113 protein-coding genes and 1 other RNA gene (1 of these 114 running past the window's edge) are annotated in these 115343 nt (G+C 37.5%); 56 read left to right on the top strand and 58 right to left on the bottom strand.

Going from position 1 to position 115343, the window contains the following annotated elements; genetic code table 11:
* Positions 1 to 1477, top strand: partial view of an ATP-dependent Clp protease ATP-binding subunit gene (locus tag DKG77_RS14990; RefSeq protein WP_109664717.1) — the 3' portion only. 1079 nt of this gene lie to the left of the window's left edge; only the last 1477 of its 2556 coding nucleotides appear in the window; its start codon lies beyond the left edge, outside the window; it ends in the stop codon at positions 1475 to 1477.
* Between the two features lie 156 nt (positions 1478 to 1633).
* A complete protein-coding gene (locus DKG77_RS14985; RefSeq protein ID WP_109664714.1) occupies positions 1634 to 2035 on the top strand; it encodes an STAS/SEC14 domain-containing protein in 402 nt (133 codons plus the stop codon).
* 14 nt (positions 2036 to 2049) lie between these two features.
* On the opposite strand, the gene DKG77_RS14980 is transcribed toward DKG77_RS14985, so the two are convergent.
* The gene (locus DKG77_RS14980) at positions 2050 to 3585 is read right to left on the bottom strand and encodes an NAD(P)H-hydrate dehydratase (protein WP_109664712.1); all 1536 of its coding nucleotides are present in this window, start codon (positions 3583 to 3585) and stop codon (positions 2050 to 2052) included.
* 250 nt (positions 3586 to 3835) lie between these two features.
* On the opposite strand from DKG77_RS14980, the gene thrA reads away from it, so the two are divergent.
* The 9 genes from thrA (at position 3836) to DKG77_RS14935 (ending at position 13134) form a co-directional block, all read left to right on the top strand.
* On the top strand, positions 3836 to 6280 hold the full coding sequence (gene thrA / locus DKG77_RS14975; RefSeq protein WP_109664709.1) for a bifunctional aspartate kinase/homoserine dehydrogenase I: 2445 nt from the start codon (positions 3836 to 3838) through the stop codon (positions 6278 to 6280).
* Position 6281: 1 nt separating this feature from the next.
* The gene (locus tag DKG77_RS14970) at positions 6282 to 7205 is read left to right on the top strand and encodes a homoserine kinase (protein WP_109664707.1); all 924 of its coding nucleotides are present in this window, start codon (positions 6282 to 6284) and stop codon (positions 7203 to 7205) included.
* Positions 7206 to 7209: 4 nt separating this feature from the next.
* Complete coding sequence (thrC, locus tag DKG77_RS14965; protein WP_109664704.1) at positions 7210 to 8505, top strand: threonine synthase; 1296 nt, start codon at positions 7210 to 7212, stop codon at positions 8503 to 8505.
* 101 nt (positions 8506 to 8606) lie between these two features.
* Positions 8607 to 9692 carry a glycine cleavage system aminomethyltransferase GcvT gene (gene gcvT, locus DKG77_RS14960; protein ID WP_109664702.1) on the top strand — a complete coding sequence of 362 codons (1086 nt, stop codon included), beginning with the start codon at positions 8607 to 8609 and terminating at the stop codon, positions 9690 to 9692.
* The gene (locus tag DKG77_RS14955) at positions 9693 to 10607 is read left to right on the top strand and encodes a glutaminase (protein WP_109664699.1); all 915 of its coding nucleotides are present in this window, start codon (positions 9693 to 9695) and stop codon (positions 10605 to 10607) included.
* Between the two features lie 3 nt (positions 10608 to 10610).
* Positions 10611 to 11432: a sugar nucleotide-binding protein gene (locus DKG77_RS14950; protein ID WP_109664696.1), complete on the top strand. Its 822-nt coding sequence runs from the start codon at positions 10611 to 10613 to the stop codon at positions 11430 to 11432.
* Positions 11433 to 11497: 65 nt separating this feature from the next.
* Entirely contained in the window at positions 11498 to 11785 is a 288-nt protein-coding gene (locus tag DKG77_RS14945; RefSeq protein WP_109664694.1) for a 4a-hydroxytetrahydrobiopterin dehydratase, read from the top strand.
* Between the two features lie 77 nt (positions 11786 to 11862).
* A complete protein-coding gene (locus DKG77_RS14940; RefSeq protein ID WP_109664691.1) occupies positions 11863 to 12573 on the top strand; it encodes a YebC/PmpR family DNA-binding transcriptional regulator in 711 nt (236 codons plus the stop codon).
* A 66-nt stretch (positions 12574 to 12639) separates the two neighbouring features.
* On the top strand, positions 12640 to 13134 hold the full coding sequence (locus DKG77_RS14935) for a hypothetical protein (RefSeq protein ID WP_109664689.1): 495 nt from the start codon (positions 12640 to 12642) through the stop codon (positions 13132 to 13134).
* Here the strand turns inward: DKG77_RS14935 and DKG77_RS14930 are convergent.
* From DKG77_RS14930 to DKG77_RS14905, 6 genes are read right to left on the bottom strand one after another with little or no spacing between them, the layout of a single operon-like run.
* Positions 13131 to 13670 carry a 1-acyl-sn-glycerol-3-phosphate acyltransferase gene (locus DKG77_RS14930; RefSeq protein ID WP_109664686.1) on the bottom strand — a complete coding sequence of 180 codons (540 nt, stop codon included), beginning with the start codon at positions 13668 to 13670 and terminating at the stop codon, positions 13131 to 13133. The two genes, DKG77_RS14935 and DKG77_RS14930, sit on opposite strands and share 4 nt — an antisense overlap.
* A 48-nt stretch (positions 13671 to 13718) precedes the next feature.
* On the bottom strand, positions 13719 to 14846 hold the full coding sequence (locus DKG77_RS14925; protein ID WP_109664684.1) for an iron-containing alcohol dehydrogenase family protein: 1128 nt from the start codon (positions 14844 to 14846) through the stop codon (positions 13719 to 13721).
* Positions 14846 to 15550 (bottom strand): HAD family hydrolase, encoded by a 705-nt coding sequence (locus DKG77_RS14920; RefSeq protein ID WP_109664682.1) that lies wholly within the window; start codon positions 15548 to 15550, stop codon positions 14846 to 14848. Before DKG77_RS14920 ends, DKG77_RS14925 begins: the two co-directional genes overlap by 1 nt.
* Complete coding sequence (kdsB, locus tag DKG77_RS14915) at positions 15541 to 16254, bottom strand: 3-deoxy-manno-octulosonate cytidylyltransferase (RefSeq protein ID WP_207785470.1); 714 nt, start codon at positions 16252 to 16254, stop codon at positions 15541 to 15543. Before kdsB ends, DKG77_RS14920 begins: the two co-directional genes overlap by 10 nt.
* Positions 16255 to 16294: 40 nt before the next feature.
* Positions 16295 to 16864 (bottom strand): DUF4126 domain-containing protein, encoded by a 570-nt coding sequence (locus DKG77_RS14910; RefSeq protein WP_109665030.1) that lies wholly within the window; start codon positions 16862 to 16864, stop codon positions 16295 to 16297.
* Between the two features lie 24 nt (positions 16865 to 16888).
* Positions 16889 to 18328, bottom strand: coding sequence for an ATP-dependent DNA helicase (locus tag DKG77_RS14905; protein ID WP_109664677.1), 1440 nt, complete (start codon positions 18326 to 18328; stop codon positions 16889 to 16891).
* Positions 18329 to 18522: 194 nt separating this feature from the next.
* On the opposite strand from DKG77_RS14905, the gene DKG77_RS14900 reads away from it, so the two are divergent.
* Genes DKG77_RS14900 through DKG77_RS14890 form a run of 3 tightly spaced genes read left to right on the top strand, consistent with a single transcriptional unit; the run spans position 18523 to position 20532 of the window.
* On the top strand, positions 18523 to 19173 hold the full coding sequence (locus DKG77_RS14900; RefSeq protein ID WP_109665027.1) for a hypothetical protein: 651 nt from the start codon (positions 18523 to 18525) through the stop codon (positions 19171 to 19173).
* Complete coding sequence (locus tag DKG77_RS14895) at positions 19151 to 19987, top strand: DUF3822 family protein (protein ID WP_109664674.1); 837 nt, start codon at positions 19151 to 19153, stop codon at positions 19985 to 19987. Before DKG77_RS14900 ends, DKG77_RS14895 begins: the two co-directional genes overlap by 23 nt.
* Positions 19987 to 20532 carry an RsmD family RNA methyltransferase gene (locus tag DKG77_RS14890; RefSeq protein WP_109664672.1) on the top strand — a complete coding sequence of 182 codons (546 nt, stop codon included), beginning with the start codon at positions 19987 to 19989 and terminating at the stop codon, positions 20530 to 20532. Before DKG77_RS14895 ends, DKG77_RS14890 begins: the two co-directional genes overlap by 1 nt.
* A 7-nt stretch (positions 20533 to 20539) precedes the next feature.
* Here the strand turns inward: DKG77_RS14890 and DKG77_RS14885 are convergent, their stop codons facing one another.
* Entirely contained in the window at positions 20540 to 21469 is a 930-nt protein-coding gene (locus DKG77_RS14885) for an NHL repeat-containing protein (protein WP_109664669.1), read from the bottom strand.
* Positions 21470 to 21583: 114 nt separating this feature from the next.
* Positions 21584 to 21886, bottom strand: an RNA gene (rnpB, locus tag DKG77_RS14880) — RNase P RNA component class A.
* A 106-nt stretch (positions 21887 to 21992) separates the two neighbouring features.
* On the opposite strand from rnpB, the gene DKG77_RS14875 reads away from it, so the two are divergent.
* Both DKG77_RS14875 and DKG77_RS14870 read left to right on the top strand, forming a co-directional pair.
* Complete coding sequence (locus tag DKG77_RS14875; protein ID WP_109665025.1) at positions 21993 to 23723, top strand: DNA polymerase III subunit gamma/tau; 1731 nt, start codon at positions 21993 to 21995, stop codon at positions 23721 to 23723.
* 92 nt (positions 23724 to 23815) lie between these two features.
* A complete protein-coding gene (locus DKG77_RS14870; protein ID WP_109664666.1) occupies positions 23816 to 24397 on the top strand; it encodes a MiaE family protein in 582 nt (193 codons plus the stop codon).
* 2 nt (positions 24398 to 24399) lie between these two features.
* Here the strand turns inward: DKG77_RS14870 and DKG77_RS14865 are convergent, their stop codons facing one another.
* The 9 genes from DKG77_RS14865 to rpsA all read right to left on the bottom strand — a co-directional run bounded on the left by DKG77_RS14865 (position 24400) and on the right by rpsA (position 33297).
* Entirely contained in the window at positions 24400 to 25287 is an 888-nt protein-coding gene (locus tag DKG77_RS14865; RefSeq protein WP_109664664.1) for a Ppx/GppA phosphatase family protein, read from the bottom strand.
* A gap of 10 nt (positions 25288 to 25297) precedes the next feature.
* Positions 25298 to 27379, bottom strand: coding sequence for a polyphosphate kinase 1 (ppk1, locus tag DKG77_RS14860; RefSeq protein WP_109664661.1), 2082 nt, complete (start codon positions 27377 to 27379; stop codon positions 25298 to 25300).
* Complete coding sequence (locus tag DKG77_RS14855; protein WP_109664658.1) at positions 27380 to 27868, bottom strand: SixA phosphatase family protein; 489 nt, start codon at positions 27866 to 27868, stop codon at positions 27380 to 27382. It lies immediately after the preceding gene.
* Positions 27869 to 27903: 35 nt separating this feature from the next.
* Entirely contained in the window at positions 27904 to 28551 is a 648-nt protein-coding gene (gene pdxH, locus DKG77_RS14850) for a pyridoxamine 5'-phosphate oxidase (protein WP_109664656.1), read from the bottom strand.
* An 83-nt stretch (positions 28552 to 28634) separates the two neighbouring features.
* Entirely contained in the window at positions 28635 to 29540 is a 906-nt protein-coding gene (locus tag DKG77_RS14845) for a ribonuclease Z (protein WP_109664653.1), read from the bottom strand.
* Positions 29537 to 29869 carry a ribonuclease Z gene (locus DKG77_RS14840; protein WP_109664650.1) on the bottom strand — a complete coding sequence of 111 codons (333 nt, stop codon included), beginning with the start codon at positions 29867 to 29869 and terminating at the stop codon, positions 29537 to 29539. Before DKG77_RS14840 ends, DKG77_RS14845 begins: the two co-directional genes overlap by 4 nt.
* A gap of 1 nt (position 29870) precedes the next feature.
* Positions 29871 to 30797, bottom strand: a complete 927-nt coding sequence (locus tag DKG77_RS14835) for an aspartate carbamoyltransferase catalytic subunit (protein ID WP_109664647.1) — start codon at positions 30795 to 30797, stop codon at positions 29871 to 29873.
* Positions 30798 to 30803: 6 nt separating this feature from the next.
* On the bottom strand, positions 30804 to 31343 hold the full coding sequence (pyrR, locus tag DKG77_RS14830; protein WP_109664644.1) for a bifunctional pyr operon transcriptional regulator/uracil phosphoribosyltransferase PyrR: 540 nt from the start codon (positions 31341 to 31343) through the stop codon (positions 30804 to 30806).
* A gap of 118 nt (positions 31344 to 31461) precedes the next feature.
* Entirely contained in the window at positions 31462 to 33297 is a 1836-nt protein-coding gene (gene rpsA, locus DKG77_RS14825; protein ID WP_109664642.1) for a 30S ribosomal protein S1, read from the bottom strand.
* A 260-nt stretch (positions 33298 to 33557) separates the two neighbouring features.
* Here rpsA and DKG77_RS14815 point away from each other — a divergent pair, with 260 nt between their 5' ends.
* Positions 33558 to 33938, top strand: coding sequence for a LysM peptidoglycan-binding domain-containing protein (locus tag DKG77_RS14815; protein ID WP_109664637.1), 381 nt, complete (start codon positions 33558 to 33560; stop codon positions 33936 to 33938).
* A 321-nt stretch (positions 33939 to 34259) separates the two neighbouring features.
* On the opposite strand, the gene cmk is transcribed toward DKG77_RS14815, so the two are convergent.
* Both cmk and lon read right to left on the bottom strand, forming a co-directional pair.
* A complete protein-coding gene (cmk, locus tag DKG77_RS14810; RefSeq protein ID WP_109664634.1) occupies positions 34260 to 34952 on the bottom strand; it encodes a (d)CMP kinase in 693 nt (230 codons plus the stop codon).
* Between the two features lie 58 nt (positions 34953 to 35010).
* Positions 35011 to 37461 (bottom strand): endopeptidase La, encoded by a 2451-nt coding sequence (lon, locus tag DKG77_RS14805; RefSeq protein WP_109665022.1) that lies wholly within the window; start codon positions 37459 to 37461, stop codon positions 35011 to 35013.
* 217 nt (positions 37462 to 37678) lie between these two features.
* Here lon and DKG77_RS14800 point away from each other — a divergent pair, with 217 nt between their 5' ends.
* The 4 genes from DKG77_RS14800 to DKG77_RS14785 are packed head-to-tail and all read left to right on the top strand — an operon-like array spanning position 37679 to position 40632.
* Entirely contained in the window at positions 37679 to 38236 is a 558-nt protein-coding gene (locus tag DKG77_RS14800) for an RNA polymerase sigma factor (protein WP_109664632.1), read from the top strand.
* Between the two features lie 2 nt (positions 38237 to 38238).
* The gene (locus DKG77_RS14795; protein ID WP_109664629.1) at positions 38239 to 38799 is read left to right on the top strand and encodes a hypothetical protein; all 561 of its coding nucleotides are present in this window, start codon (positions 38239 to 38241) and stop codon (positions 38797 to 38799) included.
* Positions 38780 to 39871 carry a DUF4097 family beta strand repeat-containing protein gene (locus tag DKG77_RS14790; RefSeq protein ID WP_109664627.1) on the top strand — a complete coding sequence of 364 codons (1092 nt, stop codon included), beginning with the start codon at positions 38780 to 38782 and terminating at the stop codon, positions 39869 to 39871. The genes DKG77_RS14795 and DKG77_RS14790 overlap by 20 nt, the downstream gene beginning before the upstream one ends.
* A gap of 35 nt (positions 39872 to 39906) precedes the next feature.
* On the top strand, positions 39907 to 40632 hold the full coding sequence (locus tag DKG77_RS14785; RefSeq protein ID WP_109664624.1) for a head GIN domain-containing protein: 726 nt from the start codon (positions 39907 to 39909) through the stop codon (positions 40630 to 40632).
* Positions 40633 to 40711: 79 nt separating this feature from the next.
* Here DKG77_RS14785 and DKG77_RS14780 read toward each other — a convergent pair whose 3' ends face one another.
* The 5 genes from DKG77_RS14780 to glgB form a co-directional block, all read right to left on the bottom strand.
* Entirely contained in the window at positions 40712 to 41197 is a 486-nt protein-coding gene (locus DKG77_RS14780) for a nuclear transport factor 2 family protein (protein ID WP_109664622.1), read from the bottom strand.
* Positions 41198 to 41228: 31 nt separating this feature from the next.
* Positions 41229 to 42554 (bottom strand): MFS transporter, encoded by a 1326-nt coding sequence (locus DKG77_RS14775; protein ID WP_109664620.1) that lies wholly within the window; start codon positions 42552 to 42554, stop codon positions 41229 to 41231.
* A 90-nt stretch (positions 42555 to 42644) separates the two neighbouring features.
* Positions 42645 to 43454, bottom strand: coding sequence for a M48 family metallopeptidase (locus DKG77_RS14770; RefSeq protein WP_109664616.1), 810 nt, complete (start codon positions 43452 to 43454; stop codon positions 42645 to 42647).
* Between the two features lie 38 nt (positions 43455 to 43492).
* The gene (locus tag DKG77_RS14765; RefSeq protein WP_109664614.1) at positions 43493 to 45892 is read right to left on the bottom strand and encodes a glycoside hydrolase family 31 protein; all 2400 of its coding nucleotides are present in this window, start codon (positions 45890 to 45892) and stop codon (positions 43493 to 43495) included.
* A gap of 94 nt (positions 45893 to 45986) precedes the next feature.
* Positions 45987 to 47882, bottom strand: a complete 1896-nt coding sequence (glgB, locus tag DKG77_RS14760) for a 1,4-alpha-glucan branching protein GlgB (protein WP_109665019.1) — start codon at positions 47880 to 47882, stop codon at positions 45987 to 45989.
* 160 nt (positions 47883 to 48042) lie between these two features.
* On the opposite strand from glgB, the gene DKG77_RS14755 reads away from it, so the two are divergent.
* The 6 genes from DKG77_RS14755 (at position 48043) to DKG77_RS14730 (ending at position 52026) form a co-directional block, all read left to right on the top strand.
* Positions 48043 to 48621, top strand: a complete 579-nt coding sequence (locus tag DKG77_RS14755; protein WP_109665017.1) for a collagen-like triple helix repeat-containing protein — start codon at positions 48043 to 48045, stop codon at positions 48619 to 48621.
* A 113-nt stretch (positions 48622 to 48734) separates the two neighbouring features.
* Positions 48735 to 49226: a peptide-methionine (R)-S-oxide reductase MsrB gene (gene msrB, locus DKG77_RS14750; protein ID WP_109664611.1), complete on the top strand. Its 492-nt coding sequence runs from the start codon at positions 48735 to 48737 to the stop codon at positions 49224 to 49226.
* 74 nt (positions 49227 to 49300) lie between these two features.
* Positions 49301 to 49711, top strand: a complete 411-nt coding sequence (gene msrB / locus DKG77_RS14745) for a peptide-methionine (R)-S-oxide reductase MsrB (protein WP_109664610.1) — start codon at positions 49301 to 49303, stop codon at positions 49709 to 49711.
* Positions 49708 to 50244: a DUF1572 family protein gene (locus tag DKG77_RS14740; RefSeq protein WP_109664607.1), complete on the top strand. Its 537-nt coding sequence runs from the start codon at positions 49708 to 49710 to the stop codon at positions 50242 to 50244. The genes msrB (DKG77_RS14745) and DKG77_RS14740 overlap by 4 nt, the downstream gene beginning before the upstream one ends.
* Before the next feature lie 98 nt (positions 50245 to 50342).
* A complete protein-coding gene (lpdA, locus tag DKG77_RS14735) occupies positions 50343 to 51734 on the top strand; it encodes a dihydrolipoyl dehydrogenase (protein WP_109664605.1) in 1392 nt (463 codons plus the stop codon).
* A complete protein-coding gene (locus DKG77_RS14730) occupies positions 51712 to 52026 on the top strand; it encodes a DUF3817 domain-containing protein (RefSeq protein WP_313789964.1) in 315 nt (104 codons plus the stop codon). The genes lpdA and DKG77_RS14730 overlap by 23 nt, the downstream gene beginning before the upstream one ends.
* Here DKG77_RS14730 and aroQ read toward each other — a convergent pair.
* From aroQ to DKG77_RS14705, 5 genes are all read right to left on the bottom strand, one after another.
* Positions 52018 to 52434, bottom strand: a complete 417-nt coding sequence (gene aroQ / locus DKG77_RS14725) for a type II 3-dehydroquinate dehydratase (protein WP_109664600.1) — start codon at positions 52432 to 52434, stop codon at positions 52018 to 52020. The two genes, DKG77_RS14730 and aroQ, sit on opposite strands and share 9 nt — an antisense overlap.
* A 79-nt stretch (positions 52435 to 52513) precedes the next feature.
* Complete coding sequence (locus DKG77_RS14720) at positions 52514 to 53020, bottom strand: outer membrane beta-barrel protein (RefSeq protein ID WP_109664596.1); 507 nt, start codon at positions 53018 to 53020, stop codon at positions 52514 to 52516.
* Between the two features lie 215 nt (positions 53021 to 53235).
* Complete coding sequence (locus DKG77_RS14715; protein ID WP_133248465.1) at positions 53236 to 53697, bottom strand: hypothetical protein; 462 nt, start codon at positions 53695 to 53697, stop codon at positions 53236 to 53238.
* 53 nt (positions 53698 to 53750) lie between these two features.
* Entirely contained in the window at positions 53751 to 54266 is a 516-nt protein-coding gene (locus DKG77_RS14710) for a hypothetical protein (RefSeq protein ID WP_109664590.1), read from the bottom strand.
* Positions 54267 to 54437: 171 nt separating this feature from the next.
* Positions 54438 to 54935, bottom strand: coding sequence for a DUF3575 domain-containing protein (locus tag DKG77_RS14705; RefSeq protein WP_165819404.1), 498 nt, complete (start codon positions 54933 to 54935; stop codon positions 54438 to 54440).
* Positions 54936 to 55077: 142 nt separating this feature from the next.
* Here DKG77_RS14705 and xerD point away from each other — a divergent pair, with 142 nt between their 5' ends.
* Positions 55078 to 55974 (top strand): site-specific tyrosine recombinase XerD, encoded by an 897-nt coding sequence (xerD, locus tag DKG77_RS14700; RefSeq protein ID WP_109664584.1) that lies wholly within the window; start codon positions 55078 to 55080, stop codon positions 55972 to 55974.
* Positions 55975 to 55999: 25 nt separating this feature from the next.
* Positions 56000 to 57688, top strand: coding sequence for a glycoside hydrolase family 13 protein (locus DKG77_RS14695; protein WP_109664582.1), 1689 nt, complete (start codon positions 56000 to 56002; stop codon positions 57686 to 57688).
* 124 nt (positions 57689 to 57812) lie between these two features.
* Here the strand turns inward: DKG77_RS14695 and DKG77_RS14690 are convergent, their stop codons facing one another.
* The 3 genes from DKG77_RS14690 to DKG77_RS14680 all read right to left on the bottom strand — a co-directional run bounded on the left by DKG77_RS14690 (position 57813) and on the right by DKG77_RS14680 (position 60625).
* Positions 57813 to 58307, bottom strand: coding sequence for a VOC family protein (locus DKG77_RS14690; protein WP_109664579.1), 495 nt, complete (start codon positions 58305 to 58307; stop codon positions 57813 to 57815).
* A gap of 76 nt (positions 58308 to 58383) precedes the next feature.
* Entirely contained in the window at positions 58384 to 59196 is an 813-nt protein-coding gene (locus tag DKG77_RS14685; protein WP_109664576.1) for a response regulator transcription factor, read from the bottom strand.
* A 145-nt stretch (positions 59197 to 59341) separates the two neighbouring features.
* Complete coding sequence (locus DKG77_RS14680) at positions 59342 to 60625, bottom strand: NAD(P)/FAD-dependent oxidoreductase (protein ID WP_109664572.1); 1284 nt, start codon at positions 60623 to 60625, stop codon at positions 59342 to 59344.
* Positions 60626 to 60726: 101 nt separating this feature from the next.
* Here DKG77_RS14680 and DKG77_RS14675 point away from each other — a divergent pair, with 101 nt between their 5' ends.
* The 3 genes from DKG77_RS14675 (at position 60727) to DKG77_RS14665 (ending at position 63371) form a co-directional block, all read left to right on the top strand.
* The gene (locus DKG77_RS14675; protein WP_109664569.1) at positions 60727 to 62154 is read left to right on the top strand and encodes an amidohydrolase; all 1428 of its coding nucleotides are present in this window, start codon (positions 60727 to 60729) and stop codon (positions 62152 to 62154) included.
* A 74-nt stretch (positions 62155 to 62228) separates the two neighbouring features.
* Positions 62229 to 62723, top strand: a complete 495-nt coding sequence (locus DKG77_RS14670) for an RNA polymerase sigma factor (protein WP_109664567.1) — start codon at positions 62229 to 62231, stop codon at positions 62721 to 62723.
* 6 nt (positions 62724 to 62729) lie between these two features.
* A complete protein-coding gene (locus DKG77_RS14665) occupies positions 62730 to 63371 on the top strand; it encodes a hypothetical protein (RefSeq protein ID WP_417935479.1) in 642 nt (213 codons plus the stop codon).
* On the opposite strand, the gene DKG77_RS14660 is transcribed toward DKG77_RS14665, so the two are convergent.
* Positions 63368 to 64180 (bottom strand): lysophospholipid acyltransferase family protein, encoded by an 813-nt coding sequence (locus DKG77_RS14660; protein WP_109664562.1) that lies wholly within the window; start codon positions 64178 to 64180, stop codon positions 63368 to 63370. The genes DKG77_RS14665 and DKG77_RS14660 overlap by 4 nt on opposite strands.
* Before the next feature lie 37 nt (positions 64181 to 64217).
* Positions 64218 to 64859: an NUDIX hydrolase gene (locus tag DKG77_RS14655; RefSeq protein ID WP_109664559.1), complete on the bottom strand. Its 642-nt coding sequence runs from the start codon at positions 64857 to 64859 to the stop codon at positions 64218 to 64220.
* Between DKG77_RS14655 and DKG77_RS14650 the strand changes: the two genes are divergently transcribed.
* Complete coding sequence (locus DKG77_RS14650; protein ID WP_109664556.1) at positions 64858 to 65577, top strand: peptidylprolyl isomerase; 720 nt, start codon at positions 64858 to 64860, stop codon at positions 65575 to 65577. The two genes, DKG77_RS14655 and DKG77_RS14650, sit on opposite strands and share 2 nt — an antisense overlap.
* Here the strand turns inward: DKG77_RS14650 and DKG77_RS14645 are convergent, their stop codons facing one another.
* Positions 65578 to 66189 carry a trimeric intracellular cation channel family protein gene (locus DKG77_RS14645; RefSeq protein ID WP_109664553.1) on the bottom strand — a complete coding sequence of 204 codons (612 nt, stop codon included), beginning with the start codon at positions 66187 to 66189 and terminating at the stop codon, positions 65578 to 65580.
* Positions 66190 to 66191: 2 nt separating this feature from the next.
* Positions 66192 to 66917 (bottom strand): RDD family protein, encoded by a 726-nt coding sequence (locus DKG77_RS14640; protein ID WP_109664550.1) that lies wholly within the window; start codon positions 66915 to 66917, stop codon positions 66192 to 66194.
* Positions 66918 to 66952: 35 nt separating this feature from the next.
* Here DKG77_RS14640 and DKG77_RS14635 point away from each other — a divergent pair, with 35 nt between their 5' ends.
* Genes DKG77_RS14635 through DKG77_RS14610 form a run of 6 tightly spaced genes read left to right on the top strand, consistent with a single transcriptional unit; the run spans position 66953 to position 73127 of the window.
* Positions 66953 to 67927: a stage II sporulation protein M gene (locus DKG77_RS14635; protein WP_109664546.1), complete on the top strand. Its 975-nt coding sequence runs from the start codon at positions 66953 to 66955 to the stop codon at positions 67925 to 67927.
* Positions 67902 to 68843, top strand: coding sequence for a hypothetical protein (locus DKG77_RS14630; RefSeq protein WP_109664544.1), 942 nt, complete (start codon positions 67902 to 67904; stop codon positions 68841 to 68843). Before DKG77_RS14635 ends, DKG77_RS14630 begins: the two co-directional genes overlap by 26 nt.
* Positions 68840 to 69559, top strand: coding sequence for a hypothetical protein (locus DKG77_RS14625; RefSeq protein WP_133248464.1), 720 nt, complete (start codon positions 68840 to 68842; stop codon positions 69557 to 69559). Before DKG77_RS14630 ends, DKG77_RS14625 begins: the two co-directional genes overlap by 4 nt.
* Positions 69560 to 69564: 5 nt before the next feature.
* Positions 69565 to 70779 carry a DUF4350 domain-containing protein gene (locus DKG77_RS14620; protein ID WP_109664539.1) on the top strand — a complete coding sequence of 405 codons (1215 nt, stop codon included), beginning with the start codon at positions 69565 to 69567 and terminating at the stop codon, positions 70777 to 70779.
* Between the two features lies 1 nt (position 70780).
* A complete protein-coding gene (locus DKG77_RS14615) occupies positions 70781 to 71779 on the top strand; it encodes an AAA family ATPase (protein ID WP_109664537.1) in 999 nt (332 codons plus the stop codon).
* A 13-nt stretch (positions 71780 to 71792) separates the two neighbouring features.
* Positions 71793 to 73127: a DUF58 domain-containing protein gene (locus tag DKG77_RS14610; protein ID WP_243414941.1), complete on the top strand. Its 1335-nt coding sequence runs from the start codon at positions 71793 to 71795 to the stop codon at positions 73125 to 73127.
* Here the strand turns inward: DKG77_RS14610 and DKG77_RS17085 are convergent.
* From DKG77_RS17085 to mnmA, 3 genes are read right to left on the bottom strand one after another with little or no spacing between them, the layout of a single operon-like run.
* Positions 73120 to 73614 carry a YfiM family lipoprotein gene (locus DKG77_RS17085; RefSeq protein ID WP_207785469.1) on the bottom strand — a complete coding sequence of 165 codons (495 nt, stop codon included), beginning with the start codon at positions 73612 to 73614 and terminating at the stop codon, positions 73120 to 73122. The two genes, DKG77_RS14610 and DKG77_RS17085, sit on opposite strands and share 8 nt — an antisense overlap.
* Before the next feature lie 32 nt (positions 73615 to 73646).
* Positions 73647 to 74591: an NAD(P)H-dependent flavin oxidoreductase gene (locus DKG77_RS14600; protein WP_109664531.1), complete on the bottom strand. Its 945-nt coding sequence runs from the start codon at positions 74589 to 74591 to the stop codon at positions 73647 to 73649.
* Between the two features lie 2 nt (positions 74592 to 74593).
* A complete protein-coding gene (gene mnmA / locus DKG77_RS14595; RefSeq protein ID WP_109664528.1) occupies positions 74594 to 75784 on the bottom strand; it encodes a tRNA 2-thiouridine(34) synthase MnmA in 1191 nt (396 codons plus the stop codon).
* Between the two features lie 257 nt (positions 75785 to 76041).
* Between mnmA and DKG77_RS17285 the strand changes: the two genes are divergently transcribed.
* Complete coding sequence (locus tag DKG77_RS17285) at positions 76042 to 76263, top strand: fasciclin domain-containing protein (RefSeq protein ID WP_109664526.1); 222 nt, start codon at positions 76042 to 76044, stop codon at positions 76261 to 76263.
* A 349-nt stretch (positions 76264 to 76612) separates the two neighbouring features.
* On the top strand, positions 76613 to 78490 hold the full coding sequence (locus DKG77_RS14585) for a fasciclin domain-containing protein (RefSeq protein ID WP_109664524.1): 1878 nt from the start codon (positions 76613 to 76615) through the stop codon (positions 78488 to 78490).
* A gap of 277 nt (positions 78491 to 78767) precedes the next feature.
* On the opposite strand, the gene yidC is transcribed toward DKG77_RS14585, so the two are convergent.
* From yidC to DKG77_RS14570, 3 genes are all read right to left on the bottom strand, one after another.
* Positions 78768 to 80636 (bottom strand): membrane protein insertase YidC, encoded by a 1869-nt coding sequence (gene yidC / locus DKG77_RS14580; protein ID WP_109664521.1) that lies wholly within the window; start codon positions 80634 to 80636, stop codon positions 78768 to 78770.
* A 67-nt stretch (positions 80637 to 80703) separates the two neighbouring features.
* Positions 80704 to 82338 (bottom strand): CTP synthase, encoded by a 1635-nt coding sequence (locus DKG77_RS14575; RefSeq protein WP_109664518.1) that lies wholly within the window; start codon positions 82336 to 82338, stop codon positions 80704 to 80706.
* A gap of 54 nt (positions 82339 to 82392) precedes the next feature.
* A complete protein-coding gene (locus DKG77_RS14570) occupies positions 82393 to 82629 on the bottom strand; it encodes a DUF3820 family protein (protein ID WP_109664516.1) in 237 nt (78 codons plus the stop codon).
* A 44-nt stretch (positions 82630 to 82673) separates the two neighbouring features.
* Between DKG77_RS14570 and DKG77_RS14565 the strand changes: the two genes are divergently transcribed.
* Positions 82674 to 83537, top strand: a complete 864-nt coding sequence (locus DKG77_RS14565) for a hydroxypyruvate isomerase family protein (protein WP_109664513.1) — start codon at positions 82674 to 82676, stop codon at positions 83535 to 83537.
* A gap of 31 nt (positions 83538 to 83568) precedes the next feature.
* Here the strand turns inward: DKG77_RS14565 and DKG77_RS14560 are convergent, their stop codons facing one another.
* Complete coding sequence (locus DKG77_RS14560) at positions 83569 to 83943, bottom strand: winged helix-turn-helix transcriptional regulator (RefSeq protein ID WP_109664511.1); 375 nt, start codon at positions 83941 to 83943, stop codon at positions 83569 to 83571.
* An 88-nt stretch (positions 83944 to 84031) separates the two neighbouring features.
* Here DKG77_RS14560 and DKG77_RS14555 point away from each other — a divergent pair, with 88 nt between their 5' ends.
* Genes DKG77_RS14555 through DKG77_RS14545 form a run of 3 tightly spaced genes read left to right on the top strand, consistent with a single transcriptional unit; the run spans position 84032 to position 85294 of the window.
* The gene (locus tag DKG77_RS14555; protein WP_109664508.1) at positions 84032 to 84271 is read left to right on the top strand and encodes a YgjV family protein; all 240 of its coding nucleotides are present in this window, start codon (positions 84032 to 84034) and stop codon (positions 84269 to 84271) included.
* Entirely contained in the window at positions 84255 to 84779 is a 525-nt protein-coding gene (locus tag DKG77_RS14550) for a GNAT family N-acetyltransferase (RefSeq protein ID WP_109664505.1), read from the top strand. The genes DKG77_RS14555 and DKG77_RS14550 overlap by 17 nt, the downstream gene beginning before the upstream one ends.
* A 47-nt stretch (positions 84780 to 84826) precedes the next feature.
* Positions 84827 to 85294, top strand: coding sequence for a RidA family protein (locus DKG77_RS14545; RefSeq protein ID WP_207785468.1), 468 nt, complete (start codon positions 84827 to 84829; stop codon positions 85292 to 85294).
* 66 nt (positions 85295 to 85360) lie between these two features.
* On the opposite strand, the gene DKG77_RS14540 is transcribed toward DKG77_RS14545, so the two are convergent.
* From DKG77_RS14540 to guaA, 4 genes are read right to left on the bottom strand one after another with little or no spacing between them, the layout of a single operon-like run.
* Positions 85361 to 85897, bottom strand: coding sequence for a DUF922 domain-containing protein (locus tag DKG77_RS14540; protein WP_109664500.1), 537 nt, complete (start codon positions 85895 to 85897; stop codon positions 85361 to 85363).
* On the bottom strand, positions 85885 to 86289 hold the full coding sequence (locus DKG77_RS14535) for an OsmC family protein (RefSeq protein ID WP_109664497.1): 405 nt from the start codon (positions 86287 to 86289) through the stop codon (positions 85885 to 85887). Before DKG77_RS14535 ends, DKG77_RS14540 begins: the two co-directional genes overlap by 13 nt.
* Positions 86279 to 88414, bottom strand: a complete 2136-nt coding sequence (locus DKG77_RS14530; protein WP_109665014.1) for a LysM peptidoglycan-binding domain-containing protein — start codon at positions 88412 to 88414, stop codon at positions 86279 to 86281. The genes DKG77_RS14535 and DKG77_RS14530 overlap by 11 nt, the downstream gene beginning before the upstream one ends.
* Positions 88411 to 89943 (bottom strand): glutamine-hydrolyzing GMP synthase, encoded by a 1533-nt coding sequence (guaA, locus tag DKG77_RS14525; RefSeq protein WP_109664494.1) that lies wholly within the window; start codon positions 89941 to 89943, stop codon positions 88411 to 88413. Before guaA ends, DKG77_RS14530 begins: the two co-directional genes overlap by 4 nt.
* Before the next feature lie 212 nt (positions 89944 to 90155).
* Here guaA and pgmB point away from each other — a divergent pair, with 212 nt between their 5' ends.
* From pgmB to DKG77_RS14505, 4 genes are all read left to right on the top strand, one after another.
* On the top strand, positions 90156 to 90815 hold the full coding sequence (pgmB, locus tag DKG77_RS14520; RefSeq protein ID WP_109664491.1) for a beta-phosphoglucomutase: 660 nt from the start codon (positions 90156 to 90158) through the stop codon (positions 90813 to 90815).
* Positions 90816 to 90827: 12 nt separating this feature from the next.
* Positions 90828 to 92861, top strand: a complete 2034-nt coding sequence (locus DKG77_RS14515) for a glycosyl hydrolase family 95 catalytic domain-containing protein (RefSeq protein WP_109664487.1) — start codon at positions 90828 to 90830, stop codon at positions 92859 to 92861.
* A 67-nt stretch (positions 92862 to 92928) separates the two neighbouring features.
* Entirely contained in the window at positions 92929 to 94782 is a 1854-nt protein-coding gene (locus DKG77_RS14510; RefSeq protein ID WP_109664485.1) for a tetratricopeptide repeat protein, read from the top strand.
* A 227-nt stretch (positions 94783 to 95009) separates the two neighbouring features.
* Positions 95010 to 96686 (top strand): hypothetical protein, encoded by a 1677-nt coding sequence (locus tag DKG77_RS14505; protein WP_133248463.1) that lies wholly within the window; start codon positions 95010 to 95012, stop codon positions 96684 to 96686.
* Between the two features lie 265 nt (positions 96687 to 96951).
* On the opposite strand, the gene bshC is transcribed toward DKG77_RS14505, so the two are convergent.
* Entirely contained in the window at positions 96952 to 98553 is a 1602-nt protein-coding gene (gene bshC, locus DKG77_RS14500; RefSeq protein WP_109664479.1) for a bacillithiol biosynthesis cysteine-adding enzyme BshC, read from the bottom strand.
* Positions 98554 to 98712: 159 nt separating this feature from the next.
* Between bshC and DKG77_RS14495 the strand changes: the two genes are divergently transcribed.
* Both DKG77_RS14495 and DKG77_RS14490 read left to right on the top strand, forming a co-directional pair.
* Positions 98713 to 101190 carry a M14 metallopeptidase family protein gene (locus DKG77_RS14495; RefSeq protein WP_109664477.1) on the top strand — a complete coding sequence of 826 codons (2478 nt, stop codon included), beginning with the start codon at positions 98713 to 98715 and terminating at the stop codon, positions 101188 to 101190.
* A 120-nt stretch (positions 101191 to 101310) separates the two neighbouring features.
* Entirely contained in the window at positions 101311 to 102633 is a 1323-nt protein-coding gene (locus DKG77_RS14490; protein WP_109664474.1) for a carboxypeptidase-like regulatory domain-containing protein, read from the top strand.
* Positions 102634 to 102678: 45 nt separating this feature from the next.
* Here DKG77_RS14490 and rocD read toward each other — a convergent pair whose 3' ends face one another.
* The 3 genes from rocD to DKG77_RS14475 all read right to left on the bottom strand — a co-directional run bounded on the left by rocD (position 102679) and on the right by DKG77_RS14475 (position 105039).
* Positions 102679 to 103959, bottom strand: a complete 1281-nt coding sequence (rocD, locus tag DKG77_RS14485) for an ornithine--oxo-acid transaminase (RefSeq protein ID WP_109664470.1) — start codon at positions 103957 to 103959, stop codon at positions 102679 to 102681.
* 151 nt (positions 103960 to 104110) lie between these two features.
* Positions 104111 to 104497 (bottom strand): DUF6768 family protein, encoded by a 387-nt coding sequence (locus tag DKG77_RS14480; RefSeq protein ID WP_109664468.1) that lies wholly within the window; start codon positions 104495 to 104497, stop codon positions 104111 to 104113.
* Positions 104494 to 105039, bottom strand: a complete 546-nt coding sequence (locus DKG77_RS14475; protein WP_109664465.1) for an RNA polymerase sigma factor — start codon at positions 105037 to 105039, stop codon at positions 104494 to 104496. Before DKG77_RS14475 ends, DKG77_RS14480 begins: the two co-directional genes overlap by 4 nt.
* Positions 105040 to 105157: 118 nt before the next feature.
* On the opposite strand from DKG77_RS14475, the gene rlmD reads away from it, so the two are divergent.
* Genes rlmD through DKG77_RS14455 form a run of 4 tightly spaced genes read left to right on the top strand, consistent with a single transcriptional unit; the run spans position 105158 to position 108225 of the window.
* Positions 105158 to 106570: a 23S rRNA (uracil(1939)-C(5))-methyltransferase RlmD gene (rlmD, locus tag DKG77_RS14470; protein ID WP_109665011.1), complete on the top strand. Its 1413-nt coding sequence runs from the start codon at positions 105158 to 105160 to the stop codon at positions 106568 to 106570.
* 29 nt (positions 106571 to 106599) lie between these two features.
* A complete protein-coding gene (locus tag DKG77_RS14465) occupies positions 106600 to 107118 on the top strand; it encodes a DUF6452 family protein (RefSeq protein WP_109664462.1) in 519 nt (172 codons plus the stop codon).
* The gene (locus tag DKG77_RS14460; RefSeq protein WP_109664460.1) at positions 107099 to 107863 is read left to right on the top strand and encodes a DUF6048 family protein; all 765 of its coding nucleotides are present in this window, start codon (positions 107099 to 107101) and stop codon (positions 107861 to 107863) included. The genes DKG77_RS14465 and DKG77_RS14460 overlap by 20 nt, the downstream gene beginning before the upstream one ends.
* Before the next feature lie 14 nt (positions 107864 to 107877).
* Positions 107878 to 108225, top strand: coding sequence for a VOC family protein (locus DKG77_RS14455; RefSeq protein WP_109664457.1), 348 nt, complete (start codon positions 107878 to 107880; stop codon positions 108223 to 108225).
* Positions 108226 to 108233: 8 nt separating this feature from the next.
* Here DKG77_RS14455 and DKG77_RS14450 read toward each other — a convergent pair whose 3' ends face one another.
* Both DKG77_RS14450 and DKG77_RS14445 read right to left on the bottom strand, forming a co-directional pair.
* Complete coding sequence (locus DKG77_RS14450; RefSeq protein WP_109664454.1) at positions 108234 to 108464, bottom strand: hypothetical protein; 231 nt, start codon at positions 108462 to 108464, stop codon at positions 108234 to 108236.
* A complete protein-coding gene (locus DKG77_RS14445; protein WP_109664451.1) occupies positions 108461 to 109627 on the bottom strand; it encodes a THUMP domain-containing class I SAM-dependent RNA methyltransferase in 1167 nt (388 codons plus the stop codon). The genes DKG77_RS14450 and DKG77_RS14445 overlap by 4 nt, the downstream gene beginning before the upstream one ends.
* A 56-nt stretch (positions 109628 to 109683) precedes the next feature.
* On the opposite strand from DKG77_RS14445, the gene DKG77_RS14440 reads away from it, so the two are divergent.
* Entirely contained in the window at positions 109684 to 110373 is a 690-nt protein-coding gene (locus DKG77_RS14440; protein WP_109664449.1) for a ZIP family metal transporter, read from the top strand.
* 43 nt (positions 110374 to 110416) lie between these two features.
* Here the strand turns inward: DKG77_RS14440 and trhA are convergent, their stop codons facing one another.
* From trhA to DKG77_RS14420, 4 genes are all read right to left on the bottom strand, one after another.
* Complete coding sequence (gene trhA, locus DKG77_RS14435; RefSeq protein WP_109664447.1) at positions 110417 to 111055, bottom strand: PAQR family membrane homeostasis protein TrhA; 639 nt, start codon at positions 111053 to 111055, stop codon at positions 110417 to 110419.
* A gap of 6 nt (positions 111056 to 111061) precedes the next feature.
* Positions 111062 to 112399, bottom strand: a complete 1338-nt coding sequence (locus tag DKG77_RS14430) for an amidohydrolase family protein (protein WP_109664445.1) — start codon at positions 112397 to 112399, stop codon at positions 111062 to 111064.
* Between the two features lie 41 nt (positions 112400 to 112440).
* Positions 112441 to 113775 carry an amidohydrolase family protein gene (locus tag DKG77_RS14425; protein WP_109664442.1) on the bottom strand — a complete coding sequence of 445 codons (1335 nt, stop codon included), beginning with the start codon at positions 113773 to 113775 and terminating at the stop codon, positions 112441 to 112443.
* A 73-nt stretch (positions 113776 to 113848) separates the two neighbouring features.
* Complete coding sequence (locus tag DKG77_RS14420) at positions 113849 to 115162, bottom strand: hypothetical protein (protein WP_109664439.1); 1314 nt, start codon at positions 115160 to 115162, stop codon at positions 113849 to 113851.
* Positions 115163 to 115343 lie beyond the last annotated feature (181 nt).

Here is a 115343-nt window from a genome sequence, read left to right as displayed (position 1 = left end):
TCTAGAAAGAAGGTTTCAAAAAGTGATCGTTGAACCCACAACAGTGGATGAGACCATTGAAATCTTAATGAACATCAAAGGAAAGTATGAGGACCACCACAATGTATCTTATACAGATGATGCGATCAAAGCTTGTGTTACGCTGACAAATCGTTACATGACGGACAGATTCCTGCCAGACAAAGCAATTGATGCTTTGGACGAGGCTGGTTCAAGAGTGCACATCGTAAACATGGATGTTCCAAAACAGATTTTAGAACTAGAAGGTCAGTTGGAAGATGTTCGTGAACTAAAAAACAGCGTAGTTAAAAAGCAGAAGTACGAAGAAGCTGCTAAACTAAGAGATGACGAAAAACGATTAGAAAAAGAACTTGCCTCAGCCCAAGAAAGATGGGAAGAAGACAGTAAACTTAATCGGGAGACAGTATCTGAAGATAACGTGGCAGATGTAGTTTCAATGATGAGCGGTATTCCAGTGAACAGAATAGCTCAAACAGAAAGCAACAAGCTTGCTGAATTGCCTGAACTGATCAAAGGTTTTGTTATTGGACAGGATGATGCTGTGGCAAAAGTGGCCAAAGCAATTCAACGTAATAGAGCTGGACTAAAAGATCCCAATAAACCTATTGGTTCTTTTATTTTCTTAGGACAGACCGGAGTAGGAAAAACGCAATTGGCGAAGATTCTTGCAAAGGAACTTTTCGATTCTGAGGACGCCCTGATCCGAATTGACATGAGTGAATACATGGAGAAATTTGCCATTTCTAGATTAGTTGGGGCGCCTCCAGGTTATGTAGGATATGAAGAAGGTGGGCAGTTGACGGAAAAAGTGCGTCGCAAACCATACTCGGTGATTCTTTTAGACGAGGTTGAAAAAGCACACCCAGATGTTTTCAATATGTTGTTGCAGGTTTTGGATGATGGATTTCTCACAGATAGCTTAGGTAGAAAAATCGATTTTAGAAATACCATAATCATAATGACTTCCAATATTGGAGCTCGACAACTAAAAGATTTTGGACAAGGTGTTGGATTTGGCACTGCTGCCAAGAAAGCTCAAGCAGATACACATCAGAAAAGTGTTATTGAAAGTGCATTGAAGAAAGCATTTGCACCAGAATTCTTAAACAGGATTGATGATGTTGTGGTGTTCAACTCATTAGAACGCGAAGACATTCACAAGATTATTGACATTGAACTGGATAAATTGTTCGGCAGAATAAAGGATATAGGGTATGATCTTAATCTTACAAAAAAGGCAAAAGACTATATTGCCGAAAAAGGGTTTGACAAGCAGTATGGAGCCAGACCTTTAAAAAGAGCAATTCAGAAATACATAGAAGATGCCCTTGCCGAAGAAATCGTAAATTCCAAATTGGATGAAGGTGATAGCATTTTTATGGACTTGGATGAGAAAAAAGAAGAACTCACCATAAAAATTAAAAAACCGGAAAAAACGCCCAAAACGGAGCAATAAAAAGCAATCATAGTAAGGAGCCAACAATTTTGTTGGCTCTTTTTATTATGTGCCAACTTACCGTACACACGATATTTGCGCCTTTAATCTAATATTTTTCTGCTCCCATACTAATAGGTATACTTTCGTCAACGAGACACTATAATATATTGGAGAATGAAAATTGCTTCTACTAAGAAAGCTATTGTTGTACGTGAATACCAACTAGACATTGGAAGTGTTCAGGTTTTTAACAACTACATGGTTTCAACTTTTGACGAAGGTGCTACATTAACACTGGAGAGAGCTTATCAAATTATCGGGATTTCAGAAATACACTTTAGGGATAAAGGGTTTGGCTATATAAGCCTCAGAAAAAACTCCTATGCTGTGGATCCAACCATCTACAATTATTTAAGAGGGATGGAAAACTTAAAGGCTTTCGCAATTGTATCCAAGAAAGAAATTGACATGCACAATTTTAAAATTGAGAAGCTTTTTTACAAAAAGAACATGGAGTTCTTTATTGAGTACGACAACGCATTGGCATGGGTTAAAAAAAGGCTCAAAAAAAAGTAATAAAAGAATAAAGTTTAAACTTTTTCCTCATTCTCCTTATTTGGCGGTCTTAACAGCTCCATATAGGCATTACCAATATTTTCAATAATACCAGAAGCTTTTAATGCTTCGTATCCTGCGGTAGACACTCCAACATCTCCTGCCAGTCCGTGTAAGTAAACCCCAAAAATAGCTGCCTGTAAAGGAGCATATCCTTGGGCCATTAAACCTGTAATCATTCCTGTTAAAACATCTCCACTTCCTGCAGTTGCCATACCTGGATTTCCTGTTGTATTCACAAATCCTTTATCCTTGTATACGGTAATACTGTGCGCACCTTTAATTACTATGATGCAATCATTCTTCATTGAAAATGATTTGGCTTTTTCAAGCTTATCAAAATCGTCTTTCCACTTCCCTATTAAACGTTCCAGTTCTTTTGGATGTGGTGTTAAAACAGATTGCTTAGGAACATCTTTAAGCAAGTTAGGTTGCTTTGCCAAAATATTTAGGCCATCCGCATCAATTACAATAGAGGTTTCAACCTTCTTTAAAAATGAACCAAAAGCCTTAATTGTCTCATCTTTTGTACCCATTCCCATTCCTACACCAATAGCAGTAGGCACAAATGGAATATCAATCTCGCTTATGCTGTCGTCCGCATCATCGGTCAGTACCATTATTTCAGGAATTGAAGTTTGTAAAGAATGATATCCGCATTCTGGCACAAAGGCAGTCACCAAACCACTACCGGCAGACAAACATGCATTACTGGCCAATTGAACAGCCCCAATTTTTCCATAACTTCCTCCAATGATTACAGAATGTCCGTAAGTGCCTTTATGAGAAAACTTTAGTCGTGGGCGGTACATTGGCATGATTTCCGGTCTGCCTATGAGTTCATAATCCGTATCGGTTTTGACCAAAAATTCAGAATCCAATCCAATATCCAAGATTTCCCATTGGTTTTGGTACACTCCTGTTTCTGGAAGAAAAAACACCAATTTGGGAACCTGAAAACTTAATACGTAACTAGCACGAACAACATGTTCACCGTCCCAGGGACTTCTATTTGAGGGTAAACCGGAAGGTATATCCACAGAGAGAACAAACGCAGAAGAGGAATTGAGATGTTTGATGAGGTTTGCAACCCATGCATCGGGTGCCCTATTTAATCCTATCCCAAAAATTGCATCTACGATAATATCATTCGGGGTTATCTCAGGTAAAGAACAATCAGAATCCAAAAATTCAGGCCATAGTTTTCGTTCTTTAAGCCTATCCAAATTAATTAAAAAGTCTTTTGAGCGCTTTTCGCTATAGTTGACAACATAGACCGCAATATCATACCCATGTTCATGAAGATGTCTAGCCAAAGCCACACCATCACCTCCGTTGTTTCCAATTCCACAGAACAAGTGGATTTTAACCTGGGCACCTTGAAGCCTGGAATGCATCCAATCAAATAATTTGGTAGCGGCCCTTTCCATAAGAGCATCACTTGTAATTTGCTGCTTATTTATTGTGAATTTATCAGCTTCATATATCTGACTTGCGGTAAAAATTTTCATTCAACAAGAAAAATTGGTTATTACTATAGATTTCGCAAAAATTTTAGAATCATTTGAAGAAGCTCTCAAAAGTACTACTTTTGACCTCGAGTCTTGCGCTATGCAATTTAAACAAACGGATATTAAACATTCAATGATGGAAACTTTTTCATCTATCTTCACTTTCACTACCATTACCCCTTTGGGGTAATATGCTATTTGTTTCCGTACTCATTCAATCTATTTCAACATTTTACAACATAATTCAATCATGAAAGTCTTAAAATTTGGCGGTACATCGGTCGCCAATCCTGAAAATATAAATCGAGTCAAAGCCATTGTTCAAAACAATCACACTGATACGATAGCCATTGTGGTATCTGCATTTGGGGGCATTACAGATTTACTGCTCAACACATCCCATTTGGCCTCAAATCAAGATTTAGCCTATAAAAAAGGCCTTAAAGAAATTGAGGATAGACATATAGACTCAATTAGAGCGCTTATACCCGTTAAAGCTCAAAGTACCATTTTAAGCAAGGTTAAAAGTGATTTGAACGTTTTGGAAACCCTTTTAGAAGGTTCATTTTTAATTGGAGAGCTTACTCCTAAGTTATCTGATAAGATAGTAAGCTACGGAGAACTACTTTCATCATTTATTATTAGTGAGTTCTTTAAAGCTGAGGGCCTAAAAGCCGATTTTAAAGATAGCAGGCAATTAATACTTACAGATGAGAACTATGGCAATGCAACAATCGATGTTGAAAAAACCTATGCTAACTGCAATGCTTATTTTAAGAATGCCAAAAATCAAATAACCGTACTTCCCGGGTTTGTATCTTCAAGTGGTTCTGGAAATTCCACCACTCTGGGCCGAGGTGGCTCAGACTATACTGCAGCAATAATTGCTGCGGCCCAAAAAGCGGATATTCTAGAAATATGGACAGATGTTAGCGGTATGTTTACGGCCAATCCCAAATTGGTAAAACAGGCAAAGTGTGTATCACATATTAGCTATGAAGAAGCCATGGAGCTTTCCCATTTTGGAGCTAAAGTCCTTTACCCCCCCACTATTCAGCCCGTGCTAAACAAGGAAATACCCATTGTCATCAAAAATACTTTTAAACCTGAAGATGAAGGAACTTACATTGCCAAAAACAACAATGGCAATGGAAAAACCGTAAGAGGCATTAGCCATGTGAGCAATATTAGTTTGCTTTCTCTGGAAGGACCTGGCATGATTGGCGTTCCAGGAATTTCAAAACGTTTTTTTGAAACCTTGTCCTTAGAAAATATAAGCGTTGTACTCATAACCCAAGCTTCCTCTGAGCACTCTATCTGCGTAGGTATTTCAGATGATGATGTTGAAAAAGCGGTACAAGTGGTAAACACAGCTTTTGAATATGAAATCGCCAGTAATAAAATAAAACCGGTATTGGTTGAAAAAGACCTAGCTATAGTTGCTTTAGTTGGGGATAACATGAAAAGCCATCAAGGGCTCAGCGGTAAAATGTTCAGCACTCTGGGGAGGAACAATGTAAACATAAGAGCCATAGCCCAAGGAGCATCTGAACGGAACATTTCTGCAGTAATTACAAAAACAGATGTAAAAAAAGCCCTTAATTCCTTACACGAGGAATTTTTTGAGGAAAATATAAAACAACTCAATCTCTTTGTAATGGGTGTTGGGAATGTTGGTTCCAAATTCCTAAACCAGATAAAGCAACAGAAAAAATACCTAAAGGAAGAACTTAAACTCAATATAAGAGTCATTGGTATTAGTAATTCAAGAACCATGGATTTTGACGAAGATGGAATCTCATTAAAAGATTGGGAAACCACTTTGGCAAATGGACGAAAAGCTGATAAAGAAGTGTTTTTTAAAATTGTAAAAAAGCTAAATTATCGTAATAGCGTTTTTGTGGACAATACCGCAAGTGAACAGGTTTCAGAAAGCTATCCAGATTATCTAAAAAATAGTATTTCCGTGGTCACTTGTAACAAAATTGCCTGTTCCTCAGATTACGACTACTACCGCTATTTGAAGCAATTGGCAAAGCAATACAATTCGCCATTTTTGTTTGAAACCAATGTGGGTGCGGGACTTCCCATTATTGATACATTGAAACATCTCATCGCTTCGGGAGATAAGGTGAAAAAGATACAAGCAGTATTGTCAGGAAGTCTAAATTTTGTCTTTAACAATTTTAATGATTCCGTTACCTTTCATGATATTGTAAAGCAAGCACAAGAAGAGGGGTATACCGAGCCTGACCCCACCATTGACCTCAGCGGTATAGACGTAATGCGAAAGATTCTGATCTTGGCACGAGAAAGTGGAAACCAATTGGACATAGAACAAATTGAAAACGACTCCTTTCTGCCAAAGGAAAGCTTGGATACCAAATCCAATGAAGCATTTTTCGCATCATTGAAGAAAAATGAAACTACCTTTCAAAAAATGTTCAAAGAAGCTAAGGACGCTGATAGCAAACTTAAGTATGTAGCGCAGTTTGAAGATGGGAAAGCACGTGTTGGGCTACAAAAAATACCTAAAGGACACGATTTTTACAATCTGGAGGGTAGCGATAACATTGTGCTGTTTTATACAGAACGATATCCAAATCAACCCCTAATTATTAAAGGTGCGGGTGCAGGTGCAGATGTCACAGCTTCTGGTATCTTTGCCGATATCATACGAATAGGAAACTTCTAAGATGGAGGAAATAAAGGTTTTTTGTCCGGCAACTATTGCAAACGTTTCATGTGGATTTGATGTCCTGGGGCTTGCCCTAGACGCTGTAGGTGATGAAATGACAGTTCGAAAAACAGCTAAAAAAGGGATTGCCATTACCAAAATTATGGGTCAAGATTTACCTCTTGAAACCGCTAAAAATGTTTCTGGGGTGGCGGGTATGGCTCTATTGGAGAAAAGTGGTTACCAAGGTGGTTTTGAAATTGAGATTGACAAAAAAATCAAACCAGGAAGTGGAATCGGCAGCAGTGCGGCCAGTTCTGCAGGAGCAGTATGGGCCATGAATGAATTGTTGGGAAAACCATTCTCAAATTTGGAGTTGGTTAAATTTGCAATGCAAGGAGAAAAACTAGCAAGCGATGTTGCCCATGCAGACAATGTAGCTCCTGCCATTTACGGCGGGTTTACATTGGTAAGAAGTTACGATCCGTTAGATGTTATTTCCATTCCAACCCCTAGCGAACTTTTTGCTACCGTAATCCATCCACAGATTGAAATAAAAACTTCTGATTCCAGAAAAATCTTAAAAACCAACATTACTCTAGAAAAAGGAATACAACAATGGGGCAATGTTGGTGGCCTTATTGCCGGCCTTTTTAAAAATGACTACGATTTAATCGGGCGTTCTTTAGAAGACCATATAGTAGAACCTATTCGGTCAATATTGATTCCGGGCTTTGATCATGTAAAATCCAGTGCCATGGGTGTTGGTGCACTAGGTTGCGGAATTTCAGGCTCTGGCCCTTCCATTTTTGCTTTGAGCAAAGGAGAGAATGTGGCACAAAGAGTTGCGGAATCGATGAAGGAAGTCTATGGGACCATTGGAATTCCTTTTGACATTCATATTTCAAAGATCAATACAGAAGGAGTTAAAAGAATAGCATAAACACATGAAATTTTACAGTTTAAATAATTCCAAAATTCAAGCTTCCTTTAAAGAAGCGGTCATCGACGGCATTGCTCCAGATAAAGGACTATACTTTCCAGAAGAAATTCAACCGTTGCCCGCTAACTTCTTTGAAAACATAGACTCCTACTCCAATCACGAAATTGCCTTTAAAGCAATACATCAATTTGTAGACAAGAACATTCCAGATGAAGTCCTGAAAGAAATCATCAAAAAAGTGTTGGATTTTGATTTCCCATTAGTGCAAATTGAAGAAAATGTGGCTACTCTTGAACTTTTTCATGGCCCTACCATGGCATTTAAAGATGTGGGGGCAAGATTTATGGCTGAATGCTTGGGCCATTTTTCTGAAGACAAAAATAATGAGGTTATTGTACTTGTTGCAACATCCGGTGATACTGGTGGCGCCGTAGCAAATGGTTTTTTAGGTGTTAAAGGCGTTAATGTGGTCATTCTGTACCCTAGTGGAAAGGTGAGCGACATACAAGAAAAGCAGCTGACCACCTTGGGACAAAATATTGTGGCCATGGAGGTGAACGGCACTTTTGATGACTGTCAGCGTATGGTAAAAACGGCTTTTTTGGATGCTGAAATCACAAATCAAAAGAAATTGACCTCGGCAAACAGTATAAATGTAGCCAGATGGTTGCCCCAACTGTTCTATTTTCTGTTTGCATACAAACAAGCAAGGACAAAAGGCAAAGAAATTGTGTTCGCTGTTCCTTCAGGTAATTTTGGAAATATTTGTGCCGGAATAGTGGCCCAAAAATTAGGTATGCCTGTGAAACATTTTGTTGCGTCTACCAATGCCAATACCGTGGTTCCAAACTTCATGAAAAGTGGGGTTTATGAACCTATGCCTTCCATAGCAACAATTTCTAATGCCATGGATGTTGGCGATCCCAGCAATTTTATAAGAATACGGCATTTATATCAAGATGATTTCTTAACCATACAAGAGAATCTTTCGTCCTATTCCTTCTCAGATGAAGCTACAAAATCCATAATGAAAATGATTTATGCGGAATCTGGCTATATTATGGATCCCCATGGTGCGGTAGGGTATCTTGGACTTAAGGAATATCAAAAATCCAACCCAAACACATATGGTGTCTTTCTGGAAACAGCTCACCCTGTTAAGTTTTTAGATGTTGTTGAGGATACCTTGGGGCTTTCTCCTAAAATACCTCCCCAAATTCAAAAAGTTATGGGCAGGAAAAAAAAGGCAATGAAAATCAATACATATGAAGAGCTAAAATCCTATTTAATGGATAGTTAGCAAATTTCTCTTCTCAATTAACATCACTTTGTTCAAAACATTAGTCGTTAAATAGGCTCATCTTGGGTGAATTCAATAAATTTATCCCATAAATTGATGTCATGAAAACTACTGCATTAAGTGAAACGCACATTTCTTTAGGAGCTAAAATGGTTTCTTTTGCCGGATATAATATGCCTGTATCTTATGAAGGAGTAAATATTGAACATGAGACGGTTAGAAAAGCTGTTGGCGTATTCGATGTTTCGCATATGGGTGAATTTCTTATTGAAGGACCCAAAGCCTTGGATTTGATTCAAAAAGTAACTTCCAATGATGCTTCCAAACTGGTAATTGGTAAGGCTCAATATAGTTGTTTTCCAAATGAGACAGGAGGAATAGTCGATGATTTAATCGTTTATAAAGTAAAAGAAGAGAGCTATCTATTGGTCGTGAATGCTTCAAACATTGAAAAAGATTGGAACCACATTGCAAAATACAATGAAACCATCGGAGCGACCATGAAAGACTTGTCCGAGGAGTATTCTTTATTGGCCATACAAGGACCAAAAGCGGTTGATGCCATGCAGTCCCTATCATCCATCGACCTTTCTAGCATAAAGTTTTACAACTTTGTTGTTGGTGATTTTGCCGGAATAGAACATGTTATTATTTCAGCAACAGGTTATACTGGTTCTGGTGGGTTTGAGATTTATTGTAAAAATGCTGAAGTGAAACAAGTTTGGGATAAAGTTCTGGAAGCTGGAGCCGGTTTTGGGATAAAGCCAATTGGTTTAGCTGCTCGCGACACTTTGCGCTTGGAAATGGGTTATTGTCTCTACGGTAATGACATTGATGACACTACCTCTCCCTTAGAAGCCGGATTGGGATGGGTAACAAAATTTACTAAGGATTTTGTCAATAGCGAAGCATTGGCAAAAGAAAAGGAAGAAGGCGCCAAAAGAAAATTAGTGGCATTCCAAATGGAAGAAAAAGGAATTCCAAGAAGTGGATATCCCATATTGAATGAAGAAGGAGCTGAAATTGGAAAAGTAACTTCCGGTACTATGTCCCCTTCCCTTTCAAAAGGAATCGGTTTGGGGTATGTAACCAAAGAAAACTCAAAAGTAGATAGTACAATACATATTCAGATAAGAAAAAATCAAGTTCCCGCCACCATCATAAAACTTCCATTTTACAAATCGTAAATGCAAAATTTTCAGCCTATTATAAACGACATTGTCAATGAAACCAAAAGGCAAAAGGACAAGGGCAAGGTGGCTAGCTATATCCCGGAACTTTCTAATATTGACCCCAACAAGTTTGGTATCTGCATATTGGATACCAATGGAATTGAATACAGTGCAGGAGATTCCAATGAACAGTTTTCAATACAGAGTATTTCAAAGGTAATGTCTCTTTCCATGGCTTTTTCCATGATTGGTGAAGGTTTGTGGAAACGTGTTGGCGTGGAACCATCCGGGGATCCATTCAACCATCTATCATTATTGGAAATGGAAAACGGTATTCCACGGAATCCCCTGATCAATGCGGGAGCCATTGTTATAAGTGATATTCTTATTTCCAATCTAAAAAATCCAAAGTCAGATTTTTTAAAATATGTTCAGGGTATCGCCAATGATTCTTCTATATCCTATGATGAGAAAGTTGCAGCATCTGAAAAAAGAACTGGATTTAGAAACTATGCAGCCGCATATTTGATAAAGTCTTTTGGAAACTTGAAGAATGATGTAGAAACGGTATTGGATTTTTATTTTCACGCTTGTTCAATTAGAATGTCATGCAAACAATTGGTGAAAGTCTTCTATATTTTTATGAACCGTGGCAACTGCCTTCAAAATGACAACTATCTAAAATTACCACAGGTAAAACGTATCAATGCCATAATGCTTACCTGCGGCTTTTATGATGAAGCCGGTGAATTTGCTTTTGAAGTGGGCTTACCCGGTAAAAGTGGTGTAGGAGGAGGTATTGTCGCATTATTGCCCAATAAATTTTGCGTGTCCACTTGGTCACCAGGATTAAATAGAAAAGGAAATTCCAAGCTTGGTATGCTTGCTTTGGAAAAACTAACAACCGATACCGGTTTGTCAATATTTTAATATTTGGATAAGAAAAAGATACTTATACTTGGAGCAAGTGGTTTTATAGGCAATGCTATCTACAAAGAACTCTGTTCCTATTTTGATACATATGGCACCTACTGTTCCAATTCCTCTTTCTCTACAAATAAGCAGTTTTATAGGTATGACCTTGAGGAAGACGATATTTTTTATGTTTTGGATAAGGTAAATCCAGATTTAATCATTTCAGCATTACGAGGAAATTTTGGCGCTCAGATTCAGGCACATCAACATTTAATGGAATACCTTTTAAAGCATAAGGCCAAATTGTACTTCATTTCTTCCGCCAATGTTTTTGATGCCTATAGTAAATTTCCTTCTTATGAATTTGACAAAACACTTTCTGAAAGTGTTTATGGCAGACTCAAGATCAAAATTGAAAACATGATGATGCGGCTACCCAAGGAGAAAACTGCTATTTTAAGAGTGCCTATGGTCTTTGGAAACCTATCCCCCAGGGTTAGGGAGATTAAAACAAATTTGGAGAATAATGAGCCCATCGAAGTGTTTCCAAATCTCATCATAAATGTCACCAATGATGACAAACTCACCCAACAAATCCACTATTTGATCAATAGGGACAAAAGCGGTATTTTTCACCTGGGCAGTATTGATTTAATTCAACATGAAGAATTCATTAAAGAGATCATAAAACGCATGGGTAATTTTCATCCCTTATTGAAAAGGGTGTTTACCACCAACGAAGACAGATATTTGGCAGCCTTGCCCAAAGACAACAAACTTCCTAAAAACCTTAGAACTAGTTATCAGGATATTATAGACGACCATATTACAGTAGATTGATTTTTTAAACATCCCTTTTGACCTTTTGTAAGTGATTTAGCTAACTTTAGAAAAAATGAAAGTTTATGAAAAAGTTAAGCGCTGATCAAATTGAAGAATCCTTAAAAGATATTAAAGGCTGGGCCTATAATGAAGGTTCAATTTGGAAATCATTTAAATTCCAAGATTTTAAAGACACCTTTTCCATAATGACAAGGATTGCCTTTGAATGTGAAAAACAAAACCACCACCCCAATTGGGAAAACGTCTACAACAACCTTACCATCAAACTTAACACGCATGATGTGGGTGGCATTACACAAAATGATTTCGACCTTGCCAAAAGCATAGAAAAAATTGTCAATAATAAATAAGTCCCTTGTACTAAGCAACGCTTGATAAAGGGGCATTTTTTGCTAAATTTGCCCCTATCCATAACCAAAAAGAATTCATGGGAAGAGCATTTGAATTTAGAAAAGCGCGAAAAATGAAACGTTGGTCCGCTATGTCCAAAGCCTTTACACGCATAGGCAAGGATATTGTAATGGCGGTAAAAGAAGGAGGGCCAGACCCTGACTCCAACTCCAAACTGCGAGCAGTAATTCAAAATGCCAAGTCCGTCAACATGCCCAAGGACAACGTGGAGCGAGCGATTAAAAGAGCGAGCGACAAAAGCCTAGGTGACTATAAAGAAGTTTTATTTGAAGGTTATGCGCCCCACGGTATAGCCATACTTGTAGAAACCGCAACAGACAACAATACAAGAACTGTTGCAAACATTAGAAGTTATTTTAATAAATGTAACGGGAGTCTGGGAACATCCGGTTCTGTGGAGTTCATGTTTGACCATACATGCAATTTCCGTATTCCTGCTGAGGGAATAGATCCAGAGGAGCTTGAATTGGAAATGATTGATTTTGGAGCAGAAGAAGTTTTTGTTGACGAAGATGGTATTCTAATTTATGCTCCTTTTGAAAGTTTTGGGTCTATTCAGAAAGAATTGGAATCAAGAGAGATTGAGATTTTATCATCTGGGTTTGAACGCATTCCCCAAGTGACCAAGCAACTCAGTGAAGAACAGGTTTTGGAAGTAGAGAAACTACTGGAAAAAATTGAAGAGGATGACGATGTCCAAAATGTCTACCATACCATGCAAGAGTAACATCTATTTAAACCTTGATTTGTAAGTAAGGAATTGTTTGGCGACCAAATAACAAACTATTCCGCTATGCGAAACATAATCACCACGCTTGTTCTGCTATTTACGGTAGGAGTCACCTATTCTCAAGAAATGACCTCTGCCAAACTTGTTGAACTCATAGAACAAGAAGCGGATACCGTTAAAGTGAACGGTAATTCCATCCAGTTTTTAATCAAAGAGAATATGCTAATCTGTATTTATGATGAGAATGCAAATAGAATGCGTATTATTTCACCCATTATAAAACGGGAAGAAATTGGTGAAGAAGAATTACTAAATGCGTTTGTGGCCAACTTCCATTCAGCATTAGACGTAAAGTATGCTTTAAGTGATGAAATTATCTGGTCCGTTTTCACACATCCATTGGCGGAGCTCTCGGAGCATCAAGTTGTGGATGCCATAAATCAGGTATATTCAGCCGCCGTTACATTTGGGAGTTCTTACTCAAGCACAAATATTGTATTTCCTGGAAACACCAAAAAAGCGGAAAAACCTAAACCAAAGGTTTTAAAAAAAATCTAGAAACTGTATTCGGGCACTTTTCCTAAAACCCCTTTATAGAAATTATGGAATATTTTAAAATCTTCCTTCATTTCGCCAGTGGGATAAATGGCTTCGGATATCTTGACCTGCTTTTTTCCAAAATCAAAAGCAACGGCCACAATAGGAACTTGTGCCATTACTGCAATATGGTAAAAGCCTGTTTTTAGTTCTGATACTTTTTTTCTTGTGCCTTCCGGTGCCAAGGCAAATCTAAAAACCTTTCTTTCTTTAAAAATTCCTACAATGCTTTCAACCGTATTGGAACTTTTGGAACGGTCTATGGGTGCTCCTCCCGTCCATCTAAAAAACCATCCAAATGGAGGTTTAAAAAGACTTTTCTTTCCAATGTAATTGATTTCCTCATTAAGAACTTTCCGAACTATTAGGCCTAAAAAGAAATCCATCCAATGTGTATGGGGAACCACAATTACTACACATTTATCCACTTTGGGAAATGAACCTATAAGCTTCCAACCCAATACTTTAAAATATAAAAACTTAGAAAGCTTGTGCATGCATGTTGTTTAATCTTCTTAAGAAAGTTTGAGAGCCTGTAAAAACTCCTATATTTTTTGATAAAGTTCTTGAAGACGTTCTGGGGTCATGATGTTCTTCCATTCTTTTCCAAGCGCATTTTCCCAGAGTGCTTCCATGCCTAATGCAACATTTACTAAAATATCAAAATCATTCTGGGTCAAATTGGAGCAAACTCCTTTAGGAAGAAGGATCTTATGCTTTTCTAACATTTTTTTAAACAACCGGACCCCTTCTGGATAAAATTCCTCAAGGTGTTGAAAAACCAAACAGTTTCCAATTCCATGTTTAATACCAAGAAGATAAGAGAGCCCATAACTCATAGCGTGGGCAATACCAACCTGAGAGTAGGCAATACTCATGCCTCCATGCCAAGATGCCATCATCAGCTTATCCCTCGACTCCATAATTGGAACATCTTGCAAGAAAACCTCTTCACAAAGTTCAAGAGCTTTTTCCCCATAGCTCTGGCTAAATGCATTCAAATAGGTTCCATTCAATGATTCTATGCAGTGAATAAAACAGTCCATACCAGTATAGAACCATTGTTCTTTTGGTACTGTTATAGTTAAATCTGGGTCTAGGATAACTTGATCATATGTAGTAAAATCAGAATTGATCCCAAGTTTTTTCTCAGGTCCCAATAGCACTGTTGTTCTAGAAACTTCCGCCCCTGTTCCACTAATGGTTGGAATCCCTACATGGTACAAAGATGGTTTACCAACCAAGTCCCATCCTTGATAATCTTGCGCTTTGCCTTTGTTGTTTAACAGTATTGCAACGGCCTTAGCCAAATCTAAAAGCGTTCCTCCTCCTATGCCAATAATTCCTGATGGCAATTCTTCAAATGTTTCTTTAATTCTTTTGACAAGCGCATCAACTTGTGCCGTTTTGGGTTCTTCCTCTGCGGATACAAAAATTACCTCATCATTGAACATCATCGGAATACGGCCAACAAGTTCTCTCTTTTCAAAAAAATCATCAATCAAAAAAATAAATGGGGCTTCAGAATTAAGGCGCTTGGGCAATAGGATATCACCTAACTGATTAAAACTACCTTGTCCAAAAACCACTCTTGGTACCATGGGGAAATTACGGTACGAAGTGTTCTGGTTTGATGTTCTTTGCTTTTTCTTCAAATTGTTCTCTGTCTTCATCAGTTATCCAAATACTTCAAAATGTCTTTAAGGCTGTTCAACTTCAAGTGATTGTTCACCTGTTCCACTTCTGTAACCATCTCATGTGCCCAAGTTGTATGGAATGGCACATGAACCGCATTTGCCCCAATATTCAATATAGGTAATACATCCGACTTTAAAGAATTTCCTATCATCAAAAACTCCCTCACATCAATTTCCAAATGCTCCAATAAGTTTTTGTAATTACTCTCTTTTTTATCGCTAAGCACCTCCACATGATGAAAATATTTAGAGATTCCGGATTTCTCAAGTTTTCGTTCTTGGTCCAATAAATCTCCTTTGGTAAGGACAATTAACCTGTACTTGTTGACCAACTTGCTCAATACTTCTTCAACACCGTCCAGTAATTCTACAGGATGGGAAATCATCTTTTTACCCAAGCTTAAAATTTCTAAAATAGTTTCTTGTGGAATCTTGTTATTTGATAGGTCAAGGGCAGATTCTATCATTGAAAGCATAAATCCTTTCACTCCGTAACCATAAAGCCCTAAGTTATCCATCTCCATTTTAAACAGCTCTTGGTCCACTTTGTTCTTGGTTTCATAACCCTCTAACAATTCTGCAAAACGTTCTTCAGTTTCCCTAAAATAGGTTTCGTTCACCCATAACGTATCGTCGGCATCAAACCCGATAACCTTTATATCCTTGAAATCTATTTCCATGCTTTTTTAGCTCGTTCTAGGTCTTCTGGAGTATCAATTTCTATACCAGTGACATGTGTTTCAACCATTTTTATTTTTTTTCCGTATTCCAAAAACCGTATTGCCTCTATTTTTTCTTTGGCCTCTAGAGGAAGCATGGGCAATCGTTGAAAATCTAACAAAGCTCTTTTCCTGAAGGCATAAATTCCTTTGTGTTTATGGTATATTGCCTCAACATTCTCATCTCTTGGGTAAGGAATGGGGGAACGCGAAAAATAAAGTGCAAAATCTTGGTTGTCCACTATTACTTTTACCGTATTTGGGTTGGAAATTTCATCCCAGTCTGTAATTGGGGTCATTAGGGAGGCCAAGTCTATTTCGCCATCAACATCTGCTTCAAAAACCTTTATGACCTTTGTTAAGCTCTCTCCATCAATAAAGGGTTCATCTCCTTGAACATTAATTACAATATCAACATCCATATTTTCAACAGCCTCAGCAATCCTATCACTACCGCTTTCGTGCTCCGTTTTACTCATAATCACGTGACCGCCAATTGCAGAAATGGTATCAAAGATGATATCACTGTCCGTAACCACATAAACCTCATCAAACAAACCGGTTTGCACAGCTGCTTCATAGGTTCTTACAATGACCGGTTTACCGCCTAAGTCCTGCATAAGTTTTGCAGGAAATCTTGAGGCTTGGTACCTAGCCGGTATCATAGAAATTATCTTCACTCCTACTTATATTAGTTTGATATTATTATCTCTTTGGTTTTGGTCTCAACTTACGGTAAATCCTAAAAATTACAATCAATATTATAATAACTAGAATTGCTGCTATTGGTGGAACTAATATGGAAGCCGTTGATACGGCTACTGCAGTTCCAGTTTCAATTGTAGCCACAACAGGATTGGCAATTCCACCAGTAGTTGCCGTAGAGGTTAGCCTTCCAGCGGCATTTGCTCCTTTTATTGCTGTAGCTGTTCCGCCACCCGCTATAATTGCCAGAGACCATGTAACAACTGGATCTAAATTAGCAACGGTAGATACCACCACGGCAGTACCTGCAATAGCGGCTAAAGGAACTGCTACACTATCAAGTGCATTGTCCACCCAAGGAATGAAATAAGCGAATATTTCGACAAAAGTGGCCACTCCCAGGGTTATAAGTGCAGCTAAACTTCCTATCCACTGCCAGCTTTCATTAAGCTCCCACACACCTAAATATGCAGCTAAGCTGAGCGCAAAAAGTGGCAAGAAAACTCTAAACCCAACTGATGCAGCTAAGCCTATTCCTAAAAATATACTTATTATGGTATCTGGTGCCATTCCCATGGTTTTGTCTAAAATAAGTTATTCCTTGTCAAGAAAAAAATCATCTTTAAATCCTATTAAAAATAGTTTTTGCCTAGCTCTTGTAACCGCAGTATACAACCATCTTAAATAATCTTTGTCCACCCCATTGGGCAGGTATGGTTGTTCCACAAAAACTGTATTCCATTGTCCCCCTTGCGATTTATGGCACGTTATGGCGTATGAAAATTTAACCTGAAGTGCATTGAAGAATTTATTGTTCTTTACACCAAGAAATTTTTTGTACTTCGATTTTTCATGGGCATAATCTTTTAAGACTTCTTGGTATAATCTATTGCCTTCTTCATAGGAAAGTGAAGGGGTTTCGGCGTTGATCGTATTCAACAACAATACAGTTTCAAAAGGTTTCTGGTTTGGGTAATCCACCATTTTCACTTTTACCTCGGCGAATGAAAACCCATATAATTCTTTTATAGAAAACAACTCCAACACTTCAATGATATCGCCATTGGCAATGAATCCCGCTTCTGAATTGGGTCTTAACCAAAAATAGTTGTTCTTCACCACCATCATATAATCACCAACCGCCAAATCATTATCCAAAAACAAAATACGCTCCCTTATGTTTTTGTTATATAAGTTTGCACGCTTGTTGGAACGAACTATTATTGCGGTCTCTTCCCTCCCATTTTGGCTATATGAGGTATCTATTTCTTCCTGTATTTCAGTACCATCAATCAATCTTACAATATCTTTGAAAGCGTTCACTTCAAATTTGAATTCTTCAAAAAAATGAGATTGTAATTGTTCCCTAAGGTTTGTTGCATTGTACAAAATTCCAGAGTCATTGCTCTGCCTCATAACCTCATCCAATTCCAAAAACTCAACTTCCTTATTATAATTTAGAGAAAGTCTTTGTTCTTCCAATGCTGGACTTAAATCCAATTTTACAGGCGGTAACTGCGCCGTATCCCCAATAAGCAGCAATTTGCAATTATGACCTGAGTATACATAAAACATGAGGTCATCCAACAAAGATCCATTTTCAAAAAGTTTAGAATCCGCCGGAGTGTCCGGTATCATGGAAGCTTCATCAACAATAAAAAGTGTATTTCTATGCTTGTTGGGAGCCAGAACAAATCGGATAGCTCCACCAGCTTGTTTTTTTGGAAAATATATTTTCTTGTGTATAGTAAATGCCTTATTACCTGAATAAACAGACATAACCTTTGCTGCACGGCCTGTTGGTGCCATTAGAACCGAACTCATTTTCACTTTCCATAGACTACTTACTACAGTTCCAACAATTGTGGTTTTGCCTGTCCCGGCAAATCCTTTCAAGAGAAAAACTTCCTCATTTTTTCCATTTAAAACAAAATTGGCAAGCTTTTCCATTGCCAAACCTTGTTTAATAGTTGGAGTATGCGGAAATTTTTCAATTAGAATGGTTAAAAATCCTGAAGGTGTAGGGTCATTCATAAGCTTCTAAAGATAGCATGGATTTTTAAAGCAAAAAGTTTCGTGATTAAAAAAAAATTGTAGATTTGTCTGTAACCGCTAAATTAACTCAGAAAGACAATATTAGTATGTTAAACTTAATTATTATCGTTTTAGTTATATGCCTTTTGACCATAGGCCTAGTATTCTTAATTGATAAATTTTTACCTCAAAAGATAAAACCAGTTCTTGTTATCGTATTTGGTCTTTTAAGTATATTCTTAGGATATAAAATTTATCAATCCATTAATGCTCCTATTGAATTTAATAAGGTTAGAAAAGAAAGATTCACTCAAGTCATTGCTAAGCTTAAAGATATTAGAGATTCACAAGAAGCTTACAAAACTGTAAATGGAAGGTTCGCCAAAGATTTTAACAGTTTAGTTAAATTTGTGGATACGGGAAGCTATACCATTACCCAACAAAGAGATTCTTCTTTTATGAGGTTTGATAAGACTTACGGTATTGAACTTCAAAAGGATACTATTATCATTGATACTTTAGGGTTTGTTAAAGTCAAAGATTCATTATTTAAAAATGATGACCGCTTCAAATCCATGATGGATGTTCCTTATGCTCAAGGAGGTGAAAAATTTGAAATGAAAGCCGACATCATTGATAAGCAAGGCTATAAAGCACACGTTTTTGAGGCTAAAACCAAAAAAGATATTATTCTTTACGATCAACCAAAAGATTTGTTGGCAAGAGAAAACGCACATCAAAGTGTTGAAGAGGTAAATGGTACCGAGATTAAAGTTGGCTCACTTACAGATGTAAGCTCAAACGGAAATTGGCCTCCGATTTATGACAGGAAAAAAAAGAATTAAAATAGAAGATTCAAAATCCAATAATACTATTAAAAAATTGTCCATTCAGGTTGGCCTGAATGGACTTTCTTTTTGTGTTCTGGATACAATTTCCAATGAAATACTGGTTTTTGAAAAAACGGTTTTCAAAACATCCTCTACTCCATACTTGGTGCTAAAAGAGTTAAAAACTGCACTTAGTCAAAAAAACATTACCGATAGTGACTTTTCAGAAGTCATGGTCATTCATAAGAATGGATTCTTTGGTTTGGTGCCTAAAACGCTTTTTAATGAAGAAGAATTGCCCAACTACCTTAAGTTCAACGCTAAAATAATGGCTAATGACCATATCGTTTTCGATGAAATACTAAATCAAGATATGGTCAATGTATATGTTCCATTTACCAATGTGAACAATTATATTTTTGATCTTTTTGGTGAATTTGAATTTAAGCACAGTGGCACCATTCTAATAGGAACACTTTTAAGTCAAAGCAGTGCTTCTAGAGAACCTATCTGTTATGTACAGGTTTCTGAAAAAGAAATGGAGGTTGTGGTTATTTCTGAGAAAAAACTTCTTCTTTATAACCTTTTCGAATACAAAACCAAAGAGGATTTTCTCTATTACTTGCTCTTTAGTTTGGAGCAATTACAATTGAATTTAGAGCATTTACAACTTAAGCTTTTTGGGCTTATTGAAGAAGGTGATGCTATTTACGAACTGTGCTATAGATATATAAAACATGTTTCCGTTTTTGCACCAAGTAATTCCATATTACCTATGGATCAGTTGAAAGATAAGAGCATTGATTTTACAGTTTTAAGTTCTTTGTAATGCGTATTATCTCTGGAAAGTTTAAGGGCAAAAGACTTATTGCTCCTAAGAAATTACCTGTTCGCCCTACAACGGATATGGCCAAAGAAGGTCTTTTCAATATTCTTAACAATCGATTTCATTTTGATGAACTAACGGTATTAGATCTCTTTGCTGGAACTGGTAATATTAGTTTTGAGTTTGCATCCAGGGGGGCCACCAATATTATAGCTGTAGATAGTTTTCCTAGTTGTGTACAATACATATCCAAAACGGCAAAAGAAATGGGCCTTCCCATTTCTCCGGTTAAATCGGATGTTTTTAAATTCCTGGAAAGAACAAAACTACTAGGACACATCATTTTTGCTGATCCACCATATGATTTTAAGGATGATAAATTTTACAAAATTGTTGATTTGGTATTCCAAAAACATCTTTTGCTAGATGATGGTCTTTTGATTATAGAGCATTCAGACCAAACCAACCTTTCTAATAGTCCTTTTTTTAAAGAAAGTAGAAAGTATGGCGGAAGTGTATTTAGTTTTTTCGAAAATCCTTTGGATTAAAAAAAAGTCAATCAAATATGTTAATCCTTCTCAAACTAGTTGGTGTAAGTACTCTATTGTCCGAAATGGTATCAGCAACTTCATTGACATAGAGGTATTTGCCATCCAGGCTTACATCTAAATCATTTGGATAGGAAAAAGTTGCCTCGAGTCTGGCGCCATTTTTTTTCCCCCTTTTACCAGATCCGGCAAATAATTCAATCTCCCCATCCATAGAAAGTTTATAAATCTGGTGCGCCGATCGGCCAATAACATAAATACTATTTTCATGATATAATACATGACCATTGTTGTTTCCTGGAATAGTAGCAAAAAGACTCGCTTTTCCTTCTGGCGTAATCTTAATTACATTGCCATCGTAAAAATTTGATGCATAGAAATTCCCCTTAATGTCCTTGGTAAGACCATTAGGGCAGTTAAGAAGCGAATCTTGGCAAAAGATAGTGGTATCTCTTGCCTGGGTTACCTTTCTGATCAAGTGGGCATCACAGTTGTTTATATATAAATTATCCTCTTTATCCACCTCTATACCTACTGGAGATACTTGTCCAGACACAAAAAGCGTATCTATTGTTCCGTTTGGGGTTATTTTAGTGATATGACCTAATTTCACGTTTGACTGGTAAAAATTGCCTTTACTATCAAATTTACTTCCAGAAGCACCATCAAACATCGCTGCATAAATCGATATATTACCGTCCTCAGAGACTTTGTACACTCGATTTTTAGGGTTTAGAACGGGAGTACCACTCAACCAAGGTCCAAAATCCGAAAGGTAAATATACCCATCCGGACCTACAGTTAAACCACCAGTTCCGCAGTATAAGTTGTCGAGTATAGATACTACTTCAAATTCCTCAGAATCTTTTTTCGTCTCAGATGAATTGCAAGATGCAAGAGTAATTGCCACGAAAAGAAAAGTTACTTTGAGTGTCATAAGGTTTTATTAATTATGGATAGCTGACTTTTAATTAAAGATAACTAACTAAAAAATAACATCTTAATAAGGTCAACAACAATTAAAACCCAAGGTGAAGCAATGCAAATTTTAATAAAAAGCAGGCCATAAGCCGGATTCTGTCTAGCCTTATCATTTATCTAGACTTTTAGTTGCCCAAAAGTTCCAACCGCCTACCCTCCAACTTGGGCGTGCAGCCCTTAAACGTTGGTTTACATGACGTTTCACCGCATAGAGTTTACCTGATTTCACTACAGCCTAACTGTACTTGCTTTCTGTTGCACTTGTCCTTGCCTTTCGGCTGACGGGCGTTACCCGCTATGCTGCACTACGGTGTCCGGACTTTCCTCTTCAATCCCAATTTCTTAAGATTGCAGCGATAAGGTGGCCTGCTGACTGCAAAGGTAAAGCAATTGTTAATAAAAAATGGTTTACTATGCAAAGCTCAACCAGCTTTGCAGATTCCAATTTTTATATTTGTAGTAATCCAAAAAGTTTAGATTTGGAACCCTTTGTAGTATCAGCGAGAAAGTATCGTCCCCAGACCTTTAAAGATGTTGTGGGCCAGGGGGCTATTACCAGTACTTTACTTAATGCGATTGATAATGACCATTTGGCGCAAGCGCTACTGTTCTGTGGCCCCAGAGGTGTAGGTAAAACCACCTGTGCTCGTATTCTGGCAAAAAAAATAAACGAAGATGGTACTGAGCTGGAGGATGAAGATTTTGCATTCAACATTTTTGAGTTGGATGCCGCTTCCAATAATTCTGTAGATGATATACGAAGCCTTATAGATCAAGTACGAATACCTCCGCAAGTTGGTAAATACAAGGTTTATATTATTGATGAGGTACATATGCTTTCGCAGTCTGCCTTTAATGCTTTTCTAAAAACATTGGAAGAACCGCCAAGACATGCTATTTTTATTTTGGCCACCACGGAAAAGCACAAAATAATTCCTACCATTCTTTCTCGTTGTCAAATTTTCGACTTTAAACGAATTACGGTTAAAGATGCCGCCGACTATTTAAAATACATTGCTGAACAGCAAGGCATAGAAGCTGAGGAAAGTGCCTTGCATGTTATAGCACAAAAAGCGGATGGTGCTATGCGAGATGCACTCTCTATTTTTGACAGGGTAGTCAGCTTTTCTGGAAAACAATTAACTAGAAAGTCCGTAACCGAGAACCTGAATGTCCTTGATTATGACACCTATTTTACAGCGACCGATTTAATTCTTGAAAACAAAATTCCTGATTTACTGGTTTTATTTAATGAAACACTATCCCATGGTTTTGATGGTCATCATTTTATCTCAGGATTAGCTTCTCACTTTAGGGATTTAATGGTATGTCAGCATCCAGAGACCTTATCACTTTTAGAGGTTGGGGAGGATGTTAAGCTACACTATCAAGAACAGTCCAAAAAAACTCAAAAGGAGTTTTTACTAAAAGCCTTGGACATGGCCAACGATTGTGACCTAAAGTATAAAACCAGTAAAAATCAACATTTGCTTGTTGAACTTACATTAATGAAATTGGCTTCCATCACTTTTGATGGAGAAAAAAAAAAGTCTGATTTCATAATTCCAGCTTCATTTTTTGCCCTAGAACCTGAACATAATAGCGCTTCAATAACCAAAAATGTTGAAGAAGAGCAGGAAGTAGAAGCAGTTGTAGAGGACATAAAGCCACCCATTGAAAGCGTTGAAGCGTCTAAATTTGAAGTAAATACTCCAATACTGGTTAAAAAGATTCAACTAAAATCACCAGAAAATAGGGTGTCTGGATTATCTCTATCCAGCATCAAGGCAAAAAAGGCACATGAAAATGTGAAGGCGCCACCAGCTGCCCAGGAGGAGCTCCCAAAGGAACCGTTCACCAAGGAGGACATGCTAAAGCATTGGAATGATTTTGTGCATCAATTAGAGAACAAGGGACGTAAAATATTAGCAAGTAACCTTCAAACAGATATTCCCAAGCTAAAAGATGATTTTGTTATTTGGATCGAGCTTCCAAATGACACCATGAAAAAGGAAGTGGAACGGGAACAAAGCCTCATGCTAAATTATTTAAAGGAAAAAATGAATAATTTTTCCATTTCATTGCACATAACGGTGAATGAAATTGTTGCCAAAAAATTTGCTTTTACTCCAGAAGAGAAATATCAAAAGCTTAGGGAAAAAAATCCGGCCATAGACATTCTCCGTAAAGAATTTGACCTCGATTTTTAATGCACCTCTAACATCTAGAATTTCAAGGTTCTTAAAACTTTAAGATGAATACTTCTATCTTTGTAAGCAACCTTTTTACTAAAAACATGTAAATGCTAGGCCTAAAACTACCTACAGACCCAAGATGGGTAAACATAGTTGAAAAGAATATTGAAGAAATTCTAACAGACCATGCTTATTGTGAGCAAAAAGCTGCCAGTATGGCCATATCCCTTATTATTGGATTTCCAGAAAAATCTGAGCTAGTGAAAGAAATGACTTCATTGGCGAGAGAAGAAATGGGACACTTTAATATGGTTCACGACAAAATTGTAAAACGAGGATGGGTGTTAGGAAGGGAACGCAAGGATGAGTATGTTCTTGAATTAATGAAATTCTTTCCTAAAGGCGGAAGCAGAGAAACCCATTTAGTCCATAAGCTCTTATATGCCGCAATGATTGAAGCAAGAAGTTGCGAACGATTTAGACTACTTTCTGAAGAAATAAATGATAAGGAGCTTGCTGATTTTTACCGTAACCTTATGGTCAGTGAAGCAAATCACTATACCATGTTTTTAAAATTTGCCCGAAAATATGGACAGCGAGATGTGGTAGATGAAAAATGGCAACAACTTTTGGACCATGAGGCAACATTAATGCAAAAATTGGGCAAAAAGGAAACCATACACGGGTAGCTCTATTGCGATTGTTGGTAGAGTGTTTTTATCATACCATCTGCCAATCCAATTTTTGGAACATGTATTTTCTTTGCTCCGCTCCATTTTGCAGCGGACAAAAATATTTTTGCAGCAGGGATAATCACGTCTGCCCTGTCTTGGTTTAGTCCAAGTTCTGAAATCCTGTCATCATATTCCATACTATTCAAAAAATGGTACTGTGCATTCAACCAGATAAAAGATAAAGGCTGACCAATTTTTCTACCGGACATTTTATGTAGTTTATTGATATTCCCCCCAGAACCTATAATTTCAACTTTGCTTTCTTTATTAAAATGTGAACCTATCCATACTTTTATTTCATCCCAAACAGATTCTTTTACCAAATCATTTAAAATTCTTACCGTACCTATTTTGAACGATTTTGACGAAATTAGATTTCCTTGGTCAAAAATGGTAAACTCAGTACTTCCACCGCCCACATCAACATACAAATACGATCTGTCATTATTGATTAGGTCCTTTAAATCGGTAGAAGCTATGATTGATGCTTCTTTCTTTCCGTCTATAATATCAATCTTTATTCCAGAATCTTTATATATCTGTTCCACAACCTCATGACCATTATTTGCCTCTCTTAATGCCGAAGTTGCACATGCCATGTATTTTTCAACACCATATACTTGCATTAACAAATCAAAAGATTTCATGGTCTTGGTAAGGCGACCCAAGGTTTTTGTAGATATTTCGCCCACAATAAACGAATCTTCTCCTAAACGCACTGGAACCCTTATCAATGCGCTTTTTTTAAACGTGGTTGGTTTTCCTTTCTGTTCTATCACATTGTTCACCAATAGCCTAATTGCATTGGACCCAATATCAATGGCAGCAAATTTTCTTATTATCAATTTAGCAATATTAGGATTCTAGTTTCTCCAGGTAGTAATCATAAAGTTCAAACTGGGATCTTAATTCTGGACTTGTTTCCTCCTTTTCCCTATAGGCGTTGTCCTGTTTTTCCGAAAAAACTCTTGCCTTAAGGTTATCTTTCCAAGAAATATTAAATGTATCCAGTAATTCTTGCTTTATGTCCTGATCATAAATAGGACAGCCTACCTCCACCCTAAAATCAAGATTTCTGGTCATCCAATCGGCAGATGAGATATATATTTTTGGGTCACCTTGGTTACCAAAAATAAATAGTCTTGGGTGTTCCAAGAATTTATCCACTATACTGATTGCTTCAATATTCTCACTCATTCCCTCAACCCCTGGAATTAAACAACAAACTCCTCTTATAATCAATTGAACCTTTACCCCTGCCCTGCTTGCTTCGTATAACTTATCAACCATTTTATAGGAAGTTAAGCTGTTCATTTTTATTTTAATATAAGCTTCTTGACCGGTACGCGCATTCTCTATCTCATTATCGATTAATTTAATAAATGTTGACTTTGTATAGTGTGGAGATAGAACAAGGTGCTTATACTTGTTTATTTTGTAATTGGTCTCGAAGAACTCAAAGACCTTGCCCATTTCTTTTAATATTCCTTCATGAGCGGTAAAAAGAGTATAATCAGTATAAATTTTAGCGGTCGATTCATTAAAGTTCCCTGTGCTGATAAAGCCATATCTTTTGATTCCTTCCGGTTCTTCTCTTTCAATTAAGCAAATTTTACTGTGAACCTTAAGTCCGGGAACTCCAAAAATCAAATTGATTCCTTCTGCTTGTAACTGATTGGCATATTGGATATTTGCCTGCTCATCAAACCTTGCTTGTAGCTCTATCTGAACGGTAACCTGTTTTCCATTTTTTACAGCGTTTATCAAAGCAGAGGCTATTTGACTGTCATTTGCAAGCCGATATACAGTGATTTTTATGGCTCGTACCTTTGGATCTAGTGCTGCTTCCCTCAAAAACTTGGTAACATAGGTAAATGTATGATATGGGGTATAGATCAGGTAGTCCTTTTGATGTATTTGTTCCAAAAGACTTCCTGTCATGCTTAAACCTTTTACGGGAAGTGGCTCAATTTTCTTATACATTAAATCATGCCTCCCCAAACTTGGAAAACCCATGTAATCTCTTCTGTTGTGGTACCTACCCCCGGGAATAACGCTGTCCGTGTCGACAATGTTCATTTTGTCCTTAAGAAACTGTAGTGTATCCTTATCTATTCCTTTGTCATAGACGAAACGCACGGGATCACTAATTTTTCTGTGTTCTACACTTGAAGAAATCTTCTCTATGAAACTCTTTGTTAAATCATTATCAATATCCAGTTCAGCATCTCTTGTGATTTTTATCATGTGAGCGCTAATAGACTCAAACTCGAACATGGTAAAAACACTATCCAGACAATACCGTATAAGGTCATCTAAAATGATAATGTAGTTCTTGTCACCTTTCTTTGGAAGCACAATAAAGCGATCTATCCCTTTTGGTATTTCAATTAAGGCATACCTGTTATTCCCATTAATTCCTGCTGTCTCTTTATTTGCCATTACCATTTTAACAGCTAGGTAGGCCGCTGTATCCTTAAGTAGTGGGAATTCAGTTAAATCATTTAATATAATGGTCATCAACTCTTGGTTGACTTTTTTGAAAAAATAATCCCTTATAAATTCAGCTTGCGTTTCGTCTACTTCATCCTCATTGATAATAAAAATATTTTCAGCCTTAAGCTCTTCTTCAATGCTGTGGAGAATTTCAAGACTTCTTGCTTGCTGTGCTATCACAACCTTTGTAATCTCTGCCAACAGATCTTGGGCTTTCTCTCCCCCCAAAACACTTTTCCCTTTTTTACCAGCATCTACAATACGTTTTACAGTTGCATATCTCACCTTGAAAAACTCATCTAGGTTATTGCTGAAAATACCAAGGAACCGGAGTCTATCAATTAACGGGACTTTTTTATCAGCACTTTCTTGAAGCACACGTGCATTAAAGTGCAACCAACTAATTTCTCTATTTACGTATTCGTTCTTAACTTTAATCATTTACTGTTTCAACTGTTTTGGAAAGATTATTGTCTCTGTGATTCCCTTTGAAATTTTAGACCATTGATCAGTCTCAAACTTAATTTGAACAAGACCAGAAGTGGGAACGTTTTCAATATACTGATCTCCCCAAGTATTTGCAAGGTTTGTGAACGCATAATTATGTCCAAAAATCATTACTGTGCTCATTTTATTATCTAAACCTTCCACAAAGGTCTTGACACTTTGTCCTGAAAAATCGTAAAGCGACTCGTCCACTTGAAAATTACCTAAATCATATTCAAGGTTTCTCAAGAAAATCATACTGGTATGCAAGGCTCTATTTGCTGGACTTGAATACGCAAAGTCCATTTCAATGTCTTCTGTCTTAAATTTTTTGGCAACAATTTGTGCATCATTGATTCCTCTTTCTTTTAATGGCCGGTCTTTATCCGAAACTTCATAATCCCATGATGATTTCCCATGCCTTACCAAAATGACTGTTTTCATTATCTTTTTTGATTATGTTCCAAGAAAGTGAAAAATTAAGGCTGCAAACGTTCAATTTTCCAATTATAGTCTTCTTGAAGTGTATATCTAATTCTGTCATGCAAACGATTGGGACGCCCTTGCCAAAATTCTATAGAAACCGGTCTTACCAAGTAACCTCCCCAATAAGATGGTCTTTCCAACTCCTTTCCTTCATTTTGTTTCTCCATTTCTGTCAGCCTCTTTTCCATTTCTTCTCTAGATGATATTACTTCACTTTGATTTGAAACTATAGAGCCCAATTGACTGCCGACCGGCCTGGATTCAAAGTAACCATCAGATAGGTTTTCAGCTATCTTCTCCGCTTTTCCTTTGATTATTATTTGACGTTCCAAATTAGGCCAAAAAAAAGAGAGACAGGTAGAAGGGTCGTTTTGAATAGCTTTACCTTTCTCACTTTCATAGTTGGTATAGAATATAAACCCTTCATGGGTATATCTTTTCATTAAAACAACCCTGTTTTTTGGAAATCCGTCCAAACCAATGGTAGAAACTGTCATGGCGTTAGGCTCATCTATGCCATCGGTAGCTTCAACCTCATAAAACCATTTTTGAAACTGCTCTAATGGGTTCTCAAAAATAGCATCCTCCATGAGAGCGCTCTTTTCATAAGACTTTCTATAATTGCTTAAATCTTTTTGCATGATTTGTTCTAGGTATAAACAAATTTCAACAAAAGTATGCAGATTAAAAAGGTTGGTTCCCTTTTGTTTTATTTCCTTAACAATTATATTTCAAAGGATTTTCCGTCATCTGCCAGCTCAACATCAGGAAAAACTTCCAAGGCTTCCTCTTTAAAAAGGTCAATGGATTTGTATCTAGTGGAATAATGACCCAAAATTAGATTGTCCACGTTTGCTTTGAGCGCAATCTGGGCCGCTTGCTTTGCTGTTGCGTGCTTAGTTTTTTTGCAAAGGTCTACATTGGTCTCCAAAAATGTAGATTCGTGATATAGGGTATTCACGTTTTTTATTAGTGGCAGAATAGCTTCGTTGTAAGCCGTATCGCTACAAAATGCATAACTTTTTGGAGATGGCGGATCAATGGTTAAGTCCTTATTTGAAATTATTTCACCATTTTCCAGGACTCCATCAGCCCCATTTTTAATATTGTTGTATTGACTCCTATCAATTTCATGTTTAGCCACGGCATCTACATCTAGCTTGCGAGGAAGGGATTTTTCTTTAAACAAAAATCCATTGGTATAAACTCTGTGATCTAATGGAATGGTATGCACGCTTACTTTTTCATCTTCAAAAACGAGCTCGGATTCTTTAGAATCAAGTTCATGAAAAATTAAAGGGTAATTAGTCCATGAATCTCCAAGCTTAAGGAACAAGGTAATTGCTTCTTTAATTCCTTTTGGGCCATAAATGTGCATTTCTGTTTCTCTTCCCAAAAGTCTGAACGTAGAAATAAGACCCGGCAAACCAAAAAAGTGATCTCCGTGTAAGTGAGAGATGAAAATATGTTTGATTCTGGAGAACTTAATCTTGTTCTTTCTGAGCTGTACTTGTGTACCCTCACCACAATCAATCAAAAAAAGATGGTTTCGAATCTCCAATATTTGCGAAGTGGGATTTGTAAATGTCCTGGGAGTAGCTGAATAACAGCCGAGTATGGTCAACTTCATATACCCAAATCCCGTTCTATTTCTTCCATTTCGATAAGATCTTTTGCTTCTTGTATTGTTGGTACCACGTTAATTTCTTCCGGCGTATCATCATATGCTACCTTATCCGTAACCAAAACGAAAGATTTATTGGAAGCCTTGTGCATATTTGAAATCTCAAAAAACTCCAGAATGTCTCCTGCTTTCAGTTCGTTGAAAGAGAAAAGGTTTACAATAATATTATCGTGCTTTAATTTGGGATAAGCTTTGTTCAAATTTTCCAAGAAGGTAGAAAGTGATATTTTTTCCTGGAAAACAATGGTTGTTGTTCCTTCTTTGTTGAAAATCATTTTACTTAATTTTTGATGCCAATAAATATATCACCGCCATGCGGATTGCCACTCCGTTCTCCACTTGTTCCAAAATAATGGACTGGTTAGAATCCGCTACGTCGCTTGTAATCTCAACTCCTCTGTTAATTGGTCCAGGGTGCATGATTACAATCTCTTTGTCTAAGCTATTTAATAGTTTTTTGTTAATTCCAAACTGCTGTGTGTATTCTCTTGTTGTTGGAAAATAACTAATATCCATTCGTTCGTTCTGTACACGCAGCATATTTGCCACGTCGCACCATTCCAGTGCCTTTCTTAGGTTTGTCTCAACTGTTACTCCCAAAGATTCTATATGTTTTGGAATCAACGTTCTTGGCCCACATACTTTTACGTTGGCCCCCTGCAATTTTAGTGCAAAAATATTTGATAGTGCTACTCTTGAATGAAGAATGTCACCTACAATAACAACATTTTTTCCTCCTACATTTCCTAATTTTTCCCGTATTGAATAGGAATCCAACAAGGCTTGAGTTGGATGCTCATGCGCTCCATCACCAGCATTTATTATTGAGGCATTAACATGTTTTGAAAGGAAAATACCTGCTCCGGGATTTGGGTGGCGCATTACCACCATATCCACTTTCATAGAAAGGATATTATTTACCGTATCTATGAGTGTTTCTCCTTTTTTGACCGAGGACTGGGATGCAGAAAAATTGATGACATCTGCTGATAGCCTTTTTTCCGCCAACTCAAAAGAAAGCTTTGTTCGTGTGCTATTTTCAAAAAAAATGTTCGCAATAGTGGTATCTCTAAGCGTAGGAACCTTTTTAATGGATCTATTTATAACTTCTTTAAAATGGTCGGCTGTTTCAAAAATGAGTCCTATATCCTTTTTGTCCAGATATTTTATTCCCAGTAAGTGATTTACACTTAATTCGCTCATTTTAAATTATTTATTTACTAAATACACAATATCCTTTCCATCATTTTCCTCCCACATCACCTTTACTTTTTCTTCATTAATTGCATCTACCTGCCGCCCTCTATAATTGGGCTGAATGGGCAAATGTCTGCTAAACCTTCTATCTATCAAGGTCAACAATTCTATATCAGAAGGTCTTCCAAAAGATTGAATGGCAGTGAGGGCAGCTCTAATGCTCCTTCCGGTGTATAGGACATCATCGATCAAGACTACATTTTTATCATCGACTAGAAAATCTATTTTGGTGGTGTTTGCTTCTAGGGTCTTTTCTCCTCTTCTAAAATCATCTCGATAGAAGGTAATATCCAAAAAACCTAAATCTATATCCTTTACTTTGTATTCCTCTCTTAGGATTTTCTCTAATCGTTCAGCTAAAAAAATTCCTCTTGGTTGAATCCCTATTAAAACCGTGTTGCTAAAGTCTAGATGGTTTTCTAAAAGTTGACAAGCCAAACGGTGCAGTATGATGTGGATTTCTTTTGAGGTAAGAAGTACTTTTTGACTCATTTGCTATGCTACCGTCTCTGTTGTATGCAAAAGTAAACAATTCTTTAAAAAGGTCGATCGCATAAAAAAGCCCCGTCTGTTTCCAGCGGGGCTTCCAATTGGTTTTAATAAAACCTGATTATTTTTTAGAATCAGCTTCCATTTTATCTTTCAACGCCTGTAATTGAGAGTTAGCATCACCAAGTGTGGTTTTAGCTTCATCTGCAGTAGCGGCAGCTTTTCTCTTAGCTGTGCTTACGTTGCGTTCTTCTTGCTCTCTAAAGATAGCTGTATGGCTCGCTACCACTCGCTTAAAATCTTTATTGAACTCGATGATCTTAAATTCTACCTCTTCGCCTTTTCCAATCTTCTTGCCATCTTCTTTCTCCATGTGTCTTGAAGGAACAAATCCTACAATATCCTCATTGAAATTAACGGTAGCTCCTTTATCAACAACTTCTGAAATAGCTGCTTTGTGAATAGTACCCTCAGCAAATTCTGCTGCGTACTTGTCCCAAGGGTTTTCTGTTGTTTGTTTGTGACCAAGACTCAACTTACGTCCTTCAACATCCAATTCCAATACTTCAACTTCCAAAGTATCACCAACAGCTACAAACTCAGATGGGTGCTTAATTTTCTTGGTCCAAGAAAGGTCAGAGATATAAATTAATCCATCTATTCCTTCTTCCATTTCTACAAACACACCAAAGTTGGTAAAGTTTCTTACAATTCCTTTGTGTCTTGATCCTACAGGATATTTAGAAGTAATATCTGTCCATGGGTCTGGAGTTAATTGCTTAATGCCCAATGACATTTTGCGATCTTCTCTATCCAAGGTCAATACTACTGCCTCTACCTCATCACCAACGCTTACAAAATCTTGTGCGGAACGTAAGTGAGTGGACCATGACATTTCAGAAACGTGGATTAATCCTTCCACACCTTCGGCAACTTCTATAAAGGCACCGTAGTCAGCAATGACCACAACCTTACCTTTTACTTTGTCACCAATTTTTATTTCATCACCCAAAGCATCCCATGGATGTTTCTCTAATTGTTTAAGACCTAGTTGGATTCTTGATTTGTTGTCATCAAAATCAAGGATTACCACATTTAATTTCTGATCTAGCTCAACAACCTCGTTTGGATGGTTGATTCTACTCCAAGAAAGGTCTGTAATGTGAATTAGTCCGTCAACACCACCAAGGTCAATAAAGACACCGTATGAAGTAACATTCTTAACAACACCTTCCAAAACTTGACCTTTTTCAAGCTGACCGATGATTTCTTTCTTCTGTTCTTCAATATCCGCCTCGATCAATGCTTTATGGGATACAACTACGTTTTTGAATTCATGGTTTATCTTAACCACTTTGAATTCCATAGTCTTGCCAACATACTGATCGTAATCACGAATAGGCTTAACATCAATTTGAGATCCTGGCAAGAACGCCTCGATTCCAAATACATCCACGATCATACCTCCTTTGGTTCTGCACTTTACAAAACCTTGAACAATTTCTTCTTTGTCATGGGCAGCGTTAACTCTGTCCCAAGCCATAATTGTTCTTGCTTTTCTGTGGGACAATACCAGTTGACCAGTTTTGTCTTCACGAATATCTATAAGAACCTCAACTTTATCTCCAACCTTAAGGTCAGGATTGTAACGGAATTCATTCAACGAAATAACACCTTCAGACTTTGCATTGATATCAATGATAGCCTCACGATCGGTCATGTGAACCACTTTTCCTTGTACCACCTCTTCATCAGCGGTGTCAACGAAATTTTCCTCTACAAGTACTTCAAATTCCTTAAGCTTTGTATCATCTACACGCTCAATTCCTTCTTCGTACTTTTCCCAATCAAAATTTTCAAGATATTCTTTCGGATCCTGTTTTGGAGTTTCTTCTTTTACTTCTTGTACTGCTGCGGTAGTTTCTTCTACCTCAACGTTTGTTTTTTCTTCAGCCATTTGCTGATTAAAATTTGTATTCTACAGTTTTACAAGAGTTAAACAATTACTGCAGAAGTTGTTATTGATTTTTTCTATTTCCTTTTCCTCTTGTCTCTTTGTTAAAAAGGAGTGCAAAAATACAATTAATTCCTTGTTTTACAAACCCTTGCCGCCCACTTATGTGTTTAGACCAATAATTAGTGAAAAAATAAGTCGAAATGTGACTTTTATACATATCTTGTTTCTTAATATTAACCATTAAAACAATTAAGAATATTATGAGTGCAAAAGCAAAATACCAGGCAGTTTTAGATTTAGGTCAAGAATTAGGGATAAAGGATGGCGATGTATCTGAAGAAGGTGGAGTATTGAAAATTAAAGGAGTGGCCAATACGCCGTATGAAAAAAATGCCCTTTGGGACAAAATAAAGCAAATTGGTGGTGAAAGCCCATCCGATGTTAAGGCAAACATTAGTGTTGCCGATGATTCTGTGTACCACAGACATACTGTAAAAAGCGGAGAGTCTTTGAGCAAAATTGCAAAACATTATTATGGCGATGCCATGAAGTACAACAAAATCTTTGATGCAAACACCAATATCTTGAAGAATCCGGATGTGATTCATCCTGATCAGGTTTTGGTTATTCCAAACATTTAAGAACAGATACTTTGTTTATAGAAAAAGGCGCTTGTTAAGCGCCTTTTTTTATTGTGTTAATTCCAAAGAAAATGCAACCTTATCTTTCCTACATCCCTTATACATTGGAGGTTGTTTCTCCAAAAGGTCCATCTACCCATTTCATCTAGATTTTTACAATAAAATTCACGAACTTCACTTATCGGCCATATAGTCCATTGAAATGGACAATATCTTAAACGATAAGTGCATCCAAAACTATACTTCATCTTGTTTAACCTTTGCAATGGAACAATCCGTTGATCACAAGAGATTCTGGATTATACCAAAAACCAACATTTTTTAATTGTTTTGATTGATTACGCGAAGTGTATAGTTATGGATACGCTCAAACTGTTCATCGAGCCCCATATCACTATTATCAAATTCAATGGCATCCTCAGCTTTCTTTAACGGCGACACATCACGGGTTGAATCTATTCTGTCCCGTTTCTGAACATTTTTGAGTACTTCATCAAAAGTTACGTCTTCCCCCCTCTCCAATAGTTCTTTATAGCGCCTTGTGGCACGCGTTTCTGGAGACGCCGTCATAAATATCTTTAGTTCTGCATTTGGAAAAACAACAGTACCAATATCCCTGCCGTCCATTACAATGCCCTTTTCTTCACCCATTTGCTGCTGCATAGCCACGAGCATACGCCTAACTTCTTCAATGGTTGCAACTTTGCTTACGTGCTCGGACACTTTCATAGTCCTTATCTGCTTTTCCACATTTTGCCCGTTGAGATACATCTCTGAAAGACCCAACGTTTCATTGGGCATAAATTTCAATTTAATGTTGGACAATTGCGCCACTAGAGAGGGAATATCCTCTTTAACGCCAACATATTCGTTATTTAAAGCGAAAAGTGTAACTGCACGGTACATAGCTCCTGTATCCACATAAACATAATTGAGCGCTGAAGCCAATCTTTTGGCCAAAGTACTTTTACCTGTTGATGAATACCCATCTATGGCAATTGTAATTTTTCCCATTACTTAAAAATACCTAGAAATAAAAGATGAACCAATCCTAAGCAGATAATCTTTGGGTTTATAGGGTTTTGGCATTTTTCACTTTGCGGTCGGTAATTGCAATATCAATGACCTCGCTCATATCAGACACATAATGGAATGTAAGCCCTTTTAAATAGTCCTCCTTTATTTCTTCTATATCTTTTCTATTGTCATCACAAAGGATAATCTCTTTTATGCGAGCCCTTTTAGCAGCTAAAATCTTTTCTTTTATTCCGCCAACCGGCAGTACTTTACCACGTAAGGTTATCTCCCCTGTCATTGCCAAGCTCTTTTTCACCTTTCTTTGTGTAAAAAGCGAAACCAATGAGGTAAGCATTGTTATTCCTGCACTGGGGCCATCTTTTGGTGTAGCGCCCTCTGGTACATGAATATGGACGTTATACTTTTCAAAAACATCTGAATTTATCCCAAAGGCATCTGCATTGGATTTAATATACTCCATGGCAATGGTAGCAGATTCTTTCATCACTTTGCCAAGGTTTCCGGTGATATTTAAAGCACCCTTACCCTTGGATAATATTGATTCAATAAAAAGAATGTCGCCACCTACGCTTGTCCAAGCCAAGCCGGTGACCACTCCTGCCACATCATTGTTCTCATATTTGTCGCGCTCCAATCTGGCAGGGCCCAATATTTTCTCTATATCTTGGTTGTTTACCTTGATATGATACTCCTCTTCAATAGCAATGGACTTTGCTGCGTAACGCACCATTTTGGCCAGTTGCTTTTCCAAACTTCGCACCCCGGATTCCCTTGTATACCCTTCTACAATTTTCTCCATTTGGGGTTTTCCAATCTTCAAATCCTTTGCGGTAAGTCCGTGTTCCTTTAACTGCTTTGGCAACAAATGCTTTTTGCCTATTTCAACCTTTTCTTCAATGGTGTACCCAGTTACATTGATGATTTCCATACGATCGCGCAGCGCGGGTTGAATGGTTCCCAAGTTATTTGCGGTTGCAATAAACATTACTTTAGAGAGGTCGTATCCCATTTCCAAGAAGTTGTCATAAAACTCGCTATTTTGTTCGGGATCTAATACTTCTAGCATTGCTGATGAAGGGTCACCTTGGTGACTACTGGAAAGCTTATCAATTTCATCTAGAATAAAAACGGGATTGGATTTACCTGCTTTCTTCAGACTTTGCACAATCCTTCCTGGCATTGCCCCAATATATGTTTTTCTATGTCCTCTGATCTCGGCCTCGTCTCGTAAACCGCCCAAAGAAATTCTAACATATTCCCTTCCTAAAGCCTCTGCAACAGATTTTCCCAAAGACGTTTTACCAACTCCCGGGGGTCCATAAAGACAAAGAATTGGCGATTTCATATCGTTACGTAGCTTTAATACGGCTAAATATTCGATGATTCTGCGCTTAACATCTTCAAGACCATAATGGTCTCTATCCAAAATTTGTTGTGCCCGTTTTAAGTCAAACTTATCTTTTGAAAATTCATTCCATGGAAGATCTAAAAACAAGTCCAAATAGTTACGTTGAATAGAATACTCTGCAACTTGTGGGTTCATACGCTGCATTTTGGCAAGCTCTTTCTCAAAATGTTCTTTAACTGTTTTGCCCCACTTCTTCTTTGTGGCCTTGGCGCGCATCTCATCCACTTCCTCTTCATAAGAAATTCCACCCAATTCTTCCTGAATGGTTTTCATTTGTTGATGTAGGAAATATTCCCGCTGTTGTTGGTCCATATCGCTACGTACCTTGGACTGGATATCATTCTTCAATTCCAATTTTTGAAGCTCCATGTTCATGTACTTCAAAGTGGTCAGGGCACGCTCCTGCAAGTTTGGAATTTCCAAAAGCTTTTGCTTTTCACCAACGCTCAAATTAAGGTTGGAAGACACAAAATTGATTAGGAACGAATTGCTTTGAATATTCTTAATGGCAAATGTAGCCTCACTGGGTATGTTTGGATTGTCTTTTATAATCTTAAAAGCCAATTCTTTGATTGAATCTATGATCGCCTCAAACTCTTTGCTCTTTTCATTGGGCCGTTCTTCCGATGCTTCTTTTACTGTAGCGGTCAAATACGGATGCTCAGTGATTACCTCGGCAATCTCAAAACGCTTTTTACCTTGAATGATAACGGTTGTATTTCCATCTGGCATTTGTAATACCCTCAAGATTCTGGCAACGGTTCCCAGCGTGTTAATATCCCCTATTCCCGGGTTTTCTGTCTCTTCATCCTTTTGGGAAACTACCCCAATGGTCTTATTGCCGTTGTTCGCGTCTTTAATTAGGTTTATGGACTTATCCCTTCCAGCGGTAATTGGAATAACCACTCCTGGAAAAAGCACTGTATTTCTTAATGGTAATACTGGTAAAGTTTCCGGTAATTCTTCCCTGTTCATTTCCTCTTCATCCTCTGGTGTTAACAAGGGAATCAATTCTGCATCTTCATCAAGACCTTGCAGGGATATATTGTCAAAAGTTGAAATTTTTATTTCTCCCATATCATATGTTTCGGTCATTTTGTCACAAATGACACCAATCTTCAGTTTATATTAGACCTACAAACCCTCATAATCTCTTAAAAGTAGGTATTACAAAAGGTTTTAGGTTCTTTTCTTCTGCTATAAGGGCAATTCTTGTGCCATTAAAAACTAAAAATTTAGAAAAAAGTGTAACAATTAATAAATTCATCCATCTATAAGACAAACCATTCATTTTTTGAGCCACCAAAATGAACATACTGATGCGCTACTGCAATCGTGCTTAAAAGGTAAACAAAGTGCACAACTGGAAATTTACAATATGTACTATAAGGCCATGTACAACATAGCTTTTAGAATTGTAAAGGACTCGGCCGAAGCTGAAGATGTAATGCAAGAATCGTTTTTGAACGCGTTTACGAAACTGCATACATTTAAAGGAGATGTCACCTTTGGAGCCTGGTTGAAGCGAATTGTGATAAACAACAGTATTTATCATTACAAAAAACAGCAAAAAAATAGAGCTGTTGATCTGGATGAAGTAATGTACAAGGTCGAAGACAATGATGAAGTTGCTTTGAATCACAATGGTTACACTGAATTGAAGGCTCAAAAAGTGATGGAGACCATGAAAAGTTTAAAAGACAATTACAGAGTTTCTTTGACCTTACATTTAATTGAAGGGTATGATTATCAAGAAATTAGTGACATTATGAACATCAGTTACGCAAATTGTAGAACCACAATTTCTAGGGCCAAAGAAAGTCTAAGAAAAAAATTGACTGTAAATGCTTGATTATGAGTAAAGATAATTTAGAACAATTGTTTGAGAGGCTTCAAGATGATTTTGATTTTGAAGAACCCAAAAGTGGGCATCAAGAACGATTTTTAGAAAAATTGAGCCAAACCAACGGGGTAGTAACCTTACATCAGAAAAGAACAGTCTGGTGGAAACCTTTGTCCGTAGCGGCATCCATTGCCCTTGTTTGTTTACTAGGTCTTCAAGTATTCAATTCTAGGCCAAACATTAAAGAACAGGTAGTGGAAATTGCGCCTGAGGTTTCAAAAACCGAGTTTTATTTTGCCAGCCTTATTGAGGAGCAGGTACAACAACTCAAGGATGAAAAATCCCCTGAAACAGCAAAGCTTGTGGATGATACCTTGCAACAATTGGAAAAACTGGAATTAAATTATCAAAACCTAGAGCAAGAACTCGTGAATGGTGGCAATAGTAAAATAATATTGAACGCCATGATAACCAATTTTCAAACCAGAATTGATCTATTAAAAGAAGTATTGACCAATATTGAAAACATTAAAAATTTAAAAGCATACAATGATGAAAACATTACTATATAAATATGCCTTTTTGGCATTGACCTTAATTCCTTTTGCCTTAGGAGCCAGTACTGGTAAAATGGGCGGTAGGTATACCAAGGAAAAAACCATAAAAAAGGAATTCAATGTAAATTCAGATGCCCTTTTTAAAGTAAAGAACAGCTATGGAAACTTGAATATTACATCTTGGAACGAAAACAGGATTCTTATAGAGGTTCATATAAAAACAAATGGCAACAACGAGGAAAAAGTTCAAAATAGACTTAATGAAATCGATGTGGATTTTGAAAATAGTGCCAGCTTGGTAAGCGCACGTACTCTTTTTGGCGATAGGAGCAACAATTGGGGCTGGAAATGGGGAAAGCGCAACAATGTAAATGTGCAAGTGAACTACACCATTAAGCTACCGGTAAAGAATAATATCAACCTAAACAATGATTACGGAAACATATATCTTGACCGTATAGACGGACATGCCAAAATTAATTGTGATTACGGAAAAATTGATGTTGGGGAATTAAGAGGAAGAAACAATGAATTACGCTTTGATTATACCTCTCGTTCTACGTTCGAGTTTATCAACAGCGGTGAAATTATAGCAGATTACTCTGGCTTTACCGTTGAAAAGGCTGGTGACCTCAACGTAAAAGCGGATTACACCAACGCTGTAATAAATGAAATGGAAAATTTGGACTATTCCAGTGATTATGGCTCAATTGAAGTAAACAATGTCAATAATGTAAATGGCAACGGGGACTATATTGGAGTAAAATTGGGAACGGTACACGGAAACGTTACCATAAATTCTGACTATGGTTCGCTAAAAATAAGTGAAATGGCCGCTGATGCTGGCGACATGAACATTAAAACGGATTATACCGGTATTAAGATCGGATATAGCCCAGAATATCATTTTGATTTTGAAATTTCTACCGAGTATGCCGGTGTAAGTGGCAAGGATGCTTTTGAAATCAATGTCAGTAAAGAAAAATCGAACCAAAAATATTTTAAGGGATATCACGGAAGTCAAAACTCTGGAAACACGGTTTACATTACCAGTGACTATGGAGGAATCACTTTTTATCAAAATTAATAATCAAATCAAAAAACAATAATTAAAACACAATCATGAAAAAGTTTATCACATTGGTATTAGCACTATCTATGGTAGCTATTACAAATGCCCAATGGGGCAAAAGAGTAAAAGGAAATGGCAACATTGTTACAATTGAACGTTCTGTTGGGGATTACGATGCGGTGGCATTGGCCGGCTGGTTTGATGTTGAACTGGTAGATGGTAATGAAGGAGAGATTACACTAAAAGGAGAGTCCAATCTATTGGAATACATTAAAACTGAAGTGAAAAACGGAAAATTGATCGTTAAAGTTGAAAAAGGAGTCAATCTTAGACCTTCCAACTGGAAATCAGGAATTTATATCACCGTTCCCGTAGAAACCATTAATTCTGTCACCTTATCAGGTTCTGGAGATATTGTAAGCAAGACAACGCTTAAATCTAATAATTTTAGTACCAGAATATCTGGTTCAGGAGACATTTCTCTAGATATAGAAGCACAAAGTGTTGAAGCTACACTATCTGGCTCTGGTGATATCAACTTAGAAGGAAAAACCACAAATTTAGATATTCAGGTTTCCGGTTCTGGAGATATAAAGGCTTATGAACTAGAAGCTGAATTTGCCACGGTGCAGGTATCTGGCTCGGCAGATGTTAAAGTTACAGCCAACCAATCCATTAATGCACAGGTTTCCGGTTCTGGAGATATCAGTTATCGAGGTAATCCTGAGAAAATTAAAAGTAGGTCTTCCGGCTCAGGGGATATTTCCAGAGGATAATTAGGAGTTTATTACCAATCAAAAACAAATCATCATCAATCAATAATTTAAAAGCCCTGACCTTAGGTCAGGGCTTTTACTATTTAATCCACTCATTTGAGTTTTTCCTTTTTGTATAATCGACCAAATTGGAAGGGTAGTTTATCCAATCAACCTGTTTAATGATCTTTCCAGATCGGTTAAAAGTCAAAATGGTAACAAAGTGCATTGCTTCAAAGGTGTTTCCACCCCAAAGAAATTCATTAAAATAACCACTGGTAACCACTCTATTCCCTTCAATTGTCTGTTCATAAATTACGAGTGCGTCTGCAGCTATCTTTTTATATCCTGGATCATTCCAATCAAAAAAATCTTCAAGAGCTTTTTTCCCAACAATTCTATCGGCATTGATAATATCCTCCAGAACTATTTTTTCATCATAAAAACCCAAAAACTTTTCAAAATCATTCCGGTCTTGATAAGTTTCATAATACTCTTTTACAGTTTCATTGATGCTATTATCCTTGTTGGTACACGAACATACAACCATCAAAATGATAACATAAAGAAACCTATTTACCTCCATGAAAATTGAGTTATCAAAGAAATTAGATGCACTATTTACCTTTCTTATTGACCCTAACCAACAAAAAAGCACCTACCAAAAAGAACAATCCCAAAAAGATGGTACTGTTCCGCATACTTCCTGTGAGCTGTGCTACAGCTCCGTATAAAAAAGTTCCTATTACAATTCCTATTTTTTCGGCAACATCATAAAAGCTGAAAAAAGAGGTTGTATCCGTGGTTTCTGGTAAAAATTTAGAATATGTGGACCTTGACAGCGCCTGAATACCTCCCATGACCACACCCACCAAACCAGCTGCAATGTAGAAATCCATTGGGGTTTGTAAAAAGTAGGCGTACACGCATAGCAGAATCCAAATAACATTGATAAAAATCAACGTTCTAATGTTCCCATATGCCTTGGAGGCAAAAGCGGTAACTGTTGCTCCAAAAATTGCAACTATTTGAATCACTAAAATGCTGATGATTAGTCCAGTAGTGCGTTCACTATCTGTTCCCCAACTAATTTCTTCCTCACCAAAATAAGTGGCGATGAGCATTATGGTCTGGACAGCCATACTATATACAAAAAATGCCCCTAAATAACGTTTAAGACGTGTTTCTGTACCCAACTGCTTCCAAACACTTTGCAGCTCTTTAAATCCATTGAGAACGATATTGGTTCGTGCTCCCTCTCTCTTATACCCTTTAGGTAGGTGCATAAAAGTATACTGGCTAAAAAGTATCCACCACACCCCTACAGAAATAAAGGAATATTTCATGGCTTTTATCTCCGCTACCTCTCCTCCACTATCTGTAATTCCAAAGACGGCAGGTTGCATTACCATGGCAAGATTAAAAACCAGCAAAATTACACTTCCAATATATCCCAGAGAAAAGCCTTTGGCACTAATTCCATCTTGTTGTTCTGGAAATGCAATATCTGGCAGGTAGGAATTATTAATGGCAAAGCTTACCCAAAACCCTACTAGACCAAAAAAGTAACATGCCAACCCAAAATAAATGTTTTCCAACGAAAACCAATAGAGCCCAATGCAAGACAAAGCTCCCAAGTAGCAAAAGAACTTTAAGAATATCTTCTTATTCCCCAAATAATCCGCTATTCCAGAAATCAAAGGTGTAACTATTGCAATAAAAACAAAGGCAAGTGAGGTAACATAACTGATTAAAGGGGCTCTAGCTATCTCACCACCAAATATGGTTACCTTTTCAATCTCTGCCACACGAAACAACGCACCATAAAAAATAGGGAAAACAGCCGAAGAGATGACCAAACTATATACCGAGTTTGCCCAGTCATAAAATGCCCATGCGTTTAACAACTTTTTACTTCCCTTTAATGCGAGTGCTCGTGCCATTGGTTTTCTAAATTAAAAATGTCATCTCAAACACTCCTGTTTTATCAGGAATATTTGAGATGACATTAAAGTATTAATTTGGTCAATTGGTTATTTAAAAGATGTTACTCCAAATTTTGCAGCTTCTTGCTTTGCGGCTGGTGCCCATGCCATTAGGTTATTGATTCTTGTGTCGTTTGAAGGGTGTGTGCTCATAAATTCTGGCGGAGCCTGTCCTCCAGATTTGGCCTTCATTCTTCTCCAAAGATTTGCTGCTTCGTCTGGGTTGTAGCCCGCGATTGCCATAATTTGCAATCCTATTCTATCTGCTTCCGTTTCATGACTCCGGCTAAAGGGCAACATTACACCCACTGTTGAGCCCAACCCATAAGCTTGGTTGAACATATTTCGTTTTTCTGGATCCTTAATAGCCACGTTTCCTGCAACAGCACCAATCTGTTGTACCATTCCCGCACTCATTCGTTGTGCGCCATGATCAGCTAAAGCATGAGCCACTTCATGTCCCATAACAACGGCAACACCTGTTTCAGTTTGGGTAATAGGTAGAATTCCAGTGTAAAAAACAATTTTTCCGCCGGGCATACACCAAGCGTTTACAGTTTCATCATTCACCAAATTGTATTCCCATTTGTAATCCTTTAAATAACCGGGATATCCATTTGAATCTAACCAACGTTCAGCTGCAGAAGATATCCGCTGACCCACTTTGGTTATCATTTGTGCATCTGAGGTTCCAGTTATGACTTTATTATCCGTCAAAAACTGGTCATATTGTGCAAAAGCCATTGGGAAAATTTGACTGTTTGGGTAAAAATTAAGGGTGCTTTTCCCCGTAAAAGGGTTTGTTTTACATGCCGAGACGGCTAAAAAAATTGCCGCTGTAATGATTAACTTTTTCATTTTATTTATAGTGTTTAGTGTAGGTAAATTACAAAAAATTATTTTCCGACTAAATGAAGTTCTGTAAAATCCTTGCTCACTTCAATGGTATTGTTTCCATTTAGTTTTATATCCTTTGCATTCACTACCTCATTATCCAATTCTACAGTACCAATGGTAAATGGAAGACCATGGAACGTTAGTTTGAACTTGTTATAGGAAGTAATGAATTCTCCATCTTTAAACTGCTGAATAATCAATTCGTTTTCTTTTCCTCGTAGTCTGAACTTTCTTAAACTGTAACGGCCCTTTTTGTAGTCATATCCATCTTGCTGATCTTCATAAACGCTTGAATTTTCAATTCCATCTTTGTAATACACGTCTATCTCCAATTCATTTATCTCTTTTTCGCCCACATATTGCTGTACTGGATATTTAGGAATCATAGCTCCTTCTCTTACAAATAGTGGTATTGTTTCTATTTCTGCAGCAACCCATTTTTCAACACCTCCGGTTACTACTTCATCTGTCCAATAGTTGAACCACTTTCCTTTTGGAAAATACATTCTCCTTCCTTGAGCATTTGGTTCTTGTATTGGGCATACCAACAATTGTTTTCCAAAAAGGAACTCATCCGTTCTAAAATGCGTCTGGGTGTCCTCTTGGTCGTAGAAAACCAAAGACTGAAGCATTGGAACGCCATTTTTGATATACCTATAAAACATGGTGTATAGATAAGGCAATAGTCTATATCTTAACTCTATGTACTTTCTAACAATATCTGTGATTTCATCACCGAAAGACCATGGTTCTTGTTCCCCGTGATCTCCACTGGAATGTACCCTGCAAAATGGATGGAAAATTGCCAATTGCATCCATCTGGCGAACAATTCTCCATTAGGTTGTTCAGCAAAACCACCAATGTCTGACCCTACAAAAGAATAACCACTCATACACATACGCTGCATCTGTACATTGGCTATCCATAGGTGTTCCCATGTGGCAACGTTGTCTCCAGTCCAAGTTGCGCAGTACCTCTGCGTTCCTGAATAGGCAGCACGAGTCAAGACAAAAGGTCTTCTAGGAAACATGAATTTTTTTACGCCTTCGTATGTAGCACGAACCATTTGCATGCCATATACATTATGCGCCTTTCTATGACTACAAGGGTGACCGTCATAATCATGCCTTACATCCAGGTTTGCGGTTTTTGTGGGAACTTCCATGATGGCAGGTTCATTCATATCGTTCCAAACACCTTTTACTCCCAAGTCAGCTATCATTTCTTTATACAAGCCAGCCCACCATTCTCGAACTTCAGGGTCCGTAAAATCTGGAAACTTACATTCCCCTGGCCACACTTTACCTTTAAAATGGGGACCGTCTGCACGGCGACAGAAAAACCCATTGTCCATTGCTTGTTGATATACCCAATAATCTCTATCTATTTTTATTCCTGGATCAATCATGGTGATGGTCTTAAAGCCATCTTCTTCCAGTTCTTCAATCATCTTTTTTGGGTTTGGAAAGTGACGATTGTTCCATGTAAAACAACGAAAACCTTCCATGTAATCTATATCCAAATAAATAGCATCACAAGGAATTTTCAGCTTTCTGAAGGTTGATGCTATGTCTTTCACCTTTTTTTCTGGAAAATAACTCCATTTTGATTGATGGAACCCCAAAGCCCACAATGGCGGTAGTTCTGGCACGCCGGTTAAATCAGTATAGGCTTCAACTACTTGGTTCATTTTAGGGCCGTAGAAAAAGTAATAATTCATCTCACCACCATCTGCCCAAAAACTGGTCACATTTCTTTTTTCATTGGCAAAATCAAAGTAAGTGCTAAAAGAATTGTCAAAGAAAACCCCATAAGCAACATTTTCTTTAAGTCCAACATAAAATGGGATGGACTTATACAAAGGTTCTTGATCTTTACCATAGGCATAAGAATCCGTAGCCCAATTATTTACTCGTTTTCCTTTTAAATTTGTGTGGGAAGCTTTGTCCCCCATTCCATAGTAGCTTTCACCAGAATGGCAAGTTTTGCTCATCTTCACTATGTTTCCTCCGTAGTCATAGTTCTCTTCCCAATGAAAACCTAATTCATCTTCAATAATGATCCTGTCCTCTAAATCCAAAATTTGAATCTTCAAATTGGACTTATTAACATATATCTTAACTTTTGAAGTGGTGATAACGTACTCTGGCACCTCTTCTTTTACCGTAAGTTCATTGTATCCCAAACTTACATCATCACTAATGGCATAAGAAAAATCAGGTTCAAATACATGTTCTGTGGCATATCTAAAACGAATTGCACTATCTCGCAATATGGTAAGCTCCAGTATAACACCGTTCTGGGTGGTAAAATAGAGTTTATCGTTCTCCTGTTTAAAATCAACTATATGGTTTGGGTATTGGTTACCTCTTTTTTCTACTTCTGTATTGGTAATCATTCTCAGTGGATTAAGACTAACAAAAGAAAGACTTTAGGGCGAGAAATTAAAAAGATGTTTTGAACAACTTAACTACAACGTTTTAGTAAATGCATTATCGATAAATCACTACACTTAAAGGAGGAAGCGTCATTACTACGGACTGTTTATGTCCATTCCATGCTTTTGGTGATGGTTTAAGCGTTTTCTTACCCATTCCGCTTCCCGCGTACTTGGTGTCGTTACTGTTAAAAAGCAATTTTAATTGTGATGTTTTAGGAACCCCAACCCTATAATTCTCTCTTGGAACAGGGGTAAAATTGCACGCTACAATTAAATCGTTCTTAGCATCCCTTCCTTTTCTGATAAAAGTCAGTACCGTATTTTCTTGGTCATTGTATTCAATCCACTCAAAACCATCTGAACTAAATTGTTTTTCATATAACGCGGGGTTGTTTTTGTAAACTTTATTCAAGTCTTTAATAACTTCTTGGATTCCAGCATGGAAATCATATTGGGTCAAATGCCAATCCAAACTTGTTTCAAAATCCCATTCTGAAGACTGTCCAAACTCCGCACCCATAAAAAGGAGATTGGTTCCGGGATGGGTGAACATAAACCCAAAAAGCAACCTTAAATTGGCAAACCGTTGCCACTCATCACCAGGCATTCGATAAAGCAGTGATTTTTTTCCATATACCACTTCGTCATGGGAAAATGGTAACATAAAGTTTTCGGTAAAAGCATAGGTCATGCTAAAGGTGATATCGTTTAGATCGTAAGACCTGTGTATTGGTTCTTTTTTAAAGAATTCCAATGTATCATGCATCCAACCCATCATCCATTTCATACCAAATCCAAGCCCTCCAAAATCAACAGGTCTAGAAACGCCGCTAAAGGCCGTTGATTCTTCTGCTATGGTCTGTACTCCTTTAAAACTGGCATATACTTCTTGGTTCATTTCCCTTATAAAGGACATGGCTTCCAAATTTTCATTGTTGCCATACATGTTGGGCTCCCATTCCCCTTCTTCACGTGAATAGTCTAGATACAACATAGATGCTACTGCATCTACACGAAGACCATCCACATGGTATTGATCCAACCAAAATATTGCATTGCTTATCAAGAAGGCACGCACTTCATTTCTTCCGTAGTTGAAAATCAAACTTTTCCAATCTGGATGATAGCCTCTTTTTCTATCAGGATGTTCATAAAGGTGAGAGCCATCAAAAAATCCAAGTCCATGTGCATCTTCTGGAAAATGCGATGGAACCCAGTCCAAAATAACCCCTATTCCACGTTGATGAAATTTATCGACCAGAAGTTTAAAATCTTCAGGTTTTCCAAATCTGGATGTCGGAGCAAAATATCCTGTTAACTGATACCCCCATGAAGGATCATATGGGTATTCCATTATGGGCATAAATTCCACATGGGTAAACCCCATTTCTTCCACATAATCCACCAGTTCATCTGCCAATTCTATATAGGAGAGTGACTCCCATCCATTTTTTTTCTTCCAAGACCCTAAATGAACTTCATAGACAGAGTAAGGTTTATCCAATGCGTTTTTCTCGTTGCGCGTATCCATCCATGTTGCATCCTTCCAGTTATGAGAAGCATCCCAAACCACAGAGGCAGTATTAGGTGGTTGTTCACAAAGCCTTCCAAAAGGATCTGCCTTTTCTGTCCAGATGTCGTTATTGTTAGACTGAATCTTGTATTTATACTTGGTGCCCTTGTCCACTCCGGGAATAAAGCCTTCCCAAATACCACTTTCATCCCATCTAACATATAACTTGTGGTCTTCCGCTTTCCAGAAATTAAAATCTCCAATTACTGAAACTGATTTTGCGGAAGGGGCCCAGACCGCAAAGTAGGTTCCTTTAACACCATCCACCTCTATCAAGTGGGAACCTAATTTATCATAAAGTCTGTAATGCTTTCCAGCTTTGAAAAGATTGATATCAAACTCGGTGAAAAGACTGTGGACGACTACCTTGGACATATAAGCTGGTTTAACAATTACAATATTACACATCTTTGACAAAGAATCCGATTTTGGTCTCTTTGTTTGCAAAATAAATTGATGTTCTTCCAAAAATGGAATGCTTTTTGATTTTGACTGAAAAACAAATGAAATGAACGCAAATCAAAAATCAAAAATCATGAATAAATTCAACACAATTATTGGAGCATTCCTAGTTTTGCTCAGCGTATCCTGCGAAGGCCCAGCAGGACCTCCAGGTTTTGATGGGTTTGACGGACTGGATGGTCAAGATGGTCAAGACGGGATTCAAGGGCAGGTCGTAGAAGTAGATGGGGTCAATTTTGCTTATGATGTAAATGGCAACATATACAATGCATTGATTTCTTTTGAAGACATTACAAACTTTGAAGTATTTGAAGCAGATGCAGTCTTAGTATACAGATTTGATGGAACCATTGATCTTGATGACAACAGCACGGCCGACGCTTGGAGCCAAATACCACAAAACTTTTTCCTTCCTGAAGGCACCATACAATACGTGTTTGCCCATACCTTTGTAGATGTAGAGCTATTTATTGATGGAAATTTTGACCTATCTGCCTTGAGTACTGATTTTACGGATAATCAATCCTTTAGAATCGTATTTGTGCCTAGCGTGTTTGCCAATTCTTCTAAAATGGACACATCCAATATAGAGAATGTAATGAGCGCTTTAGGTATTGAAGAAAATCAAGTTATGAAGATCGATATAGATTAAACTCATAAAAATGTTAATTTAAAGACCTGCTGAAAACCAGTAGGTCTTTTTATTTAACAGTGCTATGGTGAAAGGATAGTCTAAAAAAAACGTCTATTAAAAAAAATTAAAAAATGGGAAAACAATTGCTTTTAATAGCATTCCTTGTTACGTTAGGATGCAAGGGTGTATCACAGGAGGAGAAAAAAGAAACAAAAAAAGATGTTGCGTTTGCCATAACCAAGACAGATGCAGAATGGAAAGCAGAACTAACGGATATGGAGTATTATGTCCTAAGAAAAGCGGCAACAGAAAATGCTTTTACCAGTGATCTGTTGGACAACAAAGAAAAAGGAACTTATGTATGTGCTGCTTGTGCCACTCCACTTTTCCGTAGCGAAAACAAATTTAACTCTGGTACAGGATGGCCAAGTTTTGATCAAGAGATTGAAGGTAATGTTGCGTACGATGTAGATTATAAGATTGGCTATGAACGCACAGAAGAGCACTGTAACACCTGTGGTGGCCATTTAGGACATGTTTTTAATGATGGTCCCAGAAATACCACGGGAAAAAGGCACTGTATTAATGGTGTTGCTTTGGATTTTATCCCAGATTCCAACTAGTTTATAGGCTAAAAGCCCAGTTTGTAGTTTAGTAGTTTTCAAAATTTTATTCATTTTTCACTTAATTTGAGGTTATGGAAAATAAGTATGATATCAAAAAATCAGAAGAGGAGTGGAAAAAACAACTTTCCTCAGAAGAATACTATGTTCTGAGGCAAAAAGGAACAGAAAGACCACATACAGGGGAATACGACCTACATTTTGAAAATGGGGACTATCATTGTAAGGCCTGTAACGCCAAACTTTTTGAAAGTGAACACAAATTTGAAAGTGGCTGTGGTTGGCCTTCCTTTGATGAAGCGGTGGAAGGTGCCATTGAATACATTAGAGATACCACACATGGAATGATTCGAACGGAAACGGTTTGTGCTAATTGTGGTGGACATTTAGGTCATGTTTTTAACGATGGCCCAAGAGAAACAACAGGACAACGTTATTGCATCAATTCTATAAGTATTGATTTTGACCCATCAGCGGAAAAATGAATTTTCAAGAAAACTATCTTAAAAATGTAGTTTTTGAATTCAAACGCTATAAAACCATGGGCGATAAGACCTTCGCCCAACTTTCCGATAAAGAAATCCATTGGAAGTATCAGGCCACAGACAATTCCATAGCCATCATTATTAAACATATTGTAGGTAATATGTTGAGCAGATGGACCAACTTTTTAACTGAAGATGGTGAGAAATCCTGGCGCAATCGGGAAATGGAGTTTGAAAAACCATATGCCTCCAAAGTGGAAATGATGGCAGCTTGGGAAAGAGGCTGGGAATGTCTTTTCAAAGCACTAAACAGCATTGATAGCTCAAATTTTGAGACTAAAATTAAGATCAGAAACAAAGAACACACCTTAATTGAGGCTATAAATCGACAATTGGCCCATTATCCAAGCCACGTAGGGCAATTAGCATTTCTGGGGAAAATGATAAAAGGTTCAGATTGGATTTCACTTTCAATTCCAAAAGGAGGTTCAAGTTCTTTCAATAAAAAGATGTTTGGACCACCTAAATCCTAAATTCAGTCTTAGGAAAATCAGGAATCCCAAATCTTGGTATTTGGCATCTGAATTACGTACTTTTGCACTTCATTTTTAACAACTAAAATCAAATTCTAATGAGCAACTTCGATGTAATTGTTTTGGGTAGTGGTCCTGGAGGATATGTAACGGCCATAAGAGCCTCACAACTTGGATTCAAAACAGCCATTGTAGAAAAGGAAAGTCTAGGAGGTGTATGTCTTAATTGGGGATGCATCCCTACCAAAGCCCTTTTAAAATCTGCTCAGGTTTTTGATTATTTAAAGCATGCCGAAGACTATGGGTTAAGTGCCAAAAAAGTTGAGCATGATTTTGGTGCTGTGGTAAAAAGAAGTCGTGGTGTTGCTGATGGAATGAGCAAAGGAGTTCAATTCTTAATGAAGAAAAACAAGATTGAAGTTCTTAATGGTTATGGAAAAGTACAACCCGGAAAAAAAGTAGTGGTAAAAGGAGAACATGGTGACCCGGCCGAGTATACCGCTGACCATATCATAATAGCTACGGGAGCAAGAAGTCGCGAATTACCTAGTCTTCCACAAGACGGAAAAAAAGTAATTGGTTATAGAGAAGCGATGACTTTGGAAACACAACCAAAAAAAATGATAGTTGTAGGTAGTGGTGCCATTGGTATTGAGTTCGCTTATTTCTATAACTCCATGGGTACAGAGGTTACTGTAGTTGAGTATCTACCACATATTGTTCCGGTTGAAGATGAGGATGTTTCCAAGCAATTGGAACGTAGTTTTAAAAAGGCAGGTGTTAAGATCAAAACTTCAGCAGAAGTCACGCACGTAGATACTTCCGGTGAAGGTGTAAAAGCCACCATAAAGACAGCTAAAGGAGAGGAAGTTCTGGAAGCTGATATTGTTCTTTCAGCAGTTGGTATTAAGACCAATATTGAAAATATAGGATTAGAAGACGTTGGTATTGCTGTTGATAGAGATAAAATCTTAGTCAATGATTATTACCAAACCAATATTCCTGGGTACTATGCCATTGGTGATGTTACACCAGGGCAGGCTTTGGCCCATGTTGCCTCGGCTGAAGGTATTCTTTGCGTTGAAAAAATAGCAGGAATGCATGTAGAGGCATTGGATTATGGAAACATACCAGGATGTACGTATTGTATTCCCGAAGTGGCTTCTGTAGGCCTTACCGAAAAACAGGCCCAAGAACAAGGGTATGACATAAAAGTAGGTAAGTTTCCTTTTTCAGCTAGTGGAAAAGCGAAAGCAGCTGGAACCCCAGATGGTTTTGTAAAAGTTATTTTTGATGCAAAGTATGGAGAATGGCTAGGCTGCCACATGATCGGTGTCGGTGTAACTGACATGATTGCTGAAGCTGTGGTTGCAAGAAAATTAGAGACTACAGGACATGAAATCCTGAAAGCAGTTCACCCGCACCCAACCATGAGTGAGGCCGTAATGGAAGCAGTAGCGGCTGCATATGGTGAAGTTATCCATTTATAATCTTTCTCTTGTGCTAAAAGTATTCAGGGCAACAGCGATATTTGAAGGAATATCTTATTTACTTCTATTTGGGTTAACAATGCCATTAAAGTATTGGGCAGGTTTGTTGGAACCTAACAAAGTTGTAGGTTACGCACATGGGGCACTCTTTATTATTTATGTGGTAGTGGCTTTAGTTTTTTGTTGGGAAAGAAAATGGACCATTAAGCGGTTTATTATTCTTTTTTTAGCGTCTTTATTGCCTTTTGGTACGTTTTACGCAGATAAAAAATATTTGAGTAAGCTAGCTTAAGAAACTTTTAATGGCAAGTTCATAGCTCTGAAGTCCAAAACCTAAAATCACGCCTTTGGCTCCCGAAGAAATGTAGGAAACATGTCTAAAATCTTCCCGTTTATGGGTATTGGAAATATGAACCTCAACAACTGGTGTATTCACTGCCTTAACGGCATCTCCTATGCCTACAGAAGTATGTGTGTACGATGCAGCGTTTAAGACTATCCCATCGTAGGTAAAGCCAACCTCTTGAATTTTACTTATCAGTTCTCCTTCGATATTGGATTGATAGTATTCCAATTCAATTTCAGGAAACTTTTCCTGTAGTTGCGAGAAATAGTCCTCAAATGTAGTGCTACCGTAGACCTCTGGTTCTCGTTTTCCGAGCAAATTAAGATTGGGACCGTTGATGACAATTAGTTTCATAAGGTAAATGTACCAATATTTTTAGGGCATAAAAAAGAGGAAGCAACTACCTCCCCTTTCTTTAAAGTTATTATTGTTTTTAATTGAATCTATAACCAGCACCCACTGTAAGAGTGTTAATATCTACGGCGTCACCAAAATCCCCTGCTCTTGAAATCTGAAAGCCATAGCGCGCTTCAACAAACCAATTGTCATCTATTTGGTAACCGCCTCCAAAAGCAATGTCCAGACCAAATTCACCATCAGGAAGGTCTTCCAATAAATAATTGATTTGAGGTCCAGCTTGAACGTTAAATTGATCGGTAATCCTGTATTTACCCATTATAGGTAGGTACAAAGAAGTTAAATCATCTACAAAGCTAAAAAGCAAGGATGGCTCAATATCAAAGGTTTCACATACTTCAAAATTATAACCTCCACCTACATAAAATCCCAATTCACTATCACTAACATCTCCAAAAAAACCGCCAGTATCCACACTGATAGATACATTGTTAAAACCCGCCCTAACAGCAAAGCCCTCCTGACCGTAAGTTGTTGATACGATGCCTATAAAAAGTACAATTAAAATAAATGATTTTCTCATGATGTATTGTTTAGTTGTGAGTAACAAATATACTAAACACAATGTCCTTTAACAGGTGAAAAGCTGCAAAACTTTTAAAATTCACTTAAACAAAACATGGCACTTTTAGTACAATTGAATACTAAAAGTGCCACTCTAAATTTTCCAAGTAGGAATAACCAATGACCATCCCTGCATGGAAAAAAAATTATTCAATAATATATTCTGTCTTTTTGTTAGTTAAAAGCATATTGTATTCCAAAGCCAAAAGCACCTGCTTCTCCATCTCCGGCATCACTTATTACTAAGGCTGGTCTCCAATCAAAATTAACTACTATTGGTACACCGTCAATTTTAAAGTCTAGACCTGCATGTGGGCGCAAAGCAAAAATATTATCAAAATCGTCAATAAGAATTATGCTTGGACCGATTCCTGCATACCACCTAAGCCCTGGAGCCCCAACAAATTGTTTATGGAACGAATAAAGGAAAGTTAATATGGTAGCGTTGTCTTCAAAACCTAAATCGGCTTGCCCAACATGATTATCGGAGAAAAAGTATTTGGCGCTAGGTCCAACAAAAGTGGCATTATCATACAAGTCAATGCCTAGACCAACTGCTCCCTTATAGCTGGTTTGTGCTTTAGCACTAAAAGCCAGCATAAGTGTCAATACAAATACAAAAGATAATTTTTTCATTTTTCTTTATTTATGGTTATTACTTACATATTTAGGCTGTTCTTTGGCCTCAATTAAAATAAAAACAGAAGTCCCACCATAGCAATGGAAAATGTTGCCCCATTATTATCCACTGCAACGTAAGAAACATTTAGTTCTGTATTTCCAGTGATATTATAGCCTATCAAGGGTCTATAATAAAGTCCTCCTTCATTTCCATCATTTACTCCAACTGCATATCCAAGATCTGCTCCTAACTTAAACTGGTACGTTGGATAAATCCTTACGGAACCAGCCAATGGCAAAAATTGAAAATCCTCAAATTCCGCTTGTATATTTAAACCACCTGCCGAGGCACTAACATCATCACCAAAAGCATTTATAAAGCCTGTTGCCAAACCAACATCAAATACCTCAGAAACACCCCAGTGATAAGCTGCATCCAATCCGATGGCAAAACTTGAAACATTTGTTGCATCACCAACAGGGATACCTGCGATCAATCCTGCCTTAAAACTACTTCTGTCTTGAGCGTTGGTGGTAAATCCCGCTATAAATACGGTTATGATAACTAAAAAAGTCTTCTTCATGATTGTTAAAATTTAGTAAAAGCTTAAACGTACATTATATCAAAATAGTGTTAAACAGCATTTTTTTACTAAATCTTATCCATCCATTTTATGAGGGATTTGGTTGCAAACCATTAAAATAAAAATGAGGCGATTTGCTTCCTAATTGAATATGTGCTAAGTCTGGATTGCTTAAAAAGCAAATCCAAGCGATAATCCAAATCTAGCTCCTAAGCCATCAAACCCAAAGTTAAAAGCTTCATCATCAGATTCTACGCTATAAAAGGCTGGGCCACCGTATATATCCAGTGTTATTGGATCCCAATTCCACTGATAGCCTGCTACTCCACCTGCCGCAAACACGGTTGTTTTAAATTCATTGGCTGAAGATGAAGAATAATTAGCAACAGGAGCTAAAAACCAACCTTCAGGGGCATTCTTTGCCTTTTTCACATAAAACCGATATTGCAAACCTATGCCAAACCCTGTATAATCAAGGTTTCCTGAGGAAAAAGAGACATATCCAAGGTCTATTTGAAAAGACTGATTTTCGTTCAAAACCCTTTCATAACCAACCTCCAGGTACCCAAAAACAGCAGCCAATGGATTTACTTTAACTACATTTTCTTGAGCCCTAGCTACAAATACCATTGTAAAAAGTGCAACAGTTATTAAATATTTTTTATTCATATAATTTGAGAGTTTATGTTTCATTAAAAATATTGCCACTTATACTTTATTTTTTTTCCTACTTGACCAAAGTCCTATATCAATTGACAGATAGGATTAATTCCACCAACAGAACAAGGTTATTTGTAGCTATCTTTAAACAATGAACTGGGAGCAGGGTTTACATGATTATCAGAGTTACCTAAAAATAGAGCGAGGGCTTTCTAAAAATTCCATTTCCAGTTACCTATTGGATTTGGAAAAGCTAATTGCCCATTTAAAGGCACATGAAATTACCGAAACACCTATTCAAATAGCCGCAGATACAGTTCAAAAGTTTATCTATGACATTGCCAAAACTGTTAACCCGCGTTCCCAGGCACGTATCATTTCTGGATTAAAAGGATTTTTCAATTATCTGGTTTTTGAAGACTATAGGACAGATAACCCCATGGACCTGATAGAAACCCCAAAAATTGGCAGAAAACTACCAGATACTTTGTCAACAGATGAAATCAATCAACTGATTTTGGCCATTGACCTTTCAAAACCTGAAGGAGAGCGGAACAGAGCAATTTTGGAGACGCTATATGGCTGTGGACTCAGGGTATCCGAATTGGTAAACCTTAAACTATCAGATCTCTATTTTGAAGAAGATTTTATAAAAGTTACCGGTAAAGGCGATAAACAAAGGTTTGTTCCCATAAGCAATTTGAACAAAAAATACATCAACATCTATAGGCATGAGATTAGGGTCCATAAGCCAATTCAGAAAGAGCATGAAGACTATCTTTTTCTTAACCGCCGAGGCAAACAACTTACACGGGCTATGATCTTCACTATCATTAAACAATTGGCCGAAAAAATTGGGCTAGATAAAAATATCAGTCCCCATACCTTTAGACATTCATTTGCTACCCATCTTTTGGAAAACGGTGCCGACCTTCGTGCAATTCAGCAAATGCTGGGGCATGAAAGCATAACCACCACTGAGATTTATATGCACGTGAACCGAACTCATTTGGTGAAAGTCCTGAATGAATTTCATCCCAGAAAGTAATATATTCGCCTTTTAAATTTATTGCATGGAACAATCTCGTACTTGGTGGAAAGAAGGTGTAGTTTATCAAATATATCCTAGAAGCTTTCAAGATACCACAGGAAGTGGTGTTGGCGATATCCAAGGAATCATTCAACGTCTGGATTATATAAAGAGTCTGGGAGTGGATATTATTTGGTTATGCCCGGTCTACAAATCCCCAAATGATGATAATGGTTACGACATTAGTGATTACCGCAACATCATGGAAGAATTCGGAACCATGTCGGACTTTGACGAATTGTTAAAAGAAATGCACACCAGAGGTTTGAAGCTAGTGATGGATTTGGTAGTGAACCACACCAGTGATGAGCACCAATGGTTCCAAGAATCAAGAAAGTCCAGAGACAACGCATACCGTGATTACTACCACTGGTGGCCTGCAGAAAAAGGGACTCCGCCAAAACGCTTTAGCTATTTTGATGTAGATGGAGACGCTTGGAAATATGATGAACTTACAGACAGCTACTATTTGCACTACTTTTCTGTAAAACAACCAGACTTAAAATGGGAAAACCCCAAGGTGCGCCAAGAAATATATGATATGATGCATTTTTGGTTTAAAAAGGGCGTGGACGGCTTCCGTATGGACGTTATTCCCTTTATATCTAAAGATACGAACTATCCTGAGCTGCCTGCCAAATACAATGGAAACTTTATTCCTTTTTATTCTGATGGTCCCAAGTTACATGAGTATCTGCATGAGATGAACCAAGAGGTCCTTAGTAGATACGATATCATGACCGTTGGGGAAACTCCCGGGGTGGCTAGAGACCAAGCCCTGCTTTTTGTAGATGAAGAAAGAGAAGAACTAAATATGTTCTTTCATTTTGAATTGATGTCCCTTGATCGCGACGGAGATGAAGTATTTTGGATGCGGGAGGACAAATGGAAGCTTACCGAATTTAAAAAAATACATTCCGATTGGGATGAGACCTTTGCAGAAAAGGGTTGGGGAAGTATGTTTTTGAGCAATCATGACAACCCAAGAACCGTTAGCAGATGGGGCAACGATTCTCCAGAGCATTGGCATAATTCTGCCACCATGCTCCACACCTTCTTATTGACAATGAAGGGCACTCCTTATTTTTACTATGGTGATGAGATTGGCATGTCAAATATTAGGTTTGATTCCATTGATGATTATCAAGATATAAATACCCTAAATAGATATGAACTATTAAAACAACAAGGGGTAGATTTGAACACGTTTATAGAAAACGAAAAAGAAGCCAGTCGTGATAATGGTAGAACACCTATGCAATGGGATGCATCCAAAAACGCTGGTTTTTCCCAAGCAACTCCCTGGTTAAAAGTTCATCCAAACCATAAAAAAGGACTCAACGTTGCTGAACAGGAAAAAGACGAAAACTCGGTATTGAACTATTTCAAGAAAATGGTACAGGTACGCAAAGATCACTTGGGATTGGTTTATGGTGATTACACTTTGCTATTAGAGGATAATGAACAGGTGTACGCTTATACCAGAAGCATGAATGATGAGAATTATTTGATACTGCTGAGTTTTTCCGAAGAAAAGGCAAATTTGGAACTAGGGGATTTAGCAAGTTCAACATTGCAACTGCTAATTTCTAACGACACCAATGTAGCTTTAAAAAGTAGTACCCATTTTGAGCTTAACCCATATCAAGCATGCGTTTATAAAATTGACTAAATCAATTTAGTTTGATTTAGAACAATACCTCAAAACTATAATAACACTTATCGGTTAGCATGAGAGCAGTAACGGATTAAATGTACTTGCTTTTATATCTTGTTGTCCTCGCTTTTTGTTCCGTTTAGTTTGGAGAATTCAGACCGAGTTTATTTCCTTCCGTATCTAAAAACAAAGCAAAAAATCCACTTTCATCTGCGTGGGCAGTTTTTGGGACAACAATTTTTCCGCCATTTTTTTCGACCTTATCAAGTATGGTTTGAAGATTATCGCCACCATTTAAATATATGGTTACACCGTTAGTAGAAGGTTTGAATCCTTCTCCTTTCATTATAACACCTGTAACCATTTGTCCTTCATATGGGAATATTCCCATTTCCATTCCTGGCATTTCCATTTTTTCAATGTTAACATCCAAAATTGCTTGATAAAAATTAACAGCTCTTGGAATGTCCGTTGCTGGAATTTCAAAAAGGGAAATAAAACTATTCATATCATTTATATTTTTTTCTACTGGCAAATCTTGCTTTTCTGTTTCTGAGTTGGATTTTTTCTGACTGTTACAAGCCATAAAACCAAAGAAAAGTAGAATGGCGGTACTTAGTATTATTCTTTTCATCTATCTTAATAAGTTTTGCACCACAAAATTATCTTCAATGAATGAATTGAAATTGTAAAAATGCGACACCTGGATGCTACTTGTAGAAAAGGGTAGAAAGAGCCATATTTTCATTTCCTATAAACTCTTTTGGGGTAGTTCCAATAAACTCTTTAAAGTCCTTAATAAAATGTGCTTGATCAAAGTATTCACTTTCATAAGCAATATTTGTTAGGCTTTCCTTGTCATTGAGCAACATTTTTAAAGCTGTCTGCAAACGTAAGACCTTGCCTAACTGTTTAGGGCTAATACCAATCTGCTTTTTAAAATTTCTTTCGAGTTGCCTTCTTTTCGATAAATCATTTTTCAAAATTTGATTTATTGAGGTACTCCCATTGGTGGCAAGAAGAGTGTCCACAGTCGTTTTTACTAAGTTTTCAATCGTCTTATTCAGATTGAGTTTGTTCAAAAGAAATGTTTCAATAATTTCAATGCGTTCTTGAGTGTTCGCTGCCTGAAGCATTTTTTGTTCTAACTCTTTTGCAGGAATCTCTCCAAACAAACTTTCGATTGGTGTTTCAACATCAACCAAATTTTCAAGAGGAGTACATATGAAGTTTGCAAATCCGTATGGATAAAAACAAATCGCAAATGAGTTAACATTTCCCAAAGGTTCTATAAAATAGGACTTTGTTCTTTGCCCCATTACCATAGAGTTAGGATGTATTATATAGTCCTTTTCAGATACATACCTCTTAATCTTGTCTTCAAGATTAAAAGTCATCTCAATACACCCATCAGGAATAATTTTTTGCTTCTGATTATTTGGGTCAAAGGGGACTTCCAAAGTCCAATAAAATTTGACCAAAGCACTTAAATCAGGGTGTGGTTGAAATGTTTGATAATTCATAAACAGCTTGTTTTCCTGTGTGAGGCATAACGGTTTTGTATATGAGCCACTTCAATTGACCATATCTCCCGATAAGTGAAGTTCGGGATTTCTAGTTAAAGAAGCTAGCATAAATTTACGAGGAAAACTTTTGATCTGGTCAAATCTATTTAGCCTTTATTTTCTTAAAGGGCCTAATGATCAATCGGGCTTCGCGATCAAACCGGATGTAGTTGTACACCCAATTGATAAAGACCACTACCCTATTTCTAAATCCAATTAGAAAGTATAGATGTACAAACATCCAAACAAACCATGCAAAAACACCTTGAAATTTAAACTTGGGTAAATCAACAACAGCTTTATTTCTGCCCACGGTGGCCATACTGCCCTTATCCTTGTACACAAAAGGTTTTAGAGGTTTATTTTCAACTATCCGCACCAAGTTCTCACCTAAATTTTCCCCTTGTTGCATAGCTGGTTGCGCCATCATAGGATGTCCTTCTGGAAAAGCTTCAGTCTCCATTTGTGCCACATCACCTATGGCAAATATTTCTTTGAACCCTTCAACTTGATGAAATTCGTTTACCCTTAACCGGCCTCCACGACAAAGTAATTCTTTGGCATTTAAGCCTTCAATACAGGCTGCTTTTACTCCAGCTGCCCAAACCAAGGTTTCAGACTCAAAAGAGGTTTCCGTGTTGGTGGCCACGTGCTTGCCATTATAGTCCGTAACCCTAATATTCTTCCAAACATTGACTCCCAGTCCCTCTAAAAAACGTTCCGCCTTGCTAGAAGCAATTTCACTCATGGCCGGAAGAATTCTATCACTGCCCTGTATTAAATTGATCTGGGCCCTTCTAGTATCCAAGTCTGGGTAGTCCTTTGGTAAAATTCCTTTCTTGATCTCCGCTAAAGCACCGGCGAGTTCAACCCCAGTGGGACCTCCTCCAACAATAACAAAATTCATCAACGCATCCCGTTCGTGCAAATCGTCTGTCAACAAAGCCTGCTCAAAATTTTCTAAAATAAGGCTCCGAAGGTTCAAAGACTGTGGAATAGATTTCATGGCCATACCCAAGGTCTCAATATTCTTATTTCCGAAGAAATTGGTTTCAGAACCTGTGGCAACGACCAAATAATCATACTCAATTTCTCCAATATTTGTTTGGAGCATCTTTTTATCTGTGTCAATCCTCTTGACCTCCGTCAACCTAAAGTAAAAGTTAGGATAACCTTGAAGCACTTTTCTTATTGGGTACGCAATGGAATCTGGCTCCAAACCTCCTGTTGAAACCTGATATAATAAAGGCTGAAAAGTGTGATAATTGTGCTTATCTATCAAAACTACCTGTACTTCTTTTTTACAGAGTTTTTTAGCAAGTGATATACCTCCAAAGCCACCACCTATGATAATGACCCGAGGAAAACTGGATTGAGGAATATTCATAGTTGACATGGCCGCAAATTTACGCATTCCAATGACCTTAAAATCAATTTAAGATGTGTTTTTTAGTATATTTAAAGTCTGACTAATTAAATAACCTTCCAATGAAAAAAGTACTGCTATTTAGTATTGTAAGCTTCTCAATTGTATTCACTTCTTTTGCTCAAAAAGATAGGGATGATGCTTTAAAGAGCTTAAACAACCAAGCTCAAAAATATGGGGACATTGCCCACGAAATTTGGGGACTTGCTGAAATGGGATATTTGGAAAAAGAAAGTTCCGCCCTGTTGCAAAAAACACTTTCCGATCAAGGTTTTTCAATAAAAAAGGGAGTAGCTGGTATTCCAACTGCTTTTATAGCGGAATATGGATCGGGGTATCCGGTAATTGCCATATTGGGCGAATATGATGCCTTACCAGGTTTGTCCCAACAGGCAATTCCTGAAAAAAAATCGGCCAACAAAGCTGCCGGTCATGCATGTGGACACCATCTTTTTGGAACGGCTTCCACAGCTGCCGCAATTGCTGTAAAAGACTGGCTAAAGAAAAGTAAAACACAAGGAACTATTCGTTTTTATGGCTGTCCTGCCGAAGAAGGAGGTTCTGGAAAAGTGTATATGGTAAGAGAGGGGCTTTTTAATGATGTAGATGCTGCATTGCATTGGCACCCGGGATCCCAAAATGCAGCAAGTGCTGGAGCTGCTCTAGCAAATAAATCGGCTAAATTCAGATTTCATGGAGTTTCCGCACACGCAGCAGGTGCTCCGGAAAGAGGTCGTTCTGCGCTTGATGGAGTTGAAGCCATGAACAATATGATTAATATGATGAGAGAGCATATTCCACAGGAAGCACGCATACACTATGTAATTACAGATGGCGGGAAAGCGCCAAATGTGGTTCCCAACTATGCCGAAGTCTATTACTACGCAAGACATAACAAGAGAGATGTTGTAATAGATATTTTTGATAGAATGGTAAAGGCTGCGGAAGGAGCAGCTTTGGGTACGGGAACAACAATGGAATATGAAATGATCGGTGGCACACATGAACTTTTGCCCAACCTTACCTTACAAAAGATCATGCATGACAACCTATCAAAAGTGGGTGGCATTACCTACACCGATGTAGAAAAAGATTTTGCAAACAAAATCTCTGTTAGCTTAGGTTATGAGGAACTGGATATGGATAGAGCAACAGGAGTTCAGCCTTATAAAGAAGAGGCAAGGGCTTACGGGTCTACAGATGTTGGTGATGTAAGTTATACGATACCAACTGTTGGTATGAGTGCAGCAACTTGGGTGCCGGGCACTCCTGCACATAGCTGGCAAGCAGTTGCCGCAGGGGGAACCTCCATAGGCACAAAAGGTATGATGGTGGCAGCAAAAACCATTACCCTAACCGCAATGGACCTTTTTGAAAATCCTAATACGATCGGTAAAGCAAAAGCCGAATTAGAGGAGCGAAGAGGTAAAGATTTTAAGTACATTCCTCTATTGGGCAATAGACCTCCGGCACTTGACTACAGAAAGTAAGGGCAGGTTTTCTTGAAAGTAATGTAACAAAAACTGCTTTATGGGTACAAATAAAGCAAACTTACCAACCTATAGTGAATAAAGAACTGGAACATCGTTTTGTGACGGAGCTTGAGAATAATCAGAATATTGTTCACAAGGTGTGCACGCTATACACGAATGACAGGGATTCGCACAATGACCTGTTCCAAGAAATCACAATTCAATTATGGAAAGCTTATCCCAAATTTAGAGGAGATGCCAAGTTTAGTACATGGATGTACAGGGTGGCATTGAATACTGCCATAACACTGTATAGAAAATCAAAGAAAAGAGTACAGACCCAAGACTACGATTCGGTAATTTTTAAAATTAAGGCCGACGAATATGATGACACGGAGGAAAAACAATTAAAATTAATGTACAATGCTGTAAAGCAGTTGGGAGATATTGACAAAGCACTTGTTTTTCTTTACCTAGAAGATAAAGACTATGCTGAAATATCTGAGACCCTGGGTATAACAGAAGTAAATGCAAGAGTGAAAATGAACAGAGTGAAAAACAAATTAAGAACCATATTAAATCCTTAAGTTATGATGGATGAACTGGAACTCTTAAAGAAAGACTGGCAGAACAAAGAAGATCATCTTCCTAAACTCTCCTATGACCAGATTTATAAAATGATTTGGAAAAAATCATCTTCAATAGTTAAGTGGATTTTTTACATAAGTCTTATTGAGTTTATCTTTTGGGCAGGAATAAACATCTTGTTCAGCGACCCCGAATCTATGCAAGAGTTAAAAGCCATGCATATCTATAATGTTATGATGGTTTTAAACTTTGTCAATTATGGCGTAATCCTATATTTTATTTATAAGTTTTATAAAAACTATCGTAAAATATCTTTTACCGATTCTTCAAAAAAATTAATGAGAACCATACTCGATGTCAAGAAAACAGTAACGCAATATGTATGGTTTAACCTTATGATCTTTGCCATTACAATGATTATAAGTATTTATGGGGTTCTTATATACGGGCCTCAGGGGAAGGAAATAATAGCTTCAGCAATGCAGGAAGGAAATGAAGCTACTTTCTGGTTTTTGGTGATCACGGTATCCATGATTTTTACCGCAGTACTCTTAGTGCTAATTTGGTTGTTCTATAAATTACTTTATGGAATTCTTCTTAAAAGGCTAAAGGAAAATTATAACGACTTAAAAAAATTAGAAGTCTAGTCGCCACGGTAACTATATCTCCTTTTTTGATGGTCAGCTTCATACGCTGCAATTTCTTCTTTGGAAAGCACCTTTAAAAAGGAAGGATGTTGTTCTATGGCATACTCCAACTTCTCCATGATTGATTCAATAGACTCGTTTTCATAATCAATTTCAAGAGGTGTCTTTATCTGCATGGACTGAAGGATTCCTTTCTTCTTTACCCTTAATCCCTTTTTGTCAAAAGACCTTCTAAAGCCATCAATGACCACGGGCACTACAACTGGCTTATATCTTTTAATTATATGGGCCGTTCCTTTTCTTAGAGGTTTCCATGGTGTAGTTGTCCCCTGGGGAAAAGTAATTACCCATCCATCATCCAACGCCATAGCTATATTACTTATATCACTAAACTTCACCTGCCTGTTCACATCTTGTCCATCTGCCCTCCAAGTTCGTTCAATACTAATAGAACCGGCATAGGCCAATATTTTTGCTATTAGACTTTGTTTCATGGTCTCTTTGGCCGCCACATAATAGATGTTCAGCTTTGGATTCCATAGATAGCCAAGATTTCTTATTGAGTCGTCCCTGCCCTTTAAACTAGCGTTGAAAACATGGAACATCGCTACAACATCTGCAAAGTATGTTTGGTGGTTACTTACAAAAAGAACGTTCCTATCTGGTAAATCACGAATTATTTGGGAACCCTCAATCTCTAAAGTATTAAACCCTTTGTATCGCTGGTGGGTCATCATTCCAGCAATACGAATTAACCATCGCTTTAGAAATAAAATATGCCCAAAAGGATTTTCTTTAAATAGCCCCATGTAGTAATCTGTTATGGGCTAATTTACAAAATAGCAGTTAAAGCACTTGCTCTAAAAGTTCCTTGATTTCACTCATCATCATAGCTGTGGCTCCCCAAACCGTATAACCATTTAATCTATAGGCTGGTACATTTATATTTTTTGCATAAGAAGTACTCAGGTTTTCTTCAATATGATTAGAATTGTCAAGGAAATCATGTAAATATACCTCGACCAAGGCTTCAACTTCACTCTCTTGAATTACAAAATGCCTCGGATTTGCGTAGATTCCAATAAAAGGTTGTACCAAAAAGTTACTTGGCGGAATATATACCTCGCTCAACTCTTTTAAAACTTCCACAGATTCTGGGTTCACACCAACTTCTTCATGTGTTTCGCGCAAGGCTGTTTCCAAAAGGTCATTATCCTGTTCTTCTACCTTGCCCCCTGGAAATCCAATTTGATTGGAATGGACCCCTGGATATGTTTTACGCAGAATAAGGAGCAACTTGGTAACATGATCTACGTCTGGGTAAAAAAGAGCCATAACCCCTGCCTTTTTTGGGTTATTTTTTTTTATTTCATTGGATTTCAGCCATTGAATTCTCATCAAAGGAGACATTTTATGATGAGAATCTGTTCCGGGAAGTGGCAGATCTTTTATTTTTAAAGCTTGTTGATAAAATTCCTTAAAATCCATGTTTTTAAAACAATCCGCTTTAACTACAAGTATACTATTATTTTTTCTGGTCTCCTGCGGAGATTCTCCTAAAAAAAATAATACCCAAACCCAAGAGACCGTTGTTGAAATAGATTCCGTTGCCAAAGAAGGTATTGTTGAAGAAGTGGAATCCAAAGAAGAAGAAGCATTTGTTCTAAATGAAGAAAACGCTATTGATTTCTTTTTCAACTACGCAAAAGATTTAAAGGAAGACAAAGTAAGGCTTACCACAAGCATGGGAAGCTTTACGGTACAACTGTTTGATGACGTACCATATCACAAGGCAAATTTCATTTATTTAACCCAGAAAGGATATTTTGACAACACCCAATTTCACCGTGTTGTAAAAGACTTCATCATTCAAGGCGGAAATTCTGATGATAAAGAAACTCCAAGAAAGAGAAGAGCTATAGGAAGGTATCTACTTCCACCAGATGCAAAAAAAGGACATAAACACCATAGAGGGGTCATTTCAATGCCGAGCAGTGAAAGAGACAATCCACATAAACTGGCATCGCCCTATGAGTTTTTTATTGTAGTAACCAAACCTGGTTCCTATCATCTAGATGGCTCTTATACCCCTTTTGGAAAGGTCATTAGCGGAATGGATGTGGTAGATGCCATTAGCAATGTTGATGTTGGGGATGGAGACTGGCCATGGAAAAATGTTTATATCCTTAAGGCTGAAATCCTTTAATCAACTTTCCGTTCTGTAAATATTGGGCAATCGTATTCCAAATCTCACAGCTAAAAGCCTTAATACAATTACGACAGAAATTGCTGCTATATAGGCGTAGTTGCTTTCAATTGGAAGTTTGGTGAACAAAAAATAGCTGGCCCCTCCCAAAATACAAGCAGTGGCATAAATTTCTTTTCTGAAAATCACTGGAATCTCGTTGCAGAGTATATCCCTCAGTACTCCTCCAAAACTTGCTGTCATTGTACCCAAAGCTATGCACATTATGGGTGAAAGTTCAGCTTGCAGTCCTTTTTCTATACCCAACATAGTATACAGCCCAATACCTATCGTATCAAACAAGAACAATGATTTTCTAAAATATTTTAGCTGGTTTACAAAAATTACCCCAAAAACAACAGTTATTGCTATTGTTAAAACATAGGTCAGATCTCTCATCCATACGACAGGCGTATTCCCGATAAGCAAATCGCGCAAAGTTCCACCACCAATTGCAGTTACAAAAGCAATAATCAACACACCAAATAAGTCCAATCGTTTTTCCATGGCCACCAAAACTCCAGATATGGCGAATGCCACTGTGCCTAAAATATCTATGGTTTGATAAAACATGCTTACAAGTTTTGGGTATAGTAATTATAGTCCTTTAATACCGTATCCAAAAATTGAACATCATATAAAGTGGAGTTTGTATTTAAAATGCTTTCAACCTTGACCCTTAATGCTGTAAGGGTTTTAAAGTCATTACTTTTCCTAGCAATCCTGAAGGTATCTTTTATGAGTCGCACGTCTTTATCAGTAAGGAGGGTCACATTGGTAAATTGAGGTACGTATTCCTCATGGACCTCTTCCAATATGGTATGGGACACTTTTGTTTTGTTCTTGGTACTTATAACAACTGTTCCTGCCGCTGCATCCCCAACACGTTGTCTCCGTTCCGAAAAAAGTATTGATAATATACCTATGGAACCTAAAAATATCCAGATATCAACCAAGCGCAGCATCCATCTTACTAAATAATTGCTCCAATGCACAGGGGTTCCATCTAACCTAACAACGCGCATTTTCAGAAGCATCTTTCCTACCGTTCTGCCATTGAAAATGCTATGCATTAAGAGTGAATAGAACATAGCAGGCAAAAAAACAAGAGCTGCCAGCCCCCTTTGGGTCCAAGTATCTTCATAGATGTAACCAATGGCATTACTTAAGATACTGACCAAATATGCATACATGTATAAAATGATCCCATCAATCAAAAATGCAACAATTCTTTCTCCAATACTTACAATTTTATAATCTAGGTTAACATTTTGCGTTGTATTGATTTGGAGGTTACCCATATAACAGTAATTTTAGCTTTACGAATCTCTTATTTATGCGCGAAGCGGCCTTTGTAAAACAAAATAAGGAAAAATGGATAGCATTTGAAAAAGCTATTGCACTTAGTTCCAAAACCGACCCAGATATTTTGGTGGATGGGTATATTCAACTTACAAATGACCTAGCATATGCACAAACGTATTACGAGGAAAGTAAGACTTTATTGTATTTAAACTCATTAGCATCACAAGCACATCAAAAGATTTATAAGAATAAAAAGGAATCCGGAAATAGAATAATCAGCTTCTGGGCGCGTGAGTTTCCATTATTTTTTAAACAATACCATACAACACTTGGAATAGCTTTTTTAATATTCCTACTGGCCTCTGCAATAGGATGTATTTCCGCATTGAACGATTCTACATTTGTACGACTCATTCTGGGGGATGGTTACGTAAACGAAACTCTGAATAATATTGCAAACGGTGAGCCAACGGCCATTTATAAAAGCGGAAGTGAAATAGGAACTTTTCTTGGCATTACCATCAACAACATAAGAGTTGCGTTTTTGGCATTTGCTTTTGGTGTAATTACCAGTATTGGAACAGTTTACATTCTTTTTAGCAATGGGGTCATGTTGGGTGCTTTTATTACATTTTTTTATACCAAAGGCGTTTTTTTTGAAGCAAACAAACAAATATGGCTGCATGGTACCATAGAAATATCAGTAATCATAATTGCAGGTTGCGCAGGCCTTATTATGGGAAACAGTATTTTGTTTCCCAAAACATTTTCTAGACGGGTTTCGTTTATGAAAGGCGCAAAGGATGGATTAAAAGTAGTGGTCAGTACTATCCCGTTTTTTATTATTGCAGGTTTTATTGAGGGGTTCATTACCCGTTACTCGGGAATGCCAAATTGGTTGGCTTTTGCAATAATTGGCTTGTCTTTGTTGTTAATAGTATTTTACTATGTCCTTTATCCTATTTTAGTAAACAGATCATATGAGAGACAAATACATAGAACTTAGAGTAAACCATGATTTTGGCGATATTCTAACTACTTATTTTGATTTTTTAAAACAGAACATAAAGAAATTCACTAACGTTTTTATCAGTTACAACGGGGTATTTCTTGTAGGTTTATTAATTACGAGTTACTTGTTGGTCTCTGGCTTTATTGGACTTATTGCCGAAGAGGGAAGCTTTTCTGGAAGTGGATTGGGACAAAGCAATGAAGAGACCTATTGGATCTATATTGTAGCTGGGGGTATTCTATTTTTTGTGATTTTCATTCTCGTGGCAGGATTAAATTTCAGTCTGAGTTCTTCCTATTTGGTCAACTATGAACGGGCCAAAGGCCTTGATTTTGATAAAAAAGAGGTTTGGAACCTTACTAAAAGTAAATTTGGGGATACACTGGTTTTCATTTTACTGCTAATCCCCATTTATTTGGTGTTTTTTATTGTGGTCGTCATTACCGCTTTCATTCCATTATTAGGCCTCTTTGCCCAATATATTCTTCAATTTTCTCTTGCTGCATGGATTGGGGTTTCCTTTTTCAGCATGCTTGAACAGAACAAAGGCGTAACAGATGCGTTTGGTGAAGGATGGGGACTAGTGAGCAAAAACTTTTGGAAATCTGTTGGAGTAAATTTTATTCTTGGTTTACTTAATGGTCTTCTTTTATTCATCATATTACTTATACCTGGAATCATTGTGGGCGTTTACACTTTTCATGTTGTAGAAAATGGTGTTGATGTAGGAGCTTCCATAGTATCTACCGTGGTATATACATTGGGGCTCTGTCTATTGTTGATTTTATCGATTTATGCACAGTGCCTTTCTCAAATTGTTAACGGTATTCTTTTCTATTCGCTACATGAGAAAACCTATAATGTAAATACACGAAGTAAAATAGAGCAAATAGGACAATCCAACCAGTGATAAGAAACATCATCTACTTATTTTCTTTTTTGTGGGTATCCACAACATTTGCTCAGAATGATTCCTTGGTGCTGCCCATTGATGAAAACTCTTTGCTACAAGAGCGCAGGATGTATGAAAATTTAAAGGAAAAGTATCCTGGGGAAGAATTTAATTACGAAACCAATACTGGAGAATCTAAAAATCTGTTGGCGCGTTTTATTAAGTGGCTTTTTCAAGGCATTGGTGATGCTGTTGGCATTGATATTTCGCCCAAAATACTCATAGTGCTGGAATACATTATTTATGGTTTAATGGGGTTATTGGTCATTTATCTCTTAATCCGGGTGCTCATTAATGAAAAGTTTAATTCCCTATTCTCTAAAAAGGCGAAAGCCATTATAGACATTGATCTTTCTGAGCAACATATAGAAGTTATAGATTTAGATGCCTTGATGAGTGCCGCGCTTAATAATAAAGATTACCGATTGGCAATACGGTACCAATACCTAAAAATCCTAAAATTATTATCTCAAAAGGAAATCATTGAATGGCATTTTGATAAAACCAATGCGGATTATGAGAGAGAAATCAGTGGGATTAAATTAAAAAACGACTTTAAAACAGTCTCCTATCTGTACGAATACATATGGTACGGTGAGCAAATTATCGATGAAGTAGACTATACAAACGCCAGTTTTAGCTTTGCTCAGTTAAACAATTCAATATCGCAGTAGTGCCTATGGATAGAAAGTCTAAAATAGTGTTGATTATCTTTTCCTTGGTAATAGTAGGCATTATTGTCGCCGAAATTGTTAGGCCCAAACCTATTAATTGGAGACCTTCCTACACAGCATCGTCCAAGATACCTTTTGGTTGCTATGTGCTGTACAATGAACTGGCCACCATTTTTGATAATAGCGATATCAATACAGTTGAAGAAAGTGTTTATGATGTTCTTGTGGATAGAGACAAAACAATTGAGTCCAATTATATATTTATCAATGAGTACATTGACCTTGACAAACAGGAATCCATTCAAATGCTGGATTATGTAAGTGAAGGGAATACGATATTTATCTCTGCCTCTGGTTTTGGCAACTATCTATCCGATACGCTGAACGTTAGAATAGAATCGGATTACAATTTGAAAGAAGGTTCAACTGAATTGAGCTTTACACACGAAGAATTCAGGTCCAAAAAATTTGAACTCTCAAGAGGGGTTTACAATTCCCATTTTACAAGTGTTGACTCAACAAACACCACAATTTTGGGCCACATCACATATCTCAAAGAAGACTTTTTAGACGACAAACCCCCTCAGAAGTTTAGAAGGGCAAATTTCATAAAAACTAAATTCGGAAATGGACATTTCATATTAAACACGACACCTCAAGCATATTCCAATTATTATATGCTCAAAGGAAACCAGGATTATGTTTCCCATACCTTTTCATATTTAGAAGACAAGGATATTTTATATTGGGACAATTATAAAAAAGCGGGGCGGGCAATCATTAACTCCCCAATGCGCTTTGTTTTGAACCAGCCTGCACTAAAATGGGCTTATTATCTAATGATTTCTGGGGTTTTACTTTTTGTTTTCTTTAAAAGTAAAAGGGAACAACGAATTATTCCGGTAATCGAGCCATTGAAAAATTCATCTGTTGAATTTGCCCAAGCAGTAGGATCATTGTATAACCAAAATAAGGATTTTACAGATTTAATAAATAAAAAACTCAACTACTTTTTAGAATATATTAGAAGCCATTTCCATATGGACACTTCAATATTGAATGAAAAGGCAATTCAAGTTTTGGCCTCTAAATCAGGAAAAGGAATGGAAGAAACCAAAAACTTGATAGAATACATCATCAAACTGAAAAACAAGTCAACCCACAACGAGCAAGATAGTATCGAACTTAACAAAAAAATAACTGCCTTTAAGCAACAATAGCATGGAAGAAAAAGAACAACAAGAAGATTCACTACAGTTTAACTCTAGAGTAGATTTAACCAAACTACAGGAAGCTGTTTCCCAAGTAAAATCCGAATTGGGAAAAGTGATTATTGGCCAACAAAACATGATTGAACTGCTCATCATTTCAATACTTTCCAATGGGCACTCGCTTATTGAAGGTGTTCCCGGTGTGGCTAAAACGGTAACGGCAAAACTGTTGGCAAAAACGATGAACGTTGATTTTAGCCGTATTCAGTTTACACCAGATCTAATGCCTAGTGATATTTTGGGAACCTCCATTTTTAATGTGAAAACATCTGAGTTTGAATTTAAAAAAGGACCGTTGTTCTCCAATATCATTCTGATAGATGAAATTAATCGAGCACCAGCCAAAACACAGGCCGCACTATTTGAAGCCATGGCAGAAAGGCAAATCACCATAGACGGAACAGAATACAATATGGAACCACCTTTTCTAGTGTTTGCTACACAAAACCCTGTTGAACAAGAAGGTACATATAGACTTCCAGAGGCTCAATTGGACCGTTTTCTTTTTAAAATCAATGTTGAGTACCCAACGCTAGAAGAAGAAGTAGAAATTCTTGAACGAAAACATGAACAGAAAAATACCCAGGTAGAACAATTGATAACTTCAGTATTGTCTGCCAAACAAATTGCAGAATACCAAAATACCATAAAGGAAATAATAGTCGAAAACAATCTATTGAAATATATAGCGGCCATAGTGGACAATACAAGAACCAATTCCAACCTTTATCTTGGAGCATCACCAAGGGCTTCAATCGCCATTATGGATGCTTCAAAAGCACTAGCTGCCATAAATGGACGTGATTTTATTACCCCAGACGATATTAAAAGAGTGGCGCACCCTATTTTAGGACATAGAATTATTTTAACCCCAGAAAGAGAAATGGAAGGTCTAACAGCAGAACATGTTGTAAAACAAATAATAGAAGGGATAGAAATTCCACGATAAATAATAACGATACTTGAAAAGACTGTTCAAACATATTTATTTACAAAAACGCTTTTTTATAGCGGTAACCATCATTGTTTTTGGTTTTTTACTCTCATACATGGCAGAAGATATGTTTGGGGCAATAAAGGTTTTGTTTTATGTTTTTACACTGCTGTTCATTGTAGACCTGTTATTGCTGTTTGCTTCTAAAGGCAAGTTGGTAGGCCAGCGAATATTGCCGGATAAACTTTCTAACGGAGATGATAATTTAATTCAGTTAGAGGTTACAAATACATATCTTTTTCAAGTACATGCCAAAATAATTGATGAGATACCATTCCAATTTCAAAAAAGGGATTTTGGCTTGACCAGTAAAATAGAAAGTGGCGGAAGCAAGAATTACAACTACATGCTTAGACCCACCGAACGAGGCATCTATTCTTTTGGCAGCCTAAATCTATTTGCCATCTCTCCCATTGGTTTTCTCGCAAAAAAATATGAGTTCAACATAGACCAGCAAGTGCCTGTATACCCCTCCTTTTTGCAGCTACAAAAATATGACCTAATTGCCTTCACGAATCGTTTGCATGAATATGGTCTAAAAAAAATCAGACGTATAGGACATACGATGGAGTTTGAACAGATTAAGGAATATGTGCAAGGGGATGATATTAGAAACATTAATTGGAAAGCAACCGCTAAGAGAAATCAGTTAATGGTCAATCAATATCAAGATGAAAAGTCGCAACCAATATATTCAGTTATAGATAAGGGAAGAGTAATGAAAATGCCCTTCAATGAGCTAAGTCTTTTGGATTATGCCATTAATGCCACATTGGTAATTAGCAATATTGCATTAAAAAAACAGGACAAGGCCGGTATGTTTTCATTAAGCGATAAAATTGAGAACCGTGTTGTAGCTGAGCGAAGGAGTTCGCAAATGAGTTTGATTTTGGAAACACTCTATAATTTAGAGACAAACTTTGTAGAAACAGATTTCAGTAGATTATATATTGATGTCAAAAGAAATCTAAACCAAAGAAGTCTATTGCTGCTCTACACAAATTTTGAAACTCTGGATGCACTTCATAGACAATTACCTTACCTGCAGGCCATTGCCAAACAACACTTATTGGTGGTCATATTTTTTGAAAATACCGAACTGAATACATTTGCCAGTAAAAAAGCAGATACGGTACGTCAAATTTTTGAACAAACCATTGCCGAAAAATTCATTTACGAGAAAAAGTTAATTGTAAATGAGCTTAGAAAATATGGAATCCAGACCATTTTAACCAAACCAGAGAATTTGACCATCAATACCATAAATAAATACCTAGAAATAAAAGCCAGAGGCCTTATTTAAAACTTATTATTGGGTGCCTGTCCTTTAAAAACATTGAAGAAAACCCAAAAGAGGTCAAGCTGGGTAACTTGCTCCCTTCAACCAATAGATTTTTATCCTCCTTGTTTACCTGAAAGTAATTTTCTTCTAAATGATCTGCGGTAAAACTTCCCCTTAATCTTTTATTTCGTTTTTTTGAAAAAATCTCAATAGCAACTCCAACCGTTATCCCTCCTAAAATAGTTGCAACTAAATCATCATTATCCCAACCATTTTCCCGTTGCCCGGCATCCACGGTTTCTTTGGCCAGACCAATTAATGTGCTTCCCGCAACTGCACCTACAAATGTCCAAACCCTATTTCCGTCAGAGGCCTGTTTGGCAATACCAGCTCCAGCCAGACCAAAAAGATTACCTCCTAAAAAATGCAGTGCCTTATCTCGCTCTACTTGACTATGGAGTTGTGATGCCAGTACAAATAAAACTAATGTGTGGATTAGTGTTCTCATGTGCGCTGTAAATGTAAAGAAAGTTGATTGTTTTAAAAATTTATCACAGCTTCTTTGGCTTTGTTGAATTCTGCTACCAAATTGTTCATGATCTCAACTACAGGCTTAATTTCATGAATTAGACCAGAAACTTGTCCAATCTCAAGTTCACCTTCAACAAGATCCCCCTCAAACATTCCTCGCTTTGCCCTTGCCCTGCCCAACAATGCCTTCAAATCTTCTGCTGAAGCACCTTGTGCATATGCTTTTTGAATATCTTCATAAAACTTGTTTTTGAGTAAACGGACCGGAGCTAACTCTTTTAAGGTCAAATGGGTATCTCCTTCTCGGGCGGCCACTATTTCCTTCTTAAATAAATCGTGTGAAGAACCTTCTTCGCTTGCGGCAAAACGGCTACCTAACTGAACGCCATCTGCCCCCAGAACCATGGCGGCAAGCATTGCTTGGCCCGTAGCAATTCCCCCCGCCGCGATCAAGGGAATATTTATTTTTTCCTTTACCGATGGAATCAAGACCATTGTGGTTGTTTCATCCCTTCCATTATGCCCTCCAGCTTCAAATCCTTCTGCTACAATAGCATCAACACCAGCATCTTGCGCTTTTAGAGCAAATTTTACACTGCTTACCACATGTACCACCGTAATTCCATGTTTTTTTAGAAAAGCCGTCCATGTTTTTGGGTTTCCTGCAGAAGTAAAGACAATTTTTACACCACTGCTAACAATGATTTGCATCAACTCTTCAATATTGGGGTATAACATAGGAATGTTTATCCCAAAAGGCTTGTCGGTAGCTTTTTTACATTTATCAATATGTTCTTTTAACACATCAGGGTACATGCTTCCAGCTCCAAGCAAACCAAGGCCACCCGCATTGGAAACCGCAGATGCCAAACGCCAGCCACTTGCCCAAATCATTCCTCCTTGAACAATGGGGTATTTAATTCCGAAAAGTTGTGTGATTCTATTGCGACTCATATTCATGAAATGACTCCTGAGCCAATAAGTTCTTCCCCAATATACCAAGCCACAAACTGACCTTCTGTAATAGCGGATTGCTTTTCTTTGAAATCCACATAGAGACCGCTATCCGTTTTGTACAACGTAGCTTGCTGTAAAGGTTGCCTATATCGGATTCTTGCCATCACTTCCATGGTCTCATCAACATTTAAAGCCAAATCTTCCCTTACCCAATGCAGTTCATTATCGTTTACAAAAAGCGTATGGCGCAATAAACCCGGGTGGGATTTGCCTTGACCTGTATAAATTATATTTTTCTCAACATCAGTATCAATTACAAACAAAGGCTCTTTGGTTCCACCAACATTTAATCCCTTACGTTGCCCAATGGTAAAATAATGTGCTCCTTGATGCTCCCCTACTACTCTTCCATCAGTTTCTGAATACTCTGGTTTTTCGGCATAAAATGCCAATTCTGCACCCTTATTTTCAAATTTTGGTGTATCACCAGTAAAAAGAGCGGCAGTGTTTGGTACCTCTACGATAACGCCTTTTTTGGGTTTCAATTTTTGCTGTAAAAAATCTGGCAAATGTACTTTTCCAATAAAACACAATCCCTGTGAGTCCTTTTTATCAGCCGTGATCAAATCGTTTTCTGCGGCAATTTTCCTTACTTCAGGTTTGGTAAGTTCCCCTATGGGAAACAAGGTTTTAGAAAGCTGTACCTGGGACAACTGACATAAAAAATAGGATTGGTCCTTGTTACCATCTACTCCGGCCAAGAGCTGGTAAGTTTCTGTACCGTCCTCATTAAAAATTGTACCTTTTCTGCAATAGTGACCCGTGGCTACATAATCTGCTCCTAACTGCAATGCTATTTTCATGAACACATCAAACTTTATTTCACGATTGCACAGCACATCCGGGTTTGGTGTTCTTCCTTTTTCATACTCATTGAACATATAGTCCACAATGCGTTCTTTGTACTCAACACTTAAATCCACCGTCTGAAAAGGAATTCCGAGTTTTTCCGCCACGATCAGCGCATCATTACTATCTTCTACCCAAGGGCATTCTTCAGAAATAATCACAGAATCATCATGCCAATTCTTCATAAAAAGACCGATTACCTCATAACCTTGTTCTTTTAAAAGATAGGCCGTAACGCTTGAATCCACACCCCCAGAAAGTCCAACAACAACTTTTTTCATTTCTACTTCATATAACTGTGCAAAAGTACAAAATGACCACCATTAAATCCTAAAGCTGTCCTATTAGGAATTGTGAGGTATCTGGTGGACAAAACTTAGAACAGAAAACCAAATTGACGAAAATGATGCCAATCCCGAGGAAGAAGATGAAATTGTAAACACTGATTATCATTCAAATACACAGAACAGCATACCCACTATTATTGAGCTGGGCTAATCGGCAGACGTTCTAAGTGCTTTGAATGTTGCCGATATAGGTGGATACACTATCTGCCAAAGGACTGTTAACCATATTCGGCCCAACCAATGAGGCCTTCTTAGAATTATTTGATCAACTAGATAGCTTCCATTCTTTAGCGGATTTTAATACGGAAGAAGAAATACGGTTGTCGGGAAAAATTCTAACATATCATTTCATAGATGGTTATAAAATAACCTCCTCAAACCTATCAAATATTAGCAAATTGATTATTTTTTAAGGAGAAAAGTTAAACATAAATATCACTGATGATATTTATGTTCTAGATAAAGCGAGAAAACCTTCTAAAGTCACTTCTACAGATAAGGAAATATTGGAAAGCATAATTCATACTATAGATAAAGTACTATTCTCACAAGGATTTTTAGAGCATATTTAGTTTTTAGTTTATAAAATAGAACTTGAAAATCCAGTTCACAGGGCATCATGAATCAGGTTTTTTTGATGTTATCGTTCAGTTTTAGATTGAATTTGTTAAACTTTTTATAAAAAAGGTTAAACAGAAAGCAACTTATTTTGTTTAATGACATCTTTACAACATTAAACAACATAAAATCTAATAAAATCTCATGAAAGCACTAATTAAATTATCCCAATTCACATTATTAATGTTCGCCTTGATCTTAACATCCTGTTCGGATGATGACGATGGTACAATCGTGGTTGTACCCTCTAGTAACATTGTAGAAGCTGCAGTAGCCACTGCTGATTTAAGCAGCTTGGTAAGTGCATTACAAAAAGCTGATGAAAGCGCCGACAACGATTTAGTTAGTGCTTTAAGTGGTGAAGGCCCTTTCACGGTCTTTGCACCTACCAATGCTGCATTCGCAGATTTGTTTGCACAATTGGATGGTTTTGATTCTTTGGATGATTTCAACACCCAAGAACTTCAAAACCTACTGGCCACTATATTAACATACCATGTTATTCCTGGCGCAGCCGCACTTTCTTCAGATTTGAGTGACGGTCAAAATTTAACCACATTGCAAGGTGGGTCTCTAGTAATTTCTACACAAGGTGGAGTATTCATTGGAGATGCAACCAATGCTGACGCAGAGGTTACCAAAGCTAACGTTGAGACTACCAATGGTGTTGTGCATATAATTAACAAAGTATTACTGCCTCAGCCTATTTTAGACCAACTAGCTGATATTATTCTGGTTCCTATTACTGATTTGGCTATCGGCAATGAAAACCTTCAAAGTTTGGTTGCTGCCTTAACTGCAGCCAACGGAGACTTACCTACCGTATTGAGAGGAGATGGTCCTTTCACGGTATTAGCACCTTCAGATGATGCTTTTACAGCTTTCTTGAATGGAGCCGAACTAGGCGATATCCCTGTTGATGTTTTAACCAATGTTTTACTGAATCATGTTATTAGTGGAGAACTAATGGCTGCAGATTTAATTGCATTAGGCTCTGGATATGCCAATACGCTTGCAACAGGTGCAGGTGATGAAAACATTAGTATTTTCTTTGATACTGCTGATGGCGTTGTGTTCAATGCAGCTTCAACTGTTGAAACTCCAAATGTAAAGGCATTAAATGGAGTGGTACATATTGTAGATGCAGTTATAGATATACCTAATATCGTTGACCACGCATTGGCCAACCCAGCTCTTACTTCTCTAGTAGGTGCACTTACCAGTGGCGGCAATACAACATTTACAGACCTATTGTCTAATGAAGAAGAGGTATTTACCGTGTTTGCTCCTGTAAATGCTGCCTTTGATGCGTTTACAAATCCAAATTCCAACGACATCAATGATATTCTTTCAAACCATGTGGTAGTTGGAGCAGCAGCTTTTTCATCAGGATTAACAAACTCCTATGTAAATACTGCGGCTGAATATGCTACTGACGAAAACTTAAGTCTTTATATCAACACAGATGATGGGGTAACTTTGAATGGTGTCAGTAATGTAGCCATTGCAGATATCGTAGCTTCAAACGGTGTTGTTCATGCTGTAGATGCTGTAATCGATTTGCCTACAGTGGTAACTTTTGCGGCAGCTGACCCTAATTTTTCTACACTTGTAGAGGCTCTTACAACATTAACTCCTAGTGTTGATTTTGTGGATGTTCTTTCCGCACAAGATGGAAACGGTAGTGACCCTTTCACTGTGTTCGCACCAACAAATGAAGCATTTGCTGCCTTGGCGGCAATCCCTGCGGAGGCTGATTTAATTCCAATTCTTCAACACCATGTAATTGGAGGAGCTAATGTTCGTTCAGGAGATTTAACCCCTGATGGTGATACGGTAACACCTGCCACTTTAGAAGGAGATACCTTCACTATTACACTTCCTGGTACCGATGGTAACATTGCCAATGTAACAGATGGTGCTGGCAATACTGGCATAGGCATTGACGCGGTAGACGTTCAGGCCGTAAATGGCGTCATCCATGTATTAGATACTGTATTGCTACCAGACACTACAAATTAAATATCAATAAAATTTCAAAAATGTAGGTTAAATACTACTAAAAACTCCCTTGATTGAAATCAAGGGAGTTTCTTTTTTATATAGGTGTTTACCGTTCGTCGATGACACATCAAAAGGGGTCTCTTTACCATACAAAAACACCCCTTTTGACAACTATTAATTTTTTAGACAAGTATTATGTCACATCTTTGAAGTCCCAAATCTTTCCAAACTATACCTAATCAGTGGTGAAAGCTCCCCCAAATTCTGGGGGAGTTTTTATTTTGTGGAAATATATTTAGCGCTTTCCTGTTTTCTTTTGTGCTTCTGCTTGCTCCATCATCTCACGCATCTTTTTCTGGAACTTGTTTTCCTTTTTAGGCTTCTTCTTGTTCTCTTGAATTTGCGCATGGATTTTATCTTCATTCAAAATGTACTTTTTAATGGCCAACATAATGAAGATGGTAATCAAGTTAGAAATGAAATAATACAAACTCAACCCACTGGCGTAATTGTTAAAGAAAAACAACATCATTACAGGAGATAGGTACATGATAAACTTCATGTTCGGCATGCCCGGCTGCTGCTGCATCTGCATACTCTGACCTGTAGTCATGGTCATATAGAAAAAGATGGCAACCGATGCTAAAATTGGAAAAAGACTTACATGATCTCCATAAAATGGGATAGCAAACGGTAAATTAAAAATAGTATCATAAGATGATAGGTCTTCTGCCCATAAAAATGATTTTTGTCTTAAAGCAAATGACGTAGGGAAAAACATGAACAACGAATAGAAAATGGGAAGTTGAAGCAGTGCAGGAATACAACCACTCATAGGACTTACCCCAGCCTTGTTATACAGCTTCATGGTCTCCTGTTGCTTTTTCATCGCATTGTCCTTCAATCTTTCATTGATTTCTGTAATCTCAGGCTTCAGCACCTTCATCTTGGCTTGAGACAGGTAGGATTTGTAGGTTACTGGAGATAACGCCAAACGCACAATAATCGTCATGATAACAATAGCTATTCCAAAAGGAAGAAAAGAACTTAAGAAGCTGTAAAAGGGAGTAAACACATACCTGTTTATCCATCCAAAAATTCCCCATCCAAAAGGAATGGACTCTACCAAGCCCAAGTCTTCATAATCCTCCAACACCTTTACATCTGTAGGCCCATAATACCAATGCATATTTTGAGAAAGCTCCCCACCTTGCAATTCTAAAACAGTTTTTGTCGTGTATGCTTTTGTAAAAAGTGTTTCTTTGCTTTCTTCCTCCACTAAATTTGTAGAACTCAGTTCTGCACTCTTAAAGTGGGTATCCGTTGCTAAAATAGAACTGAAAAAATGCTGACGATATGATAACCATTTTACATCCGTTTCTGTTTCCTCATCCAAATCACTACTCTCAGAAAGTTTGCTAATTTTACCTTCGTCATGATTATAGGTCAAACGTGTATATCGGTTTTCGTACAGAACACTTTTGTCATGCCTAATACCTTTAAGATTCCACTCTAAATCAATAGGGCGGGTGGAATTGATAACACCGTTCAACCCTTGAGATCTAATGGTAAAATCCACCAAATAATCATTTGGTTTCATCTCATAGCGATACTCTAAAAATTGATTTTGGGAAATTTTGGCTTTCATTGAAAGCACTTGGTTATCCCCGTTCTCTGAAAATGAAGGTTCAAAAAACAAATCTAAAGTATTCAACACTCTATTATCAGCGGTGGAAAAGTTAATACCGAAAGAGGCATTCCCATCCCTGACCAAGTATATTGGAACAGAATCGTGGTCAACAAAATTCTTCATTCTGGCCTCTATAATTTGGCCTCCTTTATTATCCACCTCTAAATAAAGTACTTTATTCTCTAATTTTGTGGTACCCTCTGAGGCAGTGGTAAAGCCAAAAGCCCCTACTGAACTTTTGTAACTTGCCACTGCTGTGGAATCTTGCAAATTAATTTGGGCGGGTTCATTATCGACCACCGTTTCTTTGATAGCCTCTGTCTCTTTTGCTGCGGCTTCAACTTTTTCCTGCTCTGCTTTTTGGGCCTCTAATTCTTCTGGGGTGGGTTGATTTTGGTAAAACATATAAATGAGTATCCCAAAAATCAATACAAAACCAATAATGGATTTGACGTCCAGTTTCTTTTCTTCCATGAAAGTTATTTAGTGAAAATCTTAATCTCAGGTTTTCAGGTGGCAAATATATGTCCAAAACTGGAGTTTATGCCAAACTGGCACTAGTTTGTTGTTCTTTTTGTGCCAAAACCGCTTTAACAAAACCTACAAACAAAGGATGTGGGTTTGCAACCGTACTCTTATATTCCGGATGATATTGAACACCAATAAACCATGGGTGCGAAGGAATTTCAATTACTTCAACCAACCCAGTTTTTGGATTTAGGCCTGTCGCCAACAACCCAGCTTCTTCCATTTGAGATTTATACTCGTTGTTATACTCAAAACGATGTCTATGGCGCTCCTCAATGTCTGTTTTGCCGTATGCTTCGTACACTAAACTATCTTCTGTTAGTTTGCAATCCCATGCGCCCAAACGCATTGTGCCACCCATATCCGTCACCAATTTTTGTTCCTCCATTAAACTAATTACCGGCTCAGGTGTATTTTCATCCATTTCAGTAGAATTGGCATTTTTAAGCCCTAAGACATTCCTCGCAAACTCGATTACCGCCATTTGCATTCCCAAACATATTCCCAAAAATGGAACATTGTTTTCTCTTGCATATCTTACTGCCAATATTTTTCCCTCTATGCCTCTTTCTCCAAATCCAGGGGCTACCAAAATACCATCCAATCCCGCTAATTTTTCATCTATGTCGGATGCTGTAATATGTTCGGAATGTATAGATCGCACCTCTACTTTTACCTCATTTGCCGCACCAGCGTGAATAAAAGATTCTAAAATGGATTTATAGGAGTCTTGAAGCTCAACATATTTACCTATAAGACCAATTGTTACCTTGTTCTTAGGATTTTTATGCTTTTTCAAAAACTGTTCCCATTGTTCAAGATTCGGTTCTGTTTCTTGTGAAAGAGCCAATTTTTCGAGTGCCACTTTATCTAATCCCTCCTCCTGCATCATTATTGGAACATCATAAATGGTAGATGCATCTATGGATTGGATAACAGCTTCTTTCTTTACATTACAAAAGAGCGCCAGTTTTTTCTTAATATCATCAGATATCTCATGCTCGGTCCTACAAACAAGGATATCCGCTTTTATTCCACTCTCCATCAAAGTTTTTACAGAGTGTTGTGTGGGTTTTGTTTTTAATTCGCCAGCTGCAGAAAGAAATGGTACCAAAGTAAGATGGATTACCATTCCATTATTATCTCCCAATTCCCATAAAAGTTGTCTTACCGCCTCTATATATGGCAAAGACTCTATGTCACCTACAGTACCTCCAATTTCGGTAATAACAATGTCATAATCACCACTGTTCCCTAAAATCTGAATGCGTTCTTTTATCTCATTGGTGATATGTGGAACAACCTGTACAGTTTTGCCCAAAAACTCGCCTCTACGTTCCTTTTCAATAACACTTTGGTATATTCTACCCGTAGTTACATTATTTGCCTGGGAAGTACGAACATTTAAAAAGCGCTCGTAATGTCCCAAATCCAAATCAGTTTCAGCACCATCATCAGTTACGTAGCATTCTCCATGCTCATAAGGATTTAATGTGCCCGGATCAACATTGATGTAAGGATCTAGCTTTTGGATGGTAGTTCGGTAGCCTCTAGCTTGCAATAACTTGGCTAAAGATGCAGCGATAATTCCTTTACCTAAGGAAGAAGTAACGCCACCCGTAACGAAAATGTACTTGGTCTGTGACATATTGGGAACTCTATTACGGGGCGTAAAGTTACAAATTGCCATCGGAAAACATGATTATTCCCTAGGAAATTCTTTTTGAATTTTTCTAATCATGGGCTCCAGTCCATTATCCTTAACATCCAACATGGTAATCAAGTGCTCTCCCAATTTTCCTTTTGGAAATCCTTTTTGTCTGAACCATACCAAATAAGCCAAAGGCAAATCCACCAGATAACTGCCCTTGTACTTACCAAAAGGCATTTTGTAATGAGCAAGTTCCAGCAACTTTCCTTTGTTAGGTTGTATTTCCATTTGTATCTCTAAAATACTATCTTTCTAGGTATAAACACCAAATCATGAAAAGAAGAAATTTCATAGCCGCTGCTGCTGCGGGATCTGCGGGCATTGTAACCACTTCCTCCATAGCACAAACTCAAAAAAAAAACAAGGATTTTGAGTTGAAAAACAACATTAACCATAGTGTTTGCCAATGGTGTTTTAATCATTTGCCTTTAGAGGAATTTCTTCAAACACTAAATAGTTTGGGCATAAAAGCCATTGATCTAATTGGCCCCGAAGACTGGCCATTGTTGAAAAAGTACGGCATTCATTGTTCTATGTGCAATGGTGCGGAAATTAGCTTGACAGAAGGATGGAACGACCCAAAATATCATGAAGAACTTATAAAGAATTACACAGAGATTATTCCGAAGGTGGCAGAAGCGGGATATACAAACCTCATCTGTTTTAGTGGTAATCGCAGGGGAATTAACGATTATGTAGGGCTACAAAATTGTGTGGATGGACTTTCCAAGATTATGCCTTTAGCAGAAAAGCATGGTGTCGTAGTTCAAATGGAATTGTTCAATCAGGTTAACCACCCAGATTATATGTGCGATAGTTCTATTTGGGGTGTAGAACTATGCAAACATTTGGGCAGTAACAACTTTAAATTGCTTTTTGATATTTACCATATGCAAATACAAGAGGGTGATATTATTCGAAGCATTCAAAACTACCACCCCTATTTTGGGCACTATCATACTGCCGGTGTACCAGGGCGTCATGAAATAGATGAAACCCAAGAATTGTACTATCCTGCAATTATGAAGGCAATTTTAGACACTGGATTTGGTGGCTACGTTGCCCAAGAATTCATTGTTACCTGGGAAGACAAAATCGGGGCTTTAAAAGATGCTTTTTTACGCTGTGATGTTTAAAAAGCTTTTCTTTTTAAGTAGGTGTAACAGATTATACTTTCTCGATTAGCGTACCTTTTTCGGAACCAAGCTCTTTGCCCCAGTCATTGATATTATCTATCACATGGATAAGACTTTTACCAAACTCCGTGAGTGAGTATTCCACTCGTATAGGCGGTTTAAGGCCGTAGGCTTTTCGTTCAACAAGTCCATTTTCGGTCAATGCAGTTAACTGGATACTTAGGCCTTTTTCCGTAATGTCGGGAATCAGTGCCTTGAGTTCTGAAAATCGTTGCGTTCCGTTCTTCAAATACCATAGGACCACGCACTTCCACTTTCCACCTATAAAGTTCATTGTAACGTCTATTCCGCAGTGATAGGTTTTATCACCTAACAGATAAACTTTTTCTTTGCCATTTTTCAACATGATTATATTCTTAACCTGTCAACTTTGACAGTTATTGCCTAGTAAAAATAGACCATATAGATTTGATGTGTAAAACATACAACAATTCATGAATCCATTTATTTCAGATATCATTGGCTACCTAGCTTTGGTCATGAACTTGTATTCCATGTCTTCGAAAGGTGAATACAAACTCAGGGTCGTATCCAGTATTGCCAATGCAATATATGTTCTATATGGTTTTTTAATTGAAGCAATTCCGATAATATTGGGATGCTCAATTGCAGTTTGCCTTCATTTATATCGTTTAAAATCTCTGAATACAACTTCCAATGACCATAGAAAATAGCGTTTCAAAAGATATTGACGAAATATTTAGACTATACCTGATCGCCACAGATTTTCAGCGTTCCAAAGGTTTGGTTACCTGGCCTGAATTTGATAGGAAAATGGTTTCAGATGAAATCGATCAGGACCGACAATGGAAAATACTGGTAAACGGTAAAATTGCGTGTGTTTGGGCTTCCGCTTTTGAGGATCCCATTATCTGGGGCGAAAAAAATGGCCAACCTTCATTGTATCTCCACCGAATTGCAACCAACCCAGAGTTCAGAGGCATGCACATGGTCAAAAGGATTTTAGAATGGGCTTCAATCCATGCTCAATTACATGGTAAAAGTTTTATCAGAATGGATACTGTAGGTGAAAACAAAAAACTAATTGCTTACTACCAAAGTTGTGGTTTCAACTTTCTAGGGTTGAAACAATTGAAAAACACAGAAAGTCTACCAGCCCATTACCACAATGCCGTTGTATCTTTATTTGAAATTGAATTACCCGCTCCAACCAATTTCTAGATTCTGTCATTTACTCAAATAGAATAATGCATTAACTTTAATTATATATGAAACGAATGAACCTGCTTGCTGCCTTGGATGACTTGCAACTGGAACTACCTCAAAGTGCAACGCCTGGCGGAAACTATGTATCCGTGAACATCCGAGGAAATATTGCTTTCGTCGCAATACAATTTCCCATTATGAATGGGGAATACCTATATAGGGGTAGGTTGGGCGAAGAAATAACCACAAATGAAGGATACAAGGCCATGGAAATCTGTGCTTTAAATGTACTTGCACAAATACACAGCAAAATGGAACTTGATTCCATAGTTGGGCTCAATCACATAGACGGTTATTTTCAATCTGGAGTTGATTGGGATGATTCCCCATTAGTTGTGGACGGAGCATCTGATCTATTTGTAAAGGTTTTAGGAGAAAAAGGCCAGCATTCCAGAGCAATATTAGGTATAGATAAATTACCTAGAAATTTTAGTGTTGGTTTAACGGCCTCATTCACTTTAAAAAAATGATTCTGAGGAATTCCCTTCTTGAGTTTACCTTGAATCTATGAGATATTTGAAACCAATTAAGATACCCTAGAATTCACTTTCTTGTAAGGCCTCCTTAATTTTCTTGTTCCATTCCAATTGCTTTTCGGCATTTCTGGAAAAACTGGTTTCCCAATCGTAAAAATCCTGGAAATCTTCCAATTCCTTTAAAATTTCCTTATAGATTTTTCGTATCTCGGCCTTTACGTTATCAGAAAAGGAAGTGCGCCTTAATTTATCCCGCATCTTACGGGCAAAGAGTTCAGAAATATCAAAATGGAGCTGCTCATGACTTAGGATAAGGTCATCGCAGATTTCTGGTTTGTACCAAGATTCATTAGGATAGAAAAAAGCACTTACCTCAAAATCCAAATCCACTTCATGATGAATCAAATTTGCAGAGTATTTATAACTTATTCCACTAGCGGTAGTAGCTGCAGGAACAGCCGCGGGGGGGACCTTTCCTCTAAAATCTGACCACGTGAGTCGTTTACCTGAATTCCATAAAACACCTTCTTCAATTTCCTGGGCACATCCTAAGAAACAAAAAAACAAAAGACATCCTATAGAAATTACTTTATCCAATGAAATTCAATTATCTTTTCAATATCTGGGTGCAAGCTATAATGTACGGGACATGTATTTGCAGTATTCTTCAAAATTTTTCTGTGCTTTTCAGAAACATTTTCAGGGAGTTCCATTTTCACTTCAATCTTAGAAATTCGTCTAGGATTTGCAGCCATATGTTTGGTTATTTCAGCAGTGGAACCTGATAAATCTACTTCCAAGTCCCTAGCCTTAATGCCCATCATTGTAAGCATGCAACTTCCCAAACCGGTCGCTACCGTATCTGTTGGCGAGAAGGCCTGTCCCAATCCGTTGTTATCAATTGGGGCATCTGTAATAAACTCGTTGTTAGACCTTAGATGCAAACATGTGGTCCGTAATTCTCCCGTATAGGTAACTTTAGAGGTCATTTAATTTTATTTCTTTAATTCGTAAACTATCGTACTCCATTAAATAACAGGCCGTATTATAATACCCAGAAGACCAATTATTCAAATAATTAAAACTGTTTCCGGTATATTCTGTAAGTCCGATAATTTTGGAGGTTTCAAAAAGATTGTTTTTATGGGCAAGTTTTAATAAAACATCAAAAGTCACATCAAAACCACGCACTGCATAACGATCAGGTTTTAAACCTTTATATCGCTTTCTATATGCTTTGGTAAAGGCATCAGTTGCCGCTTCTCTATAAAAAGAAGGATATGTGAATCTTAAATTTGAAAGGTGGGTGCTGGATACTGCATCGCTTTCAAAAGCATTATTAAAATTTGTCGTGAACATCCTTACTGGAGCCTCTTCTGAAATAGCTGAATTTAGAATAGAACTCACACTGGAAACCATGTTGGGCTGATCCGTTTCTACAAATACCCAGTTCTCCTTGGTTTCTGAAAGCATAATCAAAAATTCATCTAAGTGCAATGACTTATTATCAATGATTTTTGCGATTTGGGCTGTAGGAAACTTGGATATAATAGAATCATATGCCACTTGATGGGTAGAGTCTGCAATAATAACCACATTTTGATCTGTGTAAGTTTTTTCCATATAGGAAAGCATTTTTTGTCTAAGAACATCATCTGTTGGCACCGAAAAATATACATTGCCATGACTCAATTGACTATTGGAGCCTATTGGCGAAATTACTGGGATGTTTTTGGAAGCGGCTTGCACAGCTACCTCATTCAAAGCGCTTGAAGATACAGGGCCAATAATGGCATTTACTCCCAACAGATTTTCCCTAAACAAAATTTCTTTGACCTTGGCCTGGCTCAACTCCGTATCAAAAGTCTTTACATCGACTGAGACGCCCATTTTTTTAATGGAATCCAAAGCGACCATGGCCCCAGAGTAAAACCCGACACTTAAATTAATATCCCTTCTGGTCTCTATTTGACTTATAGTCTTTTTTCTATCATTGAAATTAACCCGGTCCAACCTAAAAGGCAGCATAAAGACCAACTTTGGCCTGTTTTGAACATTAATGCTATCTATAAGATTGATCTTATCAAGAATCAAGGCGTTTTTTACCTCAAGACCATTGGCATTGGCCCTTGGAAGCTTTAAAACCATCCCGGCTTTAAGACCATTTTCCAAATCTGGGTTCAATTGAAATAATTCGTCCCTTGTGATCTTTAAGTTTTGGGTAAGTCTAAAGATGTTTTGCTTGGGTTTTACTTCATAAAAAATGAAATTTTCTGTGTTAACTTCACCAGAGGTATCCTTTTTCTTGGGAAGACGTAAAACCATGCCCTCCTTAAGGCCACCAAGTTTCATGATTTCAGGATTCAGTTTTACTATGGAATCCGATGGAATGCCATACTCTTTTCCTAAACTATATAACGTTTGTTTTGGAGGCACCGTAAAAGAGGTAAATAAATCTACTTGTTGGTTCTCAAGGCTATCACCTTTGGGTCTTGGTAAGTTAAGTTCTTGCCCCACCGCTAAATAGTCAGAGTTTTTACTTAAATCAGGGTTTAAAGCAACCAAGCTATCAACCGTAATTCCGTATTTATGGGCAATACTCCACCTTGTTTCTTTAGGTTGTACCGTATATGTCTCAAAATCCAGTGCCCGTTCATCTTCGGGTGTAGGTTCTGGGAATTTTGGTATTTGCAATACCATTCCTTTTTTTAGAGGTTCTGAATATAACTGTCTATTGTAACGTTTTAGTTGTTCCTCCGTAATCTCGTAGCGTTGAGTAAGACCAAATAAGGTTTCTCTTTTCCTAACCCTATGCCTAGAAAAACTCAGGGGCTTTTCCTGTTCCTGAACTTTTTCTTCTTCAGGCTTTTCTTCTGGTTCTATTACAGACCCATCCAAAGGAATAATCAAAATGGTATTTGCTTTTACATCCGAAGCAGTTTTGATTTCCTTATTGGATTGCAAGATGGTAAAAGGAGTAACACGGTATTTTTGAGAGATGCTTTGCAATGTCTCTCCTTCTTTAACCGCATGGGTTGTATACTTTTGTGCCGAAACCTGAATTGAAGTCAACAAAAAGACAACAATACTAAGTCTTAAAATATGTTTTTTCATTCCCATTCTATAGTTGCAGGTGGCTTTGAACTAATGTCATACACTACTCTATTAACGCCTTTGACCTTATTTATTATATCATTGGATGTCTTTTGTAGGAATTCATAAGGAAGATTGACCCAATCTGCCGTCATACCATCGGTACTTTCCACAGCTCTTAAAGCTACACATTTTTCATATGTACGTTCATCCCCCATTACTCCTACACTATTTACGGGCAAAAGCATAGCTCCAGCCTGCCAAACCTTATCATATAATCCCCATTTCTTCAATCCATCAATAAAAATAGCATCCACTTCTTGTAAGATAGACACCTTTTCTGCTGTAATGTCACCTAAAATACGAATTCCCAAACCCGGCCCGGGAAAAGGATGGCGACCAAGTATTGCTGGATCCATATTTAAATTTTTTCCAACCCTGCGTACTTCATCCTTGAACAACAACTGCAAAGGCTCCACAACTTTTAACTTCATGTAATCTGGCAGTCCACCAACATTATGGTGGCTTTTAATGACTGCTGAAGGTCCACCGCTCGCCGAAACTGATTCTATACGGTCCGGGTAAATAGTTCCTTGAGCCAACCATTTTGCATTTTCCACTTGATGTGCCTCATCATCAAAAACCTCAATAAACACGCGACCTATAATCTTTCTTTTTGTTTCAGGATCCGATTCCCCTTTCAAGGCATCCAAAAAACGTGCCGAAGCATCAACGCCCTTTACATTTAAACCCATGTCCTTATATTGATCAAGAACGCTATCAAACTCATTTTTACGTAACAATCCATTGTTCACAAAAATGCAATGCAAATGACTTCCAATAGCCTTATGCAACAACATGGCGGCAACACTGGAATCCACTCCGCCAGAAAGACCAAGGATCACCTTATCATCTCCAATTTTTTCTTTGAGTTCTTCTATTGTTGTTTCCACAAAGGCATCTGGGGTCCAATCTTGTTGTAAACCTGCAATGTTAACAAGAAAGTTTTCCAATATCTTTTTCCCATCTTTTGTATGATATACCTCGGGGTGAAATTGAATACCGAATGTTTTTTCTCCTTCTATTCTAAAAGCAGCATTTTCCACATCGTGAGTACTGGCCAACCGTACCGCACCATCTGGTAATTTCTTAATGGTATCGCTATGGCTCATCCATACTTGACTGCCATCATCTATTCCATCTAAAAAATCTTCGTTTTCTTTTGTATAGGACAAATTGGCTCTCCCATACTCTCTAGTGGCCGAAGGAGCCACGTTTCCTCCATTAAAATGCGCCAAATATTGAGCTCCGTAACAGATTGCCAATAGTGGTTTCTTTCCTTTAATTTCTGAGAGATCGGGATGCGGGACATTATCCCCTCTAACCGAGTGCGGAGATCCCGAAAGTATTATGGCCTTGTATATCGATAAATCTTCAGGAGGGTTGTTATATGGCTTAATGTCTGAGTAAATGTTAAGTTCCCTAACGCGTCTTGCGATCAATTGTGTGTACTGGGAACCAAAATCTAGGATAAGTACGTTGTTATGCATGGGCAAAAATAGCAATTTGCTTTAGTAGAAAAAGTATCTTTTCTTGGATATTTATAACAACTTTTCTAAGGATTTATCAACACCGCTCTACCACCCTAATTTTCTTGCCGGTATTGTTCCAAATATTACGCAAGAAGACTCGAATATAACGTTGAGTAGTTTTTTTCTTAACATTTTTCATCATTTCTTTGCTGTCGTAAACACATTGAACCATGATTAAAGGATTTATCTTCGATTTGGACGGAGTCATTACCGATACTGCAGAATCACATTACAAGGCTTGGAAAAAGTTGTCCGATGATATGGGCTGGGATTTTGATCATGAGGTCAACGACAAACTTAGAGGCATTTCGCGCATGGATTCCATCCAGGTCATTTTAGATCATAACAATACCTCTTTGGATGCAGAGACCTTGGCCAAGCTAGCGACTAAAAAAAATGATATTTATGTTGCAAGCCTTGAGACCATGACTCCAGATGATTACCTACCCGGGGCCAAAGAATTGTTGACCCATTTAAGAACGGAAGGGTTCAGTGTTGCTTTAGGAAGCGCTAGTAAAAATGCCATTAAAGTATTGGAACAGTTAAATGCTTCTGGATATTTTGACGTTATTGGCGATGGAAACAGTGTCTCAAAAAGCAAACCGGAACCAGATATTTTTCTGTACGGTGCCGAAAAGTTGAATCTACAACCGGAAGAATGTATTGTTTTTGAAGATGCAGAAAGTGGTATTGATGCTGCAAAAGCAGGAGGATTTCACAGCGTGGGTATAGGGCCAAAAGAGCGACTAGGTCATGCAGACCTTCGTTTTGACACTATGGCGGAAGCGACATTATTCGAAATAAAATCTTATTTTAAAGACTTGTTTTAAACGTCTTTAAAAATGAAAAATAATACCTCCACACTCCTTGCTCTTTTAATGGGCGTATTTGTTTTTGCCCAAGAAGATGGGTGGAGCATTTCCTCTAACAAAGTAGATAAATATACTGGTATAGTAGCTGCCAATGGTAGAATAGGAATTTTGCCTGAAGACAAACCTTTCCAAACCAAATCCATAATTCTAAACAATGTTTACGATAAGGAATCACCGCTTGGTGTAAGCCGTATCCTATTGGGAATGAACTTTGCCAATTTGGAGATGGAAATAGATGGGGAAAAAATCACGGAGCAAAATGTGTCTGAGTGGAAACAGGAACTAAACATGAAGACAGCCGGTTTTACGACTAGTTTTAACTTTAAGAATAAGGCCAAAGTCACCTACACCATTTATGCGTTGCGCAATGTGCAATACTCAGGTTATATTGATGTTCAAATTGAACCGTTCAAAAATATTGAAGTAAAGGCGACCGGGATTATTAGCACTCCTGATGAATACCATAGCCCAAACAGCACCTTTAGGATACTGCAAGATCTGGAGACTACCATGCCTATTCTGCAAACCGTTGCGGAAAGCAGGTTAGGCAGACATGTGGTGGGAACTTCGGCCACTTTTGTTTGGCATGCCATCAACTCCACAAGAGAGCATCAAAGACCGGAATTGACCCATGGGCAAGTTTCAGCATATGATAACCGATTATCATTTAAAAAAGAACTTAAAAAAGGCGAAGCTTACGAATTTGCATGGACCGGAGCAGTATGTTCCACACAAGATTTTGATGACCCACAAACCGAGTCTGAACGATTTGTGATTTTTAATTTATTAACCCCAAAGGCTGATTTATTAGATCAACACAAAAAGTTATGGAAGGAACTTTGGGAAGGAGATATTGTTATTGAAGGAAATCTTCAAGATCAATTAGATGTAAGGTTAGCACTATATCACCTTTATGCCTTCTCACGAGGTGATTCTGATTTGAGCATAGCACCAATGGGACTATCTTCTCAAAATTATAACGGCCATATTTTTTGGGATACGGAGTTGTGGATGTTTCCACCGCTTTTAATGCTAAACCAAGATATTGCCCGATCGTTGGTCAATTACCGCTCAGACCGATTGGGAAAAGCGAAAGAAAAGGCTATCAATTTTGGTTATAAAGGAGCTATGTTCCCTTGGGAAAGTGATGATACCGGTGAAGAAGCCACCCCTGCATGGGCATTGACCGGAACTTTTGAACACCATATCACCGCTGATGTTTCCATTGCTTTCTGGAATTATTACCGTGTTTCTCAAAATATGGATTGGTTAAAAGAAAAAGGATATCCATTAATGAAGGAAGTTGCGGATTATTGGGTAAGCCGTTCCATAAAAAATGAAGATGGAACCTACAGTATTAAGAATGTAGTGGGCGCCAACGAATTTGCCCCAAATGTAGATGACAATGCCTTTACCAATGGCTCGGCCATAACAGCATTGCAATATGCTACAGAAGCTGCAAAAATAGTTGGAGAAACTGCGGACTCACTGTGGAATAAGGTTGCTTCCAAAATCAGAATATTAAAATTTGAAGATGGAACAACTAAGGAGCATGCTACTTATGACGGGGAACGCATCAAACAGGCAGATGTCAATTTATTGACCTATCCTTTGGATGTGGTAAACGATGAGGAAACGGTGTTGAAAGATTTGAAATACTACGAACCCAAATTGGCGGAAGAAGGTCCTGCCATGGGTCAATCTGTGTTTGCGGTCATCTATGCGCGTTTGGGGAACACCAAAGAAGCCTATCGTTTGTTCCGAAGAAGTTTTGAACCAAATAAACGTCCACCCTTTGGAGCACTGGCTGAAGCGGCCACTAGTGACAATCCCTATTTCGCTACGGGTGCAGGAGGTATGCTTCAGGTGGTATTGTTTGGTTTTGGAGGTTTGAACATCACCAATGAAGGAATCATTCAGAAAAATCCCGTTCTCCCTAAAGAATGGAAATCGTTGACCCTAAAAGGAGTGGGACCAGATAAAGAAACGTTTAAAGTAGAATAATCCGTAAGGAGCTATTTTTCAAAAGCTTGGTTTAAAATTCCTATTTTTAGTTGGTAATCCAACCTCCATGAAAACCTCTAAACTTCTCTTCTTTCTTTTATTCAACTTTTGTTTGTGCATTAATGCCCAAGAAAACCAAAAGTTGGACAGCCTACTTTCTGTCTACAATCAATTATCCAATGATACTTTGAAAGTATCTATTTTGGGAAAGCTTTTTGACGAGACCATCACTAAAGAAGTTGACAAAGCACGGGGCTATGCTGAGGAACGCCTTAATTTATCTAATCAATTGGGCTACAAAATCGGCAAAGCCGAAGCATATTATGATTTAGGTGATTATTTCAAATATCGTGGGCATGTAGATTCCTCTCGATTTAACTACCATAAAGCCTTAGACATTTTTAAAATCGAAGGAAACCTAAAGGATGAAATAAAGCTAAGTTACGCGTTATCCATTCTGGAATTTGAAGAGGCTCAATACGATAGCGCACTCAAAATCTCCCTCGAAAATATTGAGAAAAGAAAAGTCTTGGGAGATTCTGCTGGATTGGCAATGGAATATAACTTCATTGGAGGGCTTTATGAGTACAAAGGTGAAAAGAAAAAAGCCTATGAATATATATTCAAAGCATTGTCCATTTATGATAAAATAAATCAACCTCTTCGCAAAGCGGATGCTTTGAACGGTCTAGCAAGTTTGGAAGGGACTATGGGCAAATACGAAAAGTCAAACGAGTATACCTTGCAAGCGCTTGAAATCTACCGGGCACAAAACGATAAATTATATCAAGCTGTAACTTGTAATGCCGTTGGGCAGAACTATATCGACCTTAAGGAGTATGAAAAAGCAAAAAAATATTTGAAGAAGAGTATATCCCTATCTAAAGAAGTAAAGAACCTGTTGCTTGAAGGAGGTGCTTCTCGAAACATGGGACGTGCTTTTCTGGCTGAAAAAAAATACGCAGAGGCTATTTTTTGGTTGGAAAAAGCTGTGGAAATTCACAGAGAAACGACAAGGCCAGTTGCTTTAATTAGGTCATTGTACTACTTAGGAGATGCATACAACTCAAATCAACAGTATAGGCTAGGACTTGAAACTTTTGCTGAATGTATGGAACTTGCCAGAGTATCTGCTAACAGCCCAGGGTTTATATTTTCAATTCATAAAGGTAGAGCTGAATCGCTAGAAGGTTTGGAGAATTACAAAAATGCCCTCGCAGAATTCAAAGAGTTTAAACGACTCAGTGACACTGTTTTTGAACAAACCAAAGTCAAGCAGATTGAAGAACTGCGTACTATCTATGATACCGAAAAAAAAGAACAACAAATAGTTCTGCAAGAAAAGGAAATAACGGTTTTGGAACAAGAAGCCTCCATCAGTAACCTGCAAAAGCTTCTTATGGGTATAGGGCTTTTACTTTCCATCATTGGTTTCTATGCCGTGCGCCAAAAACTAAAACGCAACAAACTCGAAAAAGAAAAAGTAGATGCCGAACTAGCCTTTAAAAAGAAGGAACTCACCACTCATGCCCTTCATCTGGCCAAGAAGAACGAAGTTTTGGAAGGGCTCAAACAAAAAGCCCAAGAACTCAAAGAAAAGGAAGAGTCCAAAAATGGGTATCAGCAACTGATTCGAACCATCAATTTCGACCTGCAAGACGACAACAATTGGGAAAATTTCTCTCGGTATTTTGAAGAAGTGCACAAGGATTTCAATAGCAATGTAAAAACCAAATTTCCAGATGTTACGTCAAACGAACTTCGTTTATTGGCCCTTTTGAAGATGAACCTTTCTTCAAAAGAGATCGCCAATATCCTCAATATTTCCCCTGAAGGGATAAAAAAAGCACGCTATCGACTCCGTAAAAAACTGGATATTTCCACAGAAGACTCTTTGCAAGATTTGGTGTTATCCCTTTAAAAACAGGTATTCTCAAGCCTGTCCACTCATTGTCCTATCCTAATTTTTAAGGTGTCCACCTGTTGTCCACCCCTATTTTTTCATTTCTCAAAATCAGCACTTTAGGTTTGTTATGTCATTATGTTGACATCCAGTTTTGTGGTCTTGCTCGGATAAGGGCTGCAGACCGTTTCCCGGGCAGGTCACACAAAACAACTATCAAGTTTAACCCACAAAACAAAAAAGTGATGAAAACAAATTTTAAAGTATTGAGTAGATCTTTTATGCTACTATTGTTAATTCTAGTAGTAGCATGTAGTAAAGATGATTCCGGAAACCCAGATCCAAATCAAAATGGGCAGGTGGAAGAGCTCGACCCAACTATTTCCACCAGTGAATTTGAGACAGACGAAGGTCAAATTGGTATTAGTCTCAGTGCCCGTGAAATTGCAAGAAGAGGATATAATCCAGTTACCGCGGTAATTTCAATAGAATCATCCTCCAATCTTGAAGACCAAACTGTACCTTTTGATGAATTCAGCAATTTGGCCATTCTCTCCTTTGAAAATGATGCACTTGATGATACTTTAGAAAATGAATTGAAAGACGGGGTTGCCGTTCAAGTTACTGTGCGAGATGAAAACGATGCCGTTTTGGCAACACAAGACTTTGCGAAACTATCTTTTAAACCAAGCCCAGAAGATGAAGAAATTGGTGCTGAAGGTTTAGACGACCTCTTCGCCGAGGTAAGCCTGCGACCAGATTTAAAATATTATGTGCAGTTAGTGGATAATGATAATAATGTAGTAGGTGCTCCATCTTCACAGCGATATCCAGCCACTGGCACTTCACCACCAGCTGATATACGACTTAGGGGAACCATGAACTATTCGGAAGAACCTGATTTCTTCGAAACTTATACAACGTATCATTTTGCTAAGATTCCTGACAATGAAGAATATTTCTCAATTGCTGTGCATGATGATGATGATATTCATTATTTATATATATCAAATGGTCAACTAAATGTTCAAAGTCGGGGGAATTTAGTTGTAAATGGGGGCAACACCAATGTTGCCGATTTTCCGCATTATTGGTTCAAAATAGAAAAAGAAGGACCTGGTTTTTTCAAAATTGTACCCCGAGGTACTGAAAATCCTTTGGTAGTATCTGGCAGTAATTTTGTCATTGCCAACAGTAGTACACCTTCAGATTCCCATCACTTTAGAATCTTACTGTTTGATATAGATTGGGATGTACAAGTGATTGATTCCAAATTCTCCAAACCCATCATGCCCCCTTCAGCCACCAATAGTGCCTATAACAGTACTTTGAGAAACTGTAGTAGCGGAACATTGACACAAACCATAGGAGAAAGTACCACAATTGGCACAACCCAAGTTGCTGGTTACGAGGAGACGATGTCCGTTTCGACAACAAATACCGCCGGTGTTGAAGTTAGTGTGCAAGTATCTTACGAAGCAGAGGCCAAATTCTTTGGTAGCGGAACCAAAAAGTCCATCACGGGCTCAATAACCGGCAGCTATGAATATTCGAAAACCGCAACGGAGACCAATACCAGATCTCGTAGCTTGAGTACTGAAAAATCTGTGGAAGTTTCGGTATCAAGAGAAGTTGGTGTTCCGGCAGGAACCGCTATTTCGGTCGCAGATATTTATCAGCAGTATCAAAATATCAGGGTACCTTATGTACAAAAGTTCAGGATTGAAGGAAATTATCAAGAAAACGATGATCCCCTGACCGGCCAAGAAATTTTGACCCAATTCGCGTTCAATAGCTTTACCGGTGTTGTAACGGAGGTGGCGGACGGTTACATTGAGGTAACGGTGCGCGGCAATACCGTTATTGATAGAATTATCGAGACCTCAACTGAAACCCGAGATATTACCAATGCCTGTAACTAATTATGAATTAAGTTTGAATTAGTTTTATAAAGCACAAAAGCCTCGGGAACCACTCCGAGGCTTTTAAAATAAAATCAAAACCAACCTAAACATATGAGTTAACCTACTCATATCTTTGAAAATTTCATAGCAATTTTCAGTAGTAAAACAACTACCTCTAGAAAAACCCTACTCTAAATCCGTGTTTTTTTTAAAAAAGTTTTTTGGAAACACCATGTTTTTCAAAAATTTAAGCTCAACATATTAAAAAACAAAACTTTATGTTTTAATATTTCAATACTAGAAATGTATTGCATAAGGGGTCCAAGGCTTCCATTAGGGCAGGAACAAGTCCAGTTCCTTGCTCTAAATACAATTCTGAAAAATTAAGCTGGCGTTCTTGCAGCGATAGGTTAGGAAAAAGTTCGTTCTGCATATCTGTCATTCTTATGACCTGGTCTTTCAACTTTCTTTTTTGCGCTTGCAACAACCTTTTTTCCAATGCATCCAGTCCCTTCTTTTGTTTTACTTCCTGAGCTTTTACGGCTCCTAAAAAGGTTTTGTCCGTCTCTTCTGCAAGTTTGTACAATTCTTGGAATTGCTCTTCTAACAGTTTTTTTTGAGGTGAAAAGTCAACATCAATATTAGAGATTTCCCTGATCCTCTTATTGATGAAGCTATTTTGCTTTAAAAAAAGATCGGAAACCTTTAAATTGAGGTTTTCCACTTTTTTCACCTGCTTTTCTGTCATGACCAATGCCGAGTTCCGAAGCAACAACATTGGAAAAGTAACGTCCATAGCTTCAAAATAAGATTTTAGCTCTAGCCAGTATGCGAGCTCCCCTCCTCCTCCTATATAACAAAGATTAGGAAGAATGACTTCTTGATACAGCGGACGGGCTATAACATTGGGAGAAAAACGTTCAGGGTGTTTTTCTAGTTCGGCAACAAGATTTTCTTTAGAAAAGGATATCTCTGTATTGTTGACTTGAAAAGTTCCGTCCCTTTCCACGATCCGCTCTCTAATACCGTCTAAAAGATAGAAGTAATTTATCTCTCTTGGGTTTACTTGTATGGTGTAATCCGGAGATAGTTCTGCTAAGGCCTCTATGGACTCTGAAACTTTTTTGAAGGGAAGGTTTTCAAGAATATCCTGCTTGGCAAAGGGAATCAATAGTTTCTTTAGTGCAGCACTAGCACCATCAACAATTACCAAACCGTATTCTCCGAACAATTCATTTGCAATAAAACGTGTGGCATCGGACAGGTTATCGTGTTCTAAATAGGCATTTTTAAATAATGCCTTTAATTTGTCAGCGTTTGCCGAATTTCCCAATTTAGAAGAAAACGTATTAAAAACAGAATCCAGTCCTTCCGTTTTTAAATTTCCAACTGCTCCAGAAGCTTCTTGGTTCCATTGAACTTTCTGTCCTTTAAAATTGAAATAGTTTATTTCATCAAAGTCATGGTCTTCAGTGGCCATCCAATATATAGGAACAAAATCGTATTGTGGATATTGTTCTTTTAATTGTCTTGTCAAATTAATTGTAGAAATGATCTTGTACAAAAAATACAACGGCCCTGTAAAAAGGTTTAGCTGATGTCCGGTGACTATGGTAAAAGTGTTTTCTCCTTGTAATAAAGAAATTTGGTCTGCGGTAGCTTCTGAAACAGAAAACCCTTTATACTGATTGTTAATCGCTTTAAAAAGAATAGACCTATGTAAAGCAGGATAGTTGGCCTTCTTTTCTTTTAGTTGATCTTCAAAATTTTCTAATCTGGGAAATCGGTTAAAAAACGGCTGTAAGCTCTTGCTATGGTCAAGATAATCACAAATAAGTTTAGAAAAATAACCCGTTTCCTTAAAAGGTATACAATCTACTTCCATTAAAGTTTTAATATCGTGCTAAAGATAATCCTCTTCTTTTTTTCAGTTCCTAAAAATACGTTAATTACATTTTTAGTTAATTTACCTAACACTTGATAGGACAAGAATGGTCATTCTGGAATTTATTGTTAGATTTGATTTCAGCAAATTAACCTTTTCATGACTAGACTTTTACTACTAATTTTTGCATTAATTTCTTTTACAATATCCTCACAACAGCTAAAATCTCCTTCAGAATTTTTAGGGTATGAGCTTGGCACAGAATTTACCAGACACCATGAAGTAGTAGATTATTATGAATATTTGGCCAAAGAAGCCTCTAATCAGGTAAAGTTGACCATTTATGGGCAAACCAACGAGCGTAGACCGTTATTGTTGATGTATGTTTCTTCTGCTGAAAATATTTCTAACCTAGAGAGCATAAGACAGGAACATTTAAAAGATACTCAAGGGTCAGGAAATTCGTCCAAAGCAATAGTCTGGCTGAGCTATAACGTCCATGGCAATGAAAGTGTTAGCACAGAAGCATCTATGCAGACTATTTATGATTTATTGACGACCAAAAGTTCCTACTTAGAAAATACGGTAATCATAATGGATCCATGTATAAATCCAGATGGAAGAGATCGCTATATTAATTGGTACAACCAATACAAAAATGAACCATACCAGGTGGATCCCAACAGTAAGGAACATAATGAAGGTTGGTGGAACGGTAGAAGCAACCACTATATGTTTGATTTAAACAGGGATTGGGCATGGTTGACCCAGGTAGAAAGTCAACATCGCATAAAAGTATACAATAAATGGCTGCCCCACGTACATGTAGATTTTCATGAGCAAGGAGTAGATAATCCATACTTTTTTGCTCCAGCAGCGGAACCATATCACGAAGTGGTTACTGATTTTCAAAGAGATTTTCAGGTTACTCTTGGAAAAAATCATGCAAAATATTTTGATGCAAATGGTTGGTTCTATTTTACCAAAGAAATGTTTGATCTTTTCTATCCCAGTTATGGAGATACCTACCCTACCTATAATGGTGCTATTGGAATGACCTATGAACAAGGTGGAAGTGGACGCGGAGGCTTAGGGGTAATCACAAGAATTGGAGATACCTTAACTCTAAAAGATCGTATTGCGCATCACTATACCACAGGTTTATCCACAATAGAAGTCTCTTCACAAAATGCAGATAAGCTAAACACTGAATTTAGAAAATTCTATCAAAACAAAAACTTCAAGTATAAGAGCTATGTATTGAATGGAGATGTAGATAAAATTGTTGCATTAAAAAGATTACTCTCCAAACATAACATTGAATTCGGCAGCCCTAACGTAAAATCTGTAAAAGGATTCAGGTATCAAACCGGTGCCAATGGAAGTATGTCTATTTCTGAAAACAGTTTGGTAGTTTCAACCAATCAGTCCAAGGGAACTTTGGTAAAGGTGCTGTTCGAACCCAAAGCAAAACTAAGCGATTCGCTTACCTATGATATTACCGCTTGGTCCCTGCCTTATGCTTACGGACTTGATGCCGTGGCTACAGAATCTGAGGTAAACGCAACATATTTTGATAAAACCAATTCTGAGGACCCTGTTATTCATATTAGCGGCGGCCCTCCTACTTTCAAAGAAAATGCCTATGCCCATGTTGTGGATTGGAATAGCATGGAAGATGCCCGTTTTCTTGCGGAATTGCTTAAGGAAGGCATTAGAGTTAGAAAAGCCGACCATCCTTTCTCATTAAAAGGTAAATCATTTAAGCGAGGTAGCTTAATCATTACCAAAGGGGACAATCAATATAAAACAGATTTTGTTCAAGTACTAAAACGGATCAGGGAGAAAAGTCAAACACAGATTATATCCGTTGAAACCGGCTTTGTAGATACTGGAAAGGATTTTGGGTCTTCATACGTTCAAATGATTACAAAGCCAAAAATTGCAGTGCTGTCAGGGAAGCCTACTTCAACCTATCGTTTTGGTGAAATATGGAACTTTTTTGAGCAACAATTGCATTATCCATTAACCGTAATCGATAACGATTACTTTAAGAAAGTTGATTTAAAGGACTATCACATATTGGTTTTACCAAGTGGTCGTTATGGAGATTTCTTTAATGAAGATGAATTAAAAAAACTGCAAGGCTGGGTTAAAACTGGCGGTAAGATTATTGCTATGGGAGGTGCCATCAATGCCATTGATGGAGAAAAAGGATTTAGTATCAAAAAGAAAAAATCAACAAAAGATTCCACAGTAGTTCAACCTAAGCCACATAAGAATACGCAAAGAGAACGCATCAAAAATGCCATTACAGGAGCAATATTTAAAACCAAAGTGGATAATACCCATCCATTGGCATATGGTTACGGAACTAACTATTTCACTTTAAAGCTAGGAAATTCCAACTATGAGTATCTTAAAAATGGAAATGCAGTTTACCTGGAGAACAACACAAAACCTGTTTCCGGTTTTGCGGGTAGTGATGCCCAAAAAAACATTGGTAATTCTTTAGTTTTTGGAGTTGAGCAATCCGGTAAAGGACAGGTTATCTATATGGTTGACAACCCATTGTTCCGAGGTTTCTGGGAAAATGGCAAACTATTTTTTGCCAATGCACTTTTTATGGTAGATTAAAATATTCTCTCATGGGAATAGAACCTAAGAATTGTTTTCTATAAAGCTCTACGATTTCTTTATATCATTAAAAATCACTAATTTAGAGTAGTAGTTTTTAACCCAAAAACCGGAGGAGTTATGTATGAAAGATGCCATAGAATTCAAAAAAAGACCCTGACCGTAATACTCTCAGTACTATGCGTTTTGGCATTTGGAACAACAAATGTATTTGCGTTTCAGCAACAAGAAAAAACAGAAAATTACAAGCAGTATAAAGGAGAAGTAATTGATGCATCTTCCAAGAAGGCATTGGTTTTTGCCACACTTTCCGTTGAAGGGACCAACATTAGTACAATTACAAATACAGAAGGGAGCTTTCTTTTAAAAATCCCGGAAAGCATAACAGATGCGACGGTAGTGGTATCCTTTTTAGGATACAAGAGTAAAAATATTCCTCTTTCACAATTAAAACCAAATAAGAACAGGATTTCACTTATAATTTCTGTAACTGAACTTTCTGAAGTTAACATTAATGCTCCAAAAGATGCTGCGGCGTTGGTTAAGGAAACATTGGCAAGAAAAGGGGACAATTACTTTGATGACCCAACTTTAATGACTGCTTTTTATAGAGAAACCATTAAAAAAAGAAGAAAGAACGTATCACTATCAGAAGCCGTAGTTAATATTTATAAAACCCCTTACAGCTCATTGCGAAAAGATGCTGTTGAACTTTACAAAGCAAGAAAAAGCACAGATTACAGTAAACTCGATACTGTTGCCCTTAAATTACAGGGAGGGCCTTTCAATACCCTATATGTTGATATTATAAAGTATCCAGAGTATATTTTTGCAGAAGGATCCATTTCGGATTATAAATTCACGTTTAGCCGTTCCACAAGAATAAATGATAAGCTTATTTATGTAATTAAGTTTAAACAGCTAGAAACCATTACTGAGCCTCTATATACAGGCGAACTCTTTATTGATGTTGAAAACAGAACCTTGACCAGTGCTATCTATACCCTAAACATAACTGATAGGGAAAAAGCTGCTAGGCTTTTTGTTCGCAGAAAACCTGCAAGAGTGGATGTATGGCCCACAGAGGTTGCTTACCGCGTTGATTATAGGGAAAAAGGAGGAAAATGGTACTACGGCTATAGTAATGTCCTATTAGAATTTAAAGTGGATTGGGAGGACAAGTTATTCAACTCGGTATATAGCATGACAGCAGAAATGGCCGTTACCGATTGGGAAAAAAACATTACCGGCGAACTGCCAAAAAACAGGGAGAGACTTAAAAAATCCATTATTTTAAGTGATGAAGCCCTCGGGTTTTCCGATCCCGACTTTTGGGGTGAATACAATATCATAGAGCCTGAAAAGTCCATTGAATCCGCTATCAAGAAAATACAGCGTCAATTGCGAAGGTCAAAAGCAAAAGGTGGGGCCTCAGCCCCTTAATTAACTCAAGTTTTTATATTAAAAAGCCCCTTATCGGGGCTTTTTTTATTTCTCAAATTCTTGTAGTGTTTTTATAATTATCGAAACACAATCCAGCAACTGTTCTCGGTTCATGACCAAAGGCGGTGCAAAACGAATGATGTTACCATGAGTTGGTTTTGCCAAAAGACCATTTTCTTTTAAAGCCATACATATATCCCATGCTGTTGAACTGTCTTCGCTATCATTTATAACTATTGCATTGAGCAACCCTTTTCCCCTAACTTTTATGACTAAGTCACATGTTGAGACAAATTTCTCGAGTTCTGCTCTAAAGATTTCGCCCAAATCAAAAGCATTTTGTGCCAGGTCCTCATCTTTGACCACCTCTAAAGCGGCAATACCAACGGCGGCGGCTACGGGGTTACCTCCAAAAGTACTTCCATGACTACCCGGGGTAATTACATCCATAACAGCATCATTGGCCAAAACTGCAGATATAGGATATGCTCCGCCAGAAATGGCCTTGCCCAATATCAAAACATCTGGTTTTACATCTGGTGTACCGCTGCAATGCTTATCACTGCACGAGCAGTTTCCACATGTTGCCAATAATCGTCCTGTACGTGCAATACCAGTCTGCACCTCATCAGCAATAAAAAGTACATTGTACTTTTCACAAAGTGACTTCGCAGCTTTCAGGTAACCTTCAGATGGTACATAGACCCCAGCTTCACCTTGAATAGGTTCAACTAAAAACCCGGCAACATTTGTATTGTTTACCAGAGCTTCTTCCAAAGCGGACAAATTATCATATTCAATTTGTATAAAGCCTTCCGTGTACGGACCATAATTTTTTCTTGCTACGGCGTCATTGGAGAATGAAATGATCGTTGTTGTTCTCCCATGAAAATTGTTCTCGCATACAATAATCTTTGCCTGATTCTCTGGAATTCCTTTTTTCTCATATGCCCAACGTCTACAGATTTTCAAAGCAGTTTCCACTGCCTCTGCGCCAGTATTCATGGGTAAAAGTTTATCAAACTTAAACGTAGAAGTAGCATACTCCTCATACCTACCCAACATATCATTGTAGAAAGCCCTTGACGTTAAGGTCAACGTTTTGGCCTGTTCTGTCATTGCCCCAACAATTTTTGGGTGACAATGTCCTTGATTTACGGCCGAGTAGGCGGATAAGAAGTCATAATACTTCTTGCCTTCCACATCCCATACAAAGACACCTTCTCCCCTATTTAATACCACAGGAAGTGGGTGATAATTGTGTGCTCCGTACTTGTTTTCTAAATCTATCGCTTGTTGCGATGTTAAATGTTCTAAAACAGCCATTTTAATTGTTTTTGAATTAATAAAATAACCATTCCTGCAATACCTTTATCCTTTCGAAGTCTCGAAAATTCAGCGTGGGAGAGAAATCATCCCTGAAGAGCTGCTAAATTATTAAATATTTTTTCAAACTTAAAAGATTGTCTTGTTTTAATCAGTCATTCTTTTTATGAGATAAAGTTGATATTTGCAGCTCCAATCGCTTAAGTTCTCTTAAAATATCATTTTTGTCCATTTGCATCCATACAAACAGTTTTATCATACCCATAAAGATTAGGCAAGCAAATATTCCAGTTCCCCATTTAATAAGCTCATTAGTAATCTCTGTATTTAAAAATTGAACAACACAAAATATGAGCAATCCAAAAATAATCAGGTTAAACAAATTCATAATAATGGCCAACCATCCTGTTTTTCCTTTAAATACACTTCCAAGCTTTTCAATAATGTTTTGTTCTCCAAGGTCATCATAAAACTTTGCCTCTTCTTGGGTTAGTGCTTCTTTAATAAGCTCGTCTATTTTCTCAATGTCTTTTTTCATCTTTTTTTTGTCTTTAAAATTCCTTTTAATTTTTCCCTAGCATGGAACAACCTTGATTTTGTTGTCCCTATTGATACGTTAAGTATGCTGCTGATTTCCTTTAACGAATATTCTTCTAAGTAAAATAGCTTCAATACCATTTGCTGATTCTCCGGCAATTCTTTAATTGCTAAAAGAAGTTTTCTTATCTCAGCTTCTTTGTCATCAGTAACATCATTGATTATTGAACCTTTATGAATGCTTTCAATGTTCTTTTTAGTTCTTTTTAGTCTGCTCAGATGATCTAAGGACTTTCTTGTAACAATTTTGGTGGCCCAACTGCTAAAAGAATTGGGGTCTTTAAGCGTGTACAGTTTACTAATTATGACCTTCCACGAATCCTGAACAATATCCTTGGAAGCTTCAAAATCATATGTGTACCTATACGAATGCCTGCACAATCTAGCATGATGTCTCTTTACTAATATGGACAATGATTTTTTATTACCAGATTGATATTCCAATACCACTAACCCATCAAAAACTTTTTCCGTTGTTTTCATATCAAATACTAACCTATAGACAGTGGAATATTGGAAAGGTTCAAAAAAGAACGCTTTTTACCCATTCATTTTTACAAGTTACTTGTTCTTAATAGAAACCTATTCTTACTTTTGCCAAATGCGCAAAAAAAGAAGTCGACAAACGTTTGAAAATGTTGAAGTAATAGATGCAGGAGCAAAAGGAAAATCTGTTGGAAAAGCCCCTGATGGTAGAATTATATTTCTATCTAATGCCGTACCAGGAGATGTTGTGGATGTAATGACCACAAAGAAGAGAAAGGCATTTTTTGAAGGTATAGCAACACATTTTCATACATTGTCCAAAAAAAGGACCACACCTCAATGTGAGCATTTTGGAGTTTGTGGCGGGTGCAAATGGCAGCACATGGCATATGAACATCAACTCCATTTTAAACAAAAGGAAGTCGAAAACAACTTAAAGCGCATAGGAAATCTTGAGCTACCGGAAACAACTCCAATTCTTGGTTCCAAAAAACAGTATTTCTATAGAAACAAGATGGAGTTTTCATTCTCTAGTAGTCGTTGGTTGACCCAAGAAGAGATAGATTCAGAATCTCAGATTGAAGATAGAAACGCATTGGGTTTTCATATTCCCGGTATGTGGGATAAAATTCTTGACATTAAAAAATGTCACTTGCAAGAAGACCCATCCAATGCAATTAGGTTGGAAATCAAAGACTTTGCCAGTAAAAATGGATTTGCATTTTTTAATCCCAGACAACAGCAGGGATTGTTACGAACCATGATGCTCAGAACAACTTCTACAGGGGAAATTATGCTGCTGATTCAATTTTTTGAAGATGATCCAAAGAAAAGGGAGCTGTTGTTGAACCATATAAAACAAACCTTCCCAGAAATCACATCATTGCTATATGTCATCAACCAAAAACAAAATGACACCATTTATGACCAAGAAGTAATCTGCTTTGCGGGTAGGGACCATATTTTTGAAGAAATGGAGGGGCTGAAGTTTAAAATAAATGCTAAATCATTTTATCAAACCAACTCAGAGCAAGCCCATGAACTTTATAAAGTAACACGGGATTTTGCAAACCTAACTGGAGACGAGCTTGTTTACGACCTATACACAGGAACGGGAACCATTGCTCAATTTATATCTAAAAAAGCAAGGAAGGTAATTGGTGTAGAATCGGTTCCAGAAGCAATAGAAGACGCAAAAAATAATGCGCTCAACAACAATATTTCCAATGTGGAGTTTTTTGTAGGCGATATGAAAAAAATATTTAATCGCTCATTTATAGAACAACATGGACAACCAGACGTAATTGTAACTGATCCTCCTAGGGACGGAATGCATAAATTAGTGGTAGAACAACTTTTACAGATTTCGCCCAAGAAAATAGTTTACGTAAGTTGCAATAGTGCAACACAGGCAAGGGATTTAGCGATTTTAAATGAAAAATATCAAGTGACAAGAGTACAACCTGTTGATATGTTTCCGCAAACACATCACGTAGAAAATGTTGTACTTTTGGAAAAACGGGCCTAGTTTTTGATAAAATTTGTTTTTACTCTAGAATGAAAAAAATCCTTCCCATCTTACTTGTTGCCTTCTCACTTATTTATGTTTCTTCTTGTGAAAAAGATGACATTTGTGTTGATGGTGACACCCCACTACTGGTAATTGGTTTTTATGATGCCATAGATACAACGGTTTTCAAATCGGTTCCTTTAATACGAATAAAGGGCATTGATAACGACAGTATTTTAACCACCGATTCGTTTAACGATCGCTCAAATTCACCAGATTCGTTATTGATTCCCCTAAGAATTGATGGTATATCCACAACCTACGAAGTAATAACCGATTCTGCGGATGATGAAACAACCATGGAAGAAACCGGTAATAGAGATACCTTATCCTTTAATTATTCCGTTAGTGAACAATTCATTTCTAGAGCCTGTGGTTTTGTGGCCAATTACAACACCCTTACCATTGGGTTAACCACGGATGACAGTAACTGGATTCAAAATATTACCGTGGTAGAAGACACAATAGAAAACTCCAATAACATCCATGTTAAGATATTTCATTAGTATAATTTTTGTCTCATTTTCGTTTTTGGCAAAAGGCCAAAGCGAACCCTTGGATCTTCAGCAAAAGGATACAGTTGAGTATAAACAAGAATATGGTTTGCGTGTTGGGGCCGATTTGAACAGACTGATATTTTCTTTTATTGACGAGGATTATACAGGTTTTGAATTGGTTGGTGATTACAGGATAACCGAAAAACTTTATCTGGCCGCCGAATTAGGCAATGAAGAAAAAACACAGACTGAAGACTTAAGCAATACCCCCCTCTACAATTATACATCGTCTGGAAGTTATATTAAACTGGGAGTGGACCTGAACACTTATGAAAACTGGTTTGGAATGAACAATGCCATTACTGTTGGCGGTCGGTATTCTGTTGCGAGTTTTAGTCAAACCTTAAATGATTACAGCATTTTTGAGAGCAACAGGTTTTTTAACCCAGAAGAGTTTCTGCCAGGTGCTCAACCAGGAGAAGAGTTTAGTAGCCTCAGTGCTTCTTGGTTAGAATTTGTTTTTGGAATTAAGGCCGAACTTTTCGCTAACATCTATATTGGAATGAGCGTTCGTTTAGGCTTTTTGGTTACAAACAAGGAAGAGGAACGTTTTCCAAATCTCTGGATTCCCGGTTTTAACAGAGTAACAGATGGAAGTAATTTTGGAGTGAGTTATAACTACTCCATCTCCTATTTTATTCCATTATACAAAAAAGCGAAAAAGAAAAAAGAGAAATCACCAGAAACAGAATAAAAGATATTTCTAAAATGGGTATAAAAAATAACCACATCAACTATGTTGAATTCAAGACAAAAGATTTAGAAAAAACGAAAGAGTTTTATAGCGAATCCTTTGGCTGGGTATTTACGGATTATGGCCCAACTTATATAGCGTTTGAAGAAAGTGGTATTGAAGGAGGTTTTGAAACAACTGGAGACGAAATAGTCAATGGAGCACTTATAGTATTGTATCATGAAAATCTTGATATCATAAAAAGCCGAATTGAAAAAAATGGGGGAGCAATCTCCAAAGACATTTTTTCATTTCCGGGAGGACGTAGATTTCATTTTCTGGACCCCTCAGGAAACGAACTTGCAGTCTGGTCAGATAAATAAGAAGAAAATCATATTTCTCTCATTCCTTTAATGAAAATCCATTTCATCAATACTTTCTCCCCATCATCTGTTTGAATAGCACCAAACTTAGGAGCCAACACATTGGCGATGATAGCAGAGGTAACTGCCAAAAAAATTGGGTTTATGGGCAAATAGTACCCCAAAACTAAACGAGCTATTAAAAACAATACCACAAAGGCGATAAAATTGAACAACAATGCTTTATGTTTTGGCCTCATATTGTATCTGTTTTATGTTTTGCTTTCTTACTCCCTTCGTACATTTCGTATTTCACCAATCTAGATTCCAATTTTCCATTGAAAGCCTTTATTTTTCGTGAAGGTCTAAGACCCACATACTTTAGCGCTTCTAAATTTGATGTAATTAACCAAGCATTTGTACCTGGGTAATTTTGTTTTAGCGTGTCTCCAATCTTACCGTAAAAATCTTCAACATCTATTTGAAGCCTTTCTCCATAAGGTGGATTAAAAACCATGTGCAATTTTCCGTCTACAGGCTTTTCCGTTCTGAAAAAATCTTTTCTTTCTATAGTGATGTATTCAGAAAGGTTGGCGTTATCAACATTTTCCTGTGCTTTTCTGGTTGCCGAAGGAGCTTTATCATATCCAATGATCTTATGATGAAATTCTCTAGTCTTGTTTAAACTTGCCGTTACAATTTTCTCATGAAGTTCAGCATCATAATCATTCCATTGCATAAATGCATATGATTCCCTGTTGATGTTAGCCGGGATGTTACAAGCGATCATACCTGCTTCAATTAAAAAAGTACCGCTCCCGCACATAGGATCCAAAAAATCCAGTTGCCCGTCCCAACCGCTTAAAAGCAACAAGCCTGCAGCCAATACTTCATTGATCGGAGCAATATTGGTTGAAATGCGATAACCGCGTTGGTGCAATGAATTTCCAGAACTGTCCAAAGAAATTGTGCAGGTGTTCTTATACAAATGAATATTGATACGTATATCTGGATCTTGTGTACTTACATTAGGGCGTTGTCTTTTAACAGCCCTAAACTTATCCACCAATGCATCTTTGGCTTTTTGGGAAACATACATTGAATTATTGAATACCTCCGAATTCATTATGGTATCAATGGCAAAGGTTTTATCATGGTCAAAATAGTCGGGCCAATCAATGGCATATACGTTATCATATAGTTCCTTTTCATTGAACACCTTAAACCGCTCCATCGGCTTCATAATTTTTAAAGCGGTTCTCAAACAAAGGTTTGCCTTATATAAAAACCCAATATCACCATCAAAAGAAACGTTTCTCACACCTTCCTCAACATTTCCTGCGCCAAGGTTTCTCAACTCCTTGGCCAAAATAGGTTCAAAACCATACAAGGTCTTGGCCAACATTCTAAAATTTTCTGCCATCCTTAATAAAAAACTTTCGGTAAAAATAGGCTATTTTTATCCCTTCAACCCAGCTAATGAATTTTCCCTTTTTTATGATTTTCGCAGTTCCCATATTGGCCGTTTGGGCAAGTTTTGCTTTTGTATGGATAGCAAGACCCAAAGACAAAAAAAACATAAAGCTTTTATTGGCTTTTAGTGGTGCATTCTTACTGGCATTGACTTTTTTTGAGTTACTGCCCGAGGTTTATGAAGGTCATAGCCCAAAGACCATTGCTTTGCTGATTCTGGCGGGTATATTACTTCAGGTTTTTTTAGAGTTCTTTTCTAAGGGGGCCGAGCATGGCCATATGCATGTTGATCTGCAAGAAAACAAGTTTCCCTTGTTCCTGTTTCTAAGTTTGGCATTGCATGCCCTTATTGAAGGTGTTCCTATTGATGGTAACAATTCCATTTTATATGGAATTGTCATCCATAAAATTCCCGTAGCAATTATTCTGAGTATCTTTTTGGTGAATTCAAAAATGAAGAGAGGTTTAATAATTTTATTTATTGCCGTCTTTTCTATTATGACTCCCTTAGGAAGTTATATAGCAACACAATCTGCATGGATGGAAAACAATGGATATTTAATGACCTCGTTGGCCATTGGTGTATTTCTTCATATTTCTACAGTAATTCTGTTTGAAAGCTCTCAAGGACACTCATTTAACCTGCGCAAACTTGTGGTGATTATTCTAGGTATTGGGATTGCATATCTGGTATAAGTCCCTTATCATTTTCCTATTAACTTTTAATATTGGCATACATTCAAGTGAATATTTCTTTTTGAATCATAACCCAATGACAAATTGCCCCTCCTAACACAAAAAAATGCCAAATCAAGTGATTATATGGTATTTTTTTAAGGGCATAAAACAGGATTCCAATAGTATAAAAAGCACCTCCTAATCCAAGAAACAGTAACCCATTGCTGGACATGTTTTCTACTAAGAACGAAACATCTATCACAATTAACCATCCCATTATTCCATAAAGCACCAACGAAAAAACTTCAAATTTACCCGTAAAAAACAATTTCAAAACAGTTCCAAAGAGCGCTATTCCCCATACAAGATAAAAGAGTAACCATCCTTTTGAATCGGAAAGAACAGTGAAACAAACCGGTGTATAAGTTCCCGCAATCAAATAATATATGCTTATATGGTCTAATGCTCTAAGTTTCTTTTTAAGTTTTGGATTCTGCACGGCGTGATAAACTGTTGAAGCAGTAAAAAGAAGAATCAGCGATATACAATAAACCAAAATGCTTCTAAAGAGCAGCGGTTCTTTCGTCATATCTTTCTGAAAGAAAAAGATCATTCCCAAAACGGAAAGTACAATACCTATGGCATGCGAATACGCATTCCATTTTTCTTCCAATAAAACAGATTTGGGGTCAGAAGTCAACAAAATCTATTTGTAACGTTTACCATGCTTAATAACCATATCCACATCTTGAAGCAAACTAATATACCTTAAGACATCCCCTTTTACAGCAATGATATCTGCATATTTCCCCGGAGTAACAGTTCCAACTTCATCAGCAACCCCCATCCAAAGTGCAGGCCAATACGTTGCTCCGCGAATCGCATACATTGGGTCAATGCCAAATTCATTCACCCAAACATCAAGCTCATGCCACGTAGATTGGCTGTGGAACTTCATTGGGATACCGCTATCAGTGCCAATCATCAAAACCACTCCTGCATCCAACAATTGGTTGATTTTGGTTTCCAATGTTGGTTTTCTTGAAGGCATCAATTGAAAATAAGGAAGCCTATCTGGGTGTTGAATGCTATTCTTAATGTCCACTATAACGCTATCTGGTAATCCCAAATGCCATGAATCATCATCAATAAACTCCAAGTTATCCCTATTGTATTCGAAATTATATAGTACTTCAACTGTTGGGCACCAAAACAAAGGTCCTTGACTCATATCCGCCGTGCGCTCCTTTATCATGGTCATAACATCATCTGGATATCTGGGCGCAGACGACAATCCCGTATGTTCAAAACAATCCACGCCTACCTCTAATCCTCTTCTAATTTCTTCAGGTCTATGACTATGGGCAACAACTTTTAAATTATTCTTATGGGCTTCATCTACCACAGCTCTTAGCTCATCCATGGTCATTTGATCATGATCAATCAACTTGATGACGTCTACTCCTGCAGTAGCCAATTTTTTCACCTTTCTTCTACCATCCTCGGGACTATCTACCCCCCATCTGGAATTTTCTGTTCCAGGATATGGCCTATGTTGAATAAAGGGTCCAGAAACATACAACGTTGCGCCTGGTATATCTCCATTGTTAACAGCATCACGTACAGCAATACTCGCTTCCAAAGGAGCACCTAAATCTCTGGCGCTGGTAACTCCTGCCATTAAGAGTTGATGCGCGGATGCAGGCATAATTACATCTTTCCAAAGGGGTTGATATACTTTGTCCCAATACCCGTAATCAGAATGACCTACTAATTTTGTGTGAACGTGCATATCCCAAAGACCCGGTAAAACTGACATTCCCTCTGTAGAAATAATCTCCGCGTTACTAGGTATAATCGTATTTTCTACGTTTCCAACTGAAATTATTTTTTCTCCCTCAATTATAATAACACTGTTTTTAATTGGATCTGATCCAAAACCATCGATCAGTGTTCCTCCAACTAGGGCTTTAAGATTGTTTTCTTGTGCAGTAAGGATTAAAGAAAAAAGTATGAATACAATAGATGGTATTCGGTCAATCATGGTGGTATTTTAAATTAAAAAGAATTGTTCAACTATATCTCTTATTTGTATTGCTTACCATGTTTTATGATCATATCAACATCTTGAAGCAAGCTTATATAGCGCAACACATCTCCTTTTACTGCAATGATATCCGCATATTTGCCTGGGGTAACAGTTCCCACTTCATCGGCAACGCCCATCCAAAGTGCTGGCCAATATGTTGCTCCACGAATTGCATACATAGGATCAATACCAAACTCATTCACCCATACATCCAACTCATTCCAGGTAGATTGACTGTGGAATTTCATAGGTATACCACTATCTGTTCCAACTAACAAAACAACACCTGCATCCAATAACTGTTGAATTTTAGTTTTTAAGGTTGGCTTTCTTGATGGTGTTAGTTGAAAATAAGGAAGTCTGTCAGGGTGCGCTATACTGTTTTTTATGTCCGTTATGACGGTATCTGGTAACCCTCTGTGCCATGAATCATTATCTAGTTTTTCACGATTGTCACGAACATATTCATAGTTGTATAAACCCTCAACCGTTGGACACCAAAACAATGGACCTTGACTCATATCCGCCGTGCGTTCCTTGATCATGGTCATAACGTCATCTGGGTACCGCGGAGAAGACGAAAGGCCTGTATGTTCAAAGCAATCTGCACCTACAGTTAATCCTCTTCTAATTTCTTCAGGTCGATGTCCATGGGCGACCACTTTTAAATTGTTATTATGGGCTTCATCCACAACGGCGCGCAGTTCTTCCATAGTCATTTGATCTTGATCAATCAATTTAATGACATCCACTCCGGCTTTGGCCAATTTTTTTATTTTTCTTCTTCCATCTTCAGGGCCGTTAACACCCCATCTAAAATCCTCAGTTCCTGGATACGGCTTTTTTTGAATAAATGGTCCAGAAACATAAAGTGTTGCTCCTGGAATTTCACCATTGTTTATGGCATCCCTTACAGCAATACTCTCTTCTAAAGGTGCTCCTAAATCCCTGGCGCTTGTTACTCCTGCCATTAGTAATTGGTGAGCAGAAGAAGGCATGATAACATCCTTAAATAAGGGTGGATATGTTTTATCCCAATATGTATAATCTGCATGTCCATTGATCATGGTATGCACATGCATGTCCCAAAGACCAGGCAATACACTCATACCCTCTGTTGATATAACTTCTGCATTAGCAGGAACAGGTAACGTTTCTATTGTACCAACCGCTTTTATTCGATCGCCTTCTATTAAAATGACACTATTTTTTATGGGGTCAGAACCGAAACCATCAATAAGTGTCCCGCCAACCAGAGCTTTTATTTTACCTTGCTGGGCATTCACAGTAAGACTAAATGAAATTAAAAAGAAGACTAAATATGCTCTCATGGATAAATTGTTTGTTCTAAGTTAAACATATTGCGCTATGTTCAGCTTTTAAATTATTGATAATTGTTTTGGTTTACTTAGGATAATACCAAAATGGTATTCTAATAATCCTACGATAATAAACGCTATCTTCTAGATGGTCTTTTCTGGCCACTTCTAACACGTGTTTTCCATTTACCAACTGCTCAATGTCCAAAAAGGTTTCAAAACCTTCTTGTTCCCTATTGTTTTGGGTAAAAACAAAATCAAAATCATAAGATGTGCTGTCTATCTTAAGTCGGTACATTTCTTTTATGGTAGCCATATATTCCTTAAGAAGTTTTCGTCGGTCTTGCCATTCTATTTTACCTGTTTGAAAGGTAGAGTGCAATCCACGATTGTCAACTTCTGGTTTCAATTTCTTGTTAAAATAGAACACATCATCTTCAATAGTTCGGCCATATACTATGAAAACACTTAAAAATTTATCTGTGATTACTTTAGAAGGTATAGAAGCCAAGCTTACATAGCTAGTGTTTTTGGCCACCGAGTCATCGTAATTTTCCACATTCGCTATAAATGAATTGGAATTCAAGTCCTTATGCCAATAATTTGAAGTACTAAACCCTGTTCCTGCCAACATGGTCAACACCAAATACAGGGGAACTAAAATTAAACTTAATCTACGTCCAAATTTGGTGTCCAGAAAATTGTATACAATTGGTCGATATAAAAAGGATAAAGTCAGGTACTTAAACAACCAATATATTGGATAATAAAACCAACTAGTCCATTTTTTACGTTTTAGCCATCCTTGTGTGACAAAGTCGATAAAAGTTAAAACCGTACCTATCCCTAAAGCGACCACCAAAGGTATTGCAACCCAATAACGCATGGTGTACGATGTGTTTTCACTATCTATCCATAGTCCTAAAAGAGTAAACAAAAATGATAATGCCAATAATCCCAGTAAATAAAAAAGCAGTAAGAAGGTAACAGCAAAAATTATACTGCAATATTTTTCGAGCTTGGCTACATAATTATCAAAAGAACCTACCCGTTTCAGTAAATGATTTTTAAATTTTGTGCTGTAATTCAATTCATCATAGTCAATATCCCCAGAAACATATCGTAATCCAATTGCACCAATCCACAAGCCTCTTAATACAACATGGATTAAAAGATTTATGGTAAGTATATACCACGAGATCAACAAGCCTTGCATCATAAATATTCGATACATATTGTCATTGTTCTGGGCTTCTGCGCTTGCTATTTCTATTGGTTCAATAATCATGAACAATCCATAAATGGCAAAACCAGAAATAATTAACTCTAGCTGCCAACTTTCTTGCTGTAGAATATCAAGCCACTGCTTGAACTTTTTGTTCTGTGGATCGTTGCTCATTAAGTTGGTGTTGTTGTTTTTCTAAATATATCAATTTTTAGAAAACCGTTTAGATATAGAAGAAAAGAAGAAAAAAGCTAAAAACAAAAAAACGCCCTTTACGTTTGTAAAGGGCGTTCAAGGAAGGCGGCGACCTACTCTCCCACTTGGTATAGCAGTACCATCGGCGCAAACGGGCTTA

Source organism: Flagellimonas aquimarina, from assembly GCF_003149745.1.
GTDB classification, from domain to species: domain Bacteria; phylum Bacteroidota; class Bacteroidia; order Flavobacteriales; family Flavobacteriaceae; genus Flagellimonas; species Flagellimonas aquimarina.
Note: the sequence above shows the minus strand (reverse complement) of the source record. Positions and strands in the feature narration are given on the sequence as shown.

Bases quoted from the DNA above. Each gene is read 5' to 3' on its own strand.
- DKG77_RS14795 (WP_109664629.1), top strand. From the start codon at position 38,239: ATGAGTAAAGATAATTTAGAACAATTGTTTGAGAGGCTTCAAGATGAT.
- DKG77_RS14620 (WP_109664539.1), top strand. From the start codon at position 69,565: ATGGATAGAAAGTCTAAAATAGTGTTGATTATCTTTTCCTTGGTAATA.
- DKG77_RS14985 (WP_109664714.1), top strand. From the start codon at position 1,634: ATGAAAATTGCTTCTACTAAGAAAGCTATTGTTGTACGTGAATACCAA.
- DKG77_RS14925 (WP_109664684.1), bottom strand. From the start codon at position 14,846: ATGAAGACAGAGAACAATTTGAAGAAAAAGCAAAGAACATCAAACCAG.
- DKG77_RS14980 (WP_109664712.1), bottom strand. From the start codon at position 3,585: ATGAAAATTTTTACCGCAAGTCAGATATATGAAGCTGATAAATTCACA.
- DKG77_RS14505 (WP_133248463.1), top strand. From the start codon at position 95,010: ATGAAAACAAATTTTAAAGTATTGAGTAGATCTTTTATGCTACTATTG.
- DKG77_RS14720 (WP_109664596.1), bottom strand. From the start codon at position 53,020: ATGAGAAAATCATTTATTTTAATTGTACTTTTTATAGGCATCGTATCA.
- DKG77_RS14885 (WP_109664669.1), bottom strand. From the start codon at position 21,469: ATGACACTCAAAGTAACTTTTCTTTTCGTGGCAATTACTCTTGCATCT.
- aroQ (WP_109664600.1), bottom strand. From the start codon at position 52,434: ATGAAACTAATTGTCATCAACGGTCCCAATCTTAATTTGCTCGGAAAA.
- DKG77_RS14755 (WP_109665017.1), top strand. From the start codon at position 48,043: ATGAATAAATTCAACACAATTATTGGAGCATTCCTAGTTTTGCTCAGC.
- DKG77_RS14480 (WP_109664468.1), bottom strand. From the start codon at position 104,497: ATGAAAAAAGACATTGAGAAAATAGACGAGCTTATTAAAGAAGCACTA.
- DKG77_RS14815 (WP_109664637.1), top strand. From the start codon at position 33,558: ATGAGTGCAAAAGCAAAATACCAGGCAGTTTTAGATTTAGGTCAAGAA.
- lon (WP_109665022.1), bottom strand. From the start codon at position 37,461: ATGGGAGAAATAAAAATTTCAACTTTTGACAATATATCCCTGCAAGGT.
- DKG77_RS14665 (WP_417935479.1), top strand. From the start codon at position 62,730: ATGGATGAACTGGAACTCTTAAAGAAAGACTGGCAGAACAAAGAAGAT.
- DKG77_RS14785 (WP_109664624.1), top strand. From the start codon at position 39,907: ATGAAAAAGTTTATCACATTGGTATTAGCACTATCTATGGTAGCTATT.
- DKG77_RS14790 (WP_109664627.1), top strand. From the start codon at position 38,780: ATGAAAACATTACTATATAAATATGCCTTTTTGGCATTGACCTTAATT.
- DKG77_RS14430 (WP_109664445.1), bottom strand. From the start codon at position 112,399: ATGATTGACCGAATACCATCTATTGTATTCATACTTTTTTCTTTAATC.
- DKG77_RS14475 (WP_109664465.1), bottom strand. From the start codon at position 105,039: ATGAAAACAACGGAAAAAGTTTTTGATGGGTTAGTGGTATTGGAATAT.
- rlmD (WP_109665011.1), top strand. From the start codon at position 105,158: ATGCGCAAAAAAAGAAGTCGACAAACGTTTGAAAATGTTGAAGTAATA.
- kdsB (WP_207785470.1), bottom strand. From the start codon at position 16,254: ATGATACCGGCTAGGTACCAAGCCTCAAGATTTCCTGCAAAACTTATG.
- DKG77_RS14905 (WP_109664677.1), bottom strand. From the start codon at position 18,328: ATGAATGACCCTACACCTTCAGGATTTTTAACCATTCTAATTGAAAAA.
- bshC (WP_109664479.1), bottom strand. From the start codon at position 98,553: ATGGAAGTAGATTGTATACCTTTTAAGGAAACGGGTTATTTTTCTAAA.
- DKG77_RS14945 (WP_109664694.1), top strand. From the start codon at position 11,498: ATGAAAAAGTTAAGCGCTGATCAAATTGAAGAATCCTTAAAAGATATT.
- DKG77_RS14870 (WP_109664666.1), top strand. From the start codon at position 23,816: ATGCTAGGCCTAAAACTACCTACAGACCCAAGATGGGTAAACATAGTT.
- DKG77_RS14465 (WP_109664462.1), top strand. From the start codon at position 106,600: ATGAAAAAAATCCTTCCCATCTTACTTGTTGCCTTCTCACTTATTTAT.
- DKG77_RS14440 (WP_109664449.1), top strand. From the start codon at position 109,684: ATGAATTTTCCCTTTTTTATGATTTTCGCAGTTCCCATATTGGCCGTT.
- DKG77_RS14685 (WP_109664576.1), bottom strand. From the start codon at position 59,196: ATGAATTATCAAACATTTCAACCACACCCTGATTTAAGTGCTTTGGTC.
- DKG77_RS14835 (WP_109664647.1), bottom strand. From the start codon at position 30,797: ATGAGCGAATTAAGTGTAAATCACTTACTGGGAATAAAATATCTGGAC.
- DKG77_RS14855 (WP_109664658.1), bottom strand. From the start codon at position 27,868: ATGAAAACAGTCATTTTGGTAAGGCATGGGAAATCATCATGGGATTAT.
- DKG77_RS14775 (WP_109664620.1), bottom strand. From the start codon at position 42,554: ATGGCACGAGCACTCGCATTAAAGGGAAGTAAAAAGTTGTTAAACGCA.
- DKG77_RS14495 (WP_109664477.1), top strand. From the start codon at position 98,713: ATGACTAGACTTTTACTACTAATTTTTGCATTAATTTCTTTTACAATA.
- DKG77_RS14560 (WP_109664511.1), bottom strand. From the start codon at position 83,943: ATGTTGAAAAATGGCAAAGAAAAAGTTTATCTGTTAGGTGATAAAACC.
- guaA (WP_109664494.1), bottom strand. From the start codon at position 89,943: ATGCATAACAACGTACTTATCCTAGATTTTGGTTCCCAGTACACACAA.
- DKG77_RS14705 (WP_165819404.1), bottom strand. From the start codon at position 54,935: ATGAATAAAAAATATTTAATAACTGTTGCACTTTTTACAATGGTATTT.
- DKG77_RS14615 (WP_109664537.1), top strand. From the start codon at position 70,781: ATGGAAGAAAAAGAACAACAAGAAGATTCACTACAGTTTAACTCTAGA.
- DKG77_RS14535 (WP_109664497.1), bottom strand. From the start codon at position 86,289: ATGACCTCTAAAGTTACCTATACGGGAGAATTACGGACCACATGTTTG.
- DKG77_RS14455 (WP_109664457.1), top strand. From the start codon at position 107,878: ATGGGTATAAAAAATAACCACATCAACTATGTTGAATTCAAGACAAAA.
- msrB (WP_109664610.1), top strand. From the start codon at position 49,301: ATGGAAAATAAGTATGATATCAAAAAATCAGAAGAGGAGTGGAAAAAA.
- DKG77_RS14570 (WP_109664516.1), bottom strand. From the start codon at position 82,629: ATGGAAATACAACCTAACAAAGGAAAGTTGCTGGAACTTGCTCATTAC.
- DKG77_RS14895 (WP_109664674.1), top strand. From the start codon at position 19,151: ATGACAGGAAAAAAAAGAATTAAAATAGAAGATTCAAAATCCAATAAT.
- DKG77_RS14845 (WP_109664653.1), bottom strand. From the start codon at position 29,540: ATGAAGTTGACCATACTCGGCTGTTATTCAGCTACTCCCAGGACATTT.
- pyrR (WP_109664644.1), bottom strand. From the start codon at position 31,343: ATGAGTCAAAAAGTACTTCTTACCTCAAAAGAAATCCACATCATACTG.
- DKG77_RS14920 (WP_109664682.1), bottom strand. From the start codon at position 15,550: ATGGAAATAGATTTCAAGGATATAAAGGTTATCGGGTTTGATGCCGAC.
- DKG77_RS14650 (WP_109664556.1), top strand. From the start codon at position 64,858: ATGTTTTTAAAACAATCCGCTTTAACTACAAGTATACTATTATTTTTT.
- DKG77_RS14970 (WP_109664707.1), top strand. From the start codon at position 6,282: ATGGAGGAAATAAAGGTTTTTTGTCCGGCAACTATTGCAAACGTTTCA.
- mnmA (WP_109664528.1), bottom strand. From the start codon at position 75,784: ATGAAAAAAGTTGTTGTTGGACTTTCTGGGGGTGTGGATTCAAGCGTT.
- DKG77_RS14765 (WP_109664614.1), bottom strand. From the start codon at position 45,892: ATGATTACCAATACAGAAGTAGAAAAAAGAGGTAACCAATACCCAAAC.
- DKG77_RS14655 (WP_109664559.1), bottom strand. From the start codon at position 64,859: ATGGATTTTAAGGAATTTTATCAACAAGCTTTAAAAATAAAAGATCTG.
- DKG77_RS14730 (WP_313789964.1), top strand. From the start codon at position 51,712: ATGGTGAAGTTATCCATTTATAATCTTTCTCTTGTGCTAAAAGTATTC.
- DKG77_RS14585 (WP_109664524.1), top strand. From the start codon at position 76,613: ATGAAAGCACTAATTAAATTATCCCAATTCACATTATTAATGTTCGCC.
- thrC (WP_109664704.1), top strand. From the start codon at position 7,210: ATGAAATTTTACAGTTTAAATAATTCCAAAATTCAAGCTTCCTTTAAA.
- xerD (WP_109664584.1), top strand. From the start codon at position 55,078: ATGAACTGGGAGCAGGGTTTACATGATTATCAGAGTTACCTAAAAATA.
- DKG77_RS14550 (WP_109664505.1), top strand. From the start codon at position 84,255: ATGACCATAGAAAATAGCGTTTCAAAAGATATTGACGAAATATTTAGA.
- rocD (WP_109664470.1), bottom strand. From the start codon at position 103,959: ATGGCTGTTTTAGAACATTTAACATCGCAACAAGCGATAGATTTAGAA.
- DKG77_RS14635 (WP_109664546.1), top strand. From the start codon at position 66,953: ATGCGCGAAGCGGCCTTTGTAAAACAAAATAAGGAAAAATGGATAGCA.
- thrA (WP_109664709.1), top strand. From the start codon at position 3,836: ATGAAAGTCTTAAAATTTGGCGGTACATCGGTCGCCAATCCTGAAAAT.
- DKG77_RS14490 (WP_109664474.1), top strand. From the start codon at position 101,311: ATGTATGAAAGATGCCATAGAATTCAAAAAAAGACCCTGACCGTAATA.
- DKG77_RS14675 (WP_109664569.1), top strand. From the start codon at position 60,727: ATGAAAAAAGTACTGCTATTTAGTATTGTAAGCTTCTCAATTGTATTC.
- DKG77_RS14660 (WP_109664562.1), bottom strand. From the start codon at position 64,180: ATGGGGCTATTTAAAGAAAATCCTTTTGGGCATATTTTATTTCTAAAG.
- DKG77_RS14680 (WP_109664572.1), bottom strand. From the start codon at position 60,625: ATGAATATTCCTCAATCCAGTTTTCCTCGGGTCATTATCATAGGTGGT.
- DKG77_RS14445 (WP_109664451.1), bottom strand. From the start codon at position 109,627: ATGGCAGAAAATTTTAGAATGTTGGCCAAGACCTTGTATGGTTTTGAA.
- DKG77_RS14515 (WP_109664487.1), top strand. From the start codon at position 90,828: ATGAAAAATAATACCTCCACACTCCTTGCTCTTTTAATGGGCGTATTT.
- yidC (WP_109664521.1), bottom strand. From the start codon at position 80,636: ATGGAAGAAAAGAAACTGGACGTCAAATCCATTATTGGTTTTGTATTG.
- DKG77_RS14955 (WP_109664699.1), top strand. From the start codon at position 9,693: ATGCAAAATTTTCAGCCTATTATAAACGACATTGTCAATGAAACCAAA.
- lpdA (WP_109664605.1), top strand. From the start codon at position 50,343: ATGAGCAACTTCGATGTAATTGTTTTGGGTAGTGGTCCTGGAGGATAT.
- DKG77_RS14565 (WP_109664513.1), top strand. From the start codon at position 82,674: ATGAAAAGAAGAAATTTCATAGCCGCTGCTGCTGCGGGATCTGCGGGC.
- DKG77_RS14600 (WP_109664531.1), bottom strand. From the start codon at position 74,591: ATGAGTCGCAATAGAATCACACAACTTTTCGGAATTAAATACCCCATT.
- DKG77_RS14710 (WP_109664590.1), bottom strand. From the start codon at position 54,266: ATGAAGAAGACTTTTTTAGTTATCATAACCGTATTTATAGCGGGATTT.
- DKG77_RS14555 (WP_109664508.1), top strand. From the start codon at position 84,032: ATGAATCCATTTATTTCAGATATCATTGGCTACCTAGCTTTGGTCATG.
- DKG77_RS14690 (WP_109664579.1), bottom strand. From the start codon at position 58,307: ATGAAAAGAATAATACTAAGTACCGCCATTCTACTTTTCTTTGGTTTT.
- DKG77_RS14930 (WP_109664686.1), bottom strand. From the start codon at position 13,670: ATGCACAAGCTTTCTAAGTTTTTATATTTTAAAGTATTGGGTTGGAAG.
- DKG77_RS17085 (WP_207785469.1), bottom strand. From the start codon at position 73,614: ATGAGAACACTAATCCACACATTAGTTTTATTTGTACTGGCATCACAA.
- DKG77_RS14545 (WP_207785468.1), top strand. From the start codon at position 84,827: ATGAAACGAATGAACCTGCTTGCTGCCTTGGATGACTTGCAACTGGAA.
- DKG77_RS14910 (WP_109665030.1), bottom strand. From the start codon at position 16,864: ATGGCACCAGATACCATAATAAGTATATTTTTAGGAATAGGCTTAGCT.
- DKG77_RS14890 (WP_109664672.1), top strand. From the start codon at position 19,987: ATGCGTATTATCTCTGGAAAGTTTAAGGGCAAAAGACTTATTGCTCCT.
- DKG77_RS14715 (WP_133248465.1), bottom strand. From the start codon at position 53,697: ATGAAAAAATTATCTTTTGTATTTGTATTGACACTTATGCTGGCTTTT.
- DKG77_RS14420 (WP_109664439.1), bottom strand. From the start codon at position 115,162: ATGAGCAACGATCCACAGAACAAAAAGTTCAAGCAGTGGCTTGATATT.
- rpsA (WP_109664642.1), bottom strand. From the start codon at position 33,297: ATGGCTGAAGAAAAAACAAACGTTGAGGTAGAAGAAACTACCGCAGCA.
- DKG77_RS14630 (WP_109664544.1), top strand. From the start codon at position 67,902: ATGAGAGACAAATACATAGAACTTAGAGTAAACCATGATTTTGGCGAT.
- DKG77_RS14740 (WP_109664607.1), top strand. From the start codon at position 49,708: ATGAATTTTCAAGAAAACTATCTTAAAAATGTAGTTTTTGAATTCAAA.
- DKG77_RS14940 (WP_109664691.1), top strand. From the start codon at position 11,863: ATGGGAAGAGCATTTGAATTTAGAAAAGCGCGAAAAATGAAACGTTGG.
- DKG77_RS14645 (WP_109664553.1), bottom strand. From the start codon at position 66,189: ATGTTTTATCAAACCATAGATATTTTAGGCACAGTGGCATTCGCCATA.
- msrB (WP_109664611.1), top strand. From the start codon at position 48,735: ATGGGAAAACAATTGCTTTTAATAGCATTCCTTGTTACGTTAGGATGC.
- DKG77_RS14840 (WP_109664650.1), bottom strand. From the start codon at position 29,869: ATGATTTTCAACAAAGAAGGAACAACAACCATTGTTTTCCAGGAAAAA.
- DKG77_RS14450 (WP_109664454.1), bottom strand. From the start codon at position 108,464: ATGAGGCCAAAACATAAAGCATTGTTGTTCAATTTTATCGCCTTTGTG.
- ppk1 (WP_109664661.1), bottom strand. From the start codon at position 27,379: ATGATTAAAGTTAAGAACGAATACGTAAATAGAGAAATTAGTTGGTTG.
- DKG77_RS14770 (WP_109664616.1), bottom strand. From the start codon at position 43,454: ATGAAAAAGTTAATCATTACAGCGGCAATTTTTTTAGCCGTCTCGGCA.
- DKG77_RS14510 (WP_109664485.1), top strand. From the start codon at position 92,929: ATGAAAACCTCTAAACTTCTCTTCTTTCTTTTATTCAACTTTTGTTTG.
- pgmB (WP_109664491.1), top strand. From the start codon at position 90,156: ATGATTAAAGGATTTATCTTCGATTTGGACGGAGTCATTACCGATACT.
- DKG77_RS14425 (WP_109664442.1), bottom strand. From the start codon at position 113,775: ATGAGAGCATATTTAGTCTTCTTTTTAATTTCATTTAGTCTTACTGTG.
- DKG77_RS14695 (WP_109664582.1), top strand. From the start codon at position 56,000: ATGGAACAATCTCGTACTTGGTGGAAAGAAGGTGTAGTTTATCAAATA.
- DKG77_RS14640 (WP_109664550.1), bottom strand. From the start codon at position 66,917: ATGGGTAACCTCCAAATCAATACAACGCAAAATGTTAACCTAGATTAT.
- DKG77_RS14460 (WP_109664460.1), top strand. From the start codon at position 107,099: ATGTTAAGATATTTCATTAGTATAATTTTTGTCTCATTTTCGTTTTTG.
- pdxH (WP_109664656.1), bottom strand. From the start codon at position 28,551: ATGCAAAAAGATTTAAGCAATTATAGAAAGTCTTATGAAAAGAGCGCT.
- DKG77_RS14935 (WP_109664689.1), top strand. From the start codon at position 12,640: ATGCGAAACATAATCACCACGCTTGTTCTGCTATTTACGGTAGGAGTC.
- DKG77_RS14780 (WP_109664622.1), bottom strand. From the start codon at position 41,197: ATGGAGGTAAATAGGTTTCTTTATGTTATCATTTTGATGGTTGTATGT.
- glgB (WP_109665019.1), bottom strand. From the start codon at position 47,882: ATGTCCAAGGTAGTCGTCCACAGTCTTTTCACCGAGTTTGATATCAAT.
- DKG77_RS14575 (WP_109664518.1), bottom strand. From the start codon at position 82,338: ATGTCACAGACCAAGTACATTTTCGTTACGGGTGGCGTTACTTCTTCC.
- gcvT (WP_109664702.1), top strand. From the start codon at position 8,607: ATGAAAACTACTGCATTAAGTGAAACGCACATTTCTTTAGGAGCTAAA.
- DKG77_RS14530 (WP_109665014.1), bottom strand. From the start codon at position 88,414: ATGAAAAAACATATTTTAAGACTTAGTATTGTTGTCTTTTTGTTGACT.
- cmk (WP_109664634.1), bottom strand. From the start codon at position 34,952: ATGGGAAAAATTACAATTGCCATAGATGGGTATTCATCAACAGGTAAA.